Origin of the sequence: Pseudomonas helleri (assembly GCF_045830615.1) — a bacterium.
Lineage (GTDB): Bacteria > Pseudomonadota > Gammaproteobacteria > Pseudomonadales > Pseudomonadaceae > Aquipseudomonas > Aquipseudomonas helleri.
Genome location: NZ_CP174501.1, coordinates 5,445,001 through 5,560,343 on the forward strand (window position 1 = coordinate 5,445,001; position 115,343 = coordinate 5,560,343).

At 57.3% G+C, this 115,343-nt stretch carries 105 protein-coding genes and 3 pseudogenes (2 of these 108 only partly in view); 44 read left to right on the forward strand and 64 right to left on the reverse strand.

From position 1 onward, the window contains the following. Nucleotides 1-642: the 5' portion of an acyl-CoA dehydrogenase gene (locus tag ACJJU9_RS24500; RefSeq protein WP_048373804.1), read on the reverse strand. The gene continues 540 nt to the left of window position 1, outside the view; only the first 642 of its 1,182 coding nucleotides appear in the window; its start codon is at nt 640-642; the stop codon falls past the left edge of the window. Nucleotides 643-800: 158 nt separating this feature from the next. On the opposite strand from ACJJU9_RS24500, the gene ACJJU9_RS24505 reads away from it, so the two are divergent. From ACJJU9_RS24505 to ACJJU9_RS24550, 10 genes are all read left to right on the forward strand, one after another. After that, nucleotides 801-1,697: a LysR family transcriptional regulator gene (locus ACJJU9_RS24505; RefSeq protein ID WP_407729730.1), complete on the forward strand. Its 897-nt coding sequence runs from the start codon at nt 801-803 to the stop codon at nt 1,695-1,697. A 436-nt stretch (nt 1,698-2,133) separates the two neighbouring features. After that, complete coding sequence (locus ACJJU9_RS24510; protein ID WP_407729731.1) at nt 2,134-3,255, forward strand: Re/Si-specific NAD(P)(+) transhydrogenase subunit alpha; 1,122 nt, start codon at nt 2,134-2,136, stop codon at nt 3,253-3,255. A gap of 11 nt (nt 3,256-3,266) precedes the next feature. After that, on the forward strand, nt 3,267-3,590 hold the full coding sequence (locus ACJJU9_RS24515) for an NAD(P) transhydrogenase subunit alpha (RefSeq protein ID WP_003438157.1): 324 nt from the start codon (nt 3,267-3,269) through the stop codon (nt 3,588-3,590). Further along, nucleotides 3,587-5,023, forward strand: a complete 1,437-nt coding sequence (locus ACJJU9_RS24520) for an NAD(P)(+) transhydrogenase (Re/Si-specific) subunit beta (RefSeq protein ID WP_048373797.1) — start codon at nt 3,587-3,589, stop codon at nt 5,021-5,023. The genes ACJJU9_RS24515 and ACJJU9_RS24520 overlap by 4 nt, the downstream gene beginning before the upstream one ends. Before the next feature lie 179 nt (nt 5,024-5,202). Further along, nucleotides 5,203-6,693 (forward strand): acetyl-CoA hydrolase/transferase family protein, encoded by a 1,491-nt coding sequence (locus ACJJU9_RS24525; protein ID WP_048373796.1) that lies wholly within the window; start codon nt 5,203-5,205, stop codon nt 6,691-6,693. A gap of 318 nt (nt 6,694-7,011) precedes the next feature. Beyond that, entirely contained in the window at nt 7,012-7,227 is a 216-nt protein-coding gene (locus tag ACJJU9_RS24530) for a DUF1127 domain-containing protein (protein ID WP_048373794.1), read from the forward strand. A 298-nt stretch (nt 7,228-7,525) separates the two neighbouring features. After that, the gene (locus tag ACJJU9_RS24535) at nt 7,526-7,843 is read left to right on the forward strand and encodes a DUF2388 domain-containing protein (protein WP_048373793.1); all 318 of its coding nucleotides are present in this window, start codon (nt 7,526-7,528) and stop codon (nt 7,841-7,843) included. Between the two features lie 188 nt (nt 7,844-8,031). Continuing rightward, the gene (locus tag ACJJU9_RS24540) at nt 8,032-8,325 is read left to right on the forward strand and encodes a DUF2388 domain-containing protein (RefSeq protein WP_153332890.1); all 294 of its coding nucleotides are present in this window, start codon (nt 8,032-8,034) and stop codon (nt 8,323-8,325) included. A gap of 26 nt (nt 8,326-8,351) precedes the next feature. Then, nucleotides 8,352-8,672, forward strand: coding sequence for a DUF2388 domain-containing protein (locus ACJJU9_RS24545; protein WP_048390771.1), 321 nt, complete (start codon nt 8,352-8,354; stop codon nt 8,670-8,672). Beyond that, nucleotides 8,669-10,630 carry a DUF4105 domain-containing protein gene (locus tag ACJJU9_RS24550; protein WP_407729732.1) on the forward strand — a complete coding sequence of 654 codons (1,962 nt, stop codon included), beginning with the start codon at nt 8,669-8,671 and terminating at the stop codon, nt 10,628-10,630. Before ACJJU9_RS24545 ends, ACJJU9_RS24550 begins: the two co-directional genes overlap by 4 nt. A gap of 197 nt (nt 10,631-10,827) precedes the next feature. Here ACJJU9_RS24550 and ACJJU9_RS24555 read toward each other — a convergent pair whose 3' ends face one another. The 7 genes from ACJJU9_RS24555 to ACJJU9_RS24585 form a co-directional block, all read right to left on the reverse strand. Further along, nucleotides 10,828-11,715 carry a response regulator gene (locus ACJJU9_RS24555; RefSeq protein ID WP_407729733.1) on the reverse strand — a complete coding sequence of 296 codons (888 nt, stop codon included), beginning with the start codon at nt 11,713-11,715 and terminating at the stop codon, nt 10,828-10,830. Between the two features lie 164 nt (nt 11,716-11,879). Beyond that, nucleotides 11,880-12,632, reverse strand: coding sequence for a phosphate signaling complex protein PhoU (phoU, locus tag ACJJU9_RS24560; protein WP_048373785.1), 753 nt, complete (start codon nt 12,630-12,632; stop codon nt 11,880-11,882). Nucleotides 12,633-12,743: 111 nt separating this feature from the next. Further along, entirely contained in the window at nt 12,744-13,577 is an 834-nt protein-coding gene (gene pstB, locus ACJJU9_RS24565; protein WP_048373783.1) for a phosphate ABC transporter ATP-binding protein PstB, read from the reverse strand. Nucleotides 13,578-13,707: 130 nt separating this feature from the next. Next, on the reverse strand, nt 13,708-15,378 hold the full coding sequence (pstA, locus tag ACJJU9_RS24570) for a phosphate ABC transporter permease PstA (protein WP_178110111.1): 1,671 nt from the start codon (nt 15,376-15,378) through the stop codon (nt 13,708-13,710). A 15-nt stretch (nt 15,379-15,393) separates the two neighbouring features. Further along, a complete protein-coding gene (locus tag ACJJU9_RS24575) occupies nt 15,394-17,679 on the reverse strand; it encodes an ABC transporter permease subunit (RefSeq protein ID WP_407729734.1) in 2,286 nt (761 codons plus the stop codon). A 196-nt stretch (nt 17,680-17,875) separates the two neighbouring features. Further along, entirely contained in the window at nt 17,876-18,862 is a 987-nt protein-coding gene (locus tag ACJJU9_RS24580) for a phosphate ABC transporter substrate-binding protein PstS family protein (RefSeq protein ID WP_048373778.1), read from the reverse strand. A 165-nt stretch (nt 18,863-19,027) separates the two neighbouring features. Further along, nucleotides 19,028-20,317 (reverse strand): MFS transporter, encoded by a 1,290-nt coding sequence (locus ACJJU9_RS24585; RefSeq protein WP_048373771.1) that lies wholly within the window; start codon nt 20,315-20,317, stop codon nt 19,028-19,030. Between the two features lie 373 nt (nt 20,318-20,690). On the opposite strand from ACJJU9_RS24585, the gene ACJJU9_RS24590 reads away from it, so the two are divergent. Together ACJJU9_RS24590 and ACJJU9_RS24595 are read left to right on the forward strand one after the other, a co-directional pair. Next, on the forward strand, nt 20,691-21,092 hold the full coding sequence (locus ACJJU9_RS24590) for an acyl-CoA thioesterase (RefSeq protein WP_048373769.1): 402 nt from the start codon (nt 20,691-20,693) through the stop codon (nt 21,090-21,092). Between the two features lie 25 nt (nt 21,093-21,117). After that, nucleotides 21,118-22,014: a D-hexose-6-phosphate mutarotase gene (locus ACJJU9_RS24595; protein ID WP_407729735.1), complete on the forward strand. Its 897-nt coding sequence runs from the start codon at nt 21,118-21,120 to the stop codon at nt 22,012-22,014. 79 nt (nt 22,015-22,093) lie between these two features. Here the strand turns inward: ACJJU9_RS24595 and ACJJU9_RS24600 are convergent, their stop codons facing one another. From ACJJU9_RS24600 to purE, 4 genes are all read right to left on the reverse strand, one after another. Beyond that, entirely contained in the window at nt 22,094-22,630 is a 537-nt protein-coding gene (locus ACJJU9_RS24600; RefSeq protein ID WP_048390783.1) for a DUF3299 domain-containing protein, read from the reverse strand. An 80-nt stretch (nt 22,631-22,710) separates the two neighbouring features. After that, entirely contained in the window at nt 22,711-22,959 is a 249-nt protein-coding gene (locus tag ACJJU9_RS24605) for a GlsB/YeaQ/YmgE family stress response membrane protein (RefSeq protein WP_048373764.1), read from the reverse strand. Nucleotides 22,960-23,063: 104 nt separating this feature from the next. After that, complete coding sequence (locus tag ACJJU9_RS24610; RefSeq protein WP_407729736.1) at nt 23,064-24,149, reverse strand: 5-(carboxyamino)imidazole ribonucleotide synthase; 1,086 nt, start codon at nt 24,147-24,149, stop codon at nt 23,064-23,066. Between the two features lie 11 nt (nt 24,150-24,160). Beyond that, complete coding sequence (purE, locus tag ACJJU9_RS24615) at nt 24,161-24,652, reverse strand: 5-(carboxyamino)imidazole ribonucleotide mutase (RefSeq protein WP_047279087.1); 492 nt, start codon at nt 24,650-24,652, stop codon at nt 24,161-24,163. A 434-nt stretch (nt 24,653-25,086) separates the two neighbouring features. Here purE and ACJJU9_RS24620 point away from each other — a divergent pair, with 434 nt between their 5' ends. Together ACJJU9_RS24620 and ACJJU9_RS24625 are read left to right on the forward strand one after the other, a co-directional pair. Then, nucleotides 25,087-25,641 (forward strand): hypothetical protein, encoded by a 555-nt coding sequence (locus ACJJU9_RS24620; protein WP_407729737.1) that lies wholly within the window; start codon nt 25,087-25,089, stop codon nt 25,639-25,641. Nucleotides 25,642-25,681: 40 nt separating this feature from the next. After that, complete coding sequence (locus ACJJU9_RS24625; protein ID WP_407729738.1) at nt 25,682-26,278, forward strand: reprolysin-like metallopeptidase; 597 nt, start codon at nt 25,682-25,684, stop codon at nt 26,276-26,278. 50 nt (nt 26,279-26,328) lie between these two features. Here ACJJU9_RS24625 and ACJJU9_RS24630 read toward each other — a convergent pair whose 3' ends face one another. Then, nucleotides 26,329-27,237 carry a LysR substrate-binding domain-containing protein gene (locus tag ACJJU9_RS24630; RefSeq protein ID WP_048390789.1) on the reverse strand — a complete coding sequence of 303 codons (909 nt, stop codon included), beginning with the start codon at nt 27,235-27,237 and terminating at the stop codon, nt 26,329-26,331. Between the two features lie 180 nt (nt 27,238-27,417). On the opposite strand from ACJJU9_RS24630, the gene aspA reads away from it, so the two are divergent. The 6 genes from aspA to ACJJU9_RS24660 all read left to right on the forward strand — a co-directional run bounded on the left by aspA (nt 27,418) and on the right by ACJJU9_RS24660 (nt 35,061). Next, on the forward strand, nt 27,418-28,842 hold the full coding sequence (gene aspA, locus ACJJU9_RS24635) for an aspartate ammonia-lyase (RefSeq protein WP_048373753.1): 1,425 nt from the start codon (nt 27,418-27,420) through the stop codon (nt 28,840-28,842). A 495-nt stretch (nt 28,843-29,337) separates the two neighbouring features. Then, nucleotides 29,338-30,759, forward strand: a complete 1,422-nt coding sequence (locus ACJJU9_RS24640; protein ID WP_048390791.1) for a sodium:alanine symporter family protein — start codon at nt 29,338-29,340, stop codon at nt 30,757-30,759. Nucleotides 30,760-30,815: 56 nt separating this feature from the next. Beyond that, nucleotides 30,816-31,820, forward strand: coding sequence for an asparaginase (locus ACJJU9_RS24645; RefSeq protein ID WP_407729739.1), 1,005 nt, complete (start codon nt 30,816-30,818; stop codon nt 31,818-31,820). 181 nt (nt 31,821-32,001) lie between these two features. Further along, nucleotides 32,002-32,808, forward strand: a complete 807-nt coding sequence (locus ACJJU9_RS24650) for a hypothetical protein (RefSeq protein ID WP_407729740.1) — start codon at nt 32,002-32,004, stop codon at nt 32,806-32,808. A 70-nt stretch (nt 32,809-32,878) separates the two neighbouring features. Next, entirely contained in the window at nt 32,879-33,871 is a 993-nt protein-coding gene (locus tag ACJJU9_RS24655; RefSeq protein ID WP_407729741.1) for an AraC family transcriptional regulator, read from the forward strand. 152 nt (nt 33,872-34,023) lie between these two features. After that, nucleotides 34,024-35,061 carry a histone deacetylase family protein gene (locus ACJJU9_RS24660; RefSeq protein ID WP_407729742.1) on the forward strand — a complete coding sequence of 346 codons (1,038 nt, stop codon included), beginning with the start codon at nt 34,024-34,026 and terminating at the stop codon, nt 35,059-35,061. A gap of 105 nt (nt 35,062-35,166) precedes the next feature. On the opposite strand, the gene ACJJU9_RS24665 is transcribed toward ACJJU9_RS24660, so the two are convergent. Next, nucleotides 35,167-36,723, reverse strand: coding sequence for a PLP-dependent aminotransferase family protein (locus tag ACJJU9_RS24665; RefSeq protein WP_407729743.1), 1,557 nt, complete (start codon nt 36,721-36,723; stop codon nt 35,167-35,169). A gap of 89 nt (nt 36,724-36,812) precedes the next feature. Between ACJJU9_RS24665 and ACJJU9_RS24670 the strand changes: the two genes are divergently transcribed. Genes ACJJU9_RS24670 through ACJJU9_RS24680 form a run of 3 tightly spaced genes read left to right on the forward strand, consistent with a single transcriptional unit; the run spans nt 36,813 to nt 38,594 of the window. After that, complete coding sequence (locus ACJJU9_RS24670; RefSeq protein WP_407729744.1) at nt 36,813-37,442, forward strand: FMN-binding negative transcriptional regulator; 630 nt, start codon at nt 36,813-36,815, stop codon at nt 37,440-37,442. A gap of 4 nt (nt 37,443-37,446) precedes the next feature. Beyond that, a complete protein-coding gene (locus ACJJU9_RS24675) occupies nt 37,447-37,899 on the forward strand; it encodes an N-acetyltransferase family protein (protein WP_407729745.1) in 453 nt (150 codons plus the stop codon). Nucleotides 37,900-37,913: 14 nt separating this feature from the next. Continuing rightward, complete coding sequence (locus ACJJU9_RS24680; protein WP_407729746.1) at nt 37,914-38,594, forward strand: GNAT family N-acetyltransferase; 681 nt, start codon at nt 37,914-37,916, stop codon at nt 38,592-38,594. 56 nt (nt 38,595-38,650) lie between these two features. Here the strand turns inward: ACJJU9_RS24680 and ACJJU9_RS24685 are convergent. Beyond that, nucleotides 38,651-38,749, reverse strand: a pseudogene (locus ACJJU9_RS24685) (transcriptional regulator); the annotation flags it as partial. A gap of 764 nt (nt 38,750-39,513) precedes the next feature. On the opposite strand from ACJJU9_RS24685, the gene ACJJU9_RS24690 reads away from it, so the two are divergent. Together ACJJU9_RS24690 and ACJJU9_RS24695 are read left to right on the forward strand one after the other, a co-directional pair. Beyond that, nucleotides 39,514-39,942 carry a hypothetical protein gene (locus tag ACJJU9_RS24690; RefSeq protein ID WP_407729747.1) on the forward strand — a complete coding sequence of 143 codons (429 nt, stop codon included), beginning with the start codon at nt 39,514-39,516 and terminating at the stop codon, nt 39,940-39,942. 63 nt (nt 39,943-40,005) lie between these two features. Then, on the forward strand, nt 40,006-40,449 hold the full coding sequence (locus ACJJU9_RS24695) for a hypothetical protein (protein ID WP_407729748.1): 444 nt from the start codon (nt 40,006-40,008) through the stop codon (nt 40,447-40,449). A 176-nt stretch (nt 40,450-40,625) separates the two neighbouring features. Here ACJJU9_RS24695 and ACJJU9_RS24700 read toward each other — a convergent pair whose 3' ends face one another. From ACJJU9_RS24700 to ACJJU9_RS24715, 4 genes are all read right to left on the reverse strand, one after another. Then, nucleotides 40,626-41,054, reverse strand: coding sequence for a hypothetical protein (locus ACJJU9_RS24700; protein WP_153336118.1), 429 nt, complete (start codon nt 41,052-41,054; stop codon nt 40,626-40,628). Between the two features lie 208 nt (nt 41,055-41,262). After that, entirely contained in the window at nt 41,263-41,595 is a 333-nt protein-coding gene (locus ACJJU9_RS24705) for a hypothetical protein (RefSeq protein ID WP_407729749.1), read from the reverse strand. Between the two features lie 484 nt (nt 41,596-42,079). Continuing rightward, nucleotides 42,080-43,888, reverse strand: a complete 1,809-nt coding sequence (oadA, locus tag ACJJU9_RS24710; RefSeq protein ID WP_153333142.1) for a sodium-extruding oxaloacetate decarboxylase subunit alpha — start codon at nt 43,886-43,888, stop codon at nt 42,080-42,082. An 11-nt stretch (nt 43,889-43,899) separates the two neighbouring features. Continuing rightward, nucleotides 43,900-45,315, reverse strand: a complete 1,416-nt coding sequence (locus tag ACJJU9_RS24715; RefSeq protein ID WP_048373732.1) for an acetyl-CoA carboxylase biotin carboxylase subunit — start codon at nt 45,313-45,315, stop codon at nt 43,900-43,902. Between the two features lie 192 nt (nt 45,316-45,507). Here ACJJU9_RS24715 and ACJJU9_RS24720 point away from each other — a divergent pair, with 192 nt between their 5' ends. Next, the gene (locus tag ACJJU9_RS24720; protein ID WP_407729750.1) at nt 45,508-46,470 is read left to right on the forward strand and encodes a LysR family transcriptional regulator; all 963 of its coding nucleotides are present in this window, start codon (nt 45,508-45,510) and stop codon (nt 46,468-46,470) included. On the opposite strand, the gene ACJJU9_RS24725 is transcribed toward ACJJU9_RS24720, so the two are convergent. The 3 genes and pseudogenes from ACJJU9_RS24725 to ACJJU9_RS24735 all read right to left on the reverse strand — a co-directional run. Next, nucleotides 46,412-46,624 carry a PA3496 family putative envelope integrity protein gene (locus ACJJU9_RS24725; protein WP_048373729.1) on the reverse strand — a complete coding sequence of 71 codons (213 nt, stop codon included), beginning with the start codon at nt 46,622-46,624 and terminating at the stop codon, nt 46,412-46,414. The genes ACJJU9_RS24720 and ACJJU9_RS24725 overlap by 59 nt on opposite strands. Before the next feature lie 180 nt (nt 46,625-46,804). After that, nucleotides 46,805-47,671: a transcriptional regulator HexR gene (gene hexR, locus ACJJU9_RS24730; RefSeq protein WP_048373728.1), complete on the reverse strand. Its 867-nt coding sequence runs from the start codon at nt 47,669-47,671 to the stop codon at nt 46,805-46,807. A 156-nt stretch (nt 47,672-47,827) separates the two neighbouring features. Beyond that, nucleotides 47,828-49,507: pseudogene (locus ACJJU9_RS24735) on the reverse strand (putative bifunctional diguanylate cyclase/phosphodiesterase); the annotation flags it as partial. Between the two features lie 446 nt (nt 49,508-49,953). On the opposite strand from ACJJU9_RS24735, the gene uvrD reads away from it, so the two are divergent. From uvrD to ACJJU9_RS24750, 3 genes are all read left to right on the forward strand, one after another. Continuing rightward, on the forward strand, nt 49,954-52,134 hold the full coding sequence (gene uvrD, locus ACJJU9_RS24740) for a DNA helicase II (protein ID WP_153331008.1): 2,181 nt from the start codon (nt 49,954-49,956) through the stop codon (nt 52,132-52,134). Nucleotides 52,135-52,342: 208 nt separating this feature from the next. After that, nucleotides 52,343-53,197 carry a Tim44 domain-containing protein gene (locus ACJJU9_RS24745; RefSeq protein ID WP_407729751.1) on the forward strand — a complete coding sequence of 285 codons (855 nt, stop codon included), beginning with the start codon at nt 52,343-52,345 and terminating at the stop codon, nt 53,195-53,197. Nucleotides 53,198-53,333: 136 nt separating this feature from the next. Continuing rightward, the gene (locus tag ACJJU9_RS24750) at nt 53,334-53,741 is read left to right on the forward strand and encodes an SMI1/KNR4 family protein (protein WP_407729752.1); all 408 of its coding nucleotides are present in this window, start codon (nt 53,334-53,336) and stop codon (nt 53,739-53,741) included. A gap of 83 nt (nt 53,742-53,824) precedes the next feature. Here the strand turns inward: ACJJU9_RS24750 and ACJJU9_RS24755 are convergent, their stop codons facing one another. Beyond that, nucleotides 53,825-55,585 (reverse strand): cation:proton antiporter, encoded by a 1,761-nt coding sequence (locus ACJJU9_RS24755; protein WP_153332418.1) that lies wholly within the window; start codon nt 55,583-55,585, stop codon nt 53,825-53,827. A 287-nt stretch (nt 55,586-55,872) separates the two neighbouring features. On the opposite strand from ACJJU9_RS24755, the gene ACJJU9_RS24760 reads away from it, so the two are divergent. After that, nucleotides 55,873-56,358, forward strand: coding sequence for an acyl-CoA thioesterase (locus tag ACJJU9_RS24760; RefSeq protein WP_048373808.1), 486 nt, complete (start codon nt 55,873-55,875; stop codon nt 56,356-56,358). A gap of 109 nt (nt 56,359-56,467) precedes the next feature. Here the strand turns inward: ACJJU9_RS24760 and pdxY are convergent, their stop codons facing one another. After that, nucleotides 56,468-57,340: a pyridoxal kinase PdxY gene (pdxY, locus tag ACJJU9_RS24765; protein ID WP_407729753.1), complete on the reverse strand. Its 873-nt coding sequence runs from the start codon at nt 57,338-57,340 to the stop codon at nt 56,468-56,470. A 113-nt stretch (nt 57,341-57,453) separates the two neighbouring features. Between pdxY and ACJJU9_RS24770 the strand changes: the two genes are divergently transcribed. Next, nucleotides 57,454-57,861 carry a DUF3301 domain-containing protein gene (locus ACJJU9_RS24770; protein ID WP_048373496.1) on the forward strand — a complete coding sequence of 136 codons (408 nt, stop codon included), beginning with the start codon at nt 57,454-57,456 and terminating at the stop codon, nt 57,859-57,861. 224 nt (nt 57,862-58,085) lie between these two features. Here ACJJU9_RS24770 and ACJJU9_RS24775 read toward each other — a convergent pair whose 3' ends face one another. Genes ACJJU9_RS24775 through zigA form a run of 3 tightly spaced genes read right to left on the reverse strand, consistent with a single transcriptional unit; the run spans nt 58,086 to nt 60,956 of the window. Beyond that, nucleotides 58,086-59,060, reverse strand: a complete 975-nt coding sequence (locus ACJJU9_RS24775; protein ID WP_407731034.1) for a CobW family GTP-binding protein — start codon at nt 59,058-59,060, stop codon at nt 58,086-58,088. A 40-nt stretch (nt 59,061-59,100) separates the two neighbouring features. Then, nucleotides 59,101-59,751 (reverse strand): DUF1826 domain-containing protein, encoded by a 651-nt coding sequence (locus ACJJU9_RS24780; protein WP_048373498.1) that lies wholly within the window; start codon nt 59,749-59,751, stop codon nt 59,101-59,103. Beyond that, the gene (gene zigA / locus ACJJU9_RS24785) at nt 59,748-60,956 is read right to left on the reverse strand and encodes a zinc metallochaperone GTPase ZigA (RefSeq protein ID WP_153328747.1); all 1,209 of its coding nucleotides are present in this window, start codon (nt 60,954-60,956) and stop codon (nt 59,748-59,750) included. Before zigA ends, ACJJU9_RS24780 begins: the two co-directional genes overlap by 4 nt. A gap of 149 nt (nt 60,957-61,105) precedes the next feature. Between zigA and folE2 the strand changes: the two genes are divergently transcribed. Beyond that, on the forward strand, nt 61,106-62,002 hold the full coding sequence (folE2, locus tag ACJJU9_RS24790; RefSeq protein ID WP_407729754.1) for a GTP cyclohydrolase FolE2: 897 nt from the start codon (nt 61,106-61,108) through the stop codon (nt 62,000-62,002). Between the two features lie 50 nt (nt 62,003-62,052). On the opposite strand, the gene ACJJU9_RS24795 is transcribed toward folE2, so the two are convergent. Next, the gene (locus ACJJU9_RS24795) at nt 62,053-62,571 is read right to left on the reverse strand and encodes a DUF3617 domain-containing protein (RefSeq protein ID WP_407729755.1); all 519 of its coding nucleotides are present in this window, start codon (nt 62,569-62,571) and stop codon (nt 62,053-62,055) included. A 115-nt stretch (nt 62,572-62,686) separates the two neighbouring features. Here ACJJU9_RS24795 and ACJJU9_RS24800 point away from each other — a divergent pair. From ACJJU9_RS24800 to ACJJU9_RS24810, 3 genes and pseudogenes are all read left to right on the forward strand, one after another. After that, nucleotides 62,687-62,773, forward strand: a pseudogene (locus tag ACJJU9_RS24800) (hypothetical protein); the annotation flags it as partial. Next, complete coding sequence (cls, locus tag ACJJU9_RS24805; RefSeq protein WP_227024798.1) at nt 62,766-64,145, forward strand: cardiolipin synthase; 1,380 nt, start codon at nt 62,766-62,768, stop codon at nt 64,143-64,145. The pseudogene ACJJU9_RS24800 and the gene cls, both read left to right, overlap by 8 nt. 135 nt (nt 64,146-64,280) lie before the next feature. Next, nucleotides 64,281-64,763, forward strand: coding sequence for a hypothetical protein (locus ACJJU9_RS24810; protein ID WP_053225445.1), 483 nt, complete (start codon nt 64,281-64,283; stop codon nt 64,761-64,763). Here ACJJU9_RS24810 and cfaB read toward each other — a convergent pair. The 8 genes from cfaB to ACJJU9_RS24850 all read right to left on the reverse strand — a co-directional run bounded on the left by cfaB (nt 64,754) and on the right by ACJJU9_RS24850 (nt 74,110). Beyond that, complete coding sequence (gene cfaB / locus ACJJU9_RS24815) at nt 64,754-65,935, reverse strand: C17 cyclopropane fatty acid synthase CfaB (protein ID WP_407729756.1); 1,182 nt, start codon at nt 65,933-65,935, stop codon at nt 64,754-64,756. The genes ACJJU9_RS24810 and cfaB overlap by 10 nt on opposite strands. Nucleotides 65,936-66,052: 117 nt before the next feature. Continuing rightward, the gene (locus tag ACJJU9_RS24820) at nt 66,053-67,966 is read right to left on the reverse strand and encodes a cation-translocating P-type ATPase (RefSeq protein ID WP_407729757.1); all 1,914 of its coding nucleotides are present in this window, start codon (nt 67,964-67,966) and stop codon (nt 66,053-66,055) included. After that, nucleotides 67,963-69,021, reverse strand: a complete 1,059-nt coding sequence (hflK, locus tag ACJJU9_RS24825) for a protease modulator HflK (RefSeq protein WP_407729758.1) — start codon at nt 69,019-69,021, stop codon at nt 67,963-67,965. The genes ACJJU9_RS24820 and hflK (ACJJU9_RS24825) overlap by 4 nt, the downstream gene beginning before the upstream one ends. Continuing rightward, entirely contained in the window at nt 69,018-70,046 is a 1,029-nt protein-coding gene (hflC, locus tag ACJJU9_RS24830) for a protease modulator HflC (RefSeq protein WP_048373516.1), read from the reverse strand. Before hflC ends, hflK (ACJJU9_RS24825) begins: the two co-directional genes overlap by 4 nt. Before the next feature lie 11 nt (nt 70,047-70,057). Then, complete coding sequence (gene hflK, locus ACJJU9_RS24835; protein WP_407729759.1) at nt 70,058-71,995, reverse strand: protease modulator HflK; 1,938 nt, start codon at nt 71,993-71,995, stop codon at nt 70,058-70,060. Nucleotides 71,996-72,099: 104 nt separating this feature from the next. After that, entirely contained in the window at nt 72,100-73,434 is a 1,335-nt protein-coding gene (locus ACJJU9_RS24840) for a serine hydrolase domain-containing protein (protein WP_407729760.1), read from the reverse strand. A gap of 136 nt (nt 73,435-73,570) precedes the next feature. Next, nucleotides 73,571-73,723, reverse strand: coding sequence for a hypothetical protein (locus ACJJU9_RS24845; RefSeq protein WP_407729761.1), 153 nt, complete (start codon nt 73,721-73,723; stop codon nt 73,571-73,573). A 9-nt stretch (nt 73,724-73,732) separates the two neighbouring features. Next, nucleotides 73,733-74,110, reverse strand: a complete 378-nt coding sequence (locus ACJJU9_RS24850; protein ID WP_407729762.1) for a hypothetical protein — start codon at nt 74,108-74,110, stop codon at nt 73,733-73,735. 220 nt (nt 74,111-74,330) lie between these two features. Here ACJJU9_RS24850 and ACJJU9_RS24855 point away from each other — a divergent pair, with 220 nt between their 5' ends. Beyond that, on the forward strand, nt 74,331-75,242 hold the full coding sequence (locus tag ACJJU9_RS24855) for a bifunctional GNAT family N-acetyltransferase/nucleoside diphosphate kinase regulator (protein WP_153328714.1): 912 nt from the start codon (nt 74,331-74,333) through the stop codon (nt 75,240-75,242). A gap of 143 nt (nt 75,243-75,385) precedes the next feature. Here ACJJU9_RS24855 and glmS read toward each other — a convergent pair whose 3' ends face one another. The 22 genes from glmS to rpmH all read right to left on the reverse strand — a co-directional run bounded on the left by glmS (nt 75,386) and on the right by rpmH (nt 97,531). Continuing rightward, nucleotides 75,386-77,221, reverse strand: a complete 1,836-nt coding sequence (gene glmS, locus ACJJU9_RS24860; protein ID WP_407729763.1) for a glutamine--fructose-6-phosphate transaminase (isomerizing) — start codon at nt 77,219-77,221, stop codon at nt 75,386-75,388. 9 nt (nt 77,222-77,230) lie between these two features. Continuing rightward, nucleotides 77,231-77,998 carry a DeoR/GlpR family DNA-binding transcription regulator gene (locus ACJJU9_RS24865; protein WP_153328710.1) on the reverse strand — a complete coding sequence of 256 codons (768 nt, stop codon included), beginning with the start codon at nt 77,996-77,998 and terminating at the stop codon, nt 77,231-77,233. Between the two features lie 348 nt (nt 77,999-78,346). Beyond that, complete coding sequence (glmU, locus tag ACJJU9_RS24870) at nt 78,347-79,714, reverse strand: bifunctional UDP-N-acetylglucosamine diphosphorylase/glucosamine-1-phosphate N-acetyltransferase GlmU (RefSeq protein ID WP_123750612.1); 1,368 nt, start codon at nt 79,712-79,714, stop codon at nt 78,347-78,349. A gap of 112 nt (nt 79,715-79,826) precedes the next feature. Continuing rightward, nucleotides 79,827-80,246, reverse strand: a complete 420-nt coding sequence (locus ACJJU9_RS24875) for a F0F1 ATP synthase subunit epsilon (RefSeq protein ID WP_371928897.1) — start codon at nt 80,244-80,246, stop codon at nt 79,827-79,829. A 53-nt stretch (nt 80,247-80,299) separates the two neighbouring features. Continuing rightward, entirely contained in the window at nt 80,300-81,676 is a 1,377-nt protein-coding gene (atpD, locus tag ACJJU9_RS24880; RefSeq protein ID WP_017135118.1) for a F0F1 ATP synthase subunit beta, read from the reverse strand. 27 nt (nt 81,677-81,703) lie between these two features. Beyond that, nucleotides 81,704-82,564: a F0F1 ATP synthase subunit gamma gene (gene atpG / locus ACJJU9_RS24885; RefSeq protein ID WP_048373555.1), complete on the reverse strand. Its 861-nt coding sequence runs from the start codon at nt 82,562-82,564 to the stop codon at nt 81,704-81,706. A 50-nt stretch (nt 82,565-82,614) separates the two neighbouring features. Beyond that, nucleotides 82,615-84,159 (reverse strand): F0F1 ATP synthase subunit alpha, encoded by a 1,545-nt coding sequence (gene atpA / locus ACJJU9_RS24890; RefSeq protein ID WP_048373556.1) that lies wholly within the window; start codon nt 84,157-84,159, stop codon nt 82,615-82,617. Nucleotides 84,160-84,180: 21 nt separating this feature from the next. Then, nucleotides 84,181-84,717 (reverse strand): F0F1 ATP synthase subunit delta, encoded by a 537-nt coding sequence (locus ACJJU9_RS24895; protein ID WP_048373558.1) that lies wholly within the window; start codon nt 84,715-84,717, stop codon nt 84,181-84,183. A 12-nt stretch (nt 84,718-84,729) separates the two neighbouring features. Continuing rightward, nucleotides 84,730-85,200 (reverse strand): F0F1 ATP synthase subunit B, encoded by a 471-nt coding sequence (locus ACJJU9_RS24900; protein WP_048373561.1) that lies wholly within the window; start codon nt 85,198-85,200, stop codon nt 84,730-84,732. Between the two features lie 57 nt (nt 85,201-85,257). Then, on the reverse strand, nt 85,258-85,515 hold the full coding sequence (gene atpE, locus ACJJU9_RS24905) for a F0F1 ATP synthase subunit C (RefSeq protein ID WP_002555987.1): 258 nt from the start codon (nt 85,513-85,515) through the stop codon (nt 85,258-85,260). A gap of 120 nt (nt 85,516-85,635) precedes the next feature. Next, a complete protein-coding gene (atpB, locus tag ACJJU9_RS24910) occupies nt 85,636-86,505 on the reverse strand; it encodes a F0F1 ATP synthase subunit A (protein ID WP_048373563.1) in 870 nt (289 codons plus the stop codon). A 16-nt stretch (nt 86,506-86,521) separates the two neighbouring features. Beyond that, nucleotides 86,522-86,929 carry a F0F1 ATP synthase subunit I gene (locus ACJJU9_RS24915; protein ID WP_048373565.1) on the reverse strand — a complete coding sequence of 136 codons (408 nt, stop codon included), beginning with the start codon at nt 86,927-86,929 and terminating at the stop codon, nt 86,522-86,524. Nucleotides 86,930-87,075: 146 nt separating this feature from the next. Then, nucleotides 87,076-87,948 (reverse strand): ParB/RepB/Spo0J family partition protein, encoded by an 873-nt coding sequence (locus tag ACJJU9_RS24920; RefSeq protein ID WP_048373567.1) that lies wholly within the window; start codon nt 87,946-87,948, stop codon nt 87,076-87,078. 9 nt (nt 87,949-87,957) lie between these two features. Then, nucleotides 87,958-88,749, reverse strand: coding sequence for a ParA family protein (locus tag ACJJU9_RS24925; protein ID WP_048373569.1), 792 nt, complete (start codon nt 88,747-88,749; stop codon nt 87,958-87,960). An 18-nt stretch (nt 88,750-88,767) separates the two neighbouring features. Beyond that, nucleotides 88,768-89,412 carry a 16S rRNA (guanine(527)-N(7))-methyltransferase RsmG gene (gene rsmG / locus ACJJU9_RS24930; RefSeq protein ID WP_407729764.1) on the reverse strand — a complete coding sequence of 215 codons (645 nt, stop codon included), beginning with the start codon at nt 89,410-89,412 and terminating at the stop codon, nt 88,768-88,770. After that, a complete protein-coding gene (gene mnmG, locus ACJJU9_RS24935) occupies nt 89,409-91,301 on the reverse strand; it encodes a tRNA uridine-5-carboxymethylaminomethyl(34) synthesis enzyme MnmG (protein WP_407729765.1) in 1,893 nt (630 codons plus the stop codon). Before mnmG ends, rsmG begins: the two co-directional genes overlap by 4 nt. Before the next feature lie 505 nt (nt 91,302-91,806). After that, a complete protein-coding gene (locus tag ACJJU9_RS24940) occupies nt 91,807-93,423 on the reverse strand; it encodes an ABC-F family ATP-binding cassette domain-containing protein (RefSeq protein WP_407729766.1) in 1,617 nt (538 codons plus the stop codon). A 180-nt stretch (nt 93,424-93,603) separates the two neighbouring features. Then, nucleotides 93,604-94,971 carry a tRNA uridine-5-carboxymethylaminomethyl(34) synthesis GTPase MnmE gene (gene mnmE / locus ACJJU9_RS24945; protein WP_048388197.1) on the reverse strand — a complete coding sequence of 456 codons (1,368 nt, stop codon included), beginning with the start codon at nt 94,969-94,971 and terminating at the stop codon, nt 93,604-93,606. Nucleotides 94,972-95,053: 82 nt separating this feature from the next. Beyond that, entirely contained in the window at nt 95,054-96,739 is a 1,686-nt protein-coding gene (gene yidC, locus ACJJU9_RS24950) for a membrane protein insertase YidC (RefSeq protein WP_048388195.1), read from the reverse strand. 13 nt (nt 96,740-96,752) lie between these two features. Further along, on the reverse strand, nt 96,753-96,986 hold the full coding sequence (gene yidD, locus ACJJU9_RS24955) for a membrane protein insertion efficiency factor YidD (RefSeq protein ID WP_082148803.1): 234 nt from the start codon (nt 96,984-96,986) through the stop codon (nt 96,753-96,755). Beyond that, a complete protein-coding gene (rnpA, locus tag ACJJU9_RS24960; protein ID WP_206540848.1) occupies nt 96,979-97,380 on the reverse strand; it encodes a ribonuclease P protein component in 402 nt (133 codons plus the stop codon). Before rnpA ends, yidD begins: the two co-directional genes overlap by 8 nt. 16 nt (nt 97,381-97,396) lie before the next feature. After that, nucleotides 97,397-97,531 (reverse strand): 50S ribosomal protein L34, encoded by a 135-nt coding sequence (gene rpmH / locus ACJJU9_RS24965; RefSeq protein WP_003213577.1) that lies wholly within the window; start codon nt 97,529-97,531, stop codon nt 97,397-97,399. 563 nt (nt 97,532-98,094) lie between these two features. On the opposite strand from rpmH, the gene dnaA reads away from it, so the two are divergent. Genes dnaA through gyrB form a run of 4 tightly spaced genes read left to right on the forward strand, consistent with a single transcriptional unit; the run spans nt 98,095 to nt 104,302 of the window. Next, entirely contained in the window at nt 98,095-99,612 is a 1,518-nt protein-coding gene (gene dnaA, locus ACJJU9_RS24970; protein ID WP_048373579.1) for a chromosomal replication initiator protein DnaA, read from the forward strand. A 38-nt stretch (nt 99,613-99,650) separates the two neighbouring features. Beyond that, a complete protein-coding gene (gene dnaN / locus ACJJU9_RS24975) occupies nt 99,651-100,754 on the forward strand; it encodes a DNA polymerase III subunit beta (RefSeq protein ID WP_048373581.1) in 1,104 nt (367 codons plus the stop codon). Nucleotides 100,755-100,775: 21 nt separating this feature from the next. Further along, a complete protein-coding gene (recF, locus tag ACJJU9_RS24980) occupies nt 100,776-101,879 on the forward strand; it encodes a DNA replication/repair protein RecF (protein WP_153350934.1) in 1,104 nt (367 codons plus the stop codon). A gap of 5 nt (nt 101,880-101,884) precedes the next feature. Then, nucleotides 101,885-104,302 (forward strand): DNA topoisomerase (ATP-hydrolyzing) subunit B, encoded by a 2,418-nt coding sequence (gyrB, locus tag ACJJU9_RS24985; protein WP_048373585.1) that lies wholly within the window; start codon nt 101,885-101,887, stop codon nt 104,300-104,302. Nucleotides 104,303-104,368: 66 nt separating this feature from the next. Here gyrB and dinD read toward each other — a convergent pair whose 3' ends face one another. Together dinD and ACJJU9_RS24995 are read right to left on the reverse strand one after the other, a co-directional pair. Next, nucleotides 104,369-105,193, reverse strand: a complete 825-nt coding sequence (gene dinD / locus ACJJU9_RS24990) for a DNA damage-inducible protein D (protein WP_407729767.1) — start codon at nt 105,191-105,193, stop codon at nt 104,369-104,371. A gap of 200 nt (nt 105,194-105,393) precedes the next feature. After that, nucleotides 105,394-106,281: a LysR family transcriptional regulator gene (locus ACJJU9_RS24995; protein WP_048388193.1), complete on the reverse strand. Its 888-nt coding sequence runs from the start codon at nt 106,279-106,281 to the stop codon at nt 105,394-105,396. 135 nt (nt 106,282-106,416) lie between these two features. On the opposite strand from ACJJU9_RS24995, the gene ACJJU9_RS25000 reads away from it, so the two are divergent. Together ACJJU9_RS25000 and ACJJU9_RS25005 are read left to right on the forward strand one after the other, a co-directional pair. Then, nucleotides 106,417-108,078 (forward strand): GMC family oxidoreductase, encoded by a 1,662-nt coding sequence (locus ACJJU9_RS25000; protein WP_407729768.1) that lies wholly within the window; start codon nt 106,417-106,419, stop codon nt 108,076-108,078. A 90-nt stretch (nt 108,079-108,168) separates the two neighbouring features. After that, complete coding sequence (locus ACJJU9_RS25005; protein ID WP_048373597.1) at nt 108,169-109,794, forward strand: MFS transporter; 1,626 nt, start codon at nt 108,169-108,171, stop codon at nt 109,792-109,794. Nucleotides 109,795-110,043: 249 nt separating this feature from the next. Here ACJJU9_RS25005 and ACJJU9_RS25010 read toward each other — a convergent pair whose 3' ends face one another. The 4 genes from ACJJU9_RS25010 to glyQ form a co-directional block, all read right to left on the reverse strand. Then, a complete protein-coding gene (locus tag ACJJU9_RS25010) occupies nt 110,044-110,814 on the reverse strand; it encodes a 1-acyl-sn-glycerol-3-phosphate acyltransferase (RefSeq protein ID WP_153375994.1) in 771 nt (256 codons plus the stop codon). 77 nt (nt 110,815-110,891) lie between these two features. Beyond that, nucleotides 110,892-111,431 (reverse strand): D-glycero-beta-D-manno-heptose 1,7-bisphosphate 7-phosphatase, encoded by a 540-nt coding sequence (gmhB, locus tag ACJJU9_RS25015; RefSeq protein WP_407731035.1) that lies wholly within the window; start codon nt 111,429-111,431, stop codon nt 110,892-110,894. Nucleotides 111,432-111,435: 4 nt separating this feature from the next. Then, entirely contained in the window at nt 111,436-113,490 is a 2,055-nt protein-coding gene (gene glyS / locus ACJJU9_RS25020; RefSeq protein ID WP_048373931.1) for a glycine--tRNA ligase subunit beta, read from the reverse strand. Then, nucleotides 113,487-114,440: a glycine--tRNA ligase subunit alpha gene (gene glyQ, locus ACJJU9_RS25025; protein WP_003437964.1), complete on the reverse strand. Its 954-nt coding sequence runs from the start codon at nt 114,438-114,440 to the stop codon at nt 113,487-113,489. Before glyQ ends, glyS begins: the two co-directional genes overlap by 4 nt. Nucleotides 114,441-114,521: 81 nt before the next feature. Here glyQ and ACJJU9_RS25030 point away from each other — a divergent pair, with 81 nt between their 5' ends. Together ACJJU9_RS25030 and ACJJU9_RS25035 are read left to right on the forward strand one after the other, a co-directional pair. Further along, entirely contained in the window at nt 114,522-115,079 is a 558-nt protein-coding gene (locus tag ACJJU9_RS25030) for a DNA-3-methyladenine glycosylase I (protein WP_407729769.1), read from the forward strand. A gap of 108 nt (nt 115,080-115,187) precedes the next feature. Further along, nucleotides 115,188-115,343: the start of a lysophospholipid acyltransferase gene (locus tag ACJJU9_RS25035; protein ID WP_048373948.1), read on the forward strand. The gene runs 732 nt beyond the window's last position; only the first 156 of its 888 coding nucleotides appear in the window; its start codon is at nt 115,188-115,190; the stop codon falls past the right edge of the window.

The following is a 115,343-nucleotide window of genomic DNA, read 5'->3' on the forward strand; positions in this document are numbered from 1 at the left end:
CAAGCCAACCTTGCCGTGAATCGCCGGAGCGCTCAGGCCCTTCCAGCCCTTCTCCAGAACGAAGCCACGAATGTCACCCTCGTCGTCCTTCGCCCAGACCACAAACACATCTGCGATAGGACTGTTGGTGATCCACATTTTGCTGCCCGTCAGGCTGTAGCCGCCATCCACCGAGCGCGCACGAGTGATCATCGCGCCAGGGTCAGAACCATGGTTAGGCTCCGTCAGACCAAAACAGCCAATCCACTCACCCGACGCCAGCTTCGGCAGATACTTTTGCTTTTGCGCCTCAGTACCGAACTCATTGATAGGCACCATGACCAAGGAAGACTGCACACTCATCATCGAGCGGTAACCCGAGTCAACCCGCTCAACCTCACGAGCAATCAAGCCGTAGCTGACATAGTTCAAGCCACTGCCACCGTACTGCTCCGGGATCATCGCCCCCAGCAAGCCCGTCTCACCCATCTCGCGAAAAATCGCCGGGTCAGTCTGTTCATGACGGAAAGCTTCCAGAACACGTGGCGCCAGCTTGTCTTGAGCAAACTGCTCAGCGCTGTCACGCACCATGCGCTCTTCTTCAGTGAGCTGCTGATCCAGCAACAGTGGATCAATCCAGTTGAAGCTTGCTTTACCCGCCATGAAAGAACCCTCGCGAAATAGATCAAATGTCGTACGCCGATCCTAGGCCGCCTCTTATAAAGAGTACAAACGAGGATTCAGCACGCCGTTGTGATAATTTCTCACTCCGTGACTGCCTGAAAGGCCATTTCTGATCACCTTTAGTGAGGAAGCCGTACATGCGCCGCAAGATCCCCAGCACAACTGCCCTGATCAGCTTTGAAGCGGCCGCACGTCATGAGAGCTTCACCAAGGCCGCACACGAACTGTCCCTCACCCAAGGCGCTATTTGCCGACAGATCGCCAGCCTTGAAGAATTCCTCAGCGTAGAACTCTTCAGACGCTCCAAGCGGGGCGTAAAACTGACAGAAGCAGGCCTTTCCTACAGCCGACGGGTTGCGACGCAACTGGATGCCGTCGAACGCGACACGCTGTCCGTGATGGGGCAACAAGGCGCCAACACCATTGAGCTGGCCGTTGTCCCCACCTTCGGCACGCAATGGCTATTGCCCCGCCTCAAGGATTTCCAGCAACAGCACCCCGACGTTACCGTCAACCTGACAAACCGTACGCGCCCCTTCCTGTTTGCCGACACTGACTTCGATGCAGCCATCTACTTTGGCGATGCCGACTGGTCCGGTACATCGTCCCACCGACTGATGGGCGAGAACCCGCTCCCCGTGTGCAGCCCTTCACTGCTGGGCGGCTGGCAAAGCCTCAGCGCCCAGGCATTGGCCGAACTCCCCCTGCTCCAGCAAACCACCCGCCCCTACGCCTGGCGCCAATGGTTCAACGCCCAAGACATGAACGTGCCGCGCGATATGACCGGGCCGCGCTATGAACTGTTCTCGATGCTGGCCCAAGCCGCCATACACGAAATGGGCGTCGCGCTGATACCGCCCTTCCTGATTCAGCGCGAACTGGCCGAGAAACGCCTGGTTATCGCCAACCCGCACACACTGCCCAGCAACAAGGCTTACTACCTAATGATCCCGGAACGCAAAATTGAGTCCGCGTCGCTACACGCCTTTCGAGACTGGCTGATCAAGCAAGCCGCGGCCTACAGCTTGATTTGAGAAAATTCGAATCCTCAAAAAACAATGTAGTGATACTTAAAAAACAACTACAGATGTACGCAAATGTCGCTATTTTGCACGCTTGACTTAAGTCTAACTGGACAAACCTGAAAGCCAGTAACCACGCGGCTTACAGGGTATTTCTGAAAGTTATGCAGCGATAACCAAAAGAAATGTGAAAAAAACTAGAAAACAGCCTTAAATCTCTCTAAGCCTTATAAATAAAGGCCTACAGCCGAGCGTTGCGACATTCGGTCACTGCATGACTTGTAGTAAAAAATCCGTCACCCTTCATAAGTTCTTGAAAGCCCCAAAAATCGCCAGCAGAATGCCGCGCCCCACCCAATATTTGGTGGGATCGTGCTGATCGGCCGCCCCAGTCGCACCATCCGTAGTGCGCTGGCTTTCTTATAAAAGATCACGCAGGAGATATGACGTGCACATTGGTGTTCCTCTCGAAACCCAAACGGGTGAAACGCGGGTTGCTGCAACCCCGGAAACCATCAAGAAGCTGATCGGCCAAGGCCATAAGGTGACTGTTCAAAGCGGCGCAGGTATTAATGCCAGCGTGACTGACAGCGCCTATGAAGCCGCAGGCGCAACTATTGGCAGCGCCACAGACGCCTTTGGCGCCGAGCTGATCCTTAAAGTAGTTGCCCCCAACGACAGCGAACTGGCCCTGATCAACAGCACCTCCGTGCTAATTGGCATGCTCAACCCGTTCAGCAATGAAACCATTGCCAAACTGACCGAGCGTGGGATCACTGCCTTCTCGCTAGAAGCTGCCCCGCGCACCTCGCGTGCGCAAAGTCTTGATGTGCTGTCATCCCAAGCCAACATCGCCGGCTATAAAGCCGTACTGCTGGCCGCCCACCATTACCCGCGCTTCATGCCCATGTTGATGACCGCCGCCGGTACGGTAAAAGCCGCCCGTGTGCTGATTCTCGGCGCAGGCGTTGCCGGCCTGCAGGCCATTGCGACAGCCAAGCGACTGGGCGCGGTCATTGAGGCCTCAGATGTGCGGCCTGCGGTAAAAGAGCAAATCGAATCGCTGGGCGCCAAGTTCGTCGACGTCCCTTACGAGACCGACGAAGAGCGCGAATGCGCAGTCGGCGTGGGTGGCTACGCACGCCCGATGCCTGCCAGCTGGATGCAGCGCCAGGCCCAGGCCGTGCACGAGCGCGCCAAGCAAGCCGATATCGTCATCACCACCGCACTTATCCCAGGTCGCAAGGCACCGGTGCTGCTGAGCGCTGAAACCGTGGCGCAGATGAAGCCTGGCTCCGTCGTCATCGACCTCGCCGCTGCACAAGGGGGCAACTGCCCGCTGACCGTGGCCGATCAAGTAGTCGTCGAAAACGGCGTGATCATTGTCGGCCCGACCAATCTGGCCGGAGAAGTTGCCGCGGACGCATCAGCGCTGTACGCCCGCAACCTGCTGGACTTCCTCAAGCTGGTCTTCACCACTGAAGGGCAGTTCCAGATCAACCTTGAAGACGACATCGTCGCCGCGTGCCTGATGTGCCGCGACGGTCAAGTTGTGCGCAAAAACGGCTGAGGATAAAAACAATGGAAGAGCTCATCTCCCCCGGTATCTACAACCTGATCATCTTTGTGCTGGCTATTTATGTCGGCTACCACGTGGTCTGGAACGTTACCCCTGCACTGCACACCCCGCTCATGGCCGTGACCAACGCCATTTCCGCGATTGTGATCGTCGGCGCCATGCTCGCTGCCGCGCTCACTGTCACCCCACTGGGCAAAACCATGGGCACCCTGGCCGTCGCCTTGGCAGCCGTTAACGTATTCGGTGGATTTTTGGTCACCCGGCGCATGCTGGAAATGTTCAAGAAGAAAGCACCTAAAGCTAAAGAAGAGGTGCGCAAGCCATGAGCATGAACCTGGTCACTGTTCTCTACCTGGTTGCATCGATCTGTTTCATCCAGGCCCTTAAAGGCCTGTCGCACCCCACCACCTCGCGTCGCGGCAACCTGTTCGGCATGCTCGGCATGGCCCTGGCCGTGCTGACCACCATTGGGCTGGTGTACAAACTGGGCGCTGAAATCGCGACCACCGGCATCGGCTATGTGATTGTGGGCCTGCTCATCGGCGGCACCGCAGGCTCGATCATGGCCAAGCGCGTCGAAATGACCAAAATGCCAGAGCTCGTCGCCTTCATGCACAGCATGATCGGCCTGGCAGCGGTGTTTATCGCCATTGCCGCCGTGGTAGAGCCGCAATCGTTGGGCATCGTCAAACACTTGGGCGACGCCATCCCGGCCGGTAACCGCCTCGAACTGTTCCTGGGCGCTGCCATTGGTGCAATCACCTTCTCGGGTTCGGTCATCGCGTTCGGCAAGCTGTCGGGCAAATACAAGTTCCGCCTGTTCCAGGGCGCACCCGTACAGTTCAGCGGCCAACACAAGCTCAACCTTGTGCTGGGTCTGGCGACACTGGCCCTGGGCGTGACCTTTATGCTCACCGGCAACCTCAACGCCTTCGCGCTGATGCTGGCCCTGGCGTTCGTACTGGGCGTGCTGATCATCATCCCGATTGGCGGCGCCGACATGCCGGTCGTGGTTTCGATGCTCAATAGCTACTCGGGCTGGGCGGCGGCTGGTATCGGCTTCTCGCTGAACAACTCGATGCTGATCATCGCCGGTTCGCTGGTCGGATCGTCGGGCGCCATCCTCTCGTACATCATGTGCAAAGCGATGAACCGCTCGTTCTTCAACGTGATCCTCGGTGGCTTTGGTGGCGCAGCGGACGCTGGCGGCCCTGCCGGCACACAAGAAGCACGCCCGGTTAAATCCGGCTCGGCTGACGACGCGACCTTCTTGCTGACCAACGCCGACACCGTGATCATCGTTCCGGGTTACGGCCTGGCCGTGGCACGGGCGCAGCATGCACTCAAAGAGCTGACCGAAAAACTGACCCACCGCGGCGTGACGGTCAAGTATGCGATTCACCCGGTCGCGGGTCGTATGCCCGGCCACATGAACGTACTGCTGGCCGAGGCAGAAGTGCCTTACGACCAAGTGTTCGAAATGGAAGACATCAACTCCGAATTTGGTCAGGCCGACGTCGTGTTGGTGCTCGGCGCCAACGACGTGGTTAACCCGGCGGCCAAGAACGATCCGAAATCGCCTATCGCGGGCATGCCGATCCTCGAAGCCTATAAAGCCAAAACCGTCATCGTGAACAAACGCTCCATGGCCAGCGGCTATGCGGGCCTGGATAACGAACTGTTTTATCTGGATAAAACCATGATGGTCTTCGGTGACGCCAAGAAAGTTATTGAAGATATGGTCAAAGCCGTCGAGTAACATCGCGGCCTGGTAACACCGAGAACCCCGGCACTTAATTCGCTGGGGTTTTTTATTTCTGACTGATCCCGACCAAAGGCTCTAAATCGGCCTGCGGCATTCGACCATGGTAGCGGGACGCCGCGCTTTGAAAATGAATAGACTGCGCATCTTGCTTCCGTTGCCCGAGATAACAATCCATGTACCGTGAACGTATTCGTCTGAACTCCCTGCACGATAAGGTTATGAGCGCCGAAGAAGCCGCCGCCCTTATTAAAGACGGCATGACCGTCGGCATGAGCGGTTTCACCCGTGCCGGTGAAGCCAAAGCCGTGCCACAAGCCTTGGCCGAGCGCGCCAAGCACTCGCCGCTGAAAATCACCCTGATGACCGGCGCCAGCCTGGGCAACGACCTCGACAAGCAATTGACCGAAGCCGGCGTACTCGCACGTCGCATGCCGTTCCAGGTGGACAACACACTGCGCAAGGCGATCAACGCCGGCAAAGTCATGTTCATCGACCAGCACTTGTCCGAAACTGTCGAGCAACTGCGCAACAAGCAACTCACCCTGCCGGACATCGCGGTCATCGAAGCCGTTGCGATTACCGAGCAAGGCCACATCGTTCCAACCACGTCGGTGGGCAACTCCGCCAGCTTCGCGATTTTCGCCAAACAAGTGATCGTCGAGATCAACCTGGCGCACAACCCGAACCTGGAAGGTCTGCACGACATCTATATCCCGACCTACCGTCCGACCCGTACACCAATCCCGTTGGTGAAAGTCGATGACCGTATCGGTAGCACCGCCATCCCGATCCCGGCCGAAAAAATCGTCGCGATCGTGATCACCAACAAGGCCGACTCGCCGTCGACAGTGAGCGAGCCTGACAGCGAAACCGCCGGCATCGCCTTCCACCTGATCAACTTCCTCAAAAAAGAAGTGGATGAAGGCCGCATGACCAACAAGCTCGGCCCGCTGCAAGCCGGTATCGGCAACATCGCCAACGCGGTGATGTGTGGCCTGATCGACTCGCCGTTCGAAGACCTGACCATGTACTCCGAAGTACTACAGGACTCGACCTTCGACCTGATCGACGCGGGCAAAATGCGCTTCGCCTCGGGCAGCTCGATCACCTTGTCCGAGCGTCGCAACTCCGACGTGTTCGGCAACCTTGAGCGCTACAAAGACAAACTCGTGTTGCGCCCGCAAGAGATCTCCAACCACCCGGAAGTCGTTCGCCGCCTGGGCATCATCGGGATCAACACCGCGCTGGAGTTCGACATCTACGGCAACGTCAACTCCACCCACGTCTGCGGCACGCGGATGATGAACGGCATCGGCGGCTCGGGCGACTTCGCCCGTAACGCGCACTTGGCCATCTTCGTGACCAAGTCGATCGCCAAAGCTGGTGCGATCTCCAGCGTGGTGCCAATGGTCAGCCACGTTGACCACACCGAGCACGATGTCGACATCCTGGTCACCGAACAAGGCCTGGCTGACTTGCGTGGCCTGGCGCCGCGTGAGCGCGCCCGCGTGATCATCGACAACTGTGTGCACCCAGACTTCCGTGAAGCGCTGAATGATTACTTCACCAAGGCCTGCGCCATTGGCGGCCACACCCCGCACATCCTGCGCGAGGCGTTGAGCTGGCACATTAACCTGGAAGAAACCGGGAAAATGCTGCCGTAACACGCGAGCTAGACAGCCGCCGTCGAAAACACTGTTTTCTGCGGCGGCTTTTTTATGCCTTCCTGACAAAAACTGTACTGCTGTACTGGTAATTTCTTACCCTTATCAGGGTCACTTCCCACAAAAATGACTAGAAACGCACCAACTTAGTGCCGACAGGTACAGTTGTGCTCGTTTATGGCCGTACAGCGTCTATAAACAGTTAACTGGCCCATCGCAATACAGGTGAACTGTATCTACAGAGTCTGGACGTAGAGGAGGATCATTGGCATCAGTTAAACCACTAGCCAATGCCGCCACAAGCGGAAGGATGCCATCATGGAACGTACACTCAGTTCCGATCTGTTCACCGAAAGCAATGCTGTAAACACCCAGGCTTCCATGCCTTTGCGCGTACTTGCCAACCTGATGTTGTGGCAGCGCCGTATCTCCAGCCGCCATCAATTGGCTCGCCTGGACTCGCGTCTTCTGGCTGATGCCGGTATTAGCGAAGCACAGCGTTACGAAGAGCTGAGCAAGCCGTTCTGGCGCTAACGAGCGCTCGCTGGCCCTGACCATCGGTCCACCGCCAGCACCCAGAATTGAAAAAACAAAACCCGTCGCGGGTAACCGCCGACGGGTTTTGTCGTTTTGGGCGGCTATTTTTGAGCGCCAGAGCATGACAAGTACAGTTTTATAAAAATACGAACAGACCAGTACAATCACGAAAAAGCCTGATCCAGAGCATCCTGCCTGCACCGCAAGGCAAAACATCCTTTGCGACACGCCGCCCTGCGCCTACTATTCGCCTATAACCGACTATTTTTATACGACCCTCTTCTGGAGTATCACCATGCCCACTCTTCGCCTGCTCAGCGCTGCCGCCTTGCTGACACTCGCTGCCAGCGCCAGCGCCTCCAGCTTTCTCGTGACAACCGATGCCATCGTGGGCGCCCTGAAAGCGACCTCTGACCTGACCTCCGACGCGACCGGCTCGCTGCGCAACAACAAAATCGTGCGCGAAGCCCGTGACGACGCCGCCAGCTTTGTGGCCAGCGAAGGGGCAATCCGTGGTGTGAAACTGGAAAGCGCCTTCGACGCCATTCGCCAGCAAGCGCCTCAACTGCAAGCCAGCGATGCCCAACTGGCGCAGGCAATCCTCGCGATCTGATGCTCAGAGCCTGTGGAGCTGCCGCAGGCTGCGATCTTTTAACGATTAAAAGATCGCAGCCACGGCAACTCCGCCTAGTTGCCCAACGCCCGCTAGCCTCCTTAACGCTTCATGAAGATCCCGCCACGTACTGGTTCTGACCCGACCATTACGCTAGCCTTGGGCCTCGATCACACAGAACGAGACCCATGCGCTTTTCTTTACTAGCCCTGCTTGCCCTCTGCTGGACTCAATCAGCCCACGCCTTCGACACAACCACGCAAAATACCGTGCTCACCGGCTACGTCACCAGTAAAGTGACGTCCGCGCCCTTCGATCACAAACTGCTATGTGCCGCCCAGGATGACGCTGCCGTCTTTATTGCCAGTGACGGTCAACAGCGAGGCGCGCAGCTGGAGTCTGCCTTGCGCTATCTGCGCCAGACCCAGCCTGAATTGAATGCCTCCGACCTTGAACTGGCACAAGTAATTCTCGTCCAATAAATACCCGCGTTTTCTGGAGATGTTTCATGCGTAGCCCTTTAATTGTCGCCACCCTTGGCCTGTTGCTGCTCGCCGATGTGGCGCAAGCACAGACCGTTGTGCAGACCAGTAACATCATCGTGCGCGCGTTTGGCCGCTCCATCGACTTCACCTCCGACACCACCACGTCCATTCGTGACTCTAAAGTAGTCCGTGAAGCCCACGATGACGCCGCCACTTTCGTCGCCAGCGAAGGCTCCATTCGTGGCGTGCAACTGGAGTCTGCCTTCAATACCCTGCGCGACCGCCTGCCTGAAGCGCGTAACGCCAGCGACCATGACCTCGCCGAAGCTATCCTCGCGCTGTGAAACCACTGACGGGCTGGCTCGCAGCGTGTGCCCTGCTGCTTATCGGCAGTAATGCCCACGCAGCGCTCCATCTGCAGCTCAAAACAGAGGGCCTGACACCCGCCCAGCAGCACGCCAGCCAAGCGCTGCTCGATGAAGCCATGCAAAAGCTGCCCCCGCGCTTCATCGAGCAACTGGATCGTCAGATTGTGGTCGGCTGGAGCGATGACATGCCCAGCAATGCTTACGGGCAAGCCTCGTTGGTGTCTGAGCTGGACTTGAATCGCAACCTGCTGGCCAGCCTCACCGATGGCTCGGCCGCGACTCAAAAGACCAATCGCCCCCATGGCACCGTACGCCAGGAAATGCTCGCCACCGTTCTGCACGAGCTGACCCATCTCTATGATCGCGCCCGCCTCTGGCCTGCCGCAGACCGCACGCTCATCCAGCGCTGCGCACGGCAAAGCAGCAGCACGGGGCTCATCGGCCTGCCCGACCAATGCCGTGGCCAGACCGACCGCCGCTTTACCCTCAGCGATGACCCGCGCCTGCTCGACCTCGCCGGTTGGCAGCAATACGTGGGCCGCCGTGGTGAGCGCGAGCAAGACAACCACCAGGTCGTGCGCAGCCCGGACCTGTACGAAGTCACCAACCCCAAAGAATTCGTCGCGGTCAACATGGAGTACTTCCTCCTCGACCCGGCCTACGCGTGCCGGCGCCCGGCGCTGTACCGCTACTACAAAGATCATTTCGGCTGGGCACCCGCCGCCAAAGACGACTGCCCCAAGAGCTTCCCCTTTTTGAACGCCGGCAACGACTTTGCCAAACAGCCCCTCGGCACCGTTGACCCGGAGCGTGTATACGCCGTCGACTACCTGCTGGCCGAGGCCAACCAGGAATGGGCCAGCCGCTGGGGCCACAGCATGCTGCGCCTGGTGATTTGCGCCCCCGGCCGTCCACGCGGTCCGGATTGCCGACTCGACCTGCAAGAACACTTGGTGTTGTCCTACCGGGCGTTTGTGAACGACGTACAGCTTTCAAGCTGGGACGGCCTGACCGGCGCCTACCCGTCGCGCCTGTTTGTACTGCCGCTGGCCCAGGTCATCGATGAATACACCAAAACCGAACTGCGCAGTCTCGCCTCTGTACCGCTGAACTTAAGCCGCCCGGAAATCGAAGAAGTGGTTGAGCACGCTGCCGAGATGCATTGGAGCTACGACGGCAGCTATTACTTTGTGTCCAACAACTGCGCAGTCGAGACCTTGAAACTGCTGCGCAGCGGCAGCGACAACGCGCAACTCAAAGGCCTGGACAGCATCGTGCCCAATGGCCTGCTGGAAGTGCTCAAAGCCCGTGGCCTGGCAGACACCAGCGTGCTGGACGACCCGCGCGAGGCGCTGCGTCTGGGCTATCGGTTTGACTCCTACCGTGACCGCTATCAAGCCATGTTCGACGTGTTGAAGACCCGCCTGCCAATCAAGCAGACCACTGTTGAAGACTGGATGGCCCTGGACGCCGAGCAACGCCGCCCATGGTTTGAAAAAGCCGACCTGCGCGCCAGCGCGGCGTTGTTGCTGCTCGAACAGGCCAGCTTCCGCCGCCAGTTGCTGCTCGCTCAAGACGAGGTCAAGCAAAAGTACCTGGGCGCACGCGGGCTCAAAGATGGCGGCATGGACAAGGCCAACAAAACCCTGCAAGAGATTCTTGCCAGCAGTGGCTTCCTTAGCCGCCCGGCCGAATTGCTCGGCAGCAGCGGTTATGGCCTGCCCCAGGCCAAAGAGTGGCAAATGCTCGAGTCCGAAAGCAGCCAGCGCCAGCAACAGTTGCTACGCCTGACCAGCGATCTGGACAAAGAAGTGCGCAGCCTCCTTGAGCCGGCCCGCGCAGCAGAAATCGCCGCCACTGAAGCCAACGTCAAACAGATCGGCGAACACCTGCGCGCCATTCACAAAGCCGCAGGCGGCCTGCAACTCCCGTAGGCGCTGCCGCCCCGTCTTCGACGCCGCGCTGTCGCGCAGCAAACAGGCCACCGAATATCTTCAGCATCCCCCAATCGGTTCCCTCTCCTTCGGGAGAGGGCCAGGGTGAGGGGACTCTTAGATCAAGATCAAAAGATCGCAGCCTTCGTGCCTCGGCAGCTCCTACGGGATCACTAAGTCACGCCGCCCGCTCTTTCTTACGCCCCCGGCACAAACTGCTTCTGCGCCGTGCCGTGGGCGATCAGCCGCGACAAGTAGTTCATTTTCTCGGCATCCTGATCCACAAAGCGGAAGGTCAGTTGCAACCAGTCGCTGTCCGGCTTGGGTTCGTACGCGACGATGGCATGCAAGTAGCCATTCAAGCGCGCCACCTCGGCCCGCTCGCCTTGCTCAAGGTCCAACACCGCACTGGCCAGGATCTGCGGCAGCTCATCGCCACGGCGCACCACCAGCAGCGCCTCCTTGAGGCTGAGCGCTTTGATCACGCAGGGCTGAATCCCTGTAGGCAAACGCAACTGCCCTTGGCCGCGCCCCGTGGGTGTCTGGCTGGCCGGGCGGGCCACAGGAGCCGCTGGCGCAGCCGGTCGGCTCGGCGCGGCCGGCGTCACCACCTGCGCTTTGCCACCGGTCAAGGCGCTCAAAGAGTCGTTGGCCAGGCCGGTGCTGGTCCGCACCGGGGCGCTGGCCATTACGGCATTCAGCAAGCCGGCCTTGGTGAAGGCCTTTTTCACTTTGGTCAGCAATTGCTCATTGGTGAACGGCTTGCTGACAAAGTCCGAAACCCCGGCCTGAATCGCCTGTATCACGTTCTCTTTATCACCACGGCTGGTGACCATGATGAACGGCAGCGCTTTAAGGCGGTCCTGCTCACGGCACCACGTCAGCAGCTCAAGGCCGGACATCTCCGGCATTTCCCAGTCACACAACACGAGGTCAAACGGCTCGCGGGTCAGCAGCGCCTGAGCTTTGCGGCCGTTGACCGCGTCTTCGATGCGGATACCGGGAAAATAGTTACGCAGGCAGTTTTTAACCAGATCGCGGATAAACGACGCGTCATCCACCACCAACACACTGACCTTGCTCATCGACTGCTCCTTTAGAATCCTGACAACCCTGCGCCAAATGATGGCCATTTGCCAAGACCGATCAGCGCCTCGCCCCTTTTTACAGTTTGCCAAGCGCCTTAACTATAAACGCCACAAACGAAAACGCCCGGCAATGAGCCGGGCGTTTTATGTCGCGGGCAGTCTTAGTTATCGTCCGCTTGCGACTCAACATTAGCCTTGGTGCCTTCAACTTCTTCACGCATGCGCTTGAGGCCCATGTGGCGCACGTCTGTACCGCGTACCAGGTAAATGACCAATTCCGAGATATTGCGTGCGTGGTCGCCGATACGCTCCAGCGAACGCAGCACCCAAATGATGCTCAACACACGCGTAATGGAACGCGGGTCTTCCATCATGTAAGTGGCCAGCTCGCGCAGTGCGGTTTTGTATTCGCGGTCGATGATCTTGTCGTACTGCGCCACCGACAACGCCAGGTCGGCGTCAAAACGCGCAAACGCGTCCAAGGCATCGCGCACCATGTTGCGCACCTGGTCGCCAATGTGGCGCACCTCAACATAGCCGCGTGGCGCCTCACCTTCTTCGCACAACTGAATGGCCCGGCGCGCGATTTTGGTCGCTTCGTCACCGATGCGCTCCAGGTCGATCACCGATTTGGAGATGCTGATAATCAGCCGCAAGTCAGAGGCCGCAGGCTGGCGACGGGCCAGAATGCGCAGGCATTCCTCGTCGATGTTGCGCTCCATCTGATTGATCTGTTCGTCGATCTCACGCACTTGCTGAGCCAACCCGGAGTCGGCCTCAATCAACGCCGTGACCGCGTCATTAACCTGTTTCTCGACCAGCCCGCCCATGGCCAACAAGTGGCTGCGTACTTCTTCGAGCTCCGCGTTGAATTGCGCGGAAATGTGATGGGTGAGGCCATCCTTTGAAATCATGGGTTTGCTCCGCAAAAGCTGTGAGCTGCAAGCCATAAGCCGCAAGCTATCTCTATCATTCCACCAAGCTGCTTTAACTTGCCGCTTGAAGCTAAAAGCTTGCCGCTGCTACTAACCATAGCGCCCGGTTATGTAGTCTTCGGTCTGTTTTTTGGCCGGGTTGGTGAACAGGGTATCGGTGTCGCCGTATTCAACCATTTTGCCCATGTACATGAACGCGGTGTAGTCCGAAACCCGGGCCGCCTGTTGCATGTTGTGGGTCACGATGACGATGGTGAATTTTGACTTGAGCTCGTAGATCAGTTCTTCGACTTTCAGCGTCGAAATCGGGTCGAGCGCCGAGCACGGCTCATCGAGCAGCAACACTTCAGGTTCAACGGCGATGGTACGGGCAATCACCAGACGCTGCTGCTGACCACCGGATAAGCCCAGTGCCGACTCGTGCAAACGGTCCTTCACTTCGTCCCACAAAGCCGCGCCTTTAAGTGCCCACTCCACCGCTTCGTCGAGCACGCGCTTCTTGTTGATGCCCTGGATGCGCAGGCCGTACACCACGTTTTCGTAGATGGTCTTGGGGAACGGGTTCGGCTTCTGGAACACCATGCCCACACGACGGCGCAGCTCGGCCACGTCTTCGCCCTTGCGGTAGATGTTGTGGCCATACAGGTTGATTTCGCCTTCAACACGGCAACCGTCAACCAGATCGTTCATGCGGTTAAAGGTACGCAGCAAGGTGGACTTGCCGCAGCCCGACGGGCCGATAAACGCGGTAACCCGCTGTTTCGGAATGTTCAGGCTGACATCGTACAGTGCTTGTTTTTCGCCGTAGTACAGGTTCAGGCCCGGCACTTCAATGGCGACGGTTTCGTCAGCCAGGCTCAGGCTCTGTTTGCTGCGACCCAAGGCTGACATGTTAACGCCGTGGGTTGAGGAATCATGCTGCATGGGTTGCTCCATACGCTAAACATTCGTTTCGATCACGATGACCGAGGTTTCATCTGTAGGAGCGAGCTCGCCTCGCGATCTTTTGATCGTTTAAATGATCGCGAGCAAGCCCCGACAGGTTGTGAATCAATCAGCTATCCAGCGCCTTGTACTTCTCGCGCAGGTGGTTACGAATCCACACTGCCGACAGGTTCAGGGTCGCGATCACCAGCACCAGCAGCAGCGCGGTGGCGTACACCAGCGGGCGGGCGGCTTCAACGTTGGGGCTCTGAAAGCCCACGTCATAAATGTGGAAGCCCAAGTGCATGATCTTCTGGTCAAGGTGCAAGTAAGGGTAGTTGCCATCCAGCGGCAACGACGGCGCCAGTTTGACCACGCCCACCAGCATCAGCGGCGCCACCTCACCCGCGGCGCGGGCCACGGCCAGGATCAGGCCGGTCATCATGGCCGGGCTGGCCATCGGCAGCACGATCTTCCACAAGGTCTCGGCCTTGGTCGCACCCAGGGCCAACGAACCTTCACGGACGGTACGCGGGATACGCGCCAGCCCTTCTTCAGTGGCCACAATCACCACCGGCACCGCCAGCAGCGCCAGGGTCAACGACGCCCACAACAGCCCCGGTGTACCGAACGTCGGCGCCGGCAAGGCTTCGGCAAAGAACAGCCGGTCAACCGAGCCGCCCAACACGTACACAAAGAAGCCCAGGCCAAACACCCCGTACACAATGGCCGGTACGCCTGCGAGGTTGTTGACCGCGATACGGATGACCCGGGTCAGGGTGTTTTGCTTGGCGTATTCACGCAGGTACACCGCAGCAAGAACGCCGAACGGGGTCACGATCACGGCCATGATCAAGGTCATCATCACGGTGCCGAAAATCGCCGGGAAGATCCCGCCTTCGGTGTTGGCTTCGCGTGGGTCCTGGCTCAAAAACTCCCAGATATTGCTGAAATACATGGCCAGCTTCTGCCAGCTGTTCATGTTGTTCGGCTGGTAAACCTTGACCACTTTACCGATGTTGATCTCCAGCTCTTTGCCGTTGGCATCACGGGCCGTGAGGCTGTCGCGGTTGAACTGTGCGTGTAAATCGGCCAAGCGGTCTTCAACCGCTTTATAGCGTGCGTTCAGCTCGGCACGCTCGGCGTCCATGTCTGCTTGTGCGGTAGCATCCAGCTTGCCTGCCAGCTCCAGTTTGCGGCCGTGCAAACGAATACGCTCCAGCCCGGCGTTGATGGCGCCAATGTCTTTCTTTTCCAGTTGGCTGAGTTGCGCTGCCAGCGCATTAACGCGTTTGACCCGCGCCTTCAGCTCGGGCCAGGCCGCAGCACCTTCGGCCACCACCTGACCGTTTTCTTTCACGTTAACCAGATAGCCGTAGAAGTTGCCCCACTCGCGACGCTCAATCGCCATCAGCTCTGGCGGCGTGCTTTCGCCGGTCAACCACTCACCCACCACCCAGGTAAAGTCGTTGCCGTTGAGGTCGCGGTTACCCACCTTGATCAGCTCACGCGTCATGAACTCCGGGCCTTGCTCAGGCACAGGCAAGCCCGCACTTTTCAGGCGCTCACGGGGCACTTCTTCTTTTTGCACCACTTCGCCGATCACCAGGTGATCAGCGCTGCCTGGCACGTTGTATTGCGCATGTATCAGGTCGGCCGGCCAAAAATGACCCAGACCGCGCACGGCAATGACCGACAGCAAACCGATGGTCATGATGACCGCGATGGTCACCGCACCACCGCTGATCCAGACGCCGGGGGCGCCGCTCTTGAACCAGCTTTTGAGGGAGTTCTGCTTCACAGACTTCTACCTTCCTTAAAGCGACGAATATTTCTTGCGCAGACGCTGACGGATCAGCTCGGCAAGAGTGTTCATGACAAAGGTGAACAACAGCAGCACCAGCGCCGAGAGGAACAGCACGCGGTAATGACTGCCGCCCACCTCCGACTCCGGCATCTCTACCGCTACGTTCGCCGCCAAGGTGCGTAAGCCTTCGAACAGGTTCAGTTCCATGACCGGGGTGTTACCCGTGGCCATCAACACAATCATGGTCTCGCCAACCGCACGGCCCATGCCGATCATCAAGGCCGAGAAGATCCCCGGGCTGGCCGTCAGGATGACCACCCGGGTCATGGTTTGCCACGGCGTAGCGCCCAGCGCCAGCGAGCCCAGCGTCAGGCCGCGCGGCACGCTGAACACGGCGTCTTCAGCAATCGAGTAGATGTTCGGGATCACCGCAAAGCCCATCGCCAAGCCCACCACCAATGCGTTTCGCTGGTCGTAGGTGATGCCCAGGTCGTGGGAGATCCACAGGCGCATATCGCCGCCAAAGAACCAGGCTTCCATGTACGGGCTCATGTACAGCGACAACCCGCACACCAGCAGCACCACAGGAATCAGAATGATCGTTTCCCAGCCTTCCGGGATCCGCAAACGAATGGACTCCGGCAGGCGGCTCCAGCCAAAGCCCGCCAGCAGAATGCCCACCGGCATCAGCACCAGCAGGCTGAAAATACCCGGCAAGTGACCTTCGACATACGGCGCCAGGAACAGGCCGGCGAAGAAGCCCAGAATCACCGTCGGCATGGCTTCCATCAGTTCGATCACCGGCTTGACCTTGCGGCGCAGGCTTGGGGCCATGAAGTAAGCGGTATAGATCGCTGCGGCAACGGCCAGCGGTGCGGCCAGCAGCATGGCGTAGAACGCCGCCTTCAAGGTCCCGAAGGTCAACGGCGCCAGGCTCATCTTCGGTTCGAAGTCGGTGTTGGCAGCGGTGGATTGCCACACGTATTTAGGTGCGTCGTAGTTCTCGTACCAGACCTTGCTCCACAGCGCGCTCCAGGACACTTCCGGGTGCGGGTTCTTCAAGAACAGCGGGAGCAACTTGCCGCCCTCTTCCACGATGATGCGGTTGGCACGTGGCGACAGCGCCATGATGCCAGGGCCTTCAGCGACCTTTTCTACTAATAAAGTGCGATGCGCGGTGCTGTGGAACACGCCAATCTCACCGGCCGCGTCCAGGGCCAGGAAGCCTTTGCGGCGCTGCTCGGCGGTAATCTCAACAATCGGCGACGTGCCCATCTGGAAGCTGCGGATGTGCTTGAAACGCAGCTCACCGTCCGAATCACGGGCCATAAACCACTGGCTCAATCCGCCTTTCGAATCACCAAAAATCAGCGAGATCCCGCCGACCAATTGCGTGCTGGCGGTGATTTCGGTGTTGGCGTCTTCCAGCAGTTTGTAACGGCCATTAAGGCTCTTGTCGCGCAAGCTGAACACGTCCGCCTGGGCCCGCCCGTTGACCACATACAACCATTGCTGACGCGGGTCGATATACAGCGCCTTGACCTTCTCGGTCATCTGCGGGAGGTCGATGCGGCTTTCGGACTTGGTGACCTCGCCGGTCATCATGTTCTCTTCGCTGGTCAGCGTGACGACGTTCAGTTGCGAGCCTGTAGACCCCGCCAGCACGACGGTGGAGTCGTTCACGTTGAGGTTCACGTGATCCAGCGCGAGGCCGCGCGGGTCAAGGGTGATCGGCGCATCGCCATACGGGTATTCAATGGCCGGGGTGATGGTCTTTTTGCCATCCGGGTAACTGACTTTATAGGTGTGCCGGAACACCAGCGCCTGACCGTTGGACAGGCCCAAGACCACAACCGGACTGCCCGGCTGGTCTTCACCGAGCGAGGTCACGCGGCTATCGGCCGGCAGTGGCAGGTTAACCCGCGACAGTTCGCTGCCATCCTTGACGCTAAAGAACAACACCATGCCCTTGTCCGACACGCGCATGCCGACCTGATTCTGCTCTTCAACCGAGAGCATCAGGGGCTTGCCAGCGTCTTGCATCCACACCGGCGTTATCGCCGTTTTGGCGGTCAGGTCAGCGCCCTGGAACAGCGGGTACACCACATAGCCCAGGAAGAAGAAAATCAACGTGATGGCGCCCAGCACGGCAAGGCCGCCAATAAAGACATACCAACGGGTCAGATGATCTTTGAGCGCACGGATGCGACGCTTGCGTTTGAGTTCAGGCGTATTGAAATCAATGCGCTTGGGAGCGGAGGTCGAAGTCATTCGGGAATTGGCCAGATCATTCATGCGCACACCCTAACGGGCCTGTATGACAAAAAGATGACAAATCAGTGACGCAAAAAACCGCTGACCAGCGGACCTGGTAGCGGAACGAAAATGCAGCAACCGGTAGTCACTACCGCAGGCTACGATGAGTCTCTCAAGACCTCAAGGCAACGGCTAGCACCGTAACCTCATCGCAGCCTGCTGCATAGCAGAAGGCTTAGTTGCCTTCTTTCAGACCCAGGTCAGCCAAGGCTTTTGCAGCCACTTTAGCCGGCAGCGGGATGTAGCCGTCTTTCACGACCACTTCCTGACCTTGCTTGGACAGGACCAGCTTGATGAACTCGGCTTCCAGCGGGTTCAGCGGCTTGTTAGGCGCCTTGTTCACGTACACGTAAAGGAAACGCGACAGCGGGTATTTGCCGTTCAGTGCGTTTTCTTCGGTGTCTTCGATGAAGTCAGTGCTGCCTTTTTTGGCCAGTGCGACGGTCTTCACGCTAGCGGTTTTGTAACCGATGCCCGAGTAACCGATGCCGTTCAGCGAGGAGCTGATGGACTGCACAACCGACGCCGAACCAGGTTGCTCGTTCACGTTAGGCTTGTAGTCACCTTTGCACAGGGCTTCTTCTTTGAAGTAGCCATACGTGCCGGATACCGAGTTACGGCCAAACAGCTGAACTGGCTTGTTGGCCAGGTCGCCTTTGACGCCCAGGTCGCCCCAGGTTTTCACGTCATCTTTAGCGCCGCACAGACGGGTCGACGAGAAAATCGCGTCCACTTGTTCCATGGTCAGGTGCTGGATCGGGTTGTCCTTGTGCACGAACACCGCCAGGGCATCCACAGCCACCGGCACGGCGGTTGGCTTGTAGCCGTACTTCTGCTCGAAAGCAGCCAGTTCGGTGTCCTTCATTTTGCGGCTCATCGGGCCCAGGTTAGAGGTGCCTTCAGTCAGCGCAGGTGGCGCGGTGGCAGAGCCAGCGGCCTGAATCTGGATGTTTACGTTTGGATATTCTTTCTTGTAAGCCTCAGCCCACAATGTCATCAGGTTCGCCAGGGTATCGGAACCAACGCTGGACAGGTTGCCAGACACACCGGTGGTCTTGGTGTAAGCCGGGATAGTCGGATCTACACCCGTCGCAACTGCGTTAGCAGCCGCAACACCCGCGGCGACAAAAGTCAGGGCCGCCATCACACGCTTCAGTTTCATGCCTTACTCCTAGCAAACCGGGTTAGATGAATCGGGGGCCAGTATCAGCAGGCCTGATGACCACTCTATGAACCGATTGTGACAATTAGATGAAATGCCATCATTGAGCCATAAATGATGGCACTCATCGAGACTGCTAAAAGGCGTGGAGCTTAAGCCGCGTGATCAGCGCCCCTTTTTCCACAGATAAGCGCCCACACACAGGCCCATCAGAGAAATAATCGCCACGTAATACGCCGGGCCCATCGGGCTTTCCTTGAGCAACAAGGTCACGGCCATGGGCGTCAGGCCGCCGAAGATCGCGTAGGCCAAGTTGTACGAGAACGACAAACCGCTGAAACGGATCACAGGCGGGAAGGCTTTAACCATCACATACGGCACCGCGCCGATGGTGCCTACAAACAAACCGCTCAAGGCATACAGCGGGAACAGCCAATCCGGGTGCTGCAACAGGCTGTGATAGAAGGTCCACGATGTGATCAACAGCGCAGCGCAACCCACCACAAAAACTTTGCCCGCGCCAAAGCGGTCAGCCAGGGCACCCGAAGCGATACACCCCAGGCTCAGGAACACAATGGCCAGGCTGTTGGCTTGCAATGAAGTGGTGGCCGGGAAGCCATACACGGTTTGCAACACAGTGGGGGTCATCAAGATGATCACGATGATCCCGGCAGACAGCAGCCAGGTCAGCAGCATCGAGATCACAATGGCGCCACGGTGATCACGCAATACCGTTTTAAGCGGTACTTCTTCGGCCAGCGCCTTGCGCAGTTGCAGCTCGGCAAACACCGGGGTCTCGTGCAGCCAGCGGCGCAGGTACACTGCGAACAAGCCGAACACACCGCCCAACAGGAATGGAATACGCCAGGCGAAGTCCGAGACTTCAGCCGGGGTGTAGATCGAGTTGATGGCGGTCGCCACCAGCGAGCCCAGCAGAATACCGGCCGTCAAGCCGCAGGTCAGGGTGCCGCAGGCGTAGCCGACGTGACGCGCCGGTACGTGTTCCGAAACAAAAACCCACGCCCCCGGTACTTCGCCACCAATGGCCGCGCCCTGGATCACCCGCATCAGCAGCAACAGGATCGGCGCCAGCATGCCGATCTGCTCATACGTCGGCAGCAACCCCATGATCAGGGTCGGCACAGCCATCATGAAAATGCTCAAGGTGAACATCTTTTTGCGCCCCAGCAGGTCGCCGAAGTGCGCCATGACGATGCCACCCAAAGGCCGTGCCAGGTAACCCGCGGCAAAAATGCCAAAGGTCTGCATCAGGCGTAGCCACTCGGGCATGTCAGCCGGGAAAAACAGCTTCCCGACGACCGTCGCGAAGAACACAAAGATGATGAAATCGTAAAACTCCAGCGCACCGCCCAGAGCGGACAACGACAAGGTTTTGAGGTCATTACGCGACAACGGTCGCGAGGGGGGTGCGGCACTGGAAGGCTCAGTGATCATGAGGTATGGCTTCTCTTATTAGGTTCGGCGAAAGCTGCATCGATGCCGGCAAGGCTTGGTAGGCCTTGAAAGATAACAAATTGTTTGCAAAAGCATAGAGCTAGACGCACAGCGGCTTGAAAAAGCAGAACCGGAAGGTCGTCGGGCGAGCGATCGCCCGATATACTCGTGCCCGAATGAAACATTCGGAAACTACCAGGGTTGCTGTGCGAAAGCGCCCGCTGGGCCCTCCCCAGCCGATTTCGCAGAGTTTCCCTTGGCGCGGCTTATGAAGAACGTGACGAACGTAGTATGTTCGGGCTGAATCGTTTTTCTTTAGACGCTTATTCACCCGCAATACACATGATGAATCACGGGTCAGAGGCCCTTCGGCATGATAGAGCTCGAACAAGAAGATCCAATCCCGCAAGGCGACCTCGCTTTGCAAATCACCGCATTGCCACGCGAAACCAATGGTTTCGGCGATATTTTTGGTGGCTGGCTGGTCTCGCAAATGGACCTGGCCGGTACCGCAATGGCCAGCAAGGTTGCGGGTGGCCGAGTAGCCACCGTCGCGATTGATCGCATGGCGTTTCTGGTGCCTGTGGCCGTCGGCGCGCAGTTGTCGTTCTATACCCAGGCACTGGAAATCGGCCGCAGCTCGATCCAGATGATGGTTGAAGTCTGGAGCGACGACCCGCTGTCCAGCGAATGGCGCAAAGTCACCGAAGCCGTGTTTGTCTTCGTTGCCATTGATGGCAGCGGCCGCACACGTTCCGTTCCGCCACGCCGCTAACCCGCCCCTGTATAGAGAGCCTGCCATGTACCACATTGAGTCTGTCACCCTGGACGAACTGGAGTGCTGGCACATTCAGCATGGCCAGGCCCAGCTACTGATCGCCAAACAGGGCGCACAGGTGCTCAGCTACCAGGTGGGCGATGAGCCGCCCATTATCTGGCTCAATGAAAAAGCCCAATTCAAAAAAGGTCATGGCATCCGCACCGGCATGCCGGTGTGCTGGCCGTGGTTTGGCAACCTGGCGCGCAACCCGGACAGCGTGCAGGCCATGCGCGACAGTACTGAGCCCGCCACCGCCCACGGCCTGGTGCGCACCCGTGAATGGGAAGTGCTGGAAATCGACGATGCAGGTGAAGCCCTGCACATTGAGTTGGGCCTGCCCCACATCGAAGGCGGCCTGCCCGGTTGGCCCCATGACGTGGCACTGACCCTGAACATCCGTCTCGATACCCAGTTGCATGTCAGCCTCACCAGCCACAACCGCAGCGACGCACCGGTGAGCATCAGCCAGGCGCTGCACAGCTACTTCGCGGTCAGTGACGTACGCAACGTTCATGTCGAAGGCGTTGAGGGTCTGACTTACATCGAAACCCTCGATGACTGGAAGCGCGTGCAACAAATCGGCAACTTGACCTTTGCCGGCGAGACCGACCGTATCTACCTGGACACACCGCCACAGTTGAGCATTGTCGATGCAGGCTGGCACCGCCGCATTCAGCTCACCAGCCAAGGCTCGCGCTCTGCCGTGATCTGGAACCCGTGGATCGACAAAACCGCCACCCTCGGCGACATGGCGTTAGATGGCTGGCAACGCATGCTGTGCATCGAAACCGCCAACGTCATGGACGACATCATCACCCTGGCGCCAGGCGCAAGCCACACCTTGGGTGTGAGCATCAGCAGCCAAAAACTGGCCTGAACCGTAGGAGCGAGCTTGCCTCGCGATCTTTTGATCGTTTAAAAGATCGCGAGGCAAGCTCGCTCCTACGAGTCAGCGTTTACAAATCCGCTTCAACCACCACCCGCACCTTGCTGGCATCCAGCGCATAAGCCGCATCTGCCAGGTCATTGCTGACCTTCTCGACTTTCAGCGTGCCCGTCACCCACAGCGGCGTGTAGATGTCGTCCAGCTTCAAGCCTTTTGGATAGCGCACCAGCACCAATTGGTTGGGCGGCGGCGGCGGCACATGGATGCAAGCCCCCGGGTAAGGCACCAGGAAAAACAGCGTGCTGCGGCCTTTGGCGTCGGTTTCCAACGGCACGGGGTAACCGCCCAAACGGATATTTTTGCCGTTCATGCTGGCGACCGTTTTGTTGGAATACATCACGGCCGGCAGGCCTTTGCTTTGTTTCAAGCCACCCTTATCGGTAAACGTCCCCTGAGCTTCAGGCGAGTTGTGATCGATTTCAGGCATGGCTTCGAGGGCTTTTTGATCCGACTTGGGCATCAAGTCCAGCCAGTCGGTTTCGGGCAGTTCTGCCGCGTGTACCAGGCCGCAGCCCAGCAAAAGAAAGGTCAGTAGAAGGCGGCGCATGAAGAGCTCAATCAAAGAGAAGTGAATACGTCGCGCATTCTAGCCCTCTCTGCGATCAGCGCAGAGAGGGCTGCACGCGATCAGCTCTTTTTCTTCACCATGCCGTAAATGACCAGCAGGATAATGGCGCCGATGACCGCACCAATAAAGCCGGCACCTTCGCCAGCATGGTAGATACCCAACGCCTGGCCACCATAGGTGGCCGCCAAAGAACCCGCGATACCCAGAATGATGGTCATGATCCAGCCCATGCTGTCGTCACCCGGTTTCAGGAAACGAGCCAGCAGGCCAACGATCAAGCCGATAAAAATGGTTCCGATGATGCCCATGCACGCGTCCTCTCATTAGATGGCGTTAACCAAAGCCTAGTCAGCACTTTGGTTTCACGCCATCAGAGAGCAACGGCACCTCAATGGTTCCGTCGACTGCAGACTTATGCCTCGTCGATCAACGCCTCAACGCGCTGGATTTGCGCGTTCAGGGTGGCCATGTCGGCGCAGCGCAGGTTGGCATGGCCCACTTTGCGGCCGGCCTTGAAGGCTTTGCCGTAGTGATGCAAATGGCAGTCGGCAATCGCGATCACCTTCTCAACCGGCGGCACGCGGCCGATGAAGTTGAGCATGGCGCTCTCGCCCACCTTGGCCGTCGAACCCAGCGGCAGGCCAGCGATGGCCCGCAGGTGGTTTTCGAACTGGCTGCACTCGGCGCCTTCGGTGGTCCAGTGGCCGGAGTTGTGCACACGCGGAGCAATTTCGTTGGCCTTGAGGCCACCGTCGACTTCAAAGAACTCGAAAGCCATCACGCCCACGTAATCCAGGTGCTTGAGCACACGGCTGGAGTAGTCTTCGGCCAAGGCTTGCAGCGGATGATCCGTGCTCGCTACCGACAACTTGAGAATGCCGCTGTCGTGGGTGTTGTGCACCAACGGGTAAAACCGGGTTTCGCCATCACGACCGCGCACGGCGATCAGCGACACTTCGCCGGTAAACGGCACAAAGCCTTCCAGCAGGCAGGCAACACTGCCCAGCTCAGCAAACGTCCCTTCAACATCAGCCGCCGTGCGCAGCACTTTCTGACCCTTACCGTCATACCCCAGGGTGCGGGTTTTGAGCACCGCAGGCAGACCGATGCTGGCCACCGCCGCATCCAGATCCGCCTGGGACTGGATGTCAGCGAACGCAGGCGTCGGAATGCCCAGGTCCTTGAACATGCTCTTTTCGAACCAGCGGTCACGGGCAATGCGCAGGGCATCGGCACTCGGGTAAACCGGAACGAATTGCGACAGGAATGCCACGGTTTCAGCCGGGACGCTTTCAAACTCAAACGTCACCAGATCAACCTGCTCAGCCAACTGGCGCAGATGATCCTGATCGCCGTAGTCCGCACGAATGTGCTCGCCCAAGGCAGCAGCACAGGCATCAGGTGCCGGGTCCAGGAAGGCGAAGTTCATGCCCAGCGGAGTCCCCGCCAGGGCCAGCATGCGACCGAGTTGGCCGCCACCGATTACACCGATTTTCATCGTCAAAAACCTCAGGCCAGGCGCGGGTCTGGATTGTCCAGCACGCTGTCAGTCTGCTCTGCACGGAATGCTTTCAATACGGTATGGAACTGCGGGTGCTTGGCGCCCAGAATGCTCGCCGACAACAGTGCAGCGTTGATCGCGCCAGCCTTGCCGATGGCCAGAGTAGCGACCGGAATGCCAGCCGGCATTTGCACGATCGACAGCAGCGAGTCGACACCCGACAGCATCGACGACTGCACCGGCACACCCAGTACAGGCAAATGGGTTTTAGCGGCACACATGCCTGGCAGGTGGGCGGCGCCACCGGCTCCGGCAATAATGACCTCGATCCCGCGGCCTTCGGCCTCTTCGGCATACTGGAACAGCAAATCCGGAGTCCGGTGGGCAGAGACCACTTTAACTTCGTAAGGGATGCCGAGTTTTTCCAGCATATCGGCGGTGTGGCTGAGGGTGGACCAATCGGACTTGGAGCCCATGATCACGCCTACCAGTGCACTCATCGTCGCGCCTCTTCTCTTGGGCGCCCGCAGGCGCGTCAAAAAACAACAAGCCACGTGGAGGATCCGACGTGGCTTGTTATAGAAATTAAGGCCGGTCATGCCAGCCGAAGGCCGCGCAGTATACCCCAAAGAGGCCATTTGAAAGCACCTTTGGCGACCATCTGTCTGCAGGCAAATCAAACCCCGAAACGACTGGTTTTACTGACCGGCAGGTCAATAATTGACAGCATTGGAGGCATGTTGCCTCCTGCTGTCAAACTTACGATCTGAGGTGATATTGACTACTTGCCGCATCGAATTCGACGCCTCACATACTCACGTAATTACCGCTTAACTCTTTATGCAGCACCCAAATAACCAACCACCTGCAAGGACTGCAGGCGGCGCTCACAACTCTCAATAACGTGTCAGCGCCATCATTAAGGATGATTAACATGAAACCGATTACGCTTTATATCTTTGTTCACGATGATGTCCCCAGCAGCATCGTCAGCACGCTGGGCCGGAGTTATTTCAAGGAGTTTACGGATGAAATATCTTTTATTACCGGCAGGCCCTTTGTCTTTAATGAAGTGCGTCATGTAAAGGGTCTGACAGACCACAACTATAAAGGCCAAAACCTGAATGATGTCTTATGGAGCTGGCATGCAGCAGCCATCGGATACAAAAACGACAAGGGTCTGGAGTGGGGCAAAACCGAGCGTTATATCTTGATCACCAAAGACTCGATCAACGATACCGTCCATGGGGGCGCCTTCCCCGGCAAACCTGCCGTTATTGCCAGCACCCATTTCTATCAAGCGATTGCCCATGAAATCGGCCACAGCTTCAACGCAACCCATGAAGATGGCGAACTGGGCTGGAATGCGTGGGGCGGCGAATGTGAAACTTACATGTATCACGAAGTATCCAGCTTGCGAGGCAACTGTTATCGCTATACGCCAAAAAACAGAGAGCGCATCAAAGCCTTCCTGAGCGATGCCCCTTAACTAATAAGTCTCTGATCTTTACTGAACGGTGTAATCAGCCATGCTCCCGATTAATATTTATACCTTTGTCCATGACACTGTCATGTTAAAAAATGAAGAACACCTAAAAGGCATGTTTTTCACTCACTTCACGCCTGAACTTTCTGACATAACAAAGCGCCCAGTCAACGTTGAATTTATCTACGACACGCCAGGCATGACAGACTTTGACTACCTGTCATATGCAACCCGATACCCAAATTTAGACGACTATATAGGATTGATTTCAGCGGACATCAATCACGCCGTTGATGCGTACAGGGCTGCGCAGCAACGAACAGCCAAAGCCACTGATATATACCTGATACTGATTGATGGCTACTTATCCCCTGCACAGGGGGTCGAAGGCTTGGCCTTGCAGGAATCCAACATCGCTTTCGCCACTACCTTGGGCCGCACTGTCGTGGCTCATGAAATAGGCCACTGTTTCGGCGCAACCCACGCGGCGACCTCTTACTATGTTGACCCCGAACAATTTAGCGCCCACGGGTGTGCAACATTCATGGCAACGGAGCGTAAAGAGGGTACCTGCGCACGCTTTCGCTACAGCGATGAGAACCGTGGAAATATCCGCAACTATGTCAGCCAGTTCGACTGACAACAGTTGCTGAAAACCGTTGAGTGAAGGCCGTCACACCCGGCCTTCATTCAAATTGTTGAAGCTCCGCCGCCTTCCAGCTTGCGCCACAACAATCGCACGTTCGCCTTGCGCACCAACGCGCAGCGATACAGGCGAATCTCTAGCGGCACGTGCCATTGCGGGCCGCCACAGATCACCAGTTCGCCCCGCTCAAGCTCTGCCCGCACACTTAAACGCGGAACCCAGGCGATGCCCAGACCTTCCAGCGCCATGCTCTTGAGGCTGTCCGCCATCGCGGTTTCATAAATAGTGGTAAACCGCAGGGCACGCTGGCGCAGCAGCAAGTTGACCGAGCGCCCAAGAAACGCCCCGGCGCTGTACGCCAGCAACGGCACGCTGCCTTCACCTTCCAGATCAAACAGCGGCTTGCCGTCAGCATCGGCAGCGCACACGGGCAGCATTTCGGTGTTGCCCAAGTGCAGCGACGGAAAAATCTCCGGATCCATCTGCAACGCAGCGTCCGGATCGTAAAAAGCCAGCATCAAATCGCAGCCGCCTTCGCGCAAAGCGTGCACCGCGTCTCCGACGTTAGTCGCAACCAGCCGCGTGGCGATGTTCAACCCTTCGTTGCGTAATTGAGCGATCCACCGCGGGAAAAACCCCAGCGCCAGAGAGTGCGCAGCCGCCACTTGCATGACCTCGCCCTGCCCGCCTTCAAGGTGATGCAAGTGACGCAACACCTCGCCAAGCTGCTCGACCACCGTACGCGCCGTGACCAAAAACAGCTGACCGGCCGCAGTCAACTCCACCGGGGTGCGGGAACGATTCACCAAGGTTAGCCCCAGGGCCGCTTCGAGGCTGCGAATACGTCGGCTGAAGGCTGGCTGAGTCACAAAGCGGCGCTCTGCCGCCTGAGAAAAACTGCGAGTGGCGGCCAGGGCACTGAAGTCCTCCAGCCATTTACTTTCGAGATTCATCGAGTCCTCCCGGACGCGCACCAAATTGGGTCACACGTTCGACGCGGCGGTCGCGTCACGTCGCCATTATGCCGTTTCTGCATAGGATAGTGTTTAAAGGCATTGGCCCAAAATAGTCTGCAAGCCTAGGATTCGCAGCGTTCCGGCCCAGACCGGGTCCATATCGAGATGATTTCTATCATGTCCTCCGCTGCATCATTCCGCACAGAAAACGACCTGCTTGGCGCCCTCGAAGTACCGGCTCAAGCGTATTACGGCATCCAGACCCTGCGAGCGGTGAATAACTTCCGCCTCTCGGGCGTTCCGATTTCGCATTACCCAAAACTGGTTGTCGGTCTGGCTATGGTCAAACAGGCCGCTGCAGACGCCAACCGTGAACTGGGGCATCTGAGCGCTGCCAAGCACGCCGCCATCAGCGAAGCCTGTGCACGACTGATCCGCGGTGATTTCCACGAAGAATTCGTGGTCGACATGATTCAAGGTGGCGCCGGTACCTCCACCAACATGAACGCCAACGAAGTGATCGCCAACATTGCTCTCGAAGCAATGGGTCACCAGAAAGGCGAGTACCAGTACCTGCACCCGAACGACGACGTCAACATGGCGCAGTCGACCAACGATGCCTACCCGACCGCGATCCGTCTGGGTCTGCTGCTGGGCCACGACGCCCTGCTGGCCAGCCTCGACAGCCTGATTCAGGCCTTCGCTGCCAAGGGTGTTGAATTCAACCACGTCCTGAAGATGGGTCGTACCCAACTGCAAGACGCTGTACCGATGACCTTGGGTCAAGAATTCCGTGCCTTCGCCACCACCATGGGCGAAGACCTGGCCCGTCTGAAGACGCTGGCTCCGGAACTGCTGACTGAAGTGAACTTGGGCGGCACCGCGATCGGTACCGGCATCAACGCCGACCCGCGCTACCAAGCGCTGGCCGTACAGCGCCTGGCGCTGATCAGCGGTCAGCCGCTGGTACCGGCCGCCGACCTGATCGAAGCCACCTCCGACATGGGCGCCTTCGTGCTGTTCTCCGGCATGCTCAAGCGCACCGCGGTCAAGCTGTCGAAGATCTGCAACGACCTGCGTCTGCTGTCCAGCGGCCCACGCACAGGCATCAACGAAATCAACCTGCCAGCGCGTCAGCCAGGCAGCTCGATCATGCCCGGCAAGGTCAACCCGGTTATTCCGGAAGCTGTTAACCAGGTGGCGTTCCAGGTCATCGGTAACGACTTGGCGCTGACCATGGCAGCCGAAGGCGGCCAACTGCAACTGAACGTGATGGAGCCGCTGATCGCCTTCAAGGTGCTCGACTCGATCCGCCTGCTGCAACGCGCCATGGACATGCTGCGCGAGCACTGCATCGTCGGCATCACCGCCAACGAAGCGCGCTGCCGTGAACTGGTCGAACACTCGATCGGTCTGGTTACCGCACTGAACCCGTACATCGGCTACAAAAACGCCACCCGTATCGCCCGTATCGCCCTTGAAAGCGGCCGTGGCGTACTGGAACTGGTGCGCGAAGAAGGCTTGCTCGACGACGCCATGCTCGACGACATCCTGCGCCCGGAAAACATGATTGCCCCGCGTTTGGTGCCTTTGAAGGACTAACGCCATCCATCAGTTCTGAGTTCAAAGTCGCCGAGCAAAGAAGCGCAGGCACTTTGCGCCAGAACTGAAGCTCACCAGGTCGAGGGACTAGACACCTCTCACCTTTTGAGGGCTTGCAGACACATCTGCAGGCCCTTTTTTTTGCCTGGGATTCAAGACTTCACCGTGCCGTAGGAGCTGCCGAAGGCTGCGATCTTTTGATCTGGTCTACAGTCTGTTTCGGCCAAAAACGAGGGCTTTTCAGACGAGACACACATGAAAAATCAGTCACTTATAGAGACGCTTCCTACACTCCTAGGTATAGTGCCGCCCCTCTTCCCGTGCATGGGCCCTGCAACAGCGGCCATCGGCAGTGCGGAAACAGCATCGTAAACCAAGCAGCAACATGGCCAGGATCCCCTTGATTACCTAGCTTTATGCCCTGACTTGACGGGCGTAATGGGTAACCCTGATCCGGCCGTTTTGCCATCAGATAAAAACAGCGAGGAATAATCCATGCTAGAAGTCATCAATGACTTCCTCTCAGGGAAAGTACTAATCGTGCTCATGGTTGGGCTCGGTGGCTACTTCACGATCCGCTCGCGTTTCGTTCAGCTCCGTTACTTCCTGCACATGTTTGCAGTGTTTAAAGACAGCTTGCGCAGCAGCGCCGGCCAACTCAGCTCGTTTCAAGCGCTGATGCTGAGCCTGGCGGGTCGTGTGGGCGCGGGCAACATTGCCGGTGTCGGCATTGCCGTGACCCTGGGTGGCCCCGGTGCCGTGTTCTGGATGTGGGTGACCGCACTGGTCGGCATGTCCAGCAGCCTGATCGAATGTTCGTTAGGCCAGCTGTACAAGCGTCGCGACGCGGAAGGCCAACTGCGCGGCGGCCCGTCCTTTTATATGAAGTACGGCCTGGGCAAAATCTGGATGGGCAAGTTGATGGCGGTCCTGCTGCTGATCACCTTCGGCTTTGCCTTTATGGGCCTGCAGGCGCACGCCGTTACCCACTCGCTGCAAAACGCCTTCGGTTTTGACGTCAACTACACCGGCGTGGCCATTGCCGTGCTGCTGGGTCTGGTGTTTATCGGCGGCATCAAACGTATTGCTTCGGTTGCCGACCTGCTGGTTCCGGTCAAAACCCTGGCGTACATCGCCGTCACCGTTTACGTGATCGTGCTGCAATTCGACCAAGTCCCCGCCATGCTCGGCCACATCGTGAAAAGTGCCTTCGGCATGGACCCGGTGTTTGGCGGCATGATCGGCAGCGCCATCGTGATGGGCGTAAAACGTGGCGTATTCGCCAACGAAGCCGGTTTGGGCAGCGCCCCGAACGTGGCCGCCGTGGCAGACGTGGAACACCCGATCGCCCAAGGCGTGGTTCAGGCGTTCAGCGTGTTCCTCGACACCTTCGTGATCTGCACCTGCACCGCGCTGCTGATTCTGCTGTCCGGCTTCTACACCCCGGGCTTTGAAGGCGACGGCATTGCCCTGACGCAAAACTCGCTGGCTGCTGTGGTGGGCGAATGGGGTCGCGTGTTCATCAGCGTGGCACTGGCGTTGTTCGTGTTCACCTCGATGCTCTACAACTACTACCTGGGCGAAAACAACCTGCGCTTTCTGGTCGGTGAAAGCCGCAAGGCGTTGATGGGTTATCGCGCTCTGGTGCTGGTGTTGATTGTGTGGGGCTCGATCGAGAACCTGGAAACCGTCTTCGCCTTCGCGGACATCACCATGACCTTGCTGGCCTTCGTGAACCTGATCGCCTTGGCGATGCTGTTCAAGATATGCATGCGCGTGCTCAAGGACTACGATGACCAACGTAACGCGGGTATCAAGGTTCCCGTCTTCGATTCCAGCAAATTCCCGGACCTGGATCTGGACCTGAAGGCTTGGCCGCCTCTGCCGCCCGCCAAGACCGAAGAAACAAAACGCTAATATCAACGCGGCGGTTCTGACAGAACCGCCGCGTTTTTGCTTATGGGAACTCCTGAATGACTGCAGCCACTCTTCATCCTGCCCAGCGCGTCATGGTGCTCTACACCGGCGGCACCATCGGCATGCAAGCCAGCGCCAGCGGCCTGGCGCCTGCATCCGGCTTTGAGGCGCGCATGCGCGACTTCCTTGCCAGCCAACCGCATGTGCAGATACCGCAATGGCGCTTTCGTGAAATGAGCCCGCTGATCGACAGCGCCAACATGACACCCGCCTACTGGCTGCGCTTGCGCAGCGCAATCATTGACGCTGTCGAACAGGATGGCTGCGACTCGGTGCTTGTCCTGCATGGCACCGATACCCTGGCCTACAGCGCTGCGGCCATGTGCTTTCAACTGCTGGGCTTGCAGGCCCCGGTGCTGTTCACCGGCTCGATGCTGCCTGCGGGCGTGCCCGACAGCGATGCCTGGCCAAACGTCAGCGGTGCCTTGAGCGCACTTGCCCAAGGTCAGCCCTACGGCGTGCAGCTGTACTTCCACGACGAACTGCTGGACCCGACCCACTGCGCCAAAGTGCGCAGCTTTGGCCGCAACCCGTTCGTGGCGCTCAAGCGCAACGGCGGCGGCACCAAGGTCGAATCATTGCCAGCAGCGCTGAGTTATCAACAGCCCAAGCAAGAAGCCCGTGTCGGCGTATTGCCGCTAGTCCCCGGCATCGGCGCCGCCCAACTGGATGCCGTGCTCAACAGCGGGCTTGAAGCCCTGGTGCTGGAATGTTTCGGCAGCGGCACCGGCCCCAGCGACAACCCGGCGTTTCTCGCAAGCCTGCAACAGGCGTACGAAAACGGCATCGTCGTGGTCGCCATCACCCAATGCCACGAAGGCGGTGTGGAGCTGGACGTGTACGAAGCCGGTAGCCGCTTGCGTGGGGCTGGCGTACTGTCGGGCGGCGGCATGACCCGTGAAGCCGCATTCGGCAAGCTGCATGCGTTGCTGGGCTCGGATTTGCCCACCGCCGACGTACGCCGCCTGGTTGAACGGGACCTGTGTGGCGAATTGGCCTGACTCTTTGGCTGGGTAGCCTGCCTTAGCGCAGGCTTCTTGCCAAAAAGACACCTCTTTGCAGACGAGGCCACCTGTCATTTCTGCCAGTATCGGGCGGAGCATCTGCTGGCTTATCGTCAACCTGGTAAGAAGTTGTGAAGTTTCAGCGCTCACATTCACTTCAATCTCTGCGAGGTTCTAGATGGCTACCGCTAAAAAAACAACTGCCAAACAATCGCTTTTTGTAGGCTTCACTGACGAACTGCAGACCACTTCAACGTTCGTACCGCCCGCTCCTACGCTCTATCACCGGGACACACCTTATATTGCACACCCCACTTACGGGATCGTGCTACCCATTGAGATGGCCGACTCCCACATCCCTACCAATGTGCATGTCCCTACGGACGGGTTGAGAGCCACCAGCAAAATCGTCGTCAGCGTTCTAGCCGCTTCAGGGACAATGAAATACAACTCTCCACCGTTAGACATCAATCCGTCTGAGGCACTGGTTTTCACAATCCCGCAAGCCGAGCTCAGGCGTTTTGTCGATAAAAAGGTCGTAATCCAATACGCTATTACAGAGCCTGGCAAGAACCCGGTGAACTCGGGCCGCCTTAATCTTCGCGTCACCGCACCATTGACCTATTCAGCCCCTATTGTCGAAGGTTTGAAAAATGGAGTACTCAAGGCGGCCGACTATCCTGACGGCCTGAATGTAGATGGCGGCCTTATAGGTAATCTGGAAGCGCCAAGCATTGTTTACTGCGAGTGGGACGTCACTATTTACACCGAGAACGGCGGCGCCACACCAATCTACAACCTACGCCAGACAAGCCTACCCACAGCCGGTCAACCTTATATTTTCCGCATACCCGCCGAGGCCTACTCGAACCCGAGCTGGGCATCCATAGTGACCTGCAAGTGCACAGTGGGCGTGGATTTCGCTCCCCACGACCCTCAACTTGCAACATATGGTACCGGCGGTCACGAATTCTCCCTCAAGTAAGCATCCTGTGAGTTAACGCCCCCCGGCACACAACTTGCTCGCTTCCTGTGTCCCCACGCAGGAAGCGAACATGCTGCACTCACATCTCACCACGCTAAATGCGGTATCGCTGGTGCTCAGCACCTTCGAGGCCGAAGGCTTGCCCAGCGAGGCCTTGTTGGCCGGTAGCGGCATACGGGCCGCGGATTTAAACCGCGCCGACATTCGTATCACCACCAATCAAGAGATGCGCGTCTGCGCCAACGCCGTGGCCTTGCGCCGTGAAATCGGCCTGGAACTGGGACGCCGCATGCATGTGTCGTCCTACGGCATGCTGGGTTACGCCCTACTCACCAGTGCCACCTTAGGTGACGCTTTGCGCTTGGCTTTACGCTACCCGGCACTGCTGGGAACACTCTTTGAGCTAAGCCTTAAGGTCGAAGACGATCAGGTCTGGTTCTGTGCCGATCACTACCATGAAGACCCGCAACTGGCCGTGTTCAACGCGCAGCTGTGCCTTGTCTCACTCAAGGTCATTTGCGAAGACTTGATCGGCCAGCCACTGCCTTTGCTCGCTGCGCGCTTTGCCCACAGCAAGCCGGATTACCACGCCCGCTACCAGCACACCTTCAATTGCCCGCGCCTGTTTGATGCACCGGACAACGCGTTCGCCTTTGCCAGGCACTGGCTGGAATACCCGCTGCCGCTGGCCAATACCATCACCCACCAGGCCATGGCGGAGCGCTGCCGCAAACAGAACCTGGAGTTCACCGGGCGCCAAACGTGGCTGTCGCGGATCCGCCAGTTGCTCGCCGCCCAACTGAATGCCGCACCGGGACTGGAAGGGCTGGCCGAGCAAATGAATTGCTCGCCACGCACCTTGCGCCGCCACCTGCATGACGCGGGCTGCAGCTATCAGGAGTTACTCGACGAACTGCGCTTTGAGCGCGCCAAGTTGTTACTCCACGAGACCGAATGGCCGATCTACCGCATTGCCGACACCTTGGGCTTTAGCGAAACGGCGAGCTTTCGCCATGCCTTTGTTCGCTGGAGTGGCGTGTCGCCCAGCCAGTATCGCGCATGAGCCAACAGGGAGCAGTGCGCCCTGAAAAGGGGCGAATTTCGGACAGTTATTTCGGCCATATTGATCTCCTTTTGGCCGCTCCTGTCGTTCTCTGAAATCGCCAGCGCCGCAAAACTGTAGGTCACCGATCTAGCCTACGGAGAACAAGAAAAATGCTGACTATCTATTCAGACGACCACCATCTGCACCATGGCCGCTGCGAGTTGATAGACGGGCAATTGCTGCCTTGCTTCGAAATGCCCTCGCGCGCGGACCACATTCTGCAACGAGTCAAAAACCGTGAGCTGGGCCCGGTGCAAGGCCCCCACGACTTTGGCCGCGACCCGATCCAGCGTATTCACAGCGAAGCCTACCTGGACTTTTTCCAGGGTGCCTGGGACCGCTGGCTCGAACACGGCAAAGACGGCGACTTACTCCCGTACACATGGCCAGCCCGCACCCTGCGCGCCGTAGTCCCCACCAGTCTGCATGGCCAACTGGGTTATTACAGCTTTGACGGTGGCGCGCCGATTACCGCGGGCACTTGGCAGGCGGCCTACAGCGCAGCGCAAGTTGCACTGACGGCGCAAGCGGCCATCCAGAACGGCGCCCACAGCGCATTCGCCCTGTGCCGTCCGCCTGGGCACCACGCCGCCAGCGACTTGATGGGCGGTTATTGCTACCTCAACAACGCCGCCATTGCCGCCCAGGCCTTCCTCGACCAGGGCCGCAGCAAAGTCGCCATCCTCGACGTGGACTACCACCACGGCAACGGCACCCAGTCGATCTTTTATGAACGCGATGACGTGCTGTTCACCTCGATTCATGGGCACCCTGAAGCCGAGTTCCCGTTCTTTCTGGGCTATGCCGATGAACTGGGTGAAGGCGCGGGTGAAGGCTTCAACTTCAACTACCCGCTGGCAGCCGGCTCAGGCTGGGATCGCTGGAGCACTGCACTGGAACAAGCCTGCAGCGAGATCGAGCACTACGAAGCCGATGTGGTGGTGGTATCGCTCGGTGTGGACACGTTTAAAAGCGACCCGATTTCTCAGTTCAAACTCGACAGCCCGGACTACCTGCTCATGGGCGAACGCATTGCCCGCTTGGGCAAACCGACCTTGTTCGTGATGGAAGGCGGTTACGCGGTAGAAGAAATCGGCGTGAACGCGGTCAACGTGCTGGAAGGTTTTCTGAGAGTATCTAAAGGCTAAAAAAGCCTGTAGTCGCTGCCGAGGCACGAGGCTGCGATGGGTTGCGCAGCGACCCCCATGTGGCGGTCCTGCGGGCCGCATCGCAGCCTCGTGCCTCGGCAGCGACTACGGGGGTTTCTTCCACGCCCTTTTCAACCGCCCCAGCGCCGCTTTGATATCCGCCTCCGGCACCGCCGCAAAGCCCAGCACCAGCCCCGCACGTTTATCCACAGGCTCGACCGAATCGTCCAGCCAATAACGACTTAAACCGTTGATCTCAACCCCAACCTGTTCAGCCTGTGCCAGCAAGGCCTGCTCGCGCTCAACGCTTGTGACCGGCACAGTCAAGTGCAAGCCCGCCACTACGCACGGTGCCGCGCCCAATCCACGAACATCAGTCGGCCAATCTGCCAGCAAGGCATTGCGCCGCGCCAGCGCTGCCCGGCGCATGCGCCTGATATGGCGCTGGAAATGCCCGGCGGCCATGAACTCCGCCATCACTACTTGCGTGCTGACCTCTGAATGACGCATGTCCAGCGCCCGCCGCTGGGCAAAGGGCTCAACCAGCGCAGGCGGTAATACCACATACCCCAGACGCAGCGCCGGGAACGCCACCTTGCCGAACGTGCCCACATAGATCACCCGCCCCTGACGATCCAGTGCCGCCAGCGGGGCCAAGGGCGCGCCGCTATAGCGGTATTCGCCGTCGTAGTCGTCTTCGATAATCCAGCCCTGCGTGCGCTCGGCCCACGCCAGCAACTCCAGACGCCGGGCCAGGCTCATGGTGACGCCGGTGGGGTACTGATGCGACGGGGTCACGTAAGCCAGCGTGCAATCGTTCAAACCCGCCAGCGCCGCGCAGTCCATGCCTTCGTGATCGACCGCAACACCCTGCACCCGGGCCCCGGCAATCGCAAAAGCCTGCGCCGCCGCGCGATACCCGGGATTTTCCACAGCCACCCCACAGCCGGGCTCCACCAACAGCTGTGCACAAAGGCTAATTCCTTGCTGTGCACCACTGGTGATCAAAATTTGCTCAGACGTGCAGGATAAACCCCTCGAAGTGCGCAAATAGACAGCAATCAGCTCTCGCAAGCGCTGTTCTCCGGCTGGATCGCCGTAACACAAATGCTGCATGTCCGGCTTGCGCCAAAAAGCCGCCTGGAGCTTGCTCCAGACCTCGAACGGGAACAAATCATAGGCCGGTACCCCCACCCGAAAAGCCCGTGGCGCCCCCTTCGCCGGAAGCGGTAAAGGGTGTTGAATAACCCTCCCCAAGGCCGTGCTGTGGATAAGTTTACTGGATGTAATTACAGGTAAATCGACCGATTTTGTGGATAAACCTGTGGATAACCCTGTTGAAAAGCCTGTGGGTAACTTGGTGGACAACTTTTTCAGCGGTAAGGCTTTTTCGGGCAATTGCGCCACATAAGTACCGTCACCGACCCGCCCTTCAATAAACCCCTCGGCATAGAGCTGATCGTAGGCCCGCACCACGCTGTTGCGCGAAACCCCAAGCGCCGCCGCCAAGTCGCGACTGGCCGGCAACCGCGAACCACTGTTGAGCCGCCCGTCCAGCACCCGCTGGCGTAACGCCTGATACAGCTGGGCGCTCAGGCCCTTCTTGGGATCAAGCTCGATCCCGGTCGCATTGAACGCGATGGATAACGCTGAATCAGGCATGGATTGGACCTATAAAAATGACCATTAATGGCTCTTACAACGAACCATTAGCCTGCCTAGGATGCAGTCATTCGCCAAGGAATATTTCTATGTACGTACCCCGCGCCTTCGCCGAAAACGACACCGCTGCCTTGCACCTTCAGATGCAAGCCTCACCCTTGCCCGTGCTGATCACCCAAGGCAGCCAAGGCCTGATCGCCAGCCATGTTCCGCTACTGCTCGCTCCCGACGAAGGCCCTTACGGTACGTTGTATGGCCATCTGGCACGGGCCAACCCGCACTGGCAGGCACTGGCTGAAGGCGGCGAAGCGCTGGTGATTTTTGCTGGCGAACAGGCCTACATCAGCCCGTCCTTTTACCCCAGCAAAGCCGAACACGGTAAAGCGGTGCCGACCTGGAACTATCTGGCCGTGCATGCCTATGGCCAACCCGACGTGTTCGACGATCACGACCGCTTGCTGGCATTGGTCAGCCGGCTGAGCAGCAAACATGAAGCCAATCGACCCGAGCCGTGGGCGGTCAGCGACGCCCCCAGCGAATACATCGACAGCATGCTAAAGGCCATCGTCGGATTCAGCGTGCCCATCTCCCGACTGATCGGCAAACGCAAACTCAGCCAAAACCGCAGCAGTGCTGACCAACTCGGTGTGCGCGACGGGCTATTGGCAAACCCCAATTCACACGACCACGCCCTCGCTCACTTAATGGCCAAGGAATAGCAACATGACCCAGCACGTGCAGATCAAACCCGCCACCGCCGCCGATCACGACCAGTGGTTGCCGCTCTGGCAGGCGTACTTGACCTTCTACAACACCGAGTTGCCTGCCGAAGTCAGCGAGTCGACCTGGCAGCGTTTTCTCGACCCGGCTGAACCGACCCAACTGGCCATTGCCTGGCAAGGCGACAAAGCGGTGGGCATCGTGCAGTTCATTTACCACCGCTCCAACTGGAGCATCGGTAACTCCTGCTACCTGCAAGACCTGTTTGTCAGTCCCGAAATCCGTGGCACCGGTGCCGGTCGTCTGCTGATCGAACACGTCTACGCCACCGCCCGCGACAACCATTGCGCCAAAGTCCATTGGCTGACCCACCAAACCAACGCCACGGCGATCCAACTTTACGAACGGATTGCCGAGCGCCCTGGCTTTATCCAGTTTCGCAAAGCCTTGTCATAAATAAGGAACCCGCGATGCCTCAATCTCTAGAACACTGGCAACCCGCCAAGCGCCCACACAACCCCGTCATCCAGGGGCGTTACATTCGTCTGGAAAAGCTCGATCCACAGCGCCATGGCGATGATTTATGGCTAGCCTTGGAAGGGCCCGCAGGCGACCCCAAACTCTGGGACTACATGGCCTACGGCCCTTTCAAGGAGCGTGCGGCCTTTGACCAGTGGCTCAACAGCAATGCCGCCAGCCAAGACCCGTACTACTACACCGTCATCGACCAGGCCTCAGGACAGGCGCAGGGCATGCTCAGCCTAATGTCCATCGTGCCCGAGCACGGGCGTATCGAAATCGGCCACGTCACCTTCGGCGCACCGATGCAGCGTTCGCCGAAAAGTACCGAAGCCGCTTACCTGCTGGCCAAGGAATCCTTCGCCCTGGGCAACCGCCGCCTGGAATGGAAGTGCAACAGCGAAAACGCCCGTTCCAATCGTACTGCGGTACGATTAGGGTACACATACGAAGGCGTATTTCGCCAACATATGGTAGCAAAAGGCAAGAACCGTGATACCACGTGGTACAGCATTACTAGTACGGAATGGCCAGCTATAGAGACAGGCTTTGAAAAATGGCTGGCACTGGATAACCAACCAAAAAGCGGTCAAATCAAGACGCTTGAAGAATGCAGAGCATTAACTGATTAATTTTTGATCAATGCGCCCAACAAGGCCTGTTGGGCGTTTTTGGGTTCAGAAGGGACTTAAAATTTTCTTGGCCGACGCACCACACCCATTTGCAGACCGAACGGTTTGAAGACTGCATTCAAGGATTTGAGCGTGGGATTGCCCTCGTCGTGTTCAACCAGCAAAGCCGACCTACTGTGTAATGCTTGCCTCTGCGCTGAATATCGAGTGTTTAATGCGCTTACGCTAAACAAATGCTCTTTATCAAGGATCACACACGTTACTTTCTGGTTTCACATGAAATAGTCACTTCGCCTTTAAGGACTACACAAATGAGAAATCAACGTCTTAAAAAACTCTACTTTTTACGCTTTTCAATGGATGTGTTTTAAGCACAAGTGTCGTGCAGGCAAACTCTGTCAGCCTAAACGTTCAAAACTCAACCCCTGAAGTTTTGCAGCTTGTATCTAGTTCCCCTTCCGGAGTTTTTCCAGCCACTGTTGGACCAGGACAGTCGCTCCCAGTCTCATATGATTTTGGGGGAACCTCTTCAGAGATGAGCGCTACCTACAAGCGTGTAGGGACTGGGACTACCTGTAGGTTTTCGGCTTCCCACGTAGTGTATGTTTCCCGCCCACGCTTTGCTAAAAACGCTGTATCAACCGGCGCTACATCTGCGACATGTCTTACATTTCAATCCCCTACATGGAGAATCCCCTACAACTACACTGCAACTTTCGCCTTTTACTACTAACACTTCAGGGCATCAACAATCAGAATTTCCTGAATAAATAAACGCAACCAGCCAGTTGCAGATTAATTATTAAAGTTATCTCAACAGACTGTCGATGTACTGCTCGACACAGGCATTTAATGACTTCTAAAGAAACCAGATCTGCAGACCTGAGTTGCCGAGGCTTGCCGATTCAGAGGAATTGTTATGACCGAAATTCGAGCAGATTTTCTGATGAACAATCGGGCTATTGCCCCAGGCGTGACGATTAAGTGGGTTGATAACTCAACCGCCATGAGCCCACACGCTACAGCAGCTAAAGCAATGCCAGCCGGTGCAAGCGTCAATGTGTCTTTGTCTGCTGCCGCCCTGGAGATAACAGCCTTGTTACGCCGCACTGCAACCAGTAATGCTTCGGCGGCGGAGGGCTTTGACCCTTTGATGGAAGACCTTCACCAGCACGGCAAAGAGGCGCAGGCGCTACAGGAGTTGCCTAAGGGGCAGACGCAGCAACGTATCGCTCTGTCTCTGCAGGCGAGCAACTATCTTCTGACATCGCTCTACGGCGGCGAAAAGCTGCACGACACCGTCGCCTCTAACAACCCATTCAGGGCACTGGACAGGCTTTCACTTTAACATATTGCCTATGATGCTTCAGGGTCATTTACCTCGATCGAACGTCAGGTCGCGTTTCTGGATTTGACAGCGCGCGATATTGATTTTCGCAACCAGACATTTGATCTACCTGACCCGCTAAACGGCAACGACTTCAAAGCGCCCTGGAACACTCTGGCCAGCTACCTGAGGGATGCACAGATGGCATCTGGAATGAGCGAGGGTGAACGGACATGGCGTGGTTGGATGCCAGCCCATGAGCTGCATGCACACGCACAGTCAGTGCTGGATCGCCAAGGCATCGACAAGATGGACTTTCCCGCTTACTCGAACCTAAAGAGCTCTGGAGATGCGGTGCTGACTGCGGTGATTGATAAAGAGGGCGTTAGCACCTGGATCAATATCCCCGTTGAGAAATTAATCGCCCAAGGGCTGTACCTTGGCCTGATCGAGTCTGCTGCCGATCAAACTTCCACAGAATTGAAGGGAAACGTCGGACCAAATGCCCGGCCCCCCCCCCCCGCGTAGGAGCGAGCTTGCCTCGCGATCTTTTAATCTTGAAAAGATCGCGAGGCAAGCTCGCTCCTACAGGTCGGGATCAAATCTCGGGCAAAAAAAAGGATCAATGGCGTACCAGGCTTCGATTTCGATCAGGATTTCGCCCGGATTGGCGTGATCGCTTCATAGACCGGCAGCAGCCACTTCTAAGGGACAGTTGCATCAAGTTCAAACCTTACGATCTGAATCTCTCCATTTAATTTAAATATTGAGATGTTAACAAACTTATAAATCGTATTATTAGTTTTTAATTTCACCTTATCTCCTGTAACCTCACGAACAGCATTGCCACTCTTGGTAACGAGGAATGGCTCCATCTTTTTAGATTTTTCAAGGACCGCTTCGTCACTAGACTGAACCTCCATGAGGAAATACCTGTAAGTGTCCGCCACAGTGGCGCCTCCAGTGTCGTACAGCAATTCATAAACAGCTCCACCTCCGCTAACGTTAGTGGCTGATACCACTTTGCTAGGGTCTGGCCTGAATGGAGAAGATATAAAGATATAGAGTGCCTGTAACAGGCAAATAACCAAAAGCCCCCAGAACGCCCACTTAATAGCCCTTTGATTTTGCATAATCTATGCCCGCCTTAATCTGCGCTGCTCCAGCGGCCCTCAATAGTACCGCCTGTGGAATTACGGTATACCACGAAGTGTATGTATCCGGACCACGCCTTGTTTAAAACGTTACATCAACCGGCGCTACATCTTCGACATGTAGTACATATCAATGTCCTACATGGATAATCTCCTACAACTAGACGGTAACTTTCGACTTTAACTATTAAGAATCTTGAATATTAATAATCAGCACTGCATAAACATAATTACCCAAGGGCTGCACCTTGGCCTGATCGAGTCTGCCGCCGATCAAACGATTTAAACGCGCCTGCCGAAGCACTCGCGCAGCGCAACAATCCTGAAGTTTCGACCAAAGCCGATTCCAAGCTAACGCTGTCACAGATGACAAACTTGAAGTTTTGCTGAGTTGAGGCACAGGTGGTTTGAGCAGGTAGTGATTTAAGGCGCGATCAGCGGCGGCTTGATCCAATAACGGGTCTGTACTCAGCCCCGCCTCGAGAGGAGTTGCAGGCGGGTCGGGAACTATTTTTTTCATGACGATGACTCCTAGTGGGTTTAAGGAGCTGTCACTGATCGCTACTAAACGATGGGGTGGCAGCCGCACGCAGGTTAGTAGACCGGCACACTAGGAGACCCGGCGCGCCACAAGGGCGCCCTGCGCACGGCCACCATAAAGCTGAGGCCGAAAAAAGGCGCCTCGCAGAGGTGGAGCATTGCCCCCTGGTGAGAACCAGGCTACCAAACCCAATCGGTGATTAGCCGCGACGGGGCGAGACTAGACCCCGATTTTGGCTGGCGCAAGCGATGCGGTTTTTCTCGGAAATTCCTGCGGATTGAAAGGGAAACGTCGTACGAAATGCCTGATTTCACCCCCGCGTAGGAGCGAGCTTGTCTCGCGATCTTTTGATCTTTAAAAGATCGCGAGACAAGCTCGCTCCTACGGGCCGGGTCAAATCTCGGGTAAAAAAAAGGGGAGCACATGCTCCCCCGAGGTTTAAAGCGTTTGAATCAATGGCGTATCAGGCTTCGATTTCGATCAGGATTTCGCCCGGGTTGACGCGGTCGCCTTTGATGACGTGGATGGTGACGATTTTGCCGGCGATGGAGGCCTGCACTTCGGTCTCCATTTTCATGGCTTCGGTGATGAGTACCGATTGGCCCGCCTTGACGGTGTCGCCCACGCTGACCAGCACGTCGACGATGTTGCCCGGCATGGCGGTGCTGACGTGGCCCGGCTCGCTGGCTTGTTTGCGCTTGCTGGAGGCGCCGCCAACGAATTCGTTGAGCGGTTCGAACACCACTTCTTCCGGCATGCCGTCGATGGACAGGTAGAAGTGGCGCTTGCCTTCGGCCTTGACGCCCACACCGGTGATGTCGACGCGGTAGCTTTCGCCGTGGACATCGATCACGAATTCGGTCGGCACGCCTTCGCCGCCCGCCTTGCTCACGCCACCCGCTTCAGGGATCGGCAGCAGCACTTCTGGAGCCAGGGTACCCGCAGCACGCTCTTCGAGGAATTTACGGCCGATGTCCGGGAACATGGCGAAGGTCAGCACGTCTTCTTCGGACTTGGCCAGCGCGCCAATTTCGCCACGCAATTTGGCCATTTCTGGCTTGAGCAGGTCAGCCGGACGCACGTCGATCAGTTCTTCGTTGCCAATGGCCTGACGACGCAGTTTTTCGTTCACCACGCCCGGCGCTTTGCCGTAGCCACCTTGCAGGTAGAGCTTCACTTCGTTGGTGATGGTCTTGTAACGCTCGCCTGCCAGGACGTTGAAGAACGCCTGGGTGCCCACGATTTGCGAGGTCGGGGTCACCAGCGGCGGGAAGCCCAGGTCTTCACGCACACGCGGGATCTCGGCCAGCACTTCGCTCATGCGGTTCAGCGCGCCCTGCTCTTTGAGCTGGTTGGCGAGGTTGGAGATCATCCCGCCCGGCACTTGGTTAACTTGTACACGGGTGTCGACGGCAGTGAATTCGCTTTCGAACTGGTGATACTTCTTACGCACGGCGTAGAAGTACAGGCCGATTTCCTGCAACAGCGCCAGGTCGAGGCCGGTGTCGTATTCGCTGCCTTTAAGGGCCGCGACCATCGACTCAGTGCCCGGGTGGCTGGTGCCCCAAGCGAAGCTGGAGATCGCGGTGTCGATGTGCTCGGCGCCGTTTTCAACCGCTTTGAGCTGGCACATTGCAGCCAGGCCGGCAGTGTCATGGGAGTGGATAAAGATCGGCAGGCCGATTTCAGCCTTCAGCGCTTTGACCAGGTCGCCAGTGGCGAACGGTGTCAGCAGGCCAGCCATGTCTTTGATTGCGATCGAGTCGCAGCCCATGGCTTCCATCTGCTTGGCCTGCGCCACGAACGCCTCGATGGTGTGCACCGGGCTTGTGGTGTAGGCGATGGTGCCTTGTGCGTGCTTGCCAGCGGCTTTTACCGCTTCGATGGCCACGCGCAGGTTACGCACGTCGTTCATGGCGTCGAAGATACGGAACACGTCGATACCGTTAACCGCCGCCTTGGCGACGAAGGCTTTAACCACGTCGTCGCTGTAGTGGCGATAGCCCAGCAGGTTCTGGCCGCGCAGGAGCATTTGCAGGCGGGTGTTAGGCAATGCCGCACGCAGTTGGCGCAGGCGCTCCCACGGGTCTTCTTTGAGGAAGCGCACACAGGCGTCAAACGTCGCGCCGCCCCACACTTCCAGCGACCAGTAGCCGACTTTGTCGAGCTTGTCGCAGATCGGCAGCATGTCTTCGGTGCGCATGCGGGTGGCCAGCAAGGACTGGTGAGCGTCACGCAGGATGGTGTCGGTTACGAAAATTTTCTTGGACATTGTTTTATTCCTCACAGGCCCGCGTGGGCGGCGATGGCGGCGGCGATGGCCAGGGCCAGCTCTTCGGGTTTGCGCTTGATCGAGTAGTTGGTCAGTTCTGGATGGCTTTCTACGAAGCTGGTGTTGAACTGGCCGCTACGGAATTCCGGGTTACGCAGGATTTCCTGGTAATACGCGGCGGTGGTTTTGACCCCTTGCAGACGCATGTCGTCGAGGGCGCGCAAACCACGGTCCATCGCTTCTTCCCATGTCAGTGCCCACACCACCAGTTTCAGACACATGGAGTCGTAATACGGTGGAATGGTGTAGCCGGTGTAGATCGCCGTGTCGGTCCGCACGCCAGGCCCGCCGGGCGCGTAGTAACGGGTGATCTTGCCGAAGCTGGGCAGGAAGTTGTTTTTCGGGTCTTCTGCATTGATCCGAAATTGCAGGGCATAGCCACGGTGCTGAATGTCTTCTTGCTTGATCGACAGCGGCAGGCCAGAGGCGATGCGGATTTGCTCACGAACAATGTCGATGCCGGTGATTTCTTCGGTGATGGTGTGCTCCACCTGCACCCGGGTGTTCATCTCCATGAAGTACACCTCGCCCTCGGCGAGCAGGAACTCCACAGTACCGGCGTTTTCGTAGCCCACGGCCTTGGCTGCGCGCACAGACAGGTCGCCGATGTAGGCGCGCTGTTCCGGGGTCAGTTGCGGGCTTGGGGCAATTTCGATGAGCTTTTGGTTGCGACGCTGGATCGAGCAGTCGCGCTCAAACAAGTGCACAACGTTGCCGAAGCTGTCACCGAGGATCTGCGCCTCAATGTGCTTGGGGTTAACGATGCATTTTTCGAGGAAGACTTCAGCCGAGCCAAACGCTTTGGTGGCTTCGGAGATCACACGCGGGAACGCTTGTTCCAGCTCTTCGCGGCTGTTGCAACGACGAATACCACGACCGCCACCGCCTGAGGTGGCTTTGAGCATGACCGGGTAACCGATACGGTCGCCTTCGATCAACGCTTCGTGGATGTCGGCAACGTTGCCTTCGGTGCCCGGCGTTACCGGCACACCGGCCTTGATCATGCTGCGGCGGGCTTCGGTCTTGTCGCCCATACGGCGAATGACTTCAGCGGCCGGGCCGATGAACTTGATGCCGCGTTCGGCACAAATATCCGCCAGCTCGGCGTTTTCTGACAAGAAACCGTAGCCGGGGTGCAACGCATCGCAGCCGGTTTCAACGGCCAGGTTCACCAGCTTGCGCGGGTTCAAGTAACCGGCCAGCGGGTCTTCGCCAATGCTGTGTGCTTCGTCCGCACGCTTGACGTGCAAAGCGTGGCGATCAGCCTCGGAATAAACCGCTACGGAGCGAATACCCATCTCTGCGCAGGCACGCACGATACGGACTGCAATTTCTCCGCGGTTGGCGATCAGGATCTTTTTTATCACTTGGATTTTTCCCTAAAGCCCATGGAACAAACGACCTGCTAGACCAGGTCCGCACGTGTCCAAATGTGTCTGAACCGTTGCGTTGTCACACTAGTCCTACGCATGAATAAACAAAAATCAATAATTCTTGGGCCTGCCATTAGCAAAGACTTATAGTCAGGCAACTCACTTGCCTTAAGAAAAATCAATAAAATGCGTAAGTCATTGATGCGTATAACTTTTCGCCAGCTTCAGGTGTTCAATGAGGTGTGCGATTTGCGCTCTTACAGCCGCGCAGCAGAAGAAATGTCGCTGACGCAACCCGCCGTAAGTCTACAAATTCGTCAGCTGGAAGAGCTGATTGGTCAGCCTTTGTTCGATTATGTGGGCAAAAAGCTCTACCTCACCGAGGCTGCTGAAGCGCTTAAGCTGGCCAGCCGGGATATTTTCGGACGCCTCGAAAACCTCGATATGCAGCTGTCAGACATGCTGGGCTCGCTGCAAGGCCAACTGAAACTGGCCATCGAATCGAGCGCAAAATATTTCGTGCCGCATTTATTTGCCGCCTTCAAGCGCCAGCACCCAGAGGTCAATTTGCAGCTCACGGTGGTCAATCGGGCGCAGGCCGTGCGCAGGCTGTCGGACAACCGCGATGACCTGGTGATCATGTCGATGGTGCCGCTGGACATGGGCCTGGAGTTTCTACCGTTCTTGAATAACCCCATCGTTGCCGTCGCCCCGGCCGGGCATCCGCTGTGCGAGCGTGGCCCGCTGCGCTTGCAAGACCTTGAACCGCATACCTTGCTGATGCGCGAGCAAGGTTCGGGCACGCGCATGGCCTGTGAGGAATATTTCAAGGAAAAACGCGTGCACTTCAATCAAACCCTGGAAGTGTCATCGAACGAGTCGCAACGTGAGTGCGCAGTGGCCGGGTTAGGCGTGGCGCTGTTAACGCGCCACGCCGTCAGCCTGGAGCTGGCGACCGGCTTGCTGCAGGAGCTGCCGGTCGAAGAATTGCCGCTGTATCGCAGTTGGTGCCTGGTGCAGGCTAAAGCCAAACGCCTGTCACCGGTGGCGCATGCGTTCCTGGAATTTATTCGCAGTGAACGCCAACAAATCAGCGCGCTGGTTGAGCGGTTCGACGGCCATTTGCCGACGGGGTCTGCCAGTAATTGAGTGCAGCGATATCAGGGTAATCGGCTGTTTCCAGGCGCAGCTGACGCTGGTCCGTAAGGTCTTCAATCGCACGACGAAAGGCCATGCGACGCTGGTCTTCTTGCTGACGGCGGGTTTTGACGGCGCTGTTGCGTTCTTCGTAAGGCTGGGCCATTTCGAGTCTCCCAAGGCGTGTACGGGAGTTTCACGATGGACTTTGTTTGTGACGACTTTGCGAACGTGCAGTGACAGGGGGATGAACGGTGACGACCTGTAGGAGCGAGCTTGTCTCGCGAGCTTTTAAACGATCAAAAGATCGCGAGGCAAGCTCGCTCCTACAGCGAAATGGGGGGGGTTAATCTTCGTGGCTTTTCAGCGATTTTGGCGACAGACGCAGGCTGCGAAGGCTGCGTTTAACGCTTTTAAGGTGGTTGACCAGGCTCGGGCCGCGGGCCATGGCAACGCCCATCGCCAACACGTCAATCACCACCAGGTGGGCGATACGCGAGGTCAGCGGGGTATAGATTTCGGTGTCTTCGTGCACGTCGATCGCCAGGTTTACCGTTGCCAGTTCAGCCAAAGGCGTTTGGCTTGGGCACAAGGTAATCAGCGTCGCGCCACTTTCACGCACCAGGTTGGCGGTGATCAGCAAGTCTTTGGAACGCCCGGACTGCGAGATGCAAATGGCCACGTCTGTCGGCTTTAAGGTCACCGCCGACATCGCCTGCATGTGCGGGTCGGAATACGCCGCCGCCGTCAGCAACAACCGGAAAAACTTATGTTGCGCATCCGCCGCCACAGCGCCCGATGCACCAAAGCCATAAAACTCCACGCGCTGCGCTTGCGACATGGCGGTCACGGCCTGCTGCAACGCCACCGGGTCGAGTTTTTCGCGCACATCCATCAAGGTGTGCAGCGTGGTGTCGAAGATTTTCAGGCTGTAATCGGCAACCGAATCGTCTTCATGAATCGCAAACTGACCAAAACTGGCACCCGCTGCCAGGCTTTGCGCCAGCTTGAGTTTTAGGTCCTGAAACCCCGAACAGCCGATCGCCCGGCAAAAGCGCACGATGGTGGGTTCGCTGATACCCACGCTGTGAGCAAGGTCGGCCATGGAACTGTGCATTACAGCCGCAGGATCAAGCAGCACGTGATCGGCGACCTTGAGTTCCGATTTACGTAACAAGTGGCGTGACTGGGCGATATGTTGCAGCAGGTTCAAAAGGCAGGACTCGGTCTGGAAGCGGCGGGCGCCGGGGATGTAGCAATCTTGTAGTTATACTACAAGAATTCGTTTTTTGCCCAACCAATACGTCGTAGTCTCGCAAGTCTTATCGGCAAAATGCCGTGTTTTCAGGGCATGTAGCCTTTCTCACCACTACCAAATGGCGACACCGGCCCGCAATAAATCAGCCATGGCCTGAGCGTTGGTCGGACTGCTGATCAAGTAACCCTGCACTTCGTCGCACTGATGCTCCTTGAGAAACGCCAGTTGCACTTCGTTTTCAACGCCCTCGGCCACCACTTTCAACTCCAGGCTGTGGGCCATGGCAATGATCGCCTTGGTGATGGCATCGTCCTCAACGCAGGTGCCCACGCCACGGATAAACGTCTGGTCAATTTTTACGTAGTCCACGGCAAAGCGCTTGAGGTAGCTGAGCGATGAGTAGCCGGTGCCGAAGTCATCAATGGCCAGTTTCACGCCCAATTCATGCAATTGCTGGAAGGTGGCGATCACGTAGTCGACATTTTCAAGCAACTGGCTTTCGGTGATCTCTAGCTCCAGGCAGTGCGGCGCCAGCCCGGTATCTTCCAGCACCTGGCGCACCAGACTGACCAGGTTGCCCTGGCGCAATTGATGGCCCGACAGGTTCACCGACACCCGTATCGGCGCCAGCCCCGACTGTTGCCATTGCGCGGCCTGACGGCAAGCCTCGCGCAGCACAAACTCACCGATCAGCACGATAAGGCCGGTTTCTTCAGCCAGCGCGATAAAGTCGCTCGGCGACACGCTGCCCAGCTCCGGGTGATCCCAGCGCACCAAGGCTTCGGCGGCATCCAGACGACCGGTTTTCAGGCAAAGCTTAGGCTGGTAAAAAACGCTGAGCTTGCGTTCGCGAATGGCTTTGCGCAGTTGATTTTCCAACTGCAAACGCTCAAGGGTGCTGTGTTGCAAGCTGTGGCTGAAAAACTGAAACGTCCCGCCACCCATGTGTTTGGCCTGTTGCATGGCTTTGTTGGCCTGGCTGACCAACTGGGCGATATCTCGGGCACCATCGGGCAACAAGCTGATCCCCATTGATGCGCTCACCACCAACTCGTGGCCATCGACCACTATCGGCCGGCTCAGCTTGCCCATCAGCCGGGTGGCAACCCGCGCCAGGCTGGTCAGGCTGCCGTAGGCATCGAACAGCACGGCGAACTCATCGCTGGAGAGGCGCGAAATGGTGTCGGCTTCGGGCAATGCCTTGGTCAGGCGCTCTGCAATTTTTTGCAGCACTTGGTCCGCCAGCTCCGGCCCGAGGCTGTCATTGAGCAATTTAAAGCGATCCAGGTCGATGTGCAGCAATGCCAGGTTTCTAGACGTGCCTTGGCGGACGCGCTGATTGGCCTCTTCCAGACGCTCTTTGAACAGCAGCCGATTGGCCAGCCCCGTCAGCTCATCAAAATGCGTCAGGTGGCGTACCCGCGCCTCAACGATACGCCGCGCCGACAGGTCGGTAATAAAGGCCACGATATGGCTGACCTGCGCGGCGTCGTCACGCACCACCTTGAGTTGCAACCATTGCGGGTAGAGTTCGCCGTTCTTGCGGGTTTCTACCAGTTCACCCAGCCAACTGTCGTGCTCTGCCAGCGAGGCCTGAATGATCGGAAAATGCCGCCGCGCATCACGGCTGCAGGCCAGCTCATCAACACGGCGGCCCACCAGCTCTGCCACGGCATACCCGCTGATCCGGCTGAACGCCTGGTTAACCGTGAGCATCTTATAGGTGGGGTCAAGAATCACGATGCCTTCGCTGGCGGCCTCGAACACCGTCGACGCCAGCCGACGCTGCTCGACCTCGCGGGCAAGTTCAGCGTTGAGCTGCTCACTGCGAAAATTGGCGTCCTGCAGTTCCTCGAACACGCTTTTGAATTTTTTATTACGCACTTTACGACGCTGATTAATCAGATCGATTCGCCAGACGAATGCACCCAGCAGAGCCAGAAAAAGCCCGAATCCTAAGCCGGAATATATCCCCAGGGAGGTAAAACTCTGATTCATCGGCAACGTTCTTATTCAAGGGAGATGAGCCAAAAAAGTCGCCCGAGCATACACAAGCAGCGCCCACGACCAAACGATGAAACGTCAAAAAATAGACGATATTATTGCAGTTAACCAAACCAATGACGTAACAGCTTGTAGACACTCTTTTTTGGCGTTTGGCACAACGCCACGACAGACGGCCCAACAGAACTGGATTGGTGTTTGCCCGGTTTGCCCCGGCACCCTAGAATGCGTCGATGCGCGAAGATCTCTCTCTCTTGTTAAATTCCCTCAACGATGCCCAACGTCAGGCCGTCACGGCCAGTATTGGGCGTCAGTTGGTCCTGGCCGGCGCAGGTTCCGGCAAAACCCGTGTGCTGGTGCACCGTATCGCCTGGTTGATCCAGGTCGAAAACGCGTCCCCGCACTCCGTGCTGTCGGTGACCTTCACCAACAAGGCCGCTGCCGAGATGCGTCATCGTATCGAGCAGCTTATGGGGATCAACCCGGCCGGTATGTGGGTGGGCACCTTCCACGGGCTGGCACACCGCCTGCTGCGGGCTCACTGGCAAGAAGCCGGTTTGAGCCAGACGTTTCAGATTCTCGACAGCGATGACCAGCAACGCCTGGTCAAGCGGGTGATTCGTGATCTGGGGCTCGATGAGCAGCGCTGGCCGGTGCGTCAGGCCCAATGGTTTATCAACGGCCAGAAAGACGAAGGCCTGCGCCCGCAGCACATTCAAGCCAGCGGCGATTTGTTCCTGGGCACCATGCGCAGCATTTATGAAGCCTACGAGGCCGCCTGCCAGCGTGCAGGCGTGATCGACTTCTCTGAGCTGCTGTTGCGCGCCCTCGATCTGTGGCGGGACCACCCGGGCTTGCTGGAACATTACCAAAAACGCTTCCGGCACATCCTGGTCGACGAGTTCCAGGACACCAACGCCGTGCAATACGCCTGGCTGCGTTTGCTGGCCAAAGGTGGCGACAGCTTGATGGTGGTAGGCGATGACGATCAGTCGATTTACGGCTGGCGCGGCGCCAAGATCGAAAACATCTACCAGTACTCGACCGACTTCCCGGACGCCGAGACCATTCGTCTGGAGCAAAACTATCGCTCCACGGCCGGCATCCTCAAAGCCGCCAACGCCCTGATTGCCAACAACAGCGGGCGAATGGGCAAAGAGCTGTGGACCGACGGCGGTGATGGCGAAGCGATCAATTTGTACGCGGCCTTCAACGAGCATGATGAAGCGCGTTATGTGGTCGAAACCATCCAGAGCGCGTTGAACACCGGCCTGGCCCGCAACGACATCGCTATTTTGTACCGCTCCAACGCCCAGTCGCGGGTGCTGGAAGAAGCCTTGCTGCGCGAACGTATCCCGTACCGTATTTATGGTGGCCAGCGCTTCTTTGAACGCGCTGAAATCAAAAACGCCATGGCCTATATGCGCTTGCTCGAAGGCCGCGGCAACGATGCAGCACTGGAGCGGGTGATCAACGTTCCGGCGCGGGGCATCGGTGAAAAAACCGTCGAGGCCATCCGCGAGCACGCCCGTCACAGCGATGTGTCGATGTGGGAAGCCATGCGCCAGCTGATCGCCAATAAAGCCTTGCCGGGCCGTGCCTCTGGCGCCATCGCAGGCTTTATCGAGCTGATCGAGAACCTCGCCGCCAAAGTCATGGACATGCCGCTGCACCTGATGACCCAGACCGTGATCGAGCAAAGTGGGCTGATTGCCTACCACGAGGCGGAAAAAGGTGAAAAAGGCCAGGCCCGGGTAGAAAACCTTGAGGAACTGGTGAGCGCGGCGCGCAACTTTGAAAGCAATGAAGAAGACGAAGAGCTGTCGCCTCTGGCCGCCTTCCTCGGTCATGCCTCGCTGGAAGCCGGTGATACCCAGGCCGAAGAGCACGAAGACGGTATCCAGCTGATGACGCTGCACAGCGCCAAAGGCCTGGAGTTCCCGTACGTGTTTCTGGTGGGCATGGAAGAAGGGCTGTTCCCGCACAAGATGAGCCTGGAAGAGCCCGGCCGCCTTGAAGAGGAGCGTCGCCTGGCCTACGTGGGCATCACCCGGGCGATGCACAACCTGGTCATGACCTATGCAGAAACCCGACGCCTCTATGGTGCTGAGACCTACAACAAGGTTTCGCGCTTCGTGCGTGAAGTACCTAAAGGTCTGATCCAGGAAGTTCGTCTGTCCAACAGTGTCAGTCGCCCTTTCGGCGGCCAGAAACAAAGCGCCAGCACGCTGTTCGGCGGTTCGGAAATTCCCGAAACCGAATTCAAGCTGGGCCAGCTGGTTAGGCATGCCATGTTTGGTGAAGGCGTGATCCTTAATTTTGAAGGCGCTGGCGCACAGGCCCGGGTGCAGGTGAACTTCCCCGACGGCAGCAAGTGGCTGATGATGGGCTACGCCAAGCTAGAGGCCGTCTGACACGTTAATAGCCTGTAGGGCGAGCTGCCCCGCGATCTTTTGAGCGTCAAAAAGATCGCGAGGCAATCTGGTTCCTACATGTATTACGTGACTTCAGGATCCGTCCTACACCCAATCAGGCAAAAGCCCGAAACATTTCACTGCTAGCCAGTCACACCTCACCTGTGCAACATGGCGCGCGTGTCATCCACAAATGGGAATTCCCTTTATGAAACGTTTTCTTAGCATCGCCATGGCGTTGTGCATCGGTTTAACGATGAGCCTCGACGCGAACGCCAAACGCTTCGGCGGCGGCAAAAGCGCCGGTTCAGCGCCAAGCCATCAAACTCGCCAAGCGGCTCCAGCCGCAGCAGCACCTGCTGCCGCAGGCGCTGCGGGCGCCGCTGCCAAAGCCGGCGGTGCTTCGCGCTGGCTCGGCCCTCTGGCTGGCCTCGCGGCTGGCGGCCTGCTGGCCTCCATGTTCATGGGTGGCGGCTTCCAGGGCATGCAGTTCTTCGACATCCTGATCATGGCGGTCATCGCCTTTGTGATCTTCCGCTTCATTGCCGCGCGTCGACGCAAGCAACAAGCTGACATGGCCCCTGCTGGCCATGCGCCGATGCAACGCGAAGTGTTCGAGCAAAAGCCAGCCTTGAACTCGATCTTCGGCGGTTCGGCTGCTCCTGCCGCAGCCCGTCCGGTGATCAACGCACCGGCCTGGTTCAACGAACAGAGCTTCCTGGAAGCTGCGCGTAACCATTTCCAATCCCTGCAACAGCACTGGGATGCCAACGAAATGGACAAAATCGCCGAGTTCGTGACCCCGCAAATGCTTGAGTTCCTCAAGCGCGAGCGTGCTGAGCTGGGTGACGGCTTCCAGTCGACCTACATCGACGATCTGCAAGTTCAACTTGAAGGTGTAGATGATCGCGCCGACAAGACGATCGCCACCCTGACCTTCAGCGGCATCTCGAAAAACTCGCGTTTCGACCAAGGCGAAGCTTTCAGCGAAAGCTGGAACATGGAACGCCCACAAGGCGAGAACCAGCCTTGGCTGGTTGCCGGTATCCGCCAGAACAGCTGATCCCTCAGGCATTACATGCTGTAACCAAAGCCCCGGACTTGTCCGGGGCTTTGCATTTCACGATTGCACTTATAACGAGCTACTGTATAAAGCCCGTCATATAAACCGCGCCATACAGAGCATGAGGATTGAGGTCGTGGAAGAAATTATCGAACAATTACGTGAAGCCAACGAACCGGTACCTGTTCCTCTGGAACTGCCTGACGAGGACCTGCTGGTCGAAATCGAAGAACAATTGTTCATCGATATTCCTTTTGTCTTCCGGGAGTTTTTGCTGACCGTCAGCGACATTGTCTATGGCAGCCTGGAGCCGGTCACCGTGACCGACCCTCAGTCCCACACCTACTTGCCGGATGTGGCGGCGAACGCCTGGGATGCCGGCGTTGATCGCAGCCTGATCCCCATCTGCCAGGACGGTGACGACTTCTACTGCGTCGAAGAAGACGGCACCGTGGTGCTGTGGTCCGCTGAAGAAGAGCTGGTCACCGAAGAAACCTGGGAGTCGGTTTGGCACTGGGCGCGCGACGTCTGGCTGGAAAGCTGATAAACGCCCTGTAGGAGCGAGCTTGCCTCGCGATCTTTTAAACGATCAAAAGATCGCGAGACTAGCTCGTTCCTGCACAGTTTTCAGTGGCTGCCTTCTTTGTGGTTATCCAGCGTCTCCAGCAGCGCCACCTGCATACGCGTGTGAATACGCACAAACCAGCGCCACAACACCGCCGCAACGCCCGCTGCCACCACGGCAATCACGATCAGCAGTTCGTTGGTCGGCAAGATGCTCGCCGACAAGGCTGACAGCAGCAGAAAAATCACCAGCAACGACAGAATCGGGATCACTTCAGCGATCACCCGACGCACACGCTGTGTGTGCCGCCCGGCCATTTCCGGTTTAACGCCCATCTCGGCCAGCAACATCGACAACGCTTTGAGCTTGCGATACGCCGCAATCAAAAACGGCAGCGACAGGAGCAAGGCGAGGCCCCAGATCATGCCTTTCTGCCAGCTCGGCTCCAGGATCCAGCCCTGTAGGTAACGCGCGATTCGCGGGGCGAAAAAGCCGCCGGTAAAGAAAATAGCGATCACCAGGGCCAAATTGACGCCCACCTGCAGCAAGATCTTGCGGATCATCGCCGCGAGCAAAGCCCCCTCGCCTTGCGGCTGAATGCTGCGCAGCCATTCCCCATACAACCCAAACACCCGTGACACACGCCCCGGCACCACGTGCGACAGCTTGAGCGAGAGCGGATCTGCGGCGCGAATCAGGTAAGGCGTCATCAAGGTAGTCAGTACCGATACCGCGACCGCTACGGGGTACAGGAAGCTGCTGGTGACCTGCAAGGTCATGCCCAGCGCCGCAATGATGAAAGAGAATTCGCCAATCTGTGAAAGGCCCATCCCGACACGCAGCGAGGTGCGTCCATCATTGCCGGCGATAAAGGCGCCCAGCCCGCACGAAAGCATCTTGCCCAGTACCACCGCGACGGTGATCACCACGATCGGCAGGGCGTACTCCATCAAAATGGCCGGGTCGAGCATCAGCCCGATGGCGACAAAAAAGATCGCGCTGAACAGGTCACGTACTGGCTCGATCAAGCGTTCGATTTTCAGCAACTGACGGGATTCAGCCATGATCGCGCCGATCAGGAAGGCGCCCAGCACCATGCTGTATTCCAGCCGGACCACCAACAGGCAGAAGCCAAAACACAGGCCCAGCACGGTGATCAGGAGCATTTCGTTGCTTTCAAAGCGGGCCACATAGGCCAGCACGCGCGGCACCAGCAAGATGCCGATGACCAGCGCGACGATCATGAACAGTGACAACTTGCCGACCGTCGAAAAAACTTCTTCCGGGCTCACACTGCCGCTCACGGCGATGCTCGAAAGCAAGGCAATGATCCCGATGCCCAAGATGTCTTCCACGATCAGCACGCCAAAAATCAGCTGCGCGAAGCGCTCGTTTTTCATCTTCAGGTCGTTCAGCGCTTTAACGATGATGGTGGTCGAAGAAATCGCCAGGATCGCGCCCAGGAACAGCGAATCCATAGTGTTCCAGTCGAACCAGCGGCCAATTTCGTAGCCGATCCAGATCATCAGCGTAATTTCCATAAACGCTGCGATAAACGCGGTGGCCCCGACCTTGAACAGTTTGCGCAGGCTAAATTCCAGACCCAGGCAAAACATCAAAAAGATCACCCCGAGTTCGGCCAGGGTCTTGATGGTTTCTTCATCGTGAATCAGGCCAAAAGGCGGGGTGTGCGGGCCGATAATAAAACCTGCCACGATGTAACCCAGCACCACCGGCTGCTTGAACCGGTGGAACAGAATAGTCACCACGCCTGCGACCAGCATGATGACTGCCAAATCCTGGATAAAGCTGATGGCATGCATGGCGTGACGCTCCTTTATAATTTTTGCCCGGCAACAAAACGACAGACACAGCTTGATACGCTGCGCATCTCGATTGTTTTAAGTGTAGGAATTGTCCGAACGAAGGACATTTGCACGCTAACACCGCGACTTCTGGCTGAAAGGCGGTGCAATATATGGAAACAGATACAACAGAGCGTGACGACAGCCAAAGCGACAGCGTCCCGTTATTAACTGTTTCAAAAAATCACAAAGCGTCCGCAGAGATGCCCACTTCACTGCTGCAACACAACCGCGAGCCTGCTGCTATGGAACCCGGAAACTCCCAATTGTCGATGACGGTCTTGATGACCCCGGACATGGCCAACTTCTCTGGCAATGTTCACGGCGGAACCCTGCTCAAGTACCTCGACGAGGTCGCTTACGCCTGCGCGAGCCGCTACGCAGGACGTTATGTGGTCACCTTGTCGGTGGACCAGGTTATTTTCCGTGAGCCGATTCATGTCGGCGAACTGGTGACCTTCCTGGCGTCGGTCAACTACACCGGCAACACCTCGATGGAAGTCGGGATCAAAGTGGTCACCGAAAATATTCGTGAACGTTCAGTGCGCCACACCAACAGCTGCTTCTTCACCATGGTGGCGGTTGATGACGACCGCAAACCGGCGGCTGTACCGCCTTTGCAACCATTGAACAGCGAAGATAAACGCCGCTTTATCCAGGGCAAGCAACGTCGCCAGATCCGTCAGGAACTGGAACAACGCTATCGCGAATTGAAAGACGAAACGCTGTAAGCCACACCGTCCAACCTCTGTAGGAGCGAGCTTGCCTCGCGATCTTTTAAACGATTAAAAAGATCGCGAGACAAGCTCGCTCCTACACGGTATTGGCTAAAGTGGCAGCTTACAAACTGATCGGCACCGCCTCAAACCGCACACGCGGGTGGGCAATGCGGTCTTGCGCGCGCACCAGTTGCAACTCATAGCTGCTGCAGGCCTGGGTTTCGAGCAGCACTTCATGCACCGCTGCCGCTGCGAATTCAAAGGCCGCCACCAGGCTGTCACCCAGCAACACGCGCGCCAGGAATAACCCGGACGTCAGATCGCCCACGCCCACTGGCTGGCGCGGAAAGGCCAGCAGCGGGCGGCGCAGGTGCCAACTGCCCTCGGCAGTCACCAGCAGCATCTCAAAGCTTTCTGAAGGCTTGCCGGGATACGACAAATGCTTCACCAACACCGCTTTTGGCCCCCGCGCCAACAGGCTGCGCGCCATCGCAAGGCAATCGAAAAGTGATTGCGGCGCACGGCCACAAAAGCTGTCCAGCTCCAACTGATTAGGGCACAAGAAGTCAGCGACGGCGGCCGCTTCGTCGAGCAGAAAATCACTTACCTCCTGCGGCACGATGCAGCCCTTCTCCGGGTGCCCCATCACCGGGTCACACAGATACAGCGCATGCGGGTTGGTGGCCTTGATACGGGCCACGCCGCGCAGAATCGCCCGCCCTTGCGCGGCGCTGCCCAAGTAGCCCGACAGCACGGCATCACAGTTGCCAAGCTCGCCAATCGCGGCAATGCCATCAACCAGTGCAGGAATTTGTTCTGGGGCCAACACTTCGCCCGCCCACTGACCATACTGAGTGTGGTTAGAGAACTGCACCGTGTTCAGAGGCCAGACATTCACGCCAACACGCTGCATAGGAAACACAGCTGCGCTGTTGCCGGCATGGCCGAAAACCACGTGGGATTGGATGGCGAGTAAGTGAGGTGTACGTTTCATGCCGGATTCCATACTGCGGGTGGATTCAAGCCACGCAGTATGCGACTAAACATGACCTGTACGACAGGCTGAAGACACAGTTAAGCTGAACCCAATCTGTTGGAGCGCATTGAATGCTGACCCTGGGAAATATGTTTGTGCTGATGCTGCTGGCAACGGGCGCTGCCTGGCTGTGGCACAACCACGGCCTGCGTGAGCGTGCGCTCGAACGGGTCAAACAGCATTGTCGAAAACTCGATATCGAGTTGCTCGATGACAACGTGGCGCTGAAAAAAATTGGCTTTATCGCTGATGCCAATGGGCAAAAGCGCTTGGCCCGTGTGTATAACTTCGAATTTACGGTCACTGGCGATCAGCGCCATACCGGGACTATCACTCAGTTCGGCGCCCACAGCGCCAAAATTGACCTGCCGCCCTACCCGGTCAGGGCCGAGGAAGAACCTGAGCCAGCGGTCGTGCACAGCGCTCAGGTGATTGAACTCAGCCAATGGCGTCAGGAACACAGCAAGACCCGCCACTGAGCCGCCTCCATAACGCCCACGCCTGTCTGCGCTTGCCTCGCGATCTTCTGGTTGTCCAGAGAGTCGCGAGTTGTGAGCGCCTGTGGATAACTCCGCTGAAACCCTTGATTTAGACGCCTCGCGCAGATTTTTAAGCGATAAATCTGCTGCACACAGTTTAAATTGTAAGACAATTTTACCAGCACAAAATCCCCGTAAACACTGGGTTTCAGGCCCTTCTTGGCTCAGCCTTCTGCCTTTATCAGGCAACTTTCCAGCCCGGCGCGGAGCACATCCAGGTCTTGCGGCTGCTCAAAGATCAATTCCAGGCGTGAATCCTGACGCCACTCGCTGGGTTTCCAGGATTGCAGCGAGTTATCCACAGAATTACTCGAAAACCAGCCCTCTGACGCCCTGACAACCAGCTTGGCGCGCCGCCAATCGAGGCTTTTCAGCCACTCCTGCAAGCGACTCACATCAAATTGCCGCGAGGCATGCCAGCGCCACCCCACACTCCAGCCTTCAGGTTGAAGCTGAGCCTGCTGTATAGGGATTCCGGGGTCAGTAAAAATGCTGCAAACCTGAATAATATCCTTATAAATCAATGACTTATCCACAGGATGAATATCTTTCATGTCGGCTACAGGCAGCGATTTTAAAGGGATTCGGCCATTCTCGACCCACAAAATCGGGCACCTTGGCAGGCCGTATGCAATCTGCTCACGTTGTTCTTTTTGCACACTATGAGATTTATTCATGACCAATAAACCGGCACTTTTCAGGGCCGTTTGCTGGGTTTCCGGGAGCGTTTTTCCCTGAGCCATCGCCTGTGCATCGAGCACCATCACGCACGGCTGCAACGCCAAAACCCCCAACCAGGGCGCTTCACTGAGCTGTTTTAAAATTTGCGCGGGATGCCCCAACCCCGACGGCTCGATAAACAACCGATCAGGGCGGGCCTTGCGCAAGAGACGGCTCAAACCGATTTGAAATGGCGCACCGTTGACGCAACACACACAACCACCGGCCACTTCAGCAATGGCTATGGCGTCGCTTCCAGCGCCCATCAGGGCCGCATCCAGACCAATTTGGCCGAACTCATTGACCAGTACAGCCCAGCGTTCGTCGGCGGGCTTTTGCGTCATCAGGTGCTGAATCAGGCTGGTTTTGCCGGCACCCAAAGGCCCGGCAATTACGTGGGTAGGAATGTTCTGCAACATCATCGCCAGCTTCTGTTTTGATCGAAAGCAGCAATATGCCTCAGGCCAACCAATCCAGGGTCAAAATCAGTCGCCGCTCACCGTCTGCCAGGGCCGGAGAGCGATGAATCAACCCCGCGCCCTCGTTGCCTTGCCATTTCTCGCCTTTGAGCAACGCCACATCACCGGTGTTCACCTGCTCAATACGCGATGGCTCGGCGGGTTCGGCCTGGGCCTGACCGAGATGACGCCGGTTCATCACGCCTTCCTGCAACCACTGGCTCCCAAGCCCTGCGTACGTGGTAATAAGCCTGACAGGCACATGGTCGACGTGAAACCGTGGGCACATGGCCTTATCCAGGGCCCTGAGACGCAGGCCCACGCGTTTTGCGCCTAATAAACAGGCGTAGGCACTGACCAGCCAGGAAATATCAGCAATGAAGCCCTCATAGCCGTCCAGATCGTTAAATCGGGAGGCCAAGCCCTTGAGGTTGGGCTGGGCATTTTCATCGCCCATTTCAAGCACCAAGGCATCCGCCAGCGGTTCACCGAGCGAGAGCAACAGCTCTGCAAAATGGCTGATGTGCACTGGTAATTGGCGCTGCCAAATAGCCAGATTGACCTCATCGTCGAGGATCCGCGTCATGGTTTCGGGCGTTTGCCCACTGACATGTCCGACCAACGGCCGGATAAGTCGTACAACGTTACTCATGCCGCCACCTCGTCATACCAGTCGCCGAACGGATCATTCAGTTGCTGCCAGCCCTCTACGCCGAGGGCCATTTCCTGGTCCGTGAGCAGGCAGGCATCCAGCTCGGCCGAAAGCAGGGCAAAGTCGATGTGCTGACCGATAAACACCAGTTCCTGACGGCAATCTGCAGTCTCCGGCAGCCATTTTTTAAGAATTTCGGCCTTGGTTTCTGCGTCTTGCGGCCATTGCTCACGGGGCACAAAACGCCACCAGCGCCCGGCAAATCCGTAGCGCATCAGACCACCGGCCTGTGACCAGCTGCCCGCTTCCTGGTACTTGCTGGCCAGCCAGAAAAAGCCCTTGGAACGCAGCAATTTGCCGTTGGTCCAGGGGCGGTCAATAAAGTTAAAAAAACGCTCGGGATGAAACGGACGCCGCGCGCGATAGGCCGTAGAAGCAATGCCGTATTCCTCGGTTTCAGGCACATGTTCACCGCGCAATTCTTGCAGCCAACCCGGTGCTTGAGCTGCGCGTTCAAAGTCAAAACGGCCGGTATCAAGGATCTTTTTCAGCGGAATTTCACCCATCACCATCGGGATGATTTCGGCGTGTGCATTCAAACGCTCAAGAATGGCGATTAATTCCTGGCGCTCGACACTGCTGATCAGGTCAATTTTGCTGATCAAAATCACATCAGCGAATTCGATTTGCTCAATTAGCAGGTCAGTGATTGAGCGCTCATCATCTTCGCCCAAGGTCTCGCCACGGGACGCCAGGCTTTCTGCGGCTTGATAGTCATGCAGAAAATTCAGGCCATCGACCACCGTCACCATCGTATCCAGGCGGGCGATATCGGCCAGGCTTTGGCCCGACTCATCGCGAAAGGTAAAGGTTTCAGCCACTGGCAACGGCTCTGAAATGCCCGTGGATTCGATCAATAAATAATCAAAGCGGCCGTCATTGGCCAACTTGCTGACCTCTTCCAGCAGGTCCTCACGCAAGGTACAGCAGATGCAGCCGTTGCTCATTTCGACCAATTTTTCTTCAGCTCGGTTCAGGCTGACGTCTCGCTGAACCTCGCCACCATCAATGTTGATTTCACTCATGTCATTGACGATGACCGCCACGCGCAAATCCTCGCGGTTTCGCAAAATGTAATTCAACAGGGTGCTTTTTCCTGCACCGAGAAAACCAGACAACACGGTCACTGGTAGACGTTTACGCATGGGACTTCCTCATCAGGGTTGGCAGGTCAAAGCGCCCGCTTGAAGACTGACCCTATTCGGGTATGCCGATAATGATACATTATAACAATACAAAGCATCAGAATTGTTATCTTGTAACATTAAGCCCAACCTCCCGATGGAAGACCTTTATGAATGCTTTAACCCTTCCCGACATTGCTTCACAAAACGCCCGACAAATTGTTCCACTGGATTGGGTCGGGATGTGTGGCATTGCCTTGCCGATTGTTATTGAAGGTCAGCGGCTCACGGCAACAGCCGACGCCGGCGTGAGTCTGGACGACGGCGAAGCGCGTGGCATTCATATGTCACGACTTTATTTAGCGCTCGAAATGCTCGAGTCGCAGGACCTGAACCCGCTACTTTTGAAAAAAATTTTGCAGCAATTTCTCGACAGTCACGATGATTTATCGATCTGTGCCTACCTGCGAATCCACACCCAGATGCTGTTAAAACGTCCGGCGTTGGTCAGCCCTCTAAGTGGTTGGAAGACCTATCCGGTGAGCATCGATGCGTCTCTGAAAAACGGAATGTTCCACGTGGAACTAAAAATTGAAGTGAACTACTCATCGACTTGCCCCTGCTCGGCGGCCTTGGCTCGCCAACTTATTCAGCAGCAATTCGCGAATGACTTCGCCAACAAGTCGTTAGAACACGCCGATGTTTTAGCCTGGCTAGGCAGTTCGCAGGGCATTGTGGCGACGCCTCACAGCCAAAGAAGCACAGCGATTCTGCAAACCCAGCTCAGCAACGATCAGCGAGCCCTACCGATCGAAGTGATCATTGATGAGGCCGAAGCGGCGCTGGGCACCGCCGTACAGACCGCTGTGAAACGTGCTGACGAACAAGCCTTCGCCTTGGCCAATGGGCAGAATTTGATGTTTTGTGAGGACGCGGCGCGGCGATTGAATGTGGCGCTTAAGGCAGTGCCTGGGGTGCAGGGTTTTAATCTGAAGGTGGTTCACGCTGAAAGTCTGCACAGCCATGACGCTGTGGCAGAGAGTCGCTGGAACTGGAAAGCGCATTAAACCAATGGAGGGGGCGCGCCGCGTGGAACACGTTGCGCGACCCCTCTGAATTACGTGCGGGGTTTAACGGCGCCGCAGTTTTGCCCCAGCCACACAGCACGCGTGTCCATGCTGCCTTTTTGCGCAACGCCCGTTGCATTGAATGAGCCGATCACCGCCGTGGTGAACTCACGGTCACTGGCAAATGTGGCGACTCCAGCCCCCTGAGCATTTGGGCAACTAAAGCGAAACTTCCACTGATTTCCACTACGCTCAGTGATCTGCTGATTGCACCCGGACTTGGGATCAGCCAGCGGAATATCATCCGACTGCACCTGTTCGGGTGTCAGGCATACACGGATACCTTTACCGCCCAGGGTGACGCCTTGGCTTTCCAGCTGAGCTTTCATCTCCGGGGTCATCATGTTCTGAAACTGTCCTAACATTACCTGCAGGTCTGGCAACTGTTGGCCGTCTACCTGCATATTGCTCGAGGTCACTTCCCACAGACCCGGTTGCAGCATTTGCGCTTGGGCCACAGGGATCGAAAAACCACACGCTAGAAACACCCCTAGCAGATGAACATTCATTAAGTCACTCCTATGGAATTGTCAGCGTTAGACGCCGAATGATCGCGAGTGTTGCACTCGAAGCTGAATAGCACATTCGCATCAGAACACGGTCTGTTGTACTTAGCGTTGGACATTGAGGAGTAAGGATACGCATGGATTTTTTAGGCCCGCACGTCATTGGATACCTGATATTACTGCTCCACAGTTTAGGCTTGATTGCCGCCGTGCATGCAGTGTTAACCGTCAGAACAGCACAAGGCGCCATTGCCTGGGCCATGTCATTGTTCTTTATTCCCTACGTGACGCTCATCCCGTATCTGATCTTTGGCCGCAGCACCTTTGACGATTACATCAAAGCGCGCCGCGAAGCCAATCAGGAAATGCGTGAGGCCATCAGTGACTTGAACTGGCGCCCCTGGGTGGAAGAAGCTCTCACCGCTCGGAACTCCAAAGCATACGGCTCGTTGCGCGCCATGCCTCGATTGGGGCGAATGCCGTGCCTGGCGAATAACAGCGTGCGTTTGTTGATCAATGGCACCGCCACCTTTGACGCGATCTTCAAAGCCATTCGCGCTGCTGAAAAAGTCGTGCTGGTGCAGTTCTTCATCATTCACGACGACGACCTTGGCAAAAAGCTCCAGGCGCTCTTGCTGGAAAAAGCCGCCGAAGGCGTCGCGGTGTATGTGCTGTACGACAGCATCGGCAGCCACGCCTTGCCCAAAAGTTACGGCGAAACACTGCGTGCCGGTGGCGTGCAAACCTACGCCTTTGCCACACGCGGCAGCTGGATCAGCCGCTTCCAGATCAACTTCCGCAACCACCGTAAAGTGGTGGTCGTAGACGGCCTGCTGGGTTTTGTTGGCGGGCATAACGTGGGCGATGAATACCTCGGCGCCAAGCCTCCGCTCTCGCCATGGCGAGACACCCACGTCGAAGTTAGCGGCCCGGTGGTGGCCTGCTTGCAGGAATCGTTTGCTGAAGACTGGTTCTGGGCATCGCGGCAATTGCCGCCGTTGATCCTGCCCAAGAGTTACCCCGAGACGGGCGTGCTCTGCCAATTCATGGCCAGCGGCCCGGCCGATCCTTACGAAACCTGCTCGCTGTTTTTCGTCGAAGCCATTCATGCCGCCAATGAACGGGTGTGGATCACCAGCCCCTACTTTGTGCCAGACGAAGCGGTGTTCTCCGCCTTGCGCCTCGCCGTGTTGCGCGGCGTGGATGTGCGCATCCTGATACCGTCGCGCCCCGACCATAAAATCGTCTTCGCCGCGTCCAGCCTGTATGCCTTCGAAGCGGTTCGCGCAGGCGTACGGGTGTTCCGTTATCAGCCCGGTTTTATCCACCAGAAGGCCGTATTGGTAGACAACGAGATCAGCGCAATTGGCAGCGCCAACATGGATAACCGCTCGTTCCGTCTTAACTTCGAAGTGATGCTGCTGACGGTAGACCAAGCGTTCGCCGCCGATGTGGAACACATGCTCATGGACGACTTCGCGTTGAGCCGCGAAATCACCAGTGAAGACATCAAGTCGACTCACCGCCTGCAGCAACTGGGCATGCGTGTGGCGCGTCTGGTTTCACCGGTTTTATAAGGGAACGTAAGACATGTCTGAACCTACGATCGGGCATGTCTGAAAAGCCTCCCGCGTTGAGACAGTCTCTTAGCCGCTCCTTAAGCTGCGTAGCTCGGTGCAAGGCCGAGCTACTTACTATAAGGATCAACACTCATGAAATTTTCGCTGATGGGTTTGCTGTTCAGCATCACTTCCCTGGCCCAGGCTGAAACCACCCCGCCGCCCGTCGTCCCCGCCATTACCGTCGAGTTCGGCAAGCCAACGTACATTCATCGATTGCACTACAAGAAGATGTACAGCGAAAAACCGTTTGAAGAAGCCATCCTGTACTACTACGACAATGGCTTGTACAAGATCATTTCCCCAGGCGAAAACCACTACGGCGCCTATGTGGTTGAAGGGGCGTTTACCGATGAGGAATACAAGATCAGCTACATCTCCTTGCCCTCAGCTGACTGGGGAGGAAACGTAGCGCGTCATGATCTTGTGTTTAAAAAGAAGGGGCTGACCTTCGAACAGAAAGCCGTGGCACAAGTGGATCAAAACATCCCACTGCAACATGGGCTTTACCTCCAGGAAATTAACCCTGAAGTAAGCCCCGTTGCGATTACGTGGGATTCACACGGTCAGCGATAAATATCCGCGCGTGTCGGTGGCAATTCAATGGAGCCATCGGCATGCGGTTTGGTCGCCAGGATTTGATCGATGTTTATCCAGCCATGGGCAAACGCGTAGGCACAACCCGCCAAATACAGGCGCCAGATACGCAGGGTTTTTTCCGGGACCATTTTCGCAGCGGCCTCCAGGTTGTTTTCCAGGCGCTGACTCCAGTGATCCAGCGTGCGCGCGTAATGCAGACGCAAGCTTTCGACGTCGACTACTTCCAACCCTGCTTCGCTGATCTCGGCGGTGATCATCGACAGGTGCGGCAACTCACCGTTCGGGAACACGTAGCGGTCGATAAAATCACCGGCCCCACGGCCTACCGGGCGGCCATCAGTGTGCTTGGCGGTAATACCGTGGTTCATCACCAGGCCGCCTTCACGCACCGCGTTGAACAGGATGTTGCAGTACTCATTGAGGTTGGCGTGCCCTACGTGCTCAAACATGCCCACGCTGACAATTTTGTCGAAGCGGCCGTCTTGCGGCAGATCGCGGTAGTCGAGCAATTGCAGGTCGACCTTGTCTTGCAGGCCCTCGGCCTTAACGCGTTCACGGCCCAACGCCAGTTGCTCTTTGCTCAGAGTAATGCCGAAAACTTTGACGCCGTACTCGCGTGCGGCAAAACGCGCCAACCCGCCCCAGCCACAACCAACGTCGAGCAAATACTCACCCGGCTTCAGGCGCAACTTGCGGCACAGCAGGCGAAACTTGGCTATCTGAGCTTCATCAAGGGTCTCTTCGCCGGTCTCAAAATAGCCACATGAATAGGCCATGTCCTTATCAAGCCACAGCTGATAAAACTCATTGGACAGGTCGTAGTGGTAAGAGATGGAAGCGGCGTCGATTTCTTTGTCGTGGTGAATACGCGTAGGTCGAGTGTCCTCTTCCTCCACCAGCGCCTGGCTCAACTCATCACACACACGAATCACTTCTTTGACGGAGCCTTCCAGCTCAAGCTTCCCCTCAACAAAAGCGGTGCCCAACAGATCAAGGCTGGGGTGGGTAAACTCGGCAACCAATTGCGGGTCTTTGACCACAATCGTGACACTAGGCTTTGGCCCTAGATCGAATTGGTTTCCATCCCAAAGTTTAAGGCGTAATGGAAGATGAAGTTTCTGTAAAGCCGGTGGCAGTTGCGCGAGCATCAGTAAGTCCTCCTTCAATTCAGACATCGAAACTATAGGGTAGTCGATTAACCGAAACTGTCAGCTCAGTGAGCTGACAGCCAGAAGCCAGAGCGTGCGTGATGCGTTTTCAGACCCTTACTGCGGCGTTTCTGACGCCACCAACGGCTCATGAAAACGAAGCAAACGTCCAGCATTCCCCAACACCAATAACGTACTCAAGTTGTGCAGCAGCGCGGCAATCATGGCGCCAGCCGCCCCTAACCAACCAAATGCAGCGGCGGCAACAATCGCCAGTGTCCAGCCCAGCCCGATGACCACATTGACCTGCAGGGTGTGCCGGCATTCACGGCTCAGTCGCACACACGTTCCCAAACGCCGCAAGTCACTGCCGATCAACACGATGTCGGATGACGCCAGGGCAATGTCCGCACCGCCCGCCCCCATCGCAACACCCACCACGCCGGCTTTAAGTGCCAGCGAATCGTTGATCCCGTCACCGACCACCATAGGCCTGAAGCCACTGTCGATTTCGCCCAGTACACGCTTCAATTTATCTTCGGGCAAGGCTTGGGCTTGTACCTCACTGATGCCCACCGCCTGCGCCAAATGGTCCGCCACACTTTGCCGGTCACCCGTCAGCAAGACCTGACGCCCCAGCCCCAGCTCGCGCAATTCGCGCAACGCCTGTTGGGCTTCGGGCTTAACGCTGTCTGCCAACAATAACCAGCCAAGAAACTGTGTGTCCAATGAAAGACCTGCAATAGGGCCATCATGGTCCGGCACCGGGGTTGTGGTAATAGTCAATTGGTCGAATAACTCCGGCCGCCCCAACGCCGCTTCGCCCTGCGCGGTTCTGGCCACGACGCCCAAACCCTGGCGCTCGCGCACATCCTCCAGGGTCAGCAATTGGTCATGGCTGACCAGACCGGCCAACGCCCGGCTCACCGGATGGCTGCTGGCAGCGCCCAAACTGGCGGCCAGTTGCAGCAACGGCTGATGCTCCGTGAGCGGTGTTTCGATGGCTTGCAGGCGCAACGTGCCGTAGGTCAGGGTGCCGGTTTTATCCACCACCAAGGAGGTCAAATCCGCCAGTTCTTCAAGGAACGCCGAGCTGCGAATCAAGATCCCGTGACGCGCCGCCACGGCGATCCCGGCAATCGCGGTGGCCGGTGCCGACAGCACCAACGCGCATGGGCACGCCGCCACCAACACCGCGAGCATGGCTTGGGCATCGTTGGTGATAAACCAGGTCACGGCGGCGATCATCAACACCAGCACCATGTAGCCGCCCGCATAGCGCTCGAGCAAACGGGTGATCGGTGGCTTGGCGCGTTCGGCGTTTTGCATCAGGGCAATGACTTTGCCCAGCGTGGACTCTTCACCGGTGCGTGTTACCTCAACGCGCAGCAAGCCGTCCAGGTTGATCGCGCCACCGTAAATGGGCATGCCCACGCTGACTTCCAGCGGCACCGATTCCCCGGTGATCGACGCCGTGTCGAGGCTGGCCTGGCCTGTCAACACCACACCATCGGCCGGCACACGATCCCCGGCGCGGACTTCAACCTGATCCCCGGTCTTGAGGGTGCTGTTGTCGACCTCCAGCAAACGGCCGTCGGCCTGAAATAACCGCGCCTGGCTGCGGGTCAGTTTGCCCAGCGCATGAATGGCTTCTTGCGAACCGATCACACTGCGCTCTTCCAGCACGTGGCCAAAAATCATGATGATCGGCAACAGTGCTGCGGTCAGCAAATCGCCGGTGGCCCACGCGCCTAGCATCGCCAGGGCAATCAGTTGATCGGTGATGCCGTGCAGGCTCGGATAACGCAGGCTGTACCACGCCGAACGCATCACCGGCACCGCCACCAACAACGAGGCAAACCCCAATAACAATTGGCTGGTGCCCACTTGCAGAGGCATGAACCAGCGCCACACCAGCCCCAAGGCCAGCAATCCCAGCGCCAGCATCGCCAGCGTCAGTTGCCGCGCAGCGCTGCGTTGCTCGGCGCTGCTCAGCATGCTGACCACGGGTTGCGTTGCAGACGTACTCATTGTTCGGCTCCCTGAATAATCAGACGGGAATCATCTTTAGGATCAACGGTGGTCACAGAGCCCGCCTGCCCGAGAATTTTTGGCACCCGCTCGCGATATAAACGCAGCAGCAAACCAGGGTCATTACCGGCCTGTTGTACCTTGGCCAAATTGACGATGGCCGTCGTGTCCGATTGCGCCAAGGCCAATCGTTCGCTGGCTTGGGCGTGAGCTTGCTCAACCGTGCGGTCGGCTTCCTGGGTGGCGTTTTGGGTCGTTTTAGCGGCATCGTTGCGCGCGTTGGCCACGGCTTTATCGGCTTGCTGGCTGGCCGTCAGTACCGCGTTAAACGCGTTAACGGCCGGGCCCGGCAAACTCGATTGCACATCGACCCGCACCACCTCAAGACCAATGCCCTGCCCCGTTGCCGTCAGCGCCGCCAGTTGCTGATTGATGCCTTGCACCAAATCACCGCGCAAACGCTCACGGCGTTCAGCCGACTGTTTATCGCTGCCGAGCAGCTCCGGGCGCGCCACTAAAATGGTGTCCAGATCCCGCGCGGCGGTCAGCGCCACCGCGCTGCGGGTGACCACACGATCCAGCGCAGGCAACACATGCTCTGCTTGCAGCACGTAGGCATAAGGGTCGATGACGTTGTAAAACACCCGCACATCCAGTTGCACAACACCCGCATCACCGGTCAGCAAATACCCGGAACCGGCCAGTGCATCGTTGATGGGCGTGGCAAAAGTGGCCACGCGATCCGCCTGCAGGGCGCTGTCCGAGCGCAGCAGGTTTTCGATCCGGCGCTCACTCACGCGGTCGGCGGCGGGCACAATCACCACTTGTTCAAAAGGCCGCGGCCAGGCCAACAGCAAGCCGGCATTCTGGATGCGGTCCAGCGCACCAAAGCGCAACACCACTGCGCGGTTCTGCGGATCGATCTGCCGCACATTCGACACACCCCACGCCACGGCGGCGAACACCGTCACGGCATACAAGCCCAAAAACGCTAAACGCCCCGCTTGTTGCCACGGGCTGCTGACACGTGGCGTGTCTTCAGATGAGCCACTCATGGGTGCGACCCAGCCTTGTTATCCATGGACGGCGGACCATCGACCAACACCCGGAACGGCGCCGCATCGGTGCGCAAAATCACTTTGGTGCCGGGGTTAACCATGGTCCCCAGCGTGTCGAGAGAGCGCAGCATGTTGTACAGCTCTGGCGAACTGGCGTACGCCTGACCATAAATTTTCGCCGCCTCGACCCGCGACTGCGCTTCGATGTCCGCCGCTTTCACACTGGCATCGGCTTGCAGAATGCGCGCATCGCGCTCGGCCGCCGAACGGATTTGCGCCGCTTCGCGTTTGCCCACCGCAGTGCGTTCAGTGGCGATGGTTTCACGCTCGGCGCGCATGCGATCGACCGTGGCGGTGAGCGTGACCGACGGCAACGTCAGCCGCTCAACCCCCACTTGCAACACACGCACGCCATAGGTGCTGAGCAATTGCTGTTCGATTTGCTGGCGCAGTTGCGCTTCGAAGTCGGCAATTTTGACTTGGCTGGCATCGGTGTTGACCAAACTGGACAGGTCAAAACTGGCGGCTGTGGTTTCCAGCGCCGAGCCGACAAAGGTCCGAATTTGCCGGGCGGCTTCATCGGGCTGGTTTTGTACCGCACGCATAAAACGCTGCACGTTCTCGGCATCGCCCTGCACCTGCCATGCCACGTAGGCCTGCACGATAATGCGCAGGCCGTCGCGGGTGCCGACGTCTTGCAGACCGCTGGAAGTGGTGCGCAAACGCAGGTCTACCGGCACGCTGACTTCAAACGGTGCGGGCCAGCGCCAGCTCAACCCAGGCTCCAGCAGCACCCGCGCCGGGTTACCGAAACGGGTGATAACAGTGGCTTCGCCGGAACGCACCTGCACCAGGCTGGCGGCTGCCACGGCAAATAAAACCAGCAAAGCGGCCCAGCCCATGCGCCGCCATGGGAACGGGCTCGGCTCATGTTCGTCACCATGATGGTGGTGATGATGGCCGTGATGCGCGTGGCCGTGGTGGTGGCCGCCGTGCGCGTGATGATCGTGTGAGTGGCTCAAAACAAAGCTCCTTACTGAACAGCTTTACGCGGCGCGACAGGATCGGCCGGCAGCGTGAAAGAACGCAGATCGAGGGTCGGCGCGTTGCCGTTGCCCCCAAGGCGGTGGTCGAGAATCAAAAGTTTGGCGTTGTTCATGCCTTGGCTGAGCTGGCTCAAATACTGCTCAAGAACAAAGGCGTGACCGGCCTCGCGGTAGGCTTTTTGTTCGGCGCCAAAACGCAGGTCCGAGGTCTGCGCCGTCGCGTTCACTTCACGCGCCGAGGCATTGGCCTGGTCCAGCGCCATGCTGGCCTGCAATTGCGCGACGTTGGCTTGCTCGCTGGCCGCGCCACGCTCGCGGGCAATCAAGGCCTGGGCGCTGATTTGTGCAGCCTGAACAGCGTGATACGCGTTGGCCGCCCCGGCAGGCGGATGGATAGCCTCAACCACCGTGGCCAGAATCTCGACGCCGCTGCCCAGCGAATCCAGATCGGCCTGCACGGCACGACCAATGTCACTGGCCAACTCGGTACGTTGCTCACCGAGCAAATCATCGAGGGTGCGCGAGGCAAAGTCGTGCACGAGAATGCGGCTCGCGGTACTGCGAATCAGCGTCGGCACATCGGCACTGTGGTACGTCGCGGCAATCGCGGCTTGATCGCTCAAGCCGATGCGGTACACAAAACGCACGTCCATGTTCACGATCTGAAAACCCTGCTTGTCACCGCCACCACTGGCAATGACCTGGGATTTGTCGTTCACATGCGTCGCGTCCCACAAGCGGTTGGCAGTCAACGGTGGCAGGCCGTCAGCCGACGCCAGCACAGGGTCCGCCGCCGACTCGGTGCTGGTCGCCAGCTCATGCACCACCCCGTTTTCGACCATCAGCACCCGGCCCAACGGCCAAGGCAGCCCTGCGTGCAAACCCGGCCCGAATACTTCAACCGGCTTGCCAAAACGTTCATAAATGCCGCGCCCTTGCAGCGGGACTTCATTCACACCGCTGAGTATCCAGCCCACCGCGACGATCACCGCCAGCACCGGCAGGAACGCTTTGCGCATGTAGCTGAACGCCCAGATTTGCCGCAGATCGATGCCAAACCGGTTATGCAATTCGTGCTGCAACGCCAGCAGCGGTTGCGGTGGCCAGCGCAGCATCCCGGCAATAAAACTCTGCGCAATCATGCGCGGTTCGAGCCGGTCGCGGCGTGGGCTGAAAATCGCCGCCACGGCCCGAAGGATTAACTCAATCGCCACCGCCGCGGGCAGCACGCCCAGCAATACCGCAAGGCGAGCGGGCCATTCGGCCTCGGCGCTGCTGAACAGCAGACATAACGCACTGAGCAAAAAAGTGAGGATCGGCACACGCACCAGCGGCGCCAGTAAGCGGGCTTCCGGCCAGCGTGCTTCGGGTTGCTGCGCCAGGTAGCGTTCGAACACCAGCAATGCAAACGCCAGCAACACCGCCACCCCAGCAGCCACTCGCCCGGCCGTGCCTAAATCGGCACCGGCCAGCGACACATCCCAACTGTGCTGCACACACCACACGGCCAGGCCACCAACGCCCGCCAGCCAAAAGACCGGCGCCCCGATCGAGGCCAAAAACCGATGCGACCCGCGACTCAACCGTTGGCAAAAACGCTCGTAGGCACTGAGTGGCTCGGCGGGCTGTTCTTCGATCAATTCAGGTGCAGGATTGAGCGCTGCCTTGCGCCAGTCCGCCACCCAAAACGCCGATTGCGCCCCTGCCGCCACCACTAACAACGCGGCAACGTTGTTATTGAGCAGTGCAGGCCACAACGAACTCGGGGCAAACAGACCAATAAAAAAACCGACCGTCCAGAGCATGATTGCCAGGGCGGCCAGTCCAACGCCTAACTGAAAAAGTTGACGCGCCTGAACGGTGGCACTTTGAAAACGAGACAAAGACTCAAGGCCACCCTCCTCGGCATCTAAATCGACACGCATGGAAGCTCCACTGTTTGATGAATATAGTTACGATATAACAAACAGTGTGAAACTTCTGCGGGCGGCCAGCGATCTTCATCTTTGGACAAAGACCTCGTAAGCGCTTACTGCGGGTGGGCGATCAAGTGCTTGGCCAGCGCCTCGAATGCCGGGATGGTCACCGGGTCGTTTGCCGCGTTGCCGGCAATCGGATTGGACGCATAGCGCACGATCACCATTTCGGCTTTAGGGTCGATGTAGGTGCGCTGCCCATACACACCCCGCGCCATGAAGGCGCCATCGGCGTTGTGGGTCACCCACCACATGTCGCGATAACTGCCACCTTTGAGCAGGTCATAACCGGCCTTGGCAAACGCGTCTTTATCGCCACCGGAGCGAATATCATCCACCACGGCCTTGGGCACGATTTGCTCGCCCAGGTACTGGCCGTTATTGCGGATCATCTCGCCAAACCGCGCCATGTCCCGCAGCCCGGTGTTCAACCCGCCACCGGCAAACGGCGTACCGATGGAGTCCACAGAGAAGTACGCATCCTGTTCGGCGCCCAGGCGCTGCCAGATTTTTTCTGACAACAGTTGTGCCACGTTTTTCCCGGTGACACGGGCAATCACCCAGCCCAGCACATCGGTATTCACCGTTTTATAGGCGAAGGCTTTACCGTGTTCACCCTCGGGTTGCACGGTCTGCAAGTACTCCATATACGTTTGCGGGCCGGTGTAATCCTTGGGCTTGGGCAGCGGGTTACCCGCCTGTGCGTGCTTCCAGACCTCAGCGTTGGGATCGGCATAGTCTTCGCTGAATTTAAGCCCGGTGGTCATGTCCAGCACCTGGCGCAACGTCGCGCTGCCAAAGGCTGACTTGGCCAACTCGGGGACGTAATCCGCTACTTTTTTATTGGCATCCAGGGTGCCATCGGCCACCAGCATGGCGCCCATTGTGCCCACCACCGATTTGGTCATGGACATGGCGGCATGCTGGCCTAGGGGGCTCAGCACGCCGAAATACCGCTCATAGACAATTTTGCCGCGGTGCAGCACCACAATGCCGTCGGTGTAATTGGCCGCCAGCGACTGCTCCCAGGTCATCGTTTTTTGCCCACCGAGGGGCGTAAACGTCAGGGCGTCGATATCGCTGCGCAACGCCTGCGACAACGGCACGGGCGCGCCCAAGCCACGGGACACATTGGTGGTGGGCATCAGTTGGCGGAAGTTGGAAACGCTCCAGCGCATGGCCGGAAACTTGAAATAACTGCCATCGGCAAACCGCACAATCCGGTCAGGCGGCGGAGGCGCACCGACCATCCAGCCCAGGGTCTTGGGGTCACTGGCGGCGGCATCGGGGTAAGTTGTTTTATCGCCAGCACAGGCAATGGACGCTGCCAGGCAAGACAGCAAGAACACCACGCTTGTGCGTGCGGGTTTGAACAAATGCTTAAGCATACAAACGCCTCAATAAAGGAACGAGACCCGGCCAAGCGCTGAGTTGATTGTTCCATTACCAACCCATAGCCGCGCACTACCCTGCGGTATGAGAGGTTAGCTTGTATACCCGTGCGTGTTTTTTTACTGACTGAAGTCAGAGGTTAATGGCTTCCAGGCTGTAACTGATGCTCGACTGACTGAGATTGAGGATTTCTGAGACACGTTTAGCGCTGCGGTTTTCGATCAGCAACAGGACAATCGAAATGTCCTGCATGTCCAACTGCCTCAATGCGTTGGTGTGCAACATGTGCATTCCTCAGTGGTGTTCTTCAGGATAAAACTCAACGTAACTCGACTCCCCGCCCCCGGTTGCACCCGATAACCAGCCCCAGACAAATTCCAGTGTGGTGCGCCCGGCGTGATCCACACCGACCGTGCCCCGCGACCAACCGGCCAGCAACTCGCCCTCAGCGGTCAGGCAGTGGTACAGCAACTCGAGGGTGTCGGGGCCGGTGGCGCGACCGACCAAATGCCCCGTGCGGATATGCCCGCCCTGGTAAGTCCCGGTGATCGCATTGCCATCGACGTGGTAATGAAACACCGTGCTGGCGTCGGATAACCCGCTGGCGTTACTCGCCACGGCGAACCGGCGATTGTTCATGCGTTGGCTGATGTTTTTAAAGGTGCTGTCCATCGATTTTCGAGCTCCTGATTGCCTGCGGTCTGCATAAAGTGGGTCGAAGGGTTTGAACTTGAGAATTGTGTAAAACAACCAAAAAACCGTAGCCATCCCCCCAAAAGCGGCTTTGGATTCGGCTTTACAGGCGTCATGCCATAAAATGGCCGGTTGCCGAAGAACCGTCATGACTCTGGCCATGAAGGGCTTCCATCCTTAACAAATAAGTGTGGTCAAGATGAACAAGCCTTTCATTTCGCTGTGCCCTGAAATTACTCGGGCGCACGCGCTGACGTTGATGGATTGGTTGGAGGATGAACGTGTCACCTGCTACCTGAGCGATTCTCGTCATGTTTCGCGCTCTATTGGGCACGCCATTGATCGGACACAACTGCCGATCCTGACTCATCTATTCAACCAGGGCGGCCGGTTCTTCATGGCCTTTGACAGGCATGACGCTCCGGTCGGCTTTGTCCGTCTGATCAAAACCGGCCCGGATTGCGAGATAGTCCTGGTCATCGGAGACAGCGACAAATGGGGCCGCAACCTTGGCGCCCGCACGATCCAGGAAGGCATGAAACTGGCCTTCCTCGACATGCGGGCCAAGAAGCTCATCGCCAAGATCCATCCGGACAACACGCGCTCGCTCAAAGCCTTTGTGCGCAGCGGTTTTGTGCTTGAGAGCGAAACGCCGACATTGAAGTCATTTTCCATGGCGGCGGGACGCTATCTCCAGCTCTTGCGCGAAGGTGCCGTGAGTAACGCCACCAAGATCTTCATTACTGAAATCGACAAGGCCAGGCTCGAACAACTGATCGCGCTCGAAACAGGCCCCGCCGTCGTTGAGCTCGAACATGAGCTTGAGCGTGCCATTGTCGTCAAGCCGCAGCAGGTGGCATCCAATGTCGTCACGATGAACTCCAGAGCCTTGCTGCAGTTGGACGACGAAGAGATCGAAGTGGCCTTGGTCTACCCCGAAGACGCCGACAGCAACAGCGGAAAACATTCTGTTTATTCCGACATCGGTGCCGCCATCCTGGGTTATCAGGAAGGGGACGCCATTGACTGGCGAATATCTGACAGGACCCGCCGAATAGAAATCAGGAAAGTGCTTTACCAGCCGGAGGCTGCGGGCCACTTCCACCTTTAATTGGGGCTTTTACTGCGTGTTGATCCATCAGGCGCGAAGGTTTTCGCACGCGTCGTGCCTGGCTGGTTTATGGAAGTTTCAATGCTCAACATTCAACCCGCTGGGTGCGGGTTGAATGTGTTCACCCAATGCCGTGGAAATACTTATTCCACAGTCACCGATTTAGCCAAGTTGCGCGGCTGGTCTACGTCGGTGCCTTTGAGCACGGCCACGTAGTAAGACAGCAGTTGCAGCGGGATGGTGTAGAGGATCGGCGCCAGCACGTCGTGGATGTGCGGCATGTTGATCACATGGGTGCCTTCGCCGTTGCTCATGGCGGCTTGTTCGTCAGCAAACACCACCAACTCACCACCACGGGCGCGAACTTCTTGCAGGTTGGATTTCAATTTTTCCAACAGTTCGTTGTTCGGCGCAACGGTGACCACCGGCATGTCGTTGTCCACCAGTGCCAACGGGCCATGTTTCAGTTCGCCCGCCGGGTAGGCTTCAGCGTGGATGTACGAAATTTCTTTGAGCTTGAGCGCGCCTTCCATCGCCACCGGGTACTGCGCACCACGGCCCAGGAACAGGGTGTGGTGTTTGTCGGCGAACAGTTCAGCGACTTTCTCAACGGTAGCGTCCATCGCCAGGGCTTCACCCAGACGGGTCGGCAGGCGGCGCAGTTCTTCAACCAGTTGCGCTTCAACACCGGCTTCGAGGGTGCCGCGTACTTGGCCCAGGGACAAGGTGAGCAGCAGCAGGCCGACCAATTGAGTGGTGAAGGCTTTGGTCGAGGCCACGCCAATTTCACGACCGGCTTGGGTCAGCAGGGTCAGGTCAGACTCACGAACCAGCGAGCTGATGCCGACGTTGCAAATCGCCAGGCTGCCGAGGAAACCCAGCTCTTTGGCGTTGCGCAGTGCTGCCAGGGTGTCAGCGGTTTCGCCCGATTGTGAGATCGACACGAACAGGGTGTCTGGCTGTACCACAACTTTGCGGTAGCGGAACTCGCTCGCCACTTCGACCTGGCACGGGATGCCCGCCAGACTTTCCAGCCAGTAACGGGCAACCATACCGGCGTGGTAGCTGGTACCGCAGGCCACGATCTGGACGTTGCGCACTTTGACGAACAGTTCTTTGGCGTTTTGGCCAAAGGCCTGAACCAGAACGTGGTCCTGACCCAGACGATTTTCCAGGGTGCGCTGGACAACGCTTGGCTGCTCGTGAATTTCCTTGAGCATGTAGTGACGGAACTCGCCCTTATCGGCCGCTTCGGCACCGTCGCGGTATTGCACGGTTTCGCGCTGAACGGTCTGGCCGTCCACATCCCAGATTTGCACGCTGTCACGACGGATTTCAGCGATATCGCCTTCTTCCAGGTACATGAAGCGGTCAGTCACTTGGCGCAGGGCCAATTGGTCGGACGCAAGGAAGTTTTCGCCCAGGCCCAGACCAATCACCAGCGGGCTACCACTGCGGGCAGCAACCAGGCGATCAGGTTGTTTGGCGCTGATCACGGCCAGGCCGTATGCACCGTGCAGCTCTTTAACCGTGGCCTTCAGGGCTTCGGTCAGGTCGGTTTGTTCTTTGAGTTTGTGTTGCAGCAGGTGGGCGATGACTTCGGTGTCGGTGTCCGAGGTGAACACATAACCCAGGCCTTTGAGCTGTTCGCGCAGGGCTTCGTGGTTTTCGATAATGCCGTTGTGCACAACGGCCAGATCCGAACCCGAAAAATGCGGGTGCGCATTGCGCTCGCACGGCGCACCGTGGGTGGCCCAACGTGTGTGGGCGATGCCCAGACGGCCCACCAGCGGTTCACCGGCCAGGGCTTGTTCCAGTTCAGACACCTTGCCGTTACGGCGCATGCGCTCCAGCGTACCGTTGTTGGTAAACACGGCAACACCGGCGCTGTCATAGCCACGGTACTCAAGACGTTTCAGGCCTTCGAGCAGAATGGCCGTGATATTACGTTCGGCGACTGCGCCAACGATTCCACACATAAATTTCTCCTAATCGAGGGCGGCGCATAACAGCGTTATGCCCCGGGCCTGAATCTGTTCGCGCGCCTCTTTGGGCAAGCGATCATCTGTAATAAGGGTATGGACGCTGCCCCAAGGCAGTTCCAGGTTGGGTATTTTGCGGCCGATCTTGTCGGACTCGACCATCACAATCACTTCACGCGCGACATCGGCCATGACCCGGCTCAGACCCAACAACTCGTTAAAAGTTGTTGTGCCACGCTGCAGGTCGATCCCGTCAGCACCGATAAACAATTGGTCGAAGTCGTAAGAGCGCAACACTTGCTCCGCCACCTGTCCCTGAAAGGACTCGGAGTGCGGATCCCACGTGCCGCCGGTCATCAACAGCACAGGTTCGTGCTCAAGTTCACTGAGCGCGTTGGCCACGTGCAAGGAGTTGGTCATCACCACCAGGCCCGGTTGCAGGCCCAGTTGCGGAATCATCGACGCCGTGGTGCTGCCGCTGTCGATGATGATCCGCGCGTGTTCTTTAATCAGGCCGACGGCCACACGAGCGATGGCTTGCTTATAGAGGGAGACAGGCTGAGGGACGTCATTCACCAGTTCTTGCGGCATGGTGATGGCGCCGCCATAACGACGCAGTAACAAGCCATTACTTTCGAGTGCCGCCAGATCCTTGCGAATCGTGACCTCGGAGGTTTCGAAGCGCTTGGCCAATTCATCCACACTGACTTCGCCCTGCTCGGTGAGCAAGGCCATGATGTTGTGTCTGCGTTGGGGCGTGTTGCGCTTGGACATGTGGGCTCTAAGTTTCGGTTCGAAAGATAACGAAAGCAATGAAACCCGATCTCGAAATTCACGTCAAGAATTTGTTGCAGATTATTTTGTGAATAACTCACTTTCGCCCCTACCAGGCGGGGGTTTGGCGGGCGATAAATGGCAGATAAAACAAAGCCTTATCCACAGGTGATGGATAAGGATTTGTGTAAGTCATTGATTTAAAACAGTTATACGATGACTTAAATGTGTAACAAAACAACCAATCCGAGCTGTGGATAACTGTTCTGTAGGAGGAACCGAAGGCTGTGATCTTTCGATGGGTCAAAAGATCGCGAGGCAAGCTCGCTCCTACAGTGGGGAGTTAACTTACGGCTTCGGTTGTTTCACCGGGCGTTTCCAGCCATCGATGTTGCGCTGGCGGGCACGGCCCACAGCCAATTGCTCGGCTTCAACGTTTTGGTTGATGGTCGAACCGGCCGCAGTGGTGGCGCCATCAGAGATATCCACAGGTGCTACCAGCGAGTTGTTGGAACCGATGAACACATCCGCACCCAACACGGTTTTCCACTTGTTGGCACCGTCGTAGTTGCAGGTGATGGTGCCCGCACCGATGTTGGTGCGCGGGCCCACTTCAGCATCGCCCAAATAAGTCAGGTGACCGCACTTGGCGTCTTCACCCAGGTGGGTGTTTTTCAACTCTACAAAGTTACCCACATGGGCGCGGGCATCGAGCACGCTGCCCGGACGCAAACGTGCGAAAGGACCGGCATCGCTGCCCTCGCCCAGTACCGCACCATCAAGGTGGCTGTTGGCTTTGACCACCGCACCTTTGCGCAAGGTGCTGTCTTTGATCACGCAGTTCGGACCAATCACCACGTCATCTTCGATCACCACGCGACCTTCAAGAATCACGTTAATGTCGATCAGCACGTCGCGACCGACGGTCACTTCACCGCGCACATCAAAACGGGCCGGGTCACGCAGGGTTACGCCCAGTGCCATCAGTCGACGGCCTTCACGCAACTGGTAATGACGTTCCAGCTCGCTGAGCTGTTTACGGTCATTGGCGCCCTGCACTTCCATCGGGTCATGGGCGTGCTCAGTGGCCACTACCAAACCATCGTTAACCGCCATGGCGATCACGTCAGTCAGGTAATACTCGCCCTGGGCATTGTTGTTAGACAAACGGCTCATCCAGTCAGCCAGGCGTGCGGTCGGCAAAGCCAGAATCCCCGTGTTGCCTTCGGTGATGGCACGTTGCTCATCGGTGGCATCTTTATGCTCAACGATGGCGCTGACCTTGCCGGTGGCATCACGCACGATACGGCCATAGCCAGTCGGGTCCGCCAGGTTCACGGTCAGCAGGCCCAGTTGCTCGGGGCTCACTTGCTTGAGCAGGCGTTGCAAGGTGTCGACTTCAATCAACGGTACATCGCCGTACAGCACCAGCACATTTTCGGCGGTCAAAAATGGCAAGGCTTGCGCCACGGCGTGGCCGGTACCCAGTTGCTTGTCTTGCAGCACAAAGTTCAGGTCATCAGCAGCCAGACGCTCGCGGACCAATTCGGCACCATGGCCGATAACCACGTGAATACCGGTCGGCTTAAGTTGGCGGGCGCTGTGGATAACATGCCCAAGCATGGAGTTGCCGGCCACCGGGTGAAGGACCTTGGGCAGGGAGGAACGCATGCGGGTGCCCTGGCCTGCGGCGAGAATAACGATATCGAGAGACATGACTGGCTACCAATCCTGGGTGGTCAGCGAATGCGACCAAAAGTAGTTCGCGGAAATGAAAAAAGGGTAGCCGAGGCTACCCTTTTTAATCAATCACACAATCAGTAACGGCTTAATTGCCGAACTTCTTGCGGATTTGCTGGACGGTGCGCAGCTGAGCTGCAGCCTCGGCCAGACGTGCGGCAGCAGATCCGTAATCGAAATCTGCGCCTTTTTCGTTCAGGGCCTTCTCGGCAGCCTTAACGGCTTCCTGAGCAGAGGCTTCATCCAGGTCGGCAGCACGTTGCACGGTGTCGGCAAGCACCTTGACCATGTTCGGCTGAACCTCGAGGAAACCACCAGAGATGTAAAACACCTCGGCTTCGCCACCCTGTTTGATCAGGCGGATCGGACCTGGGTTCAGACTGGTGATCAGCGGAGCGTGACCCAGAGCGATACCAAGATCACCCAGTGCACCGTGCGCAATCACCATCTCAACCAGACCGGAAAAGATTTCTCCTTCCGCGCTGACGATATCGCAATGGACTGTCATATTAGCCATCTGATTGCCTCAACCTGATTAGCGCCCGTTTCCGGGCGCCCGAATTACAGTTTCTTGGCTTTCTCGATCGCTTCTTCGATGCCGCCAACCATGTAGAACGCTTGTTCTGGCAGGTGGTCGTAGTCACCGTTGAGGATGCCTTTGAAGCCAGCAATGGTGTCTTTCAGGGAAACGTATTTACCCGAAGCACCGGTGAAGACTTCAGCCACGAAGAACGGCTGCGACAAGAAGCGCTGGATCTTACGAGCACGGTTTACCAACTGCTTGTCGGCTTCCGACAGCTCGTCCATACCCAGGATCGCAATGATGTCCTTCAGTTCTTTGTAACGCTGCAGCACGTACTGAACGCCGCGAGCGGTGTCGTAGTGCTCCTGGCCGATCACGTTCGGGTCCAGCTGGCGCGAAGTCGAGTCGAGTGGATCGACCGCTGGGTAGATACCCAGGGAAGCGATGTCACGGGACAGTACGACGGTGGCGTCCAAGTGGGCGAAGGTGGTCGCTGGCGACGGGTCGGTCAAGTCATCCGCAGGTACGTATACCGCTTGGATCGAAGTGATCGAACCTTCCTTGGTCGAAGTGATACGTTCTTGCAGAACGCCCATCTCTTCAGCCAGGGTCGGCTGGTAACCTACTGCCGAAGGCATACGGCCCAGCAGTGCGGATACTTCAGTACCGGCCAGTGTGTAACGGTAGATGTTGTCGACGAACAACAGAACGTCGTTACCTTCGTCACGGAACTTCTCAGCCATGGTCAGGCCAGTCAGTGCTACGCGCAGACGGTTACCCGGCGGCTCGTTCATCTGACCGTAAACCAGCGCTACTTTGTCCAGTACGTTGGAATCCTTCATCTCGTGGTAGAAGTCGTTACCCTCACGAGTACGCTCACCCACACCGGCGAACACGGAATAACCGCTGTGCTCGATGGCGATGTTACGGATCAGTTCCATCATGTTTACGGTTTTGCCTACACCGGCACCACCGAACAGACCTACTTTACCGCCTTTGGCGAACGGGCAAACCAGGTCGATAACCTTGATGCCTGTTTCCAGCAGATCGTTGCCGCCAGCTTGTTCGGCGAACGAAGGTGCTGGACGGTGAATGCCCCAACGCTCTTCGGTGTCGATCGGGCCAGCTTCGTCAATCGGGTTACCCAGTACGTCCATGATCCGGCCCAGGGTCGCTTTACCGACCGGTACGGAGATGGCTGCGCCAGTGTCGACTACGTCCAGACCGCGCTTCAAGCCTTCGGTGGAACCCATCGCAATGGTACGAACTACGCCGTCGCCCAGCTGCTGCTGAACTTCCAGAGTAGTTTCCGCGCCTTGTACTTTCAGCGCGTTGTAGATGCTCGGTACGCTGTCGCGTGGAAATTCCACGTCGATAACGGCGCCGATGATTTGAACGATACGTCCGCTACTCATAGCTGGATCCTCTGAATATTTGAACCGTTAAACCGCGGCAGCGCCGCCGACGATTTCCGAGATCTCTTGGGTGATCGCAGCCTGACGCGCCTTGTTGTAGACCAGCTGCAAATCGCTGATCAGATCACCGGCGTTATCGGTAGCGTTTTTCATCGCGATCATCCGCGCCGCTTGTTCAGCTGCGTTGTTCTCGACCACCGCCTGGTACACCTGCGACTCCACGTAACGCACCATCAAGCCGTCAAGCAGCTCTTTGGCGTCTGGTTCGTAGAGGTAGTCCCAGTGGTGCTTGAGTTCCTGATCCGGGGTCGCCACCAGTGGAATCAATTGCTCCACGGTTGGCTGCTGGGTCATGGTGTTGATGAACTTGTTGGATACCACGGACAGGCGGTCAATCCGGCCTTCCAGGTACGCATCCAGCATCACCTTCACACTGCCGATCAGATCATTGATCGACGGCTCTTCACCCAGGTGGCTGATAGCTGCAACGACGTTACCGCCGAAGTTACGGAAAAAGGCCGCACCCTTGCTACCAACAACACACAGATCAATCTCGACGCCGTTATCGCGGTTTACCGCCATGTCCTTGACCAGGGCCTTGAACAGGTTGGTATTCAAACCACCGCACAAACCACGGTCACTGCTCACAACCACATAACCCACACGCTTAACTGCGCGGTCGATCATGAACGGGTGGCGGTATTCCGGGTTGGCGTTGGCCAAATGCCCAATAACCTGGCGGATGCGCTCCGCATAAGGACGGCTAGCAGCCATGCGCATTTGTGCCTTGCGCATTTTGCTGACCGCCACTTTTTCCATGGCGCTGGTAATTTTTTGCGTGCTTTTGATGCTCGCAATCTTACTGCGAATCTCTTTTGCGCCTGCCATGTAACACCTATCAGGTTAGCAAGCGGGAGCCTTGCGGCTCCCGCTGCGGCTTACCAGGTTTGGGTGGCCTTGAACTTCTCGATACCGGCTTTCAGGCCAGCGTCGATTTCGTCATTGAAGTCACCCTTCACGTTGATCTTGGCCAACAAGTCGGCGTGATCGCGGTTGAAGTAAGCAATCAGCGCTTGTTCAAAGCTGCCGACCTTGGCGATTTCGACGTCAGTCAGGAACCCACGCTCAGCGGCATACAGCGACAACGCCATGTCAGCGATCGACATTGGGGCGTATTGCTTCTGCTTCATCAGCTCGGTAACGCGCTGACCATGCTCAAGTTGCTTACGGGTCGCTTCGTCCAGGTCAGAAGCGAACTGGGCGAATGCTGCCAGTTCACGGTACTGAGCCAGAGCGGTACGGATACCACCGGAGAGCTTCTTGATGATCTTGGTCTGAGCGGCACCACCCACACGGGATACCGAAACACCGGCGTTCACTGCAGGGCGGATGCCCGAGTTGAACATGGCCGATTCCAGGAAGATCTGACCGTCGGTGATGGAAATCACGTTGGTCGGAACGAACGCGGAAACGTCGCCAGCTTGAGTTTCGATGATCGGCAATGCGGTCAGGGAACCGGTTTTGCCGGTCACTGCGCCATTGGTGAACTTCTCTACGTAATCTTCCGAAACGCGGGATGCGCGCTCCAGCAGACGGGAGTGGAGATAGAACACGTCGCCTGGATAAGCTTCACGGCCTGGTGGACGGCGCAGCAGCAGGGAAATCTGGCGGTAAGCCACTGCTTGCTTGGACAGATCGTCATAAACGATCAGCGCGTCTTCACCGCGGTCGCGGAAGAACTCACCCATGGTGCAACCGGCGTAAGGAGCCAGGTATTGCAGCGCAGGCGATTCAGAAGCACTGGCAGCCACGATGATCGTGTTTTTCAGTGCGCCGTTTTCTTCCAGCTTGCGAACCACGTTAGCGATGGTCGATTGCTTCTGACCGATAGCTACGTAGACGCAGAAAATGCCGCTGTCTTTCTGGTTGATGATCGCGTCGATCGCCAGAGCGGTTTTACCGATCTGACGGTCACCGATGATCAGCTCACGCTGGCCACGGCCGACAGGGATCATGGCATCGACAGCCTTGTAGCCAGTCTGTACAGGCTGGTCTACCGACTTACGCCAGATCACGCCTGGAGCAACTTTCTCGACCGCGTCGGTCTCGGTGTTGCCCAGAGGACCTTTGCCGTCAACTGGGTTACCCAGTGCGTCGACTACGCGACCCAGCAGTTCCTTACCAACAGGAACTTCCAGGATGCGGCCGGTGCACTTGGCGCTCATGCCTTCAGCCAGAGACTGGTAAGCGCCCAAAATTACGGCACCTACGGAGTCTTGCTCCAGGTTGAGGGCCATACCGAAGACGCCGCCCGGAAACTCGATCATCTCGCCGGACATTACGTCGGCCAGACCGTGAATCCGCACGATACCGTCAGATACGCTGACGACAGTGCCTTCGTTACGGGCTTGGGAGGTCACATCGAGCTTGTCGATGCGGCCCTTGATAATTTCACTTATTTCGGAAGGATTGAGTTGCTGCATTGCTCTGCTGCCCCTTCAAACTCAAGATTTCAATGCTTCGGCAAGATTCGCGAGTTTGCCGCGAATCGAGCCATCGATAACCAGGTCGCCGGCGCGAATGACAATGCCCCCAATGAGGGACTTGTCTTCCGCAACTTGCAGGCGCACTTCCCGGTCGAGTCGTGCACTGAGAACCTTGGCGAGTTTGTCTTGCTGTTCTTGGTTCAATGCGAAAGCACTGGTCACTTCAACATCTACCGACTTCTCTTGCTCGGCCTTGTACAGGTCAAACAGAGCGGCGATCTCCGGCAAAAGCAGGAGACGGTCGTTTTCTGCAACGACGTGGATGAAGTTCTGCACTTTCACATCAAACTTGTCGCCGCACACGTCAATAAACGTGGCGGCCTTTTCTGCGCTCGTCAGTCGCGGGGCCTTGAGCACGCGCTGCATCGTGTCGTCTTGCGACACCGCTGCAGCCAGGCCGAGCATGGCTGACCAAGAGGCCAGTTGCTGGTGGGCCTGGGCGTGCTCGAAGGCTGCCTTAGCGTAAGGTCGGGCCAACGTGGTCAATTCTGCCATGATCGCCCTCGCTTAAATTTCAGCAGCCAGTTTATTAACCAGCTCCGCGTGCGCGTTTTGATCGATTGTGGCACCCAGGATCTTCTCTGCGCCTTCAACAGCCAAGCCACCCAATTGGGCGCGCAGGGCGTCTTTGACGCTGTTCAGTTCCTGTTCGATCTCGGCCTGAGCCTGAGCCTTCACACGGTCAGCTTCAACGCGAGCCTGTTCACGGGCTTCGTCTACGATCTGAGTACCGCGTTTCTTGGCTTGCTCAATGATTTCAGCTGCTTGAGCCTTAGCTTCGCGCAGTTGTTGACCCGCTTTATCTTGGGCCAACTCCAGGTCACGAGCTGCTCGGTTAGCAGCGTCCAGTCCAGCCGCAATCTTCTTCTGACGTTCTTGCAATGCCGCGATGACCGGAGGCCACACGAACTTCATGCAAAACAGTACAAAAATGAAGAACGCAACGGACTGGCCAATCAGGGTTGCATTAATGTTCACGCCAACACCTCGCTCGTTCGTTGTCCATCACTCTAATCAACTCGAAAATTCGAGTGATTAGCCAGCGAGTTGACCAACGAAAGGGTTCGCGAAAGTGAAGAACAGTGCGATACCAACACCGATCATGGTTACGGCGTCGAGCAGACCGGCAACGATGAACATTTTAACTTGCAGCATTGGAACCATTTCTGGTTGACGCGCAGCGCCTTCCAGGAACTTGCCGCCCAACAGGCCGAAACCAATTGCGGTACCCAGTGCACCCAGGCCGATCAACAGTGCAACAGCGATAGCGGTTAGACCAACTACAGTTTCCATCTTTCCTCCCGACTTTTACGTCGTATGGTTTAGGTTTTTAGATTAAAGCGGTAAAACAAAATCAATTTGCTACACCCTCCCGCCGGAACGGGAGGGGCACCAGACTCGCCGAAACGGGTCTTAGTGGTTCTCTTCGTGCGCCATCGACAAGTAAACGATGGTCAACATCATGAAGATGAACGCTTGCAAGGTGATGATCAGGATGTGGAATACAGCCCACGCCCATTGCAGCACCACGCCCAGACCGCTAAGCCAAAGCAGGCCGCTGCCGAACATTACGGCGATCAGGATAAATACCAGTTCGCCAGCGTACATGTTGCCGAACAGACGCAGTGCCAGCGAGATTGGCTTGGCAACCAGCGTCACGAATTCGAGCAGGAAGTTCACCGGAATCAGCAGCGCTTGAACCAGGATGTTCTTGCTGCCGAACGGGTGCAGGGTCAGTTCGCCGATAAAACCGCCGATGCCCTTGATTTTGATGCTGTAGAAGATGATCAACGCGAATACCGACAGGGCCATGCCCAGGGTAGCGTTAGGATCGGTCGTCGGTACGGCACGGAACGGGAAGTGCTCATCGCCAGTGATCAGGATGGCCAACTGAGGAATCCAGTCAACCGGGATCAGGTCGATGACGTTCATCAGGAATACCCAGACGAAAATTGTCAGCGCCAACGGAGCAATCACGGCGCTACGGCCATGGAAGCTGTCTTTTACGCTGCCATCAACGAATTCCACCAGTACTTCAACGAAGTTCTGCAGTGCGCCTGGTTGACCGGAAGTTGCCTTCTTGGCCGCCATGCGGAAAATGAAGATAAACAGCAAGCCTACGAATACAGACCAGCCGAGGGTATCGACGTGGAATGACCAAAAGCCCATTGCTTTAGCTTCTGCAACGGTGTGAGCAAAGCCCCAGCCGCCATCAGGTAGCTGCCCGAAGGTCAGGTTCTGTAAGTGGTGCTGGATATAGCCCGAAGCGGTTGTTTCTGCCATGGTTGCCTCAAACGCCCTAAGGTCTCGAAAGTGTTGTTCTCATTAGCAGGGGAGCGAACCAGCTGACCAATTGGGTCAACACGAAGACGCCGAATACAGCTAGCGGCGCCAATGGCTTCACACCTGCAAACGTCAGCGCGAACAGCACTGCCGTCAAAATTAATTTGCCCGCCTCGCCAGCGTAAAACGACCGGACGATGGCTTGCGCTGCTCGAGCGCCGGTAAACCGGAAAGCTCTGTGAGCAAAGTACACATTGGGTAGCAAAGCGATCAGGCCTCCGCAGAGTCCTGAGTATCCGGCTACAACTCCATGCCATTGCCAGAGCCCCAGAGCAGCCAGCAATAAAACGACAAATTGAGCCAGCAAAACCGGAAAAACCGCCAAGCGATGGAATGGCAAGCGGTTTGGCGTGCGTGTCTCCATCACAACTGCTCCTCAATGGTCGGCTGCCAAAAGCTAAAACTTGGCATAATTTGTGCCGACAAAATGCGCGCAGAGTATAGGGGCGCTGAAGCCCCTATTCAACTGTCAGGTAGTGATTTCCGACTGCGCGCTACAAAGGAAATGTTTCAGCGGATGTGAGCAAGCACTCCTTGAAGCTCATCAAGGGAGTTGTAACCAATCACTAATTGGCCTTTTCCCTTCTTTCCGTGGCGGATCTGCACCGCAGAGCCTAGGCGCTCGGCCAGACGCTGCTCAAGGCGAGTGATATCTGGATCGGCTTTAACCGGTTCAGCAGGCTCTTGTTTACCGCTCAACCACTGACGAACCAAGGCTTCGGTCTGGCGTACGGTCAGACCACGTGCGACAACGTGTCGCGCCCCCTCAACCTGCTTGTTGTCCGGCAAACCGAGCAAGGCCCGTGCATGGCCCATTTCGAGGTCGCCGTGGGACAGCATGGTTTTGATCACTTCGGGCAATGAAATCAACCGCAACAAGTTAGCCACAGACACCCGGGACTTACCCACAGCGTCGGCCACTTGTTGTTGAGTCAGCTGAAACTCTTGCTGCAAGCGTTGCAAGGCAATCGCTTCTTCGATCGGATTGAGGTCTTCACGCTGAATGTTTTCAATCAGCGCCATCGCGATAGCGGTTTCATCCGGCACATCACGCACCATCGCCGGAATGGTGTCTTTACCGGCCTGTTGGCTGGCGCGCCAGCGACGTTCACCGGCAATGATCTCAAAACGGTCGCCGGCAATCGGACGCACCACGATCGGCTGCATCACGCCCTGGGTCTTGATGGAGTTCGCCAGTTCTTCGAGCGCTTGCGGGTCCATGTCGCGACGAGGCTGATATTTGCCGCGCTGGATCAGGTCCAGGGGCAAATGCTGCAGTTCGCTTTGATCGACCTTGACGGCCTGCTCTTCCAGCGAGCTGACCGTAGGACCACTCAGGAGTGCATCCAGTCCACGTCCTAGACCTCGTTTCTTGACGGCCATGGAATATCCTTAAGTTGGCTGAGCAGTGCGGGAGGTGCGACGTTGACGACGAACCAGCTCGCCGGCCAAGGCAAGGTAAGCAATCGCGCCACGGGAATTTTTATCATAGGCCAGTGCAGGCATGCCGTAACTCGGCGCCTCGGCAAGACGAATGTTTCGCGGAATCACCGTGTCGTACAGCTGCTCGCCAAAGTGTTCCTTGAGCTGGGCCGACACATCGTTCATCAGGCTCAGGCGCGGGTCGTACATGGTCCGCAGCAGGCCTTCGATTTTCAGGTTCGGGTTGAGCAACTCGGCGATACGCTTGATGTTATCCACAAGGTCGCTCAAGCCTTCGAGGGCGAAGTACTCGCACTGCATGGGGATAATTACCCCATCGGCAGCCACCAGGGCGTTCAAGGTCAGCATCGACAACGACGGCGGGCAGTCGATCAGGATGTAATCGTAGCTTTCACGCACCGGCGCCAGCGCTGTACGTAGACGGCTTTCTTTCATCTGCATTTCGAGCAGTACGACTTCGGCTGCCGTCAGGTCACGGTTGGCCGGCAACAGCTGGTAACCACCGTGTTCGGAGATGTGCATGGCCTGGGCCAGGTCGCATTCACCGATCAACAGGTCGTAGACCGAATTCTCAAGACCATGTTTATCCACACCGCTGCCCATGGTGGCGTTGCCTTGTGGATCTAGATCGATCAACAGGACGCGCCGCTTGGTCGCGACCAGCGATGCTGCGAGGTTGATACAGGTGGTGGTTTTACCCACACCACCTTTTTGGTTCGCTATTGCGAATACCTTAGCCATTCTTGCTTGCGTTCCCAATCATGCCGTTCGGCGCAGTATCAGCAGATGGCGTTGGCCTTGGCAACCCGGTACGGTCAAGGCGTGTTCGCTATCTAGACGAAAATCAGACGGCAATGCTACCAGCTCATCGGCCGGATGAACGCCCTTCATTGCCAACCAGCGTGTTTCGCTGTTGCCCAGGTGCCGCGTCCAGTTGGTGAAGTTCTCCATGCTGCTGAAAGCCCTGGAAACAATTCCGTTGAACGCCTGCTCAGGCTTGAACTCTTCAACACGGCTGTGGATAACTTGCAGGTTGTCCAGCTTGAGCTCCAGTTTGACCTGGGTCAGAAAGCGGGTTTTCTTGCCGTTGCTGTCCAGGCAAGTCACTTGCGACTCAGGAAACAGGATCGCCAACGGGATACCCGGCATCCCGCCGCCGCTGCCCACGTCCAGCCAGCGACCGTTTTCGATAAACGGCATCACGCTCAGGCTGTCGAGCAAATGACGCGAAACCATCTCGTCCGGGTTACGCACAGCCGTGAGGTTGTAGGCCTTGTTCCATTTTATCAACAGGGCCAGATAGCCCAGCAGTAGCTCGTGCTGGGTTTGGGTCAAAGCGACGCCCAGTTGGCGTGCACCTGTTGATAACTCTTCAGCGTGTTGTGCGGTCACCAGCGAACTCAAGCGTTTTGCTCCAACTTGCGGCCAGCGCCGCGTTTTTTCAGGTGAATCATCAACAGGGAAATCGCCGCCGGCGTCACACCGGGTACCCGCGATGCCTGGCCCAGCGTCTCGGGGCGTGTTGCACCGAGCTTGCTTTGGATCTCTTTGGACAACCCGGAAATGGTCGTGTAATCGATATCCACAGGCAGTTTGATAGTTTCACTGGCGCGAAGACGCGCAATCTCGTCCTGTTGACGGTCGATGTAGCCCGCGTATTTGGTTTTGATCTCAACCTGTTCAGCGACCAGCGGGTCGCTTGCCCCTTCACCGGTCACTTCGACCAGACCGGCGTAGTCGATTTCCGGACGAGTCAGCAAACTGAGCAAATTGTATTCATGGGTCAACGGTGTGCCAAATTTGGCCGCAATCGCTTCACCTTGCTCAGTCCCCGGGCGTACCCAGGTGCTTTTCAGTCGTTGTTCTTCCAGGGCAATGCTTTCGCGCTTGGTGCAGAACGCCGCCCAACGGGCGTCATCGACCAAACCGAGCTCGCGACCTTTTTCGGTCAGGCGCATATCAGCGTTGTCTTCACGCAGGATGAGGCGGTATTCGGCGCGGGAAGTAAACATCCGGTACGGTTCTTGAGTCCCCAGGGTAATCAGGTCATCAACCAATACACCGATGTAGGCTTCATCGCGACGCGGGCACCAGGTCTCTTTGCCCTGTGCGAGCAAGGCTGCGTTGGTTCCGGCGAGCAAACCTTGTGCCCCCGCTTCTTCGTAACCGGTGGTGCCGTTGATTTGCCCGGCAAAGAACAAACCGCCGATCACCTTGGTTTCGAGGCTGTATTTCAGGTCGCGCGGGTCGAAATAATCGTATTCGATGGCATAGCCAGGTCGCACGATGTGGGCATTTTCCATGCCGCGAATCGACTGTACGAGTTGCAACTGAACATCAAAAGGCAACGAGGTCGAAATGCCGTTCGGATACAGCTCATGGGTGTTCAAACCTTCCGGTTCGATAAACACCTGATGGCTTTCCTTGTCAGCAAAACGATGAATCTTGTCTTCAATCGACGGGCAGTAGCGCGGGCCAATCCCTTCAATCACACCTGAGTACATCGGCGAACGATCGAGGTTGGACGCAATGATTTCATGGGTGCGCGCATTGGTATGGGTGATCCAGCAGCTGACTTGAGTCGGGTGCTGTTCTTTGTTGCCCATGAACGACATGACCGGGATCGGCGTATCACCCGGTTGTTCAGTCATCACCGAGAAATCAACCGAACGGCCATCAATGCGTGGCGGAGTGCCGGTTTTCAGGCGACCGACACGCAAAGGCAGTTCACGCAGACGGTGTGCCAGGGCAATCGAAGGTGGATCACCGGCGCGTCCGCCCGAGTAATTCTGCAAACCGATGTGGATAAGTCCACCCAGGAACGTACCGGTGGTCAAAACCACCGAGTCAGCCAGAAAACGCAGGCCCATCTGGGTCACAACACCGCGTACTTGATCGTTTTCAACAATCAGGTCATCCGCTGCTTGTTGAAATATCCACAGGTTCGGTTGGTTTTCCAGAATTTCGCGTACGACCGACTTGTAAATAGCGCGGTCGGCCTGTGCACGAGTCGCCCGCACGGCCGGGCCTTTACGGCCATTGAGTACGCGGAACTGGATACCGCTTTTATCCGTTGCTGTTGCCATCGCGCCGCCGAGGGCATCGATTTCTTTAACCAGATGGCTTTTACCAATCCCGCCGATCGCAGGGTTGCAGCTCATATGCCCGAGGGTTTCCACGTTGTGGGTCAACAGCAGGGTTTTTACACCCATGCGTGCTGAAGCAAGTGCAGCCTCGGTTCCGGCGTGACCGCCACCGATGACGATCACTGCAAAACGGGAAGGGAAATTCACCACGCACCTCGTGCCTGTTACTAGGGGTTTTTTGGATAGACCGCGAAGTATAGGGACTTCGCCTTCCTTAAAGAACCCTTTGCACAAAATTTAACCAGCTTGTGGATAAGGCAAGATAGAAAAATAAATAAAGAAGAAATTTATTAAAGCTTTGTTTTTATGTTTATTTCTATAGCGGTACCTTTCTGTGGATAGATTGCTAAGAGCCTTATTTTACGTACTGTACAGAGATTCAAAAGTCTGTGGTCATGTGGCCATGAGGGGCGTGAATAAGTGCGTTAAGCCTGTGGGTAAATGGTAACGTTATCCACAGAGGGGTTTATCTTCAGTTTTCAAGCCCACTTACCCACTGAGCTAAAGGCCAGTTATGCACAGAGCTTATCCGACGAAATTCCCCCTATCAGGCCAACAAAAAGGCGGCCGAAAGCCGCCTGGATGAGCACGTCATCCAGCGGCCAGCAGCTTCAACAGGGATAAAGGTGATGAACGGCAGCTTATGCAGCGCTCAAACAGCGGCGATCAACCAGCCGTTGGCACTCGCGATGAGCCTGTGGGTTATTCCAATAGCGTCGAGAAACCTCTCGTCGTGTGAGGTCACAACCAACGTGCCGGTGTACTGATTGAGCCTGTTTTCCAGCGCCAGCAAGGACACCAGATCGAGGTGATTGGCGGGCTCATCGAGCAATAACAACTGCGCAGGTTGCTCGGCATAGAACACACAGGCCATTGCCGCCTTCAGCCGTTCACCCCCACTGAGTTGTGCACAGGGGCGATTCACCTGCTCGGCGCCGAGCCCTAATTGCGCCAGCCGGGTACGCAATTCACTCTCGCTGAGTTGCCGATTGAGTGCCTGCAATTGCTCCAGCACCGAACATTCGAGGTTAAGCAACGCCAAGTGTTGATCAAGATAAGCTGTTTTCACATGGACATCCGCCTGCCCAGCCAGGATCGGTACTTGTCCAGCCAACACCTTGAGTACCGTTGATTTACCGCAGCCATTGGGGCCGAGCAAGGCCACTTGTTGGCCCCGACTGAGCATAAGGCTGAGTGTGCGCAACGGTTCGAAGCCATACGGCAAGCGTGCCTCAACCAGCTCGGCGATGTGGGCAGCGCTGTGCTGGCTCGTTGTGGGGGCATAGACAAACACAGCCTGCTGCCTTTCAACCAGGCTGGCAGCTTGCCTGACGCGCACCGACAACGCCTCGCGCGCGGCTTGCTGATGTTGCTGGAATTTGCCGCTGCTGTTTTGGCTGCGCTCCTTTTGGCGGCCCAGCAAAATCTTCGCTTGATTACGGCTACTGGCAGACTTGTTACCGCGTGCCAGCCTGCGTTCAAGCTGTTCAGCCTGCTCGCGCAACCGTTGTTCTTGTCTGTTTCGTTCCAGTTTGGCGTGGGCCAGTTGCTGTTCAGCGGCCGATTGCTGCTGGGCTTTGGCCTGTGCATAAAACGAATAACCACTGCCGTAGCTGGCCAGCCCCAAGGCTGAGAGTTCGAGGATGCGCGTCATCGTCTCCAGCAACTCGCGGTCATGGCTGATCACCAGCAACGCCTTGGGCCAATGGCTGAGTTGCGCCTGCAGTGCCAATCGCTGCTCACGGTCCAGATGATTGGTCGGCTCATCCAGAATCAGCAGCTCGGCATCTGACATAAACGCCCCCATCAGCGCGACACGCATGGCTTCGCCGCCACTGAGCCGTGAGGTCGGGGTTGAAGGCGTGAGGTGCCCGAGGTTGTTGTGGGCCAGTTGGTCGAGTAACTGCTGGCGAATGTTCCACTGCTCGCCCACCGCGTCAAAGTCGGCTGGTGCGGTACTGCCCTGTTCGATGCGTTCCAGCGCGTTGATGATGGATTGCACACCGGCCAGATCAGCGACCGTCTGACCGGGGGCATGGGTGATGTGCTGCGCCAGGTAATACACCTTCCCGGTGCGCAGGCAGCGCCCAGCGGTAGGAACAATATCCCCGGCAATCAGACGGGCCAATACACTTTTACCCACACCATTACGCCCCACCAGGCCGGTGTGGCGTTGATCGAGATGCAGGTTGAGGTCAGAAAACAGCGGGCTGCCATCGGGCAGCTGATAAGAAACGCCTTCCAGCGTTACACAGGTCGCGTGGGTCATACGCACTCCAGAGATGCACAGATCTACCCCCTGTTGCAGGGGAATCAAGAACTGGCCGCACTATTCGCGGCGGCATCAATGGCGCATTGGACTAATACCTGTAGGAGACGAACTTGTCTCGTGACCTTTTAACAGATCAAAAGATCGCCAGGCAAGCTCGCTCCTACGGGTTGCCGGGCATTATTTACCGATACAGAAGCTGGAGAAGATCCGCCCCAGCAGATCATCCGAGCTGAATGCCCCGGTAATTTCGCCCAGCGATTGCTGCGCCATGCGCAAATCTTCGGCCAGCAATTCACCGGCGCCCGCCAGCGTCAGCTGTGCCCGGCCATGCTCAAGGGCATCGCTGGCGTGCTGCAACGCCTCCAGGTGACGACGACGTGCGCTGAAGCTGCTTTCAGAGGTTTGCTCGTAGCCCATGCAGGCCTTGAGGTGCTCACGCAGCAAATCCAGACCGTCCGTCGATCGGGCGCTGAGGCTGATCGTGACATGGCCATCGGCGCTCACTTCAAGGCTCACCGCTTCACCGCTGAGGTCCGCCTTGTTACGAATCAAGGTGACTTTGGCCGGGTCCGGGCGCTGCTCCAAAAACTCGGGCCACAACGCGAAGGGGTCATCCGCTTCCGGTGCCGTCGCATCCACCACCAGCAACACGCGATCCGCCTCACCAATGGCTTTGAGGGCTCGCTGCACGCCGATTTTCTCGACCTGATCTTCGGTATCCCGCAGTCCTGCTGTATCCACCACATGCAGGGGCATGCCGTCGATGTGGATATGTTCACGCAGCACGTCGCGGGTCGTACCGGCGATCTCCGTCACAATGGCTGCTTCACGGCCGGCCAGCGCGTTGAGCAAACTGGACTTGCCCGCATTGGGTCGACCGGCAATCACCACCGTCATGCCATCGCGCAGCAAGGCGCCCTGGCCGGCTTCGCGCTTAACGGTGGATAACTCTTCGCGGACTTTATCGAGCATGCGCAATACGTGGCCATCGGCCAGAAAGTCGATTTCTTCCTCCGGGAAGTCAATCGCAGCCTCGACGTAGATGCGCAAACTGATGAGCTGCTCAGTCAAGTTATGCACACGGTGTGAGAAAGCACCCTGCAAAGACCGTAATGCGTTGCGCGCAGCCTGTGCAGAACTGGCTTCAATGAGGTCGGCAATGGCCTCGGCCTGAGCCAGATCGAGCTTGTCGTTTAAAAACGCGCGCTCACTGAATTCGCCTGGTCGTGCCAGACGGCAACCCAGTTCGATGCAGCGTTGCAGCAGCATATCGAGCACGATCGGCCCGCCGTGACCTTGCAACTCCAGCACATCTTCGCCGGTGAACGAGTTCGGGCCCGGGAAATACAGCGCAATGCCTTCATCCAAAACTTCACCGTTTTCACCGTAAAACGGTCCGTAATGGGCGTAGCGCGGTTTCAGTTCGCGCTCAGTGAACGCTTGCGCCGCCGCCCGGGCGAGTGGCCCGGAAACACGCACGATCCCCACACCACCTCGGCCTTGGGCGGTTGCCACAGCAGCAATGGTTTGTGCCGGAACACTCATAAAAACAGGCCTCAAAAACAAAAGTGACAGATAGCAAAACGCCCCACTAGGGGGCGTTTTGAGTGGTGATCAACAGAGTAAGTTAAGCAGCTGCTTTTTTGGTAGCGGCTTCGATCTTACGTGTGATGTACCACTGTTGAGCGATGGACAGGCAGTTGTTCACAACCCAGTACAGCACCAGACCAGCCGGGAACCACAGGAAGAAGAAGGTGAAGATGATTGGCATCAGCTTCATCACCTTGGCCTGCATCGGATCCGGAGGTGTCGGGTTCAGACGCTGCTGGATGAACATGGTTGCGCCCATGATGATCGGCAGAATGAAGAACGGGTCTTTAATCGACAAGTCGGTAATCCAGAGCATGAAAGGCGCCTGACGCATTTCAACACTTTCCAGAAGTACCCAGTACAAGGACAGGAACACCGGCATCTGCACCAGGATCGGCAAGCAGCCGCCCAGTGGATTGATCTTCTCTTTCTTGTACAGCTCCATCATCGCTTGCGACATTTTCTGGCGATCATCACCGAACTGCTCTTTCAGAGCGGCCAGTTTTGGTGCCACAGCGCGCATGCGAGCCATCGATTTGTAGCTGGCGGCCGACAGCGGGAAGAAGATCCCTTTGATCAGCATGGTCAGGAAGATAATCGACCAACCCCAGTTACCCACCAGGCTGTGGATATGTTGCAGCAACCAGAAGATTGGCTGGGCAATGAACCACAGAATGCCGTAGTCGACCGTCAGCTCCAGGCCTGGGGACAACTCTTTGAGTACACCCTGGCTCTTTGGACCTGCGTACAAGGTAGCGCTGGTTTCACCTGTTTTGCCCGGCTCAACCGTCAAGGTAGGGCCAGTGAAACCGATGATGTAGTTGCCTTGATTGTCTTTGCGGGTCTGAACGACGTTGTTATCGCCTTTCTGCGGGATCCACGCGGTTACAAAGTAGTGCTGCAGCCATGCAACCCAGCCACCTTGAACGGTTTCTTTCAGCGAACCCTTGTCGATATCTTTCATCGACACTTTTTTGTACGGTTCTGCACTTGTCCACAGGGCGGCGCCCAGGTAAGTGGCAGTACCGGTGGCGGTGCTGGAAGAAGGATCAGAGCTGGCGTCGCGTTTCAATTGCGCGAACAGGTTGCCGGTCCACGGCTTGCCACTCTCGTTATCAATCAAATAGCTGACTTGAACATCGTACAGGCCACGTTTGAACGTGAAACGCTTGATGTAGTTAACGCCGTCTTCGCTGAATTTCAGGTCAACAACCAATTGATCCTGGCCAGGAGCCAGTTCATAGGTCTTTTTATCCACACTGAAAACCGGACGACCGGCGGCACGTGCATCCGGGCCGTCAACGCCAGTCAGGCCACTTTGTGCCAGATAAGTACGCTCACCGCCGTTATCGAACAGCTGGAAAGGCACATCCGGGTGGTCCTGGCGACGTGGATAAAGCGGCAGACGCAGTTGGGCAACGTCACCACCCTGTGGATCAATTGCAATATCCAGTACGTCGGTTTTGACGTGGATCAGGTCTTTGCTTGCAGCCACCGGAGTTTCTGTTGGTGTGCTGGTATCGGCATTGGCACTGGGTACATCGGCACTGTTCGAAGCGTTGTTACCTGGCACCGAGTCAGGCAAACCCTGCGCGGTATTACTGCTGGCGGCAACATTCTGAGTCGGCAGGGCAGCTTGGCCGTAATCCTGGTTCCATTTCAGAACCATAACGTAGGACACGACTGCGAGAGCGACGATCAGGATCGTGCGTTTAATATCCATGATTACTCGGCCATCAAGAAGAACGGGAGGTAGGGATAGGTGGAACCGGGTCGTAACCACCGGGATTCCACGGGTGACAGCGACCTAAACGACGAAAGGTCAGCCAGCCGCCGCGAAGAACGCCATGAGTTTCGATGGCTTCCAACGCGTAGCAGGAACAACTGGGGTAGAAACGGCAGTGATTTGCCATCAAAGGACTAATGGCATAACGGTAAAACTGGATCGGAACGAGCGCCAGTTTACGCATCAGGACTGCCTACCCCTACAGTTTCGGTTTTAACAGACGGAGCTGGCGTGTTACGGGCCAGACGTTTCCACAGTTTGCCGAAATGCTGAATCAATTCGGGGTTCTCTACGTCACCCAAACCTTTGCGCGCGACGATAACGATATCCCAACCAACCAGTAGATCCTGGTGGAGACGAAACGATTCACGCATCAAACGCTTAAGGCGATTGCGCTGAACGGAGAGCTTTACGCTCTTTTTCCCGATCACTAACCCCAAACGGGGGTGATCAAGATCGTTGCTGCGCGCAAGGAGCAGGAGATTTTTCCCCGGAACCTTGCCGGTGGGGGAGTCAAAGACTGCCTTGAAGTGTCGGGGAGTGAGTAACCGCTTTTCCCGACTGAAGTCCTGACTCACCACCATTGTCTGATTATCAAACTGCCAGACGCGCACGGCCTTTGGCGCGGCGACGCGACAGGACTGCACGGCCGTTTTTAGTAGCCATGCGAGCACGGAAACCGTGAGTGCGGGCGCGTTTGATAGTGCTTGGTTGGAAAGTACGTTTCATGTCGTGCTACCTGGTTCGTCCACAACGGGCCGGAATGGCCCCCGTTTTAAGAGACCGGCGATTCTAGTGAATGCAGGCCCATAGGTCAATTTCCAACCAACGTTGACGGCTAAATAGATACCAACGGTTGTGCACACGCATTTGTTCAGCCAGTCATAAAAATAAAAAGACAGCGTATTTAAAGCTTTTTTAAAGAACTTATTAACTTTAGTGAGCCACTTATCTGTGGATAACTCGATCCAGCCCTTAAAAATCATGGCCTACAGAGAATGACAACACTGTCAAGAAGCCGTGCTCTGCCTGTGCTGCGACCTCGGATAAGCTGTGTACGAAAGGCCTCTTTATCCACAGGCCAGTTATGCACAGTGTTTCACCCCCACTTGTGCAACGAGCTTAGACCCGCTTATCCACAGACCTTATGCACATACCATTGGTCGCTTTGTTAACAGTAAAAAGACCTCGTTCTCCTTATAGGCAGGCAACCTACATGTGGATAAGTGGGCGAGTGGTCGCTACAATGGCGCCTGTTTTTGCCTCACCGGCTTTCAACTTAGGGGATATCCGTGTCAGTGGAACTTTGGCAGCAGTGCGTAGAGCTTTTGCGCGATGAGCTGCCTGCCCAGCAATTCAACACCTGGATCCGTCCACTACAGGTCGAAGCCGAAGGCGACGAGTTGCGCGTGTATGCGCCTAATCGTTTTGTGCTCGACTGGGTTAACGAGAAGTACCTGAGCCGTTTGCTTGAACTGCTGAACGAGCACAGCAATGGCATGGCGCCTGCGCTGTCCTTATTAATAGGCAGCAAACGCAGCTCGGCACCTCGTGCTGCGCCGAATGCGCCATTGGCCGCAGCGGCTTCGCAACAGCAAGCCGCGCCTGCGCCAGCACCCAGCGCACCGGCAAGTGCCACGCCCGCACCGGCGCCCGCCCCTAAACAGGCGGACCAGGCGAGCGAAGAGCCTTCGCGTGACAGCTTCGACCCGATGGCGGGTGCCAGTTCGCAACAGGCGCCAGCCCGTGCCGAACAGCGCACCGTCCAGGTTGAAGGCGCGCTCAAGCACACCAGCTACCTGAACCGCACGTTCACCTTCGAGAACTTCGTCGAGGGCAAGTCCAACCAACTGGCCCGTGCGGCGGCGTGGCAAGTGGCCGACAATCCCAAGCATGGCTACAACCCGCTCTTCCTTTATGGCGGCGTTGGTCTGGGTAAAACGCACTTGATGCACGCGGTGGGCAACCACCTGCTGAAGAAGAACCCGAATGCCAAGGTGGTGTACCTGCATTCCGAGCGTTTTGTAGCCGACATGGTCAAGGCCCTGCAGCTCAACGCTATCAATGAGTTCAAGCGCTTCTACCGTTCGGTCGACGCCCTGCTCATCGATGACATTCAATTTTTTGCACGCAAAGAGCGTTCTCAGGAAGAGTTCTTCCACACCTTCAACGCCTTGCTTGAAGGCGGTCAGCAAGTAATTCTGACCAGTGACCGCTACCCTAAAGAGATCGAAGGGCTCGAAGAGCGTCTCAAATCCCGCTTCGGCTGGGGTTTGACCGTGGCCGTTGAGCCGCCAGAGCTTGAAACGCGCGTTGCGATCCTGATGAAAAAGGCAGACCAGGCCAAGGTCGACCTGCCCCACGATGCCGCCTTCTTTATTGCCCAACGCATTCGTTCCAACGTGCGTGAGCTCGAAGGCGCGCTCAAGCGGGTTATTGCCCACTCGCACTTTATGGGCCGCGACATCACCATCGAGCTGATTCGCGAGTCCCTTAAAGACTTGCTGGCGCTGCAAGACAAACTGGTCTCTGTGGATAACATTCAGCGTACTGTGGCTGAGTACTACAAGATCAAAATTTCGGACTTGCTGTCCAAGCGTCGTTCACGCTCGGTCGCCCGCCCTCGCCAAGTGGCCATGGCACTGTCCAAAGAGCTGACTAACCACAGCCTGCCGGAAATCGGCGATGTGTTTGGTGGCCGCGACCACACCACGGTCTTGCACGCATGCCGCAAGATCAACGAACTCAAGGAATCCGACGCGGACATCCGCGAGGACTACAAGAACCTGCTGCGAACCCTGACAACCTGATGACACCAACGCAGCTTATTAAGGCAAGGGACTAGACCATGCATTTCACCATTCAACGCGAAGCCTTGTTGAAACCCCTGCAACTGGTCGCGGGCGTTGTAGAACGCCGCCAGACCTTGCCGGTATTGTCCAACGTGCTGTTGGTTGTCGAAGGCCAGCAACTGTCGCTGACCGGTACCGACCTTGAGGTCGAACTGGTCGGTCGCGTTCAGCTCGAAGAGCCGGCTGAACCCGGCGAGATCACCGTGCCTGCGCGCAAGCTGATGGACATCTGCAAAAGCTTGCCCAACGACGCCCTGATCGACATCAAGCTCGACGATCAAAAGCTGGTGGTTAAAGCGGGCCGTAGCCGTTTTACCCTGTCCACCTTGCCTGCCAATGACTTCCCGACCGTTGAAGAAGGTCCGGGCTCGCTGACCTGCAGCCTGCAGCAAAGCAAGCTGCGCCGTCTGATCGAGCGCACCAGCTTTGCCATGGCCCAGCAGGACGTTCGTTACTACCTCAACGGCATGTTGCTGGAAGTTTCGGCCGGCATCATTCGCGCAGTGGCTACCGACGGTCACCGTCTGGCCATGTGCTCGATGAAAGCCGACATTGGCCAGCCAGATCGCCATCAAGTGATCGTGCCGCGTAAAGGCATCCTCGAAATGGCGCGTTTGCTGACCGAACCGGACGGCGAAGTCAGCATCGTGTTGGGCGCACACCACATCCGTGCGACCACCGGCGAGTTCACCTTCACCTCCAAGCTGGTAGACGGCAAGTTCCCGGATTACGAGCGTGTACTGCCTAAAGGCGGTGACAAGGTGGTGATCGGTGACCGTCAGGCCCTGCGTGAAGCGTTCAGCCGTACCGCCATTCTGTCCAACGAGAAGTACCGCGGTATTCGTCTGCAACTGGCTAATGGCCAATTGAAGATCCAGGCCAACAACCCGGAGCAGGAAGAAGCGGAAGAAGAAGTGGGCGTTGATTACAACGGCGGCTCGCTCGAAATCGGTTTCAACGTGAGCTACCTGCTGGACGTGCTAGGCGTGATGACCACTGAACAAGTGCGTTTGATCCTGTCGGACTCCAACAGCAGCGCCTTGGTGCAAGAGTCGGACAACGACGACTCGGCCTACGTTGTTATGCCGATGCGCCTGTAACTTATGCACAGCCCACGCTAGATGTCCCTTAGTCGCGTCTCTGTCACCGGTGTGCGTAACCTGCACCCGGTGACCTTCTCCCCCTCCCCCCGCATCAATATCCTGTATGGCGCCAACGGCAGCGGAAAAACCAGTGTGCTGGAAGCGGTCCATTTACTGGGGCTTGCCCGTTCGTTTCGCAGTGTTCGGCTAACGCCGGTCATTCAGCATGAACTGCAAAGCTGTACCGTGTTTGGCCAGGTCGAACTGGCCGAAGGTGGGCACAGTGCATTGGGTATTTCGCGGGACCGGAATGGGGAGTTCCAGATTCGGATCGACGGTCAAAATGCGCGCAGTGCCGCGCAGTTGGCCGAGATCCTGCCCCTGCAATTGATCAACCCTGACAGCTTCCGTCTACTGGAAGGCGCCCCAAAGATCCGTAGGCAGTTTCTCGACTGGGGGGTGTTCCATGTGGAGCCGCGCTTTATGTCGACCTGGCAGCGGCTACAGAAGGCCCTGCGGCAGCGGAACTCATGGCTGCGGCATGGTACACTCGACGCCGTTTCACAAGCGGCCTGGGACCGGGAACTGTGTCTGGCCAGTGCTGAAATTGATGAATACCGCCGCGCTTATATCAAGGCCTTAAAACCTGTCTTTGAGCAGACCTTAAGTGAGTTGCTTGAACTCGAAGGCTTAACGCTGAGTTATTACCGTGGCTGGGACAAAGACCGAGAGCTGAGTGCTGTACTCGCTGCGTCTGTCCACCGGGACCAGCAAATGGGGCATACCCAGGCCGGGCCACAACGAGCTGATTTGCGCCTCAAACTAGGTGCCAATAACGCGGCAGACATCCTGTCACGTGGTCAGCAGAAGTTGGTGGTCTGTGCATTGCGCATTGCCCAAGGGCATTTGGTGAGCCAAGCCCGGCGTGGCCAATGTATTTATCTGGTGGATGACTTGCCGTCCGAACTGGATGAGCAGCATCGCAACGCACTGTGTCGCTTGTTGGAAGACTTACGCTGCCAGGTTTTTATCACCTGTGTAGACCACGAATTTATGAGGGAAGGCTGGCAGACGGAAACGCCAGTTGCCCTGTTCCACGTGGAACAGGGCTGTATCACCCAGACCCACGACCATCGGGAGTGAAGGCATTGAGCGAAGAAAATACGTACGACTCAACGAGCATTAAAGTGCTGAAAGGCCTGGATGCCGTACGCAAACGTCCCGGTATGTACATTGGTGATACTGACGATGGCAGCGGCCTGCACCACATGGTGTTCGAAGTCGTCGACAACTCCATCGACGAAGCGCTGGCTGGCCATTGCGACGACATCACCATTACCATCCACCCGGATGAATCCATTACCGTGCGCGATAACGGCCGCGGCATCCCGGTTGATGTGCACAAAGAAGAAGGCGTATCAGCAGCCGAGGTCATCATGACCGTGCTGCACGCTGGCGGTAAGTTCGATGACAACTCCTACAAAGTATCCGGCGGCTTGCACGGTGTAGGTGTGTCGGTAGTAAACGCCCTGTCCGAATTGCTGGTACTGACAGTACGTCGCAGCGGCAAGATTTGGGAACAGACCTACGTCCACGGCGTGCCTCAGGCACCTATGGCCATCGTTGGCGAAAGCGACACCACCGGTACTCAGATTCACTTCAAACCGTCTGCCGAGACCTTCAAGAACATTCACTTCAGCTGGGACATCCTGGCCAAGCGTATTCGTGAACTGTCCTTCCTGAACTCCGGCGTGGGTATCGTCCTCAAGGACGAGCGCTCCGGCAAAGAAGAGCTGTTCAAGTACGAAGGCGGTCTGCGTGCGTTTGTTGACTACCTGAACACCAACAAAACCACGGTTAACCAGGTCTTCCACTTCAATGTGCAGCGTGAAGATGGCATTGGTGTAGAGGTCGCCTTGCAGTGGAACGACAGCTTCAACGAGAACCTGTTGTGCTTCACCAACAACATTCCGCAGCGCGATGGCGGTACGCACCTAGTGGGCTTCCGCTCTGCCCTGACGCGTAACCTCAACACCTACATCGAAGCTGAGGGCCTGGCCAAGAAGCACAAGGTCGCCACCACCGGTGACGACGCCCGTGAAGGCCTGACCGCGATTATCTCGGTGAAGGTTCCGGACCCCAAGTTCAGCTCCCAGACCAAAGACAAGCTGGTGTCTTCTGAAGTGAAGACCGCGGTCGAACAGGAAATGGGCAAGTTCTTCTCCGACTTCCTGTTGGAAAACCCGAACGAAGCCAAGCTGATCGTCGGCAAAATGATCGACGCAGCGCGTGCCCGTGAAGCGGCGCGTAAAGCCCGTGAGATGACCCGCCGTAAAGGCGCGCTGGACATCGCAGGCTTGCCGGGCAAACTGGCCGACTGCCAGGAAAAAGACCCGGCGCTGTCCGAACTGTACCTCGTGGAAGGTGACTCTGCTGGCGGCTCCGCCAAGCAGGGACGTAACCGCCGCACCCAAGCCATCCTGCCGTTGAAGGGTAAAATCCTCAACGTTGAGAAAGCCCGTTTCGACAAGATGATCTCTTCGCAAGAAGTCGGCACCTTGATCACCGCACTGGGCTGCGGCATTGGTCGTGAAGAGTACAACATCGACAAACTGCGCTATCACAACATCATCATCATGACCGATGCTGACGTCGACGGTTCGCACATCCGTACCCTGCTGCTGACCTTCTTCTTCCGTCAGTTGCCGGAGCTGATCGAGCGTGGCTACATCTACATCGCCCAGCCGCCGTTGTACAAAGTGAAAAAGGGCAAGCAAGAGCAGTACATTAAAGACGACGACGCCATGGAAGAATACATGACCCAGTCGGCCCTTGAAGACGCCAGCCTGCACCTCAACGAAGACGCCCCAGGCATCTCCGGTGAAGCGCTGGAGCGTCTGGTGTACGACTTCCGCATGGTTATGAAGACCCTCAAGCGTCTGTCGCGCCTGTACCCACAGGAGCTGACCGAGCACTTCATCTACCTGCCGGCCGTCACCCTTGAACAGTTGGGCGACCATGCTGCCATGCAAGCCTGGATGGCCAAGTTCGAAGAGCGTCTGCGTCTGGTTGAGAAGTCTGGTCTGGTGTACAAAGCCAGCCTGCGTGAAGACCGCGAGCGCAATGTCTGGTTGCCAGAAGTCGAGCTGATCTCCCACGGCCACTCGACCTTCATCACCTTCAACCGCGACTTCTTCGGCAGCAACGACTACAAAACCGTTGTGACCCTGGGCGCCCAGTTGAGCACCCTGCTCGACGACGGTGCTTACATCCAGCGTGGCGAGCGTCGTAAACAAGTCACCGAGTTCAAAGAAGCTCTGGACTGGCTGATGGCCGAAAGCACCAAGCGCCACACCATCCAGCGCTACAAAGGGCTGGGCGAAATGAACCCGGACCAACTCTGGGAAACCACCATGGACCCAAGCGTGCGCCGCATGCTGAAAGTCACCATTGAAGACGCGATTGGCGCCGATCAGATCTTCAACACCTTGATGGGCGACGCGGTAGAACCCCGCCGTGACTTCATCGAGAGCAACGCACTGGCCGTGTCCAACCTGGACTTCTGATGGTGTAACGCGCAATACAAAAAAAGGCCAACGTTTTAGCGTTGGCCTTTTTTTATTGTTCGAGGGCTAATCATTCGATTTCTTGGCTGCTGACTCGATTTGTTTGATGCTGTTCTCAGGAACTGGGAGATCTTCAGGCATCGTACCTCCCAGATCGGCAATAGTTTCCCGAACCTTTCGACCTACCTCGAAATGAACTTGGTTAGCTTGTAGTTTTCCCTGAACGCGATCACGCCGCAGTTTCTCTTCGGCCTGTGTAGCGCGGAACAGATTGGCTGCCAGTTCAGTTGATCCCATGTGGTCCAGAATTTTCTGGCTCTTTTTCAGGTGTTTATTTTCGTGGATGGCTTTCTGGTCTAGCCCTCCATAAAGACCTTGGTATCCATGATTCTGGAAGATGGCAAAATCGAGTCCAGTTTCCACTCCAGCCAGTTGGGCAGTTTCGACTAGCTGTTTGTTGTGCTCCCGTAATTCATTGCGCAGCAATAAGCGCTTTTGATCGTCCTTAAGCTTTTGAAATGTGGCGTCATCGGCCAGTTCTTGACGGCGAGTTTGGATGGCAAAGTAAGTCTGGCCAGCAGCAATGACGGTTTTTGTTGGATCACCGTTCTGTACTACCAGATAGCAGGCGTAACGCGAGAGGTGCACATCATCCAGTTTCCGTTTGGAATCAGAGCCCAACGTGACCATTTTGGTGGCTTCAACAAAATGGTCTTCAACATGGCGTTGGCTGGCTTTACAGGCATGCATCGCTTTTTTGATGACATTTTCAAAATTGCGCCAATCACGGTATTCCAATAATGGAGCAAGGTCACGGGCAGACCAGTATTCAACATTATCTTCTGAGTACTGCTTAAGCCCCTCAAAAGACTGATGCTGCTCATTAATCATGAAGTCTCCTCACTCTTTCGCGTTACCGTAGCAACTGACACCCACCTCAATACTTATTCCCTAAGGACTCAGCCATTTTGAAGCGAGTAGATATCATCACCTCGTAAGGCGATTGGACTGAGCTTTACACTCAAGTGATGTTTCAACAAGCACTGAAAAACCAGCTAATAATTAAAAATCCCAACCTATTTATCTCTCCCCTAATCCTCCAACAAAACCCCCTGCTCTTCCCTGCACAGCTCCAGCAAAAAATCCCACACCACCCGCAGCCTCACTGATTTGTGCAATTCGCGCCGGGTGCTGATCCAGTAGCTGCGTTGCACTGACTCTTCGGGCAGTACGCGCACCAATTCAGGGTCTTGGCTGGCCATGTAGTTGGGCAGTACGGCGATGCCTAGCCCGGCGCGGGCGGCTTGTTGTTGGGCGATGACGCTGGTGCTGCGGAAGGTCACGGTCGGGTTGCGGCAGAAGTGGTTGATAAACAGCAGTTCTTCGCTGAACAACAGGTCGTCGACGTAGCCGATCCAGAAGTGGTTGGCCAGGTCGTCGCGGTGGTTCAGGGCTGGCGCTTTGTCGAGGTAGTCGCGGCTGGCGTACAGCGCCAGGCGGTAGTCGGTGAGTTTGCGGGTGATCAACAGGTCGGCGTGGGGCCGGTCGAGGTGCACGCTGATTTCCGCTTCGCGGTTGAGGATGCTGACAAAGCGCGGCACGGCGACCAGTTCAACTTCCAGTCCTGGGTAGCGTTCGAACAGCCCGCGCAAGCGTGAGGTGAGGAACATGATGCCGATGCCTTCGGTCACGCCCAGGCGGATTTTGCCCAATGGGGTGATGGCCTGGGTGATTTCTTCCTGGGCCAGCAGGGCGACGTTTTCCATCGCTTCGGCGTGTTTGAGCAGCGCCTGCCCGGCCGGGGTCAGTTGGTAGCCTTGGGCATGCTGCACAAACAGCGCCGTGCCCAGGTGTTGCTCAATGTGCTCAATGTGCCGCGCCACGGTGCTGTGGGTGGTATTGAGACGCTTGGCAGCCGTGAGCAGGCGCCCGCTGCGCTGAAGCTCCAGAAAGTAGCGCATGTCATTCCAGTCGAACATCGTCGTCCCTCGTGCCCGGTCATTTGAGCTGTGCAAAAACGCACAAGCCATGGGTGAAATCACGCGTTTTCAACTCGAAATTAATCAATAGGATGGAGAACGACAAGAACAAAAAATAAACAGGCGAGGTGCAACATGCCATCAGCCAATCAGATCTACGACTACATTGTGGTGGGCGCCGGGCCAGCGGGGTCGGTGTTGGCGAATCGGCTGTCTGCCGATCCCAAGCACAACGTGTTGCTGCTCGAAGCGGGTGGGCAAGACAACTACCCGTGGATCCATATTCCTGTGGGCTACCTCTATTGCATTGGTAACCCGCGCACCGACTGGTGTTTTAAAACCGAAGCCCAGCCCGGCTTGCAAGGCCGCAGCCTGAGTTATCCGCGCGGTAAGGTGTTGGGCGGTAGCTCTTCGATTAACGGCATGATCTACATGCGTGGTCAGGCCGGTGATTACGACCGCTGGGCAGCCATGGGCAATAAGGGCTGGGCCTGGCAAGACGTGCTGCCGCTGTTCAAACGCAGCGAAAAACACTATGCCGGGAACTCCGCGCTGCACGGCGCCGAGGGCGAGTGGCGGGTTGAGCAGCAGCGTTATTCCTGGACGATTCTGGATGCCTTCCGCGACGCGGCTGCGCAAAACGGCATCGCCAGCGTCAATGACTTCAACGGCGGCGACAATCAGGGCTGTGGATACTTTCAAGTGAACCAGCGCGCCGGTGTGCGCTGGAATGCCTCCAAAGCGTTTATCCGCCCCGTGCTCAAGCGTCCCAACCTGACCGTCCTGACCGGCGTGCAGGTCGATAAAGTGCTGCTGGAAAACAACCGCGCCACGCAGGTGAAGGCCCGCTGGCAAGGCGCGGATCACACTTTTAGCGCACGCCGCGAAATCATCTTGAGCGCGGGCTCGATTGGCTCGCCGGGGATTTTGCAGCGCTCGGGCATCGGCCCGCGGCCATTGCTGGAGAGCCTGGGGATAACCGTGCAGTACGAGCTGCCGGGTGTCGGCGGCAACCTGCAAGACCACCTGCAACTGCGCCTGATTTTCAAACTGAGCAACGCCCGCACCCTCAACCAAGTGGCCAACAGCCTGTGGGGCAAAGTCGGCATGGGCCTGCGTTATGCCTACGACCGCAGTGGTCCGCTGGCCATGGCCCCAAGCCAGTTGGGCGCCTTCGTTAAGTCCGATCCGGATCAACCCTCGGCGAATTTGCAGTACCACGTCCAGCCGCTGTCGCTGGAGCGCTTTGGAGAGCCGCTGCACACCTTCCCGGCGTTTACCGCGTCGGTGTGCAACCTGCGGCCTAAAAGCCGTGGCCGGGTCGATATCCGCTCGGCCAACCCGGACGACGCGCCCTTGATCGATCCCAACTACCTGAGCCATCCCGACGACCTGAAAGTCGCCGCCGATGCGATCCGCCTCACCCGGCGCATCGTCGCCAGCTCCGCCCTGCACACGTTCAGCCCCGAGGAGTACCTGCCCGGCGCCGCCCTGCAAACCGAACAGGAACTGCACGAAGCAGCCGCCAAAATCGGCACGACGATCTTTCACCCGGTCGGCACCTGCCGCATGGGGCAAGACGCTGAAGCCGTGGTCGATGCCGAACTGCGGGTGCATGGCATCGCCGGCTTGCGGGTCGCAGACGCGTCCATCATGCCGACCATTGTCTCGGGTAATACCTGTTCGCCTACGCTGATGATTGGCGAAAAGGCCGCTCAATTGATTCTCGCAACCCCCTCTAACGCACTGGAGATAGACGCAGGTATCAGCCGTACTGCAGCAGTACCGGTCGCCTGACAGCGATCGTGGTTTCGGTCGCAGTCATCCGAAACCGACAGTGGACAACAACAATAATCACTGTGGCCCATAGGGCCGAGGACATTGAATATGTCGGACTCAATTGCACAATCGGCAGCAGCCCCCGCCAAGGGGACGACTGGCCGTGAAGAACGAAAGATCATCTTCGCGTCATCCCTCGGGACGGTGTTCGAGTGGTATGACTTTTTCTTGTATGGCGCGCTGGCGACCGTCCTGAGCAAGCAGTTCTTTTCAGGGGTTAACGACACCACCGCGTTTATTTTTGCCTTGATGGCCTTCGCCGCCGGCTTCTTGGTGAGACCGTTCGGGGCCTTGGTGTTTGGTCGCCTGGGCGACATGATCGGGCGAAAGTACACCTTCCTCATGACCATCGTTCTGATGGGCTTGTCGACCTTTGCGGTCGGCCTGCTACCCACCTACACCAGCATCGGCATTGCAGCGCCGATCATGCTGGTGCTGTTGCGCATGCTCCAGGGCCTGGCGCTGGGCGGCGAATATGGCGGTGCGGCGACCTATGTGGCCGAACACGCCGCTCCCGGCAAGCGTGGTTTCAACACCAGCTGGATTCAGTCCACCGCCACCTTGGGCCTGCTGCTGTCGCTGCTGGTGGTGCTGAGTTGCCGCTACCTGACCGGCGATCAGTTTGAAGTGTGGGGCTGGCGCTTGCCGTTCCTGCTGTCCATCGTGCTGCTGGGCATCTCGACCTGGATCCGCATGAGCATGCATGAGTCGCCTGCCTTCGCAAAAATGAAGGCCGAAGGTAAAACCAGTAAATCGCCGATCCGTGAATCGTTCGGCAAATGGGAAAACCTGAAAATCGTCCTCATCGCCCTGTTCGGCATCAACGCAGGCCAGGCGGTGACCTTCTATGCGGCGCAGTTCTATGTGCTGTTCTTCCTCACGCAAATGCTCAAGATGGACCCGGCCCAGGCCAACATGCTGCTGATTATCAGCGTGGTCATCGGCGCGCCGTTCTTCATCTTCTTTGGTTGGCTGTCGGATAAAGTCGGGCGCAAGCCGATTTTGATGCTCGGCCTGTTGCTGGCCACGCTGCTGTACTTCCCGCTGTTCAAAGCTCTGAGCCATTACGCCAACCCGCAGATCGACACCGCCAGCCGCCAGTCACCGATTGTGGTCACTGCTGACCCGGCCACCTGCACCTTCCAGTTTGACCCTGTGGGTAAAGCACGTTTTGACAGCCCGTGCGACAAGGTCAAAACCTTCCTGGTCAAACAAGGCCTGCCTTACGTCTCGCAGTCTGCCCCGACCGGTGCCGACGTACTGGTGACCGTGGGTGAGCAAAAGATCATCGGCTTTAACGAAGCTGCCCTGCGCGAAAGCGTGGCCGCCGCGGGCTACCCGGCCAAGGCCGACCCAAGCACCGTGAACCAGCCGATGGTGGTCTTGATCATGGTGGTGCTGACGCTCATCGCCACCATGACCTACGGCCCGCTCGCGGCGGTGATGGTTGAGCTGTTCCCGACGCGGATCCGCTACACCTCGATGTCCCTGCCCTACCACATAGGTAACGGCTGGTTTGGCGGGTTCCTGCCGACCGTGTCGTTTGCGCTGGTGGTGTATACCGGGGATATTTTCTACGGGCTGTGGTACCCGATCGTCATCACCGGCGTCAGCTTCGTGGTGGGGATGCTGTTCCTCAAAGAAACCCGGCACGTGAATATCGATAAGGTTTAACGAAATAACTGTAGGAGCGAGCTTGCCTCGCGATCTTTTAAAAAGATCAAAAGATCGCGAGGCAAGCTCGCTCCTACAGAAATGAAAGCAAAAAAAACCGACCAAAAGGTCGGTTTTTTTAGGCGTTAGAAAAACTTATGCACGTTTTCTGTTCAAAAGTCATACCGAGAAATAAGCATATAAATCATCGAGTTATGACTGTATTTCAAAAGAAATCCAAAACTTGTGCACACGTTATCCACACTTCGCTCAGTTCACCGCTGTTTCGGTTTGCATCGCCACCGGTGGCAAGGAGCCCATGGCCCGTTGAGCGTCTTCATTCCATGTTTGTACCCGCTCATTGAGCTCGGCAATCGCCCGTGGGCCGCTGCCGTTGGCGTACATCGGCTCACCAATGACCACTTCAATAGTGCCGGGGCGCTTGGCCCAACCAGTCTTAGGCCAGAACTTGCCCGCGTTGTGGGCAATCGGCAGCACCGGCAACTCGGCATTCACCGCCAGCGCGGTACCGCCGCGGGAGAACTTGCCGACCTGACCGTAAGGCACACGCGTGCCCTCAGGAAAAATCAGCACCCAGATGTTGTCCTTGAGCAGCTCATCACCTTTTTTGGCGATGTCTTTGAGCGCCGCTTTCGGGTTGTCCCGGTCAATCGCAATCGGGCGCAGCATTGCCATCGCCCAGCCAAAAAACGGCACGTACAGCAGTTCGCGCTTGAGCACCTGGCTCAACGGCTGAAAGTAGGCCGAGAGAAAAAACGTCTCCCAGGTACTTTGGTGGTTGGCCAGAATCACGCACGGGCGTTCAGGGATGTGTTCTGCCCCGGTGACCTTGACGTTGATGCCCAGAAACACCCGCGTCAGCCACAACGCGCAGCGGCACCAGTACACGTTGATAAAGCGATAACGCGCAGGAAACGACAAAAAGGGTGCGACAAAAAAACTCAGTGAACACCACAGCAGAGAACTGGTGCCCAGCAGCAGGTAAAAGAAGAAAGTTCTGATGGCCTGCAGTATCGACATAGCGGCTTTTACCGTTGCGGATAAGGCATGACTGAACAGGCCTGTGCACAGAATGCCGGCGCGTGTTCAAACCTGCCCTATTTGTGGATAAGTTCGGCGGCAACTGCCGCCAGATCGTCAAATATTAGAGTACTGTCCGGTAATTCTTTGGCCAAAGTTTGTAGGCCTTTTCCGGTTTTTACCAATACGGGCTGTGAATCGACGGCCTTTGCGGCCTGTAAGTCACTCAAGCTGTCACCCACAAACCAGCATTCGGTCAGATCTGCACCGTAATGTTCGGCGATTGTGTGCAACATGCCCGGCTTTGGCTTGCGGCATGCGCAGCCTTCATTGGGCCCGTGAGGGCAATACACCACCAGCCCAAGCTCGCCACCCTGTTCGGCCACCAACGCGCGCAGGCGTGCGTGCATGGCGTCCAGCGTGGCGAGGTCGTAATAGCCGCGGGCAATGCCGGACTGGTTGGTTGCCACGGCAACCGTCCAGCCCGCTTTGCTCAACTGCGCAATCGCCTCAATCGCGCCGGGGAGCGGGATCCACTCCTCGACAGACTTGATGTAAGCGTCGGAGTCCTGGTTGATGACACCGTCCCGATCGAGAATCAGCAGTTTCAACACCAGCCCCTCAGCTCAGCAACGAAATATCAGCGACGCCCAGGAACAAGCTGCGCAGACGGGCCAGCAAGGCGTAGCGGTTAGCCCGCACGCTGGCGTCATCGGCGTTGATCATCACCGCTTCAAAGAACGCGTCCACCGGCTCGCGCAGCGAGGCCAGACGGGTCAGCGCTTCGTTGTACTGACGAGCAGCGGCCATCGGTTGTACCGCTTCGTCCGCCTTTTGAATGGCCGAGTACAGCGAGAACTCGCTGGCGTTGTCGAAGAACTTGGCTTCGACATTCGTCGAAATCTTGCCTTCCACTTTGCTCAACAGGTTCGATACACGCTTGTTCACAGCGGCCAGAGCTTCGGCTTCCGGCAACTGACGGAAGGCCTGAACGGCTTGCACACGCTGATCGAAGTCCAGCGCCGAACGCGGCTGCAACGCACGCACCGACAGGTACGTCGCCACGTCCACGCCTTCGTCTTCATAACGCGCACGCAGACGGTCGAAGATGAACTCCAGCACCTGGTCAGCCAGACCGGCCGACTTGACCTTGGCACCGAACGCCGACACGGCGAAGTTCACGGCTTCGGTCAGGTCGAGGTCGAGCTTTTTGTCGATCAGAATCCGCAAGATCCCCAGCGCTGCGCGACGCAGTGCGTACGGGTCTTTGCTACCGGTCGGGAGCATGCCGATGCCGAAAATACCCACCAGGGTATCGAGCTTGTCAGCGATGGCCACCGCTGCACCGGTCAGGGTTTCTGGCAGTTCAGCGCCCGCACCGCGCGGCATGTACTGCTCGTTCAGCGCCAGGGCGACATCTTCTGGCTCGCCATCATTGAGGGCGTAGTAGTAACCGGCGATGCCTTGCATTTCCGGGAACTCGCCGACCATTTCAGTGGCCAGGTCGCACTTGGACAGCAAGCCTGCACGGGCTGCGCGCTGAGCGTCGCCGCCAATGCGCGGGGCGATGAACGCGGCCAGCTTGGACACGCGCTCGGCCTTGTCGTAAACGCTGCCCAGTTGCGCCTGGAACACCACGTTTTGCAGGCGCTGGTTGAAGCTTTCCAGCGGCTGCTTTTTGTCTTGCTTGAAGAAGAACTCGGCATCGGTCAGACGTGGGCGAACCACTTTCTCGTTACCCGAGATGATCTGCTTCGGATCTTTGCTCTCGACGTTGGCCACGGTGATGAAACGCGGCAGCAGCTTGCCATCGACGTCCAGCAGGCAGAAATACTTCTGGTTGTCCTGCATGGTGGTGATGAGGGCTTCTTGCGGCACGTCCAGGAAGCGCTCTTCGAACGAGCACACCAGCGGCACCGGCCATTCAACCAGCGCGGTCACTTCATCGAGCAGGCTTGGTGGCACGATCGCGGTGCCTTCCTGCATCGTGGCCAGTTCGGCCACACGCTTGGAAATCAGCTCGCGACGCTCATTGAAGTCTGCCAGCACGTAGGCCTTGCGCAGGTCTTCGAGGTAGTTGGCAGGCGAGGTGATGCGCACGTTTTCCGGGTGGTGGAAACGGTGGCCACGGGAATCACGGCCAGCCTTTTGCGCAAGGATGGTGCAGTCGATGACCTCATCGCCCAGCAGCATCACCAACCATTGGGTTGGACGCACGAATTCTTCTTTGCGTGCACCCCAGCGCATGCGCTTGGGGATCGGCAAATCGTTCAGCGAGTCTTCAACGATGGTCGGCAGCAGGCTGGCGGTCGGCTTGCCGATGATCACCTGGCTGAAACGCAGTTTTGGACCGCTCTGATCGATTTCGCTCAGCTCAACGCCGCATTTTTTGGCAAAACCCAGGGCTGCCTGGGTCGGGTTGCCTTCAGCGTCGAACGCGGCCTGGCGAGGCGGGCCGTCGATGTTGATGCTGCGATCAGGCTGTTGCGTGTCGAGCTGGGTCAGCAGCACGGCCAGACGGCGCGGCGCGGCATAGACTTTTTTTGCCTTGAAGTTCAGACCGGCGCTTTGCAGGCCTTTTTCGATACCGGCCAGAAACGCGTCGGCCAAGGTACTGAGGGCTTTTGGCGGCAGTTCTTCAGTGCCCAGTTCAACCAGAAAATCTTGAGCACTCATTGTGCAGCCTCCAACTTAGCCAACACTTCATCACGCAAATCGGGTGGAGCCATCGGGAAACCCAGCTTGGCGCGCGCTTCGAGATACGCCTGAGCCACTGAACGCGCCAGGGTACGCACCCGCAGGATGTACTGCTGACGTGCGGTCACCGAGATGGCCCGGCGCGCGTCCAGCAGGTTGAAGGTGTGGGATGCCTTGAGCACCATTTCGTAGCTTGGCAGCGGCAGCGGCTGGTCGAGTTCGATCAGGCGCTTGGCTTCGCTTTCATAGAAATCGAACAGCTCAAACAGCTTGTCGACGTTGGCGTGTTCGAAGTTGTAAGTCGATTGCTCGACTTCGTTTTGATGGAACACGTCGCCGTAGGTCACTTTGCCGAACGGGCCGTCAGTCCAGACCAGGTCGTAGACCGAGTCCACGCCTTGCAGGTACATCGCCAGACGCTCAAGGCCGTAAGTGATTTCGCCGGTCACCGGGTAGCACTCAATGCCGCCTACTTGCTGGAAGTAAGTGAATTGGGTGACTTCCATACCGTTGAGCCAGATTTCCCAGCCCAGACCCCAGGCGCCCAGGGTCGGCGATTCCCAGTTGTCTTCGACAAAACGGATATCGTGAACCAGCGGGTCCAGGCCGATGTGCTTCAGCGAGCCCAGGTACAGCTCCTGGAAGTTAGGCGGGTTTGGCTTCAATACCACCTGGAACTGGTAGTAGTGCTGCAGACGGTTAGGGTTTTCGCCGTAGCGGCCGTCAGTCGGACGACGACTGGGCTGCACATAAGCGGCGTTCCAGGTTTCTGGGCCCAGAGAGCGCAAAAACGTGGCGGTATGGAAAGTGCCGGCGCCCACTTCCATATCGTAGGGCTGAAGCACCACACAACCTTGCTCGGCCCAGTATTGCTGGAGGGCGAGGATCAAGTCTTGGAAGGTACGCACTGCTGGCGTAGGCTGGCTCACAAATTCACCTGTTTCTTGGGCTGCGATTTAAAGAGCGGGAGTATACCCGATTCGGTCGCGCCTCCACCTCTTGGAGCCTCTATGCCACGTTGTTTCTGGTGCCCTGACGACCCGTTGTATGCGGCCTATCACGATCAAGAGTGGGGCGTGCCGTTGCGCGATGCGCATGCGCTCTTCGAGTTGTTATTGCTCGAAGGGTTCCAGGCGGGTTTATCGTGGATCACGGTTTTGCGCAAACGTGAGCATTATCGCAAGGTCATGTTTGGCTTTGATGTGCAGCGCCTGGCGGTCATGACAGACGCCGAGATAGAGGCCTTGCTGCTCGATCCGGGCATTGTGCGCAACCGCTTGAAAGTCACCGGCGCGCGGCGCAACGCCCAGGCCTGGCTGGCGCTCAAAGACCCAGTTGAGTTTTTGTGGTCGTTCGTTGGCGGCCAGCCCAAGATCAACCACTTCACCGAACGGCATGAGTTCCCGGCTGTTACGCCAGAAGCCGAAGCCATGAGCAAAGGTTTGAAAAAAGCCGGTTTTACCTTCGTCGGCCCGACCATTTGTTACGCCTTCATGCAGGCCAGCGGCATGGTCATGGACCACGGCACCACCTGCGACCGCTACGCTGAGCTGTCCAACGCCGGTTAGAATGCCGCCTGCGCAAAACCTGCAGGAGCGAGCTTGCCTCGCGATCTTTTAAAAAATCGCGAGGCAAGCTCGCTCCTACAGACATCGTTACTTCTGAGAGATTTGCCTGTGGAAAAGTTTAAAGGCGCCTTGCTGGTCGGGGCTTTACGGTTGTTTGCCATGCTCCCTTGGGGCGCGGTGCAACACGTGGGCTCGGCCATCGGCTGGCTGATGTGGAAACTGCCCAATCGCTCGCGCGACGTGGTGCGGATCAACCTGGCCAAG

Bases quoted from the DNA above. Each gene is read 5' to 3' on its own strand.
- ACJJU9_RS24505 (WP_407729730.1), top strand. From the start codon at position 801: ATGCGCCGCAAGATCCCCAGCACAACTGCCCTGATCAGCTTTGAAGCG.
- ACJJU9_RS24515 (WP_003438157.1), top strand. From the start codon at position 3,267: ATGGAAGAGCTCATCTCCCCCGGTATCTACAACCTGATCATCTTTGTG.
- ACJJU9_RS24520 (WP_048373797.1), top strand. From the start codon at position 3,587: ATGAGCATGAACCTGGTCACTGTTCTCTACCTGGTTGCATCGATCTGT.
- ACJJU9_RS24525 (WP_048373796.1), top strand. From the start codon at position 5,203: ATGTACCGTGAACGTATTCGTCTGAACTCCCTGCACGATAAGGTTATG.
- ACJJU9_RS24530 (WP_048373794.1), top strand. From the start codon at position 7,012: ATGGAACGTACACTCAGTTCCGATCTGTTCACCGAAAGCAATGCTGTA.
- ACJJU9_RS24535 (WP_048373793.1), top strand. From the start codon at position 7,526: ATGCCCACTCTTCGCCTGCTCAGCGCTGCCGCCTTGCTGACACTCGCT.
- ACJJU9_RS24540 (WP_153332890.1), top strand. From the start codon at position 8,032: ATGCGCTTTTCTTTACTAGCCCTGCTTGCCCTCTGCTGGACTCAATCA.
- ACJJU9_RS24545 (WP_048390771.1), top strand. From the start codon at position 8,352: ATGCGTAGCCCTTTAATTGTCGCCACCCTTGGCCTGTTGCTGCTCGCC.
- ACJJU9_RS24555 (WP_407729733.1), bottom strand. From the start codon at position 11,715: ATGAGCAAGGTCAGTGTGTTGGTGGTGGATGACGCGTCGTTTATCCGC.
- phoU (WP_048373785.1), bottom strand. From the start codon at position 12,632: ATGATTTCAAAGGATGGCCTCACCCATCACATTTCCGCGCAATTCAAC.
- pstB (WP_048373783.1), bottom strand. From the start codon at position 13,577: ATGCAGCATGATTCCTCAACCCACGGCGTTAACATGTCAGCCTTGGGT.
- ACJJU9_RS24575 (WP_407729734.1), bottom strand. From the start codon at position 17,679: ATGAATGATCTGGCCAATTCCCGAATGACTTCGACCTCCGCTCCCAAG.
- ACJJU9_RS24580 (WP_048373778.1), bottom strand. From the start codon at position 18,862: ATGAAACTGAAGCGTGTGATGGCGGCCCTGACTTTTGTCGCCGCGGGT.
- ACJJU9_RS24585 (WP_048373771.1), bottom strand. From the start codon at position 20,317: ATGATCACTGAGCCTTCCAGTGCCGCACCCCCCTCGCGACCGTTGTCG.
- ACJJU9_RS24590 (WP_048373769.1), top strand. From the start codon at position 20,691: ATGATAGAGCTCGAACAAGAAGATCCAATCCCGCAAGGCGACCTCGCT.
- ACJJU9_RS24595 (WP_407729735.1), top strand. From the start codon at position 21,118: ATGTACCACATTGAGTCTGTCACCCTGGACGAACTGGAGTGCTGGCAC.
- ACJJU9_RS24600 (WP_048390783.1), bottom strand. From the start codon at position 22,630: ATGCGCCGCCTTCTACTGACCTTTCTTTTGCTGGGCTGCGGCCTGGTA.
- ACJJU9_RS24605 (WP_048373764.1), bottom strand. From the start codon at position 22,959: ATGGGCATCATCGGAACCATTTTTATCGGCTTGATCGTTGGCCTGCTG.
- ACJJU9_RS24610 (WP_407729736.1), bottom strand. From the start codon at position 24,149: ATGAAAATCGGTGTAATCGGTGGCGGCCAACTCGGTCGCATGCTGGCC.
- purE (WP_047279087.1), bottom strand. From the start codon at position 24,652: ATGAGTGCACTGGTAGGCGTGATCATGGGCTCCAAGTCCGATTGGTCC.
- ACJJU9_RS24620 (WP_407729737.1), top strand. From the start codon at position 25,087: ATGAAACCGATTACGCTTTATATCTTTGTTCACGATGATGTCCCCAGC.
- ACJJU9_RS24625 (WP_407729738.1), top strand. From the start codon at position 25,682: ATGCTCCCGATTAATATTTATACCTTTGTCCATGACACTGTCATGTTA.
- ACJJU9_RS24630 (WP_048390789.1), bottom strand. From the start codon at position 27,237: ATGAATCTCGAAAGTAAATGGCTGGAGGACTTCAGTGCCCTGGCCGCC.
- aspA (WP_048373753.1), top strand. From the start codon at position 27,418: ATGTCCTCCGCTGCATCATTCCGCACAGAAAACGACCTGCTTGGCGCC.
- ACJJU9_RS24640 (WP_048390791.1), top strand. From the start codon at position 29,338: ATGCTAGAAGTCATCAATGACTTCCTCTCAGGGAAAGTACTAATCGTG.
- ACJJU9_RS24645 (WP_407729739.1), top strand. From the start codon at position 30,816: ATGACTGCAGCCACTCTTCATCCTGCCCAGCGCGTCATGGTGCTCTAC.
- ACJJU9_RS24650 (WP_407729740.1), top strand. From the start codon at position 32,002: ATGGCTACCGCTAAAAAAACAACTGCCAAACAATCGCTTTTTGTAGGC.
- ACJJU9_RS24655 (WP_407729741.1), top strand. From the start codon at position 32,879: ATGCTGCACTCACATCTCACCACGCTAAATGCGGTATCGCTGGTGCTC.
- ACJJU9_RS24660 (WP_407729742.1), top strand. From the start codon at position 34,024: ATGCTGACTATCTATTCAGACGACCACCATCTGCACCATGGCCGCTGC.
- ACJJU9_RS24665 (WP_407729743.1), bottom strand. From the start codon at position 36,723: ATGCCTGATTCAGCGTTATCCATCGCGTTCAATGCGACCGGGATCGAG.
- ACJJU9_RS24670 (WP_407729744.1), top strand. From the start codon at position 36,813: ATGTACGTACCCCGCGCCTTCGCCGAAAACGACACCGCTGCCTTGCAC.
- ACJJU9_RS24675 (WP_407729745.1), top strand. From the start codon at position 37,447: ATGACCCAGCACGTGCAGATCAAACCCGCCACCGCCGCCGATCACGAC.
- ACJJU9_RS24680 (WP_407729746.1), top strand. From the start codon at position 37,914: ATGCCTCAATCTCTAGAACACTGGCAACCCGCCAAGCGCCCACACAAC.
- ACJJU9_RS24690 (WP_407729747.1), top strand. From the start codon at position 39,514: ATGACCGAAATTCGAGCAGATTTTCTGATGAACAATCGGGCTATTGCC.
- ACJJU9_RS24700 (WP_153336118.1), bottom strand. From the start codon at position 41,054: ATGCAAAATCAAAGGGCTATTAAGTGGGCGTTCTGGGGGCTTTTGGTT.
- ACJJU9_RS24705 (WP_407729749.1), bottom strand. From the start codon at position 41,595: ATGAAAAAAATAGTTCCCGACCCGCCTGCAACTCCTCTCGAGGCGGGG.
- oadA (WP_153333142.1), bottom strand. From the start codon at position 43,888: ATGTCCAAGAAAATTTTCGTAACCGACACCATCCTGCGTGACGCTCAC.
- ACJJU9_RS24720 (WP_407729750.1), top strand. From the start codon at position 45,508: ATGCGTAAGTCATTGATGCGTATAACTTTTCGCCAGCTTCAGGTGTTC.
- ACJJU9_RS24725 (WP_048373729.1), bottom strand. From the start codon at position 46,624: ATGGCCCAGCCTTACGAAGAACGCAACAGCGCCGTCAAAACCCGCCGT.
- uvrD (WP_153331008.1), top strand. From the start codon at position 49,954: ATGCGCGAAGATCTCTCTCTCTTGTTAAATTCCCTCAACGATGCCCAA.
- ACJJU9_RS24745 (WP_407729751.1), top strand. From the start codon at position 52,343: ATGAAACGTTTTCTTAGCATCGCCATGGCGTTGTGCATCGGTTTAACG.
- ACJJU9_RS24755 (WP_153332418.1), bottom strand. From the start codon at position 55,585: ATGCATGCCATCAGCTTTATCCAGGATTTGGCAGTCATCATGCTGGTC.
- ACJJU9_RS24760 (WP_048373808.1), top strand. From the start codon at position 55,873: ATGGAACCCGGAAACTCCCAATTGTCGATGACGGTCTTGATGACCCCG.
- pdxY (WP_407729753.1), bottom strand. From the start codon at position 57,340: ATGAAACGTACACCTCACTTACTCGCCATCCAATCCCACGTGGTTTTC.
- ACJJU9_RS24770 (WP_048373496.1), top strand. From the start codon at position 57,454: ATGCTGACCCTGGGAAATATGTTTGTGCTGATGCTGCTGGCAACGGGC.
- ACJJU9_RS24775 (WP_407731034.1), bottom strand. From the start codon at position 59,060: ATGTTGCAGAACATTCCTACCCACGTAATTGCCGGGCCTTTGGGTGCC.
- ACJJU9_RS24780 (WP_048373498.1), bottom strand. From the start codon at position 59,751: ATGAGTAACGTTGTACGACTTATCCGGCCGTTGGTCGGACATGTCAGT.
- zigA (WP_153328747.1), bottom strand. From the start codon at position 60,956: ATGCGTAAACGTCTACCAGTGACCGTGTTGTCTGGTTTTCTCGGTGCA.
- folE2 (WP_407729754.1), top strand. From the start codon at position 61,106: ATGAATGCTTTAACCCTTCCCGACATTGCTTCACAAAACGCCCGACAA.
- ACJJU9_RS24795 (WP_407729755.1), bottom strand. From the start codon at position 62,571: ATGAATGTTCATCTGCTAGGGGTGTTTCTAGCGTGTGGTTTTTCGATC.
- ACJJU9_RS24810 (WP_053225445.1), top strand. From the start codon at position 64,281: ATGAAATTTTCGCTGATGGGTTTGCTGTTCAGCATCACTTCCCTGGCC.
- cfaB (WP_407729756.1), bottom strand. From the start codon at position 65,935: ATGCTCGCGCAACTGCCACCGGCTTTACAGAAACTTCATCTTCCATTA.
- ACJJU9_RS24820 (WP_407729757.1), bottom strand. From the start codon at position 67,966: ATGAGTACGTCTGCAACGCAACCCGTGGTCAGCATGCTGAGCAGCGCC.
- hflK (WP_407729758.1), bottom strand. From the start codon at position 69,021: ATGAGTGGCTCATCTGAAGACACGCCACGTGTCAGCAGCCCGTGGCAA.
- hflK (WP_407729759.1), bottom strand. From the start codon at position 71,995: ATGCGTGTCGATTTAGATGCCGAGGAGGGTGGCCTTGAGTCTTTGTCT.
- ACJJU9_RS24840 (WP_407729760.1), bottom strand. From the start codon at position 73,434: ATGCTTAAGCATTTGTTCAAACCCGCACGCACAAGCGTGGTGTTCTTG.
- ACJJU9_RS24845 (WP_407729761.1), bottom strand. From the start codon at position 73,723: ATGTTGCACACCAACGCATTGAGGCAGTTGGACATGCAGGACATTTCG.
- ACJJU9_RS24850 (WP_407729762.1), bottom strand. From the start codon at position 74,110: ATGGACAGCACCTTTAAAAACATCAGCCAACGCATGAACAATCGCCGG.
- ACJJU9_RS24855 (WP_153328714.1), top strand. From the start codon at position 74,331: ATGAACAAGCCTTTCATTTCGCTGTGCCCTGAAATTACTCGGGCGCAC.
- glmS (WP_407729763.1), bottom strand. From the start codon at position 77,221: ATGTGTGGAATCGTTGGCGCAGTCGCCGAACGTAATATCACGGCCATT.
- ACJJU9_RS24865 (WP_153328710.1), bottom strand. From the start codon at position 77,998: ATGTCCAAGCGCAACACGCCCCAACGCAGACACAACATCATGGCCTTG.
- glmU (WP_123750612.1), bottom strand. From the start codon at position 79,714: ATGTCTCTCGATATCGTTATTCTCGCCGCAGGCCAGGGCACCCGCATG.
- ACJJU9_RS24875 (WP_371928897.1), bottom strand. From the start codon at position 80,246: ATGACAGTCCATTGCGATATCGTCAGCGCGGAAGGAGAAATCTTTTCC.
- atpD (WP_017135118.1), bottom strand. From the start codon at position 81,676: ATGAGTAGCGGACGTATCGTTCAAATCATCGGCGCCGTTATCGACGTG.
- atpG (WP_048373555.1), bottom strand. From the start codon at position 82,564: ATGGCAGGCGCAAAAGAGATTCGCAGTAAGATTGCGAGCATCAAAAGC.
- atpA (WP_048373556.1), bottom strand. From the start codon at position 84,159: ATGCAGCAACTCAATCCTTCCGAAATAAGTGAAATTATCAAGGGCCGC.
- ACJJU9_RS24895 (WP_048373558.1), bottom strand. From the start codon at position 84,717: ATGGCAGAATTGACCACGTTGGCCCGACCTTACGCTAAGGCAGCCTTC.
- atpE (WP_002555987.1), bottom strand. From the start codon at position 85,515: ATGGAAACTGTAGTTGGTCTAACCGCTATCGCTGTTGCACTGTTGATC.
- atpB (WP_048373563.1), bottom strand. From the start codon at position 86,505: ATGGCAGAAACAACCGCTTCGGGCTATATCCAGCACCACTTACAGAAC.
- ACJJU9_RS24915 (WP_048373565.1), bottom strand. From the start codon at position 86,929: ATGGAGACACGCACGCCAAACCGCTTGCCATTCCATCGCTTGGCGGTT.
- ACJJU9_RS24920 (WP_048373567.1), bottom strand. From the start codon at position 87,948: ATGGCCGTCAAGAAACGAGGTCTAGGACGTGGACTGGATGCACTCCTG.
- ACJJU9_RS24925 (WP_048373569.1), bottom strand. From the start codon at position 88,749: ATGGCTAAGGTATTCGCAATAGCGAACCAAAAAGGTGGTGTGGGTAAA.
- ACJJU9_RS24940 (WP_407729766.1), bottom strand. From the start codon at position 93,423: ATGACCCACGCGACCTGTGTAACGCTGGAAGGCGTTTCTTATCAGCTG.
- mnmE (WP_048388197.1), bottom strand. From the start codon at position 94,971: ATGAGTGTTCCGGCACAAACCATTGCTGCTGTGGCAACCGCCCAAGGC.
- yidC (WP_048388195.1), bottom strand. From the start codon at position 96,739: ATGGATATTAAACGCACGATCCTGATCGTCGCTCTCGCAGTCGTGTCC.
- yidD (WP_082148803.1), bottom strand. From the start codon at position 96,986: ATGCGTAAACTGGCGCTCGTTCCGATCCAGTTTTACCGTTATGCCATT.
- rpmH (WP_003213577.1), bottom strand. From the start codon at position 97,531: ATGAAACGTACTTTCCAACCAAGCACTATCAAACGCGCCCGCACTCAC.
- dnaN (WP_048373581.1), top strand. From the start codon at position 99,651: ATGCATTTCACCATTCAACGCGAAGCCTTGTTGAAACCCCTGCAACTG.
- recF (WP_153350934.1), top strand. From the start codon at position 100,776: ATGTCCCTTAGTCGCGTCTCTGTCACCGGTGTGCGTAACCTGCACCCG.
- dinD (WP_407729767.1), bottom strand. From the start codon at position 105,193: ATGATTAATGAGCAGCATCAGTCTTTTGAGGGGCTTAAGCAGTACTCA.
- ACJJU9_RS24995 (WP_048388193.1), bottom strand. From the start codon at position 106,281: ATGTTCGACTGGAATGACATGCGCTACTTTCTGGAGCTTCAGCGCAGC.
- ACJJU9_RS25000 (WP_407729768.1), top strand. From the start codon at position 106,417: ATGCCATCAGCCAATCAGATCTACGACTACATTGTGGTGGGCGCCGGG.
- ACJJU9_RS25005 (WP_048373597.1), top strand. From the start codon at position 108,169: ATGTCGGACTCAATTGCACAATCGGCAGCAGCCCCCGCCAAGGGGACG.
- ACJJU9_RS25010 (WP_153375994.1), bottom strand. From the start codon at position 110,814: ATGTCGATACTGCAGGCCATCAGAACTTTCTTCTTTTACCTGCTGCTG.
- glyS (WP_048373931.1), bottom strand. From the start codon at position 113,490: ATGAGTGCTCAAGATTTTCTGGTTGAACTGGGCACTGAAGAACTGCCG.
- ACJJU9_RS25030 (WP_407729769.1), top strand. From the start codon at position 114,522: ATGCCACGTTGTTTCTGGTGCCCTGACGACCCGTTGTATGCGGCCTAT.